The following is a 111,711-nucleotide window of genomic DNA, read 5'->3' as shown; positions in this document are numbered from 1 at the left end:
GCGCTTGCTCAATTTTCGTGCGAAGCTTCGCTAGAAGCGACTCTCGCCTTTTCAGACGGGAAAAAGCGCGCTAGCAGTTTATTTCCAGGCACGCCCATAGGAGAAAAGATGGCGCGCAAGAAAATCGCCCTGATCGGCGCCGGCCATATCGGCGGGACGCTGGCCCATCTCATCGGCCTCAAGGAGCTCGGCGACGTCGTATTGTTCGACATCGCGAGCGGCGTGCCTCAGGGCAAGGCGCTCGACCTCTCCCAATCGGCGCCTGTCGAGGGATTCGACGCGCGCATCGCCGGCGCGGACGATTATTCCGCCATCGCCGGCGCGGATGTCGTCATCGTGACGGCGGGCGTGCCGCGCCAGCCGGGCATGAGCCGCGACGATCTGCTCACCATCAATCTCGGCGTCGTCTCCAAGGTCGGCGCCGGCATCAAGGCCTATGCGCCGAACGCTTTCGTCATCTGCATCACCAATCCGCTCGACGTCATGGTCTGGGCGCTGCAGAAGGCGAGCGGCCTGCCGACCAATAAGGTCGTCGGCATGGCGGGCGTGCTCGATTCGGCGCGCTTCCGATTCTTTCTGGCCGAGGAGCTGAACGTCTCGGTGGAGGATGTGAGCGCCTTCGTGCTCGGCGGCCATGGCGACGACATGGTTCCCTCCGTGCGCTACTCGACCGTCGCCGGCGTTCCCCTGCCCGATCTCGTCGCCATGGGCTGGACCACTCAGGCGAAGATCGACGCCATCGTCGACCGCACGCGCAAGGGCGGCGGCGAGATCGTCGGCCTGCTGAAGACCGGCTCCGCCTATTACGCGCCGGCCTCCGCGGCCATCGCCATGGCGGAGAGCTATCTGAAGGACAAGCGCCGCGTGCTGCCCTGCGCCGCCTATCTCGACGGCCAATATGGCGTCAGCGGGCTCTATGTCGGCGTGCCGGTGGTGATCGGCGCCAATGGCGTGGAGCGCGTCGTCGAGATCGCGCTCGACGCCGCCGAGCGGCAGATGTTCGACAAATCCGTCGGCTCGGTGAAGACGCTGATCGCCGCCAGCAAGGCGCTCGACCCCGCCTTCGCCTGAGCGCGCTGAGCCCCGTTTCCGCCCCCGGCGAGGGGCGCGTTGTCGCGACGAAGGTCGCAATCAGGATCGGTGAGAAATGAACATCCACGAATATCAGGCCAAGGCCATCCTGCGTGAGTTCGGCGCCCCGGTCGCCGAAGGCGCTCCGGCGCTCGCCGCCGGCGAGGCGCGCCAGGCCGCGAGCGGCCTGCCCGGCCCCGTCTATGTCGTCAAGGCGCAGATCCACGCCGGCGGCCGCGGCAAGGGCAAGTTCAAGGAGGCTTCGGCCGGCGAGAAGGGCGGCGTGCGCCTCGCCCGCTCGCTCGACGAGGTCGAGACCTTCGCCAAGGAGATGCTCGGCTCGACGCTGGTCACGGTGCAGACGGGCGAGGCCGGCAAGCAGGTCAACCGCCTCTATATCGAGGACGGCGCCGATATCGACAAAGAATTCTATCTCTCGCTGCTGATCGACCGCGCCACCTCGCGCGTCTCCTTTGTCGTCTCCACCGAGGGCGGTACGGATATCGAGGCGGTCGCTCATGCGACGCCCGAGAAGATCGTCACCTTCTCCGTCGATCCGGCGACCGGCGTTCTGCCGCATCATGGCCGCCGCGTCGCCGACGCGCTCGGCCTCACCGGCCCGCTGGTGAAGGAGGCGGTCTCGCTCACCGAGCGCCTGTTCTCGGCCTTCGTCGCCAAGGATATGGAGCTGCTCGAGATCAATCCGCTGATCGTCACCAAGGACGGGAAGCTGCGCTGCCTCGACGCGAAAATCTCCTTCGACGACAACGCTCTCTATCGTCATCCCGACGTGGTCGCGCTGCGCGACAAGACCGAGGAGGACGAGAAGGAGATCGAGGCCTCCAAATATGAGCTCGCCTATATCGCGCTCGACGGCACCATCGGCTGCATGGTGAACGGCGCCGGCCTCGCGATGGCGACGATGGACATCATCAAGCTCTATGGCGAGAACCCCGCCAACTTCCTCGACGTCGGCGGCGGCGCCACCAAGGAGAAGGTGACGGCCGCCTTCAAGATCATCACCGCCGATCCCAAGGTGAAGGGCATTCTCGTCAACATCTTCGGCGGCATCATGCGCTGCGACGTCATCGCCGAGGGCGTCATCGCCGCGGTGAAGGAAGTGGGCCTCGCGGTGCCGCTGGTGGTGCGCCTCGAGGGCACCAATGTCGATCTCGGCAAGGAAATTATTTCCAGCTCGGGCCTCGATGTGATCCCCGCCGACGATCTCGACGACGCGGCGCAGAAAATCGTCGCCGCCGTGCGCGGACGAAGCTGACGCGACGCTTTCGCGACAAAAGACGGCTGCCCCCGTTGGGATATTTCGCACTTGCGGGGGCGGCTCAAAACAGCCATCTTCCCGCATGATGGTGGCGCTCGGCGGCCTATTTCCGGGCGCGCCGGCGCCGCGCAGCTGCGGCCGATTGCGGGAAACAGCACGTGAACAGATTCTTCTCGTCCGATGCGCCGAGACGGCGCCGCGTTCGCTCTTTCTCGACCCGCGCGGCCTATGCCGCCGCGGCGTTCTGCGCTCTTTCGCTCGGGGTCGACGACTTCTCCGGCGCGGGGCTCTTCGTCGGCGAGGGCTCGGCTCACGCCCGCGAATCGACGCTCTCCATCGCCACGCCCTTCGAGGTCGGCGAGAGCGCGTCCGGCAATTATCTCGCCGCCATTGTCGCCGGGGCGGAACGCGACACGCTCGCGGCCTCGACATTTTTCCGCGAGGCGCTGCGCAGCGATCCGCGCAATCGCGAGCTGACCGAGCGCGCCTTCGTCGCCGCTCTCGCCAATGGCAATATGCAGGAGGCCTTCGCCCTCGCCGCCCATGTCGCCGCCTTCGACAAGAACAACGGCCTCGCCAATCTGACGCTGGGCGTCGAGGCGATAAAGGCCAAGAAATTCGCCAAGGCCCGCGCCGTGCTCGCCAAGGGCGGGCTCGACCGCAAGCATGACGTCACCTCCACGCTGCTCACCGCCTGGGCCTACGCCGGCGCCGGCGAAACCAAGCAGGCGCTGGCGACGGCCGACAAGCTCAAGGAAGACGCCTTCGCCGTCTTCCGCGACTATCATGCGGCGCTGATCGTCGATTCGGCCAAGAACGGCGACAAGGCCGAGGCGACAAAGCGCTTCAAGGCCGCCTATGGCTCCGAGCGCAACACGCTGCGCCTCGTCGACGCCTATGCGCGCTTTCTCGTCTCGCATGGCAGCCGCGAGGAGGCGCGCCGCGTCTATCGCGCCTTCGACGATCTCGCCCCGCGTCATCCCATCGTCACCGCGGCGATCGGCGACATCGATTCGGGCAAGCCGCTCGCCCCCTTCGTTCGCGACGCCGACGCCGGCGCGGCCGAGGTGCTCTATGGGCTCGGCGCGATCGGCGGCCGCCAGGGCGACGAGCTCGCCTCGCTGATCTATCTGCGCCTCTCGCTCTTCCTCGCGCCCGACAATGCGCTGGCGACGATCACGCTCGCCGACATTTACGAGCGCATGAAGCAGGAAGAGACCGCCATCGATCTCTATGACAGCGTGCCGAAGGACAGCCCGCTGCGCGTCAACGCCGATGTGCAGGCGGCGCTGCTGCTGGAGACGCTGGGCAAGACCAAGGAAGCCACCGACCACCTGCAGGCGGTGATCGTCGAGCATCCCAAGGATCAGGAGGCGCTGACCGCGCTCGGCAATATTCAGCGCTCGCGCAAGCTGTTCGCCGATTCGGTCACCACCTACACCAAGGTGCTGGACCTGCAGCCGCAGACCGACAAGAGCCAGTGGCTGCTCTATTATTATCGCGGCATCGCCAATGAGCGCCGCAAAAACTGGCCGATCGCCGAGGCCGATCTCAAAAAGGCGCTGGAGCTCTATCCCGACCAGCCGCTGGTCCTGAACTACCTCGGCTATTCCTGGGTGGATCAGGGCGTCAATCTCGACGAGGCGTTCAAAATGCTGCGCCGCGCCGTCGATCTACGCGCCCGCGACGGCTATGTCGTCGACAGTCTCGGCTGGGCCTATTACCGGCTCGGCCGTTATGACGAGGCGGTGCGCGAGCTCGAGAAGGCGGTCGATCTCAAGCCCTCCGATCCGGTCATCAACGACCATCTCGGCGACGCCTATTGGCGCGTCAATCGCAAGCTCGAGGCGCGCTTCCAATGGAATCACGCGCGCGACATGAGCCCCGATCCCGATGATCTGCCGAAGATCCTCGAGAAGATCGACAAGGGCCTCTCCGACTCGTCGCCCATCGCCAGCGATCAGACCAAGAAGAAGAACGGCGGCTGAGGGGGCGGGGCTCATCGCTCCCCCTGAGCGCATCTCTCTGGTGACGAAGATTTCAGCGCCGCCCTTCTCCACGAAGGAGCGGCGCGACTCTTTTTCGAGGACGTCGGGTCTATAAACGGACGCCGCGGCTCTTCAGCTCCGCCTTGAACTCCTCATCGACCTCACGGCCGATTTTCGCGCCCCATTGCTCTCCCCGCTCCCGCATTTCGCGCGTGAACTCCTCGCGCAGGGAGAAGAATTTGATTCCAGCCGGCGAGCGCGCAAAATCATCGCGCGCCGCGACGTCGCGCGGACCGGTGGCGAAGCTTCGTAGCTCGCGCAGCTCCGTCGATGACAGCTTCGGGGCCAGCGCCGTGGCCATGAGGCTCATGAATTCGTCGATCCGCGCCGACGCTTTGACTTTCAGCCGCGGCATGATCTCGGAAATCTCTTTGGCGTGCTGCGGATAATGTGCGGTGAGCCCGCGCCCCACGGCGTCGACGAGCTGCGGCAAAATCACCGCCATCTGGTCGCTCAAATGGAGCGCGTCGATGACTTGCCGCGCGACGCGGACGTCCTCCAGCGACGCATCCGCGCGAACCGCGGTCGCGCTGCAGAGGAGATTGGCCAAAAGGGCCGCCACAGCCAGGGATTTTCGCATATGCCGCTCCGAAAAGGATATTGCGCGCTCGGCGAAGAGCGCTCGCTCAATGGCCACATCCTATTCGAGGCTTCGACCGAGCGTCCATAGCCCGCTCGGCGAATCGCTCAGCCGCGGCGCCCGATCATTCCGCCACCTTCGGCAGCTCATGATAGGCGAATTGCGCCGGCGCCGTCGGCTGCGGCGTCTCGACCAGCACGTCGCCGAGCTTGCGGCGGAACCACATGGCGTAGAGCGCCGGCAGGAACAGCACGGTCAAAAAGGTCGCGACGAAGAGGCCGCCCATTATGGTGAGCGCCATCGGCCCCCAGAACAGCGAGCGCGTCAGCGGAATCATGCCGAGAATGGCGGCCATGGCTGTGAGCGCCACCGGACGCGCACGCCGCACAGTGGCGCCGATGATGGCCTCGCGATAATTGGCGCCCTTCTCGAGGTCCTGACGCACCTGATCGACCAATATGATCGAATTGCGCATGTCCATGCCGGAGAGCGCGATGAGGCCGAGCAGAGCGACGAAGCCGAAAGGCGCACTCGCCAGATTGAGCGCCAGCGAGGAGCCGATGAGGCCGAGCGGCGCGCTCATCATCACGAGGCCGAGCCGCGTGAAATCCTGCAGCTGGAACATCACGATCACCAGCATCACGAGAATCATGACCGGGGCGACGGCGGCGATGGAGGAATTGGCCTTGGCGGATTCCTCGATCGCGCCGCCGATCTCGATCCGATAGCCCGGCGGCAGATGCTCGCGAATCTCGGCGAGGCGCGGCCAGATGCGATTGGTGACGTCCGGCGCCTGCACGCCGTCCTTCACATCGGCGCGCACGGTGACGAGCATGTTACGATTGCGCCGCCAGATGATCGGCTCCTCATGCTCATAGACGATCTTGGCGATCTGCGAGACCGGCACGGGCGCGCCGGCGCGCGTCAAAATCACGATATCGTCCAGCCGTCCGAGATCGCCGCGCTCGCCGGGCGTGGCGCGGGCGACGACGTCCACGCGGTCTATGCCGTCGCGCAGGCTGGTGATCGTCACGCCGGAGACCATCATCTGCAGCCGGTTCGCCACCTCTTGCGGCGTGAGGCCCATGACGCGCGCGCGGTCCTGATCGATGACGAGCCGCACCGCCGGCGTCTGCTCGTTCCATTGCAGATGCGGCTCGACGACGGCCTTGTCCTCGCGCATGACATCGCGCACGCGATAGGCGATGGCGCGCACCTCCGCCGGATCGCGGCCGATGACGCGAAATTGCACCGGAAAGCCCACCGGCGGGCCGAAGTTGAAGCGATCGACGCGGGCGCGGGCCTGCGAGACGGCGCCATCCTCCAGCGCCTTGGAGAGGCGGGCCTTCAGCCGCTCGCGCGCCTCGAGATCCTTGGCGACGATGACGATCTCCGCATAGGCCTCATTGGGCAGCGCTGGGCTGAGGCCGAGCCAGAAGCGCGGCGGACCATGGCCGATATAGCTCGTGTAATGGACGGCGTCCTCGTCGCCCTTCAGCAGCTTCTCGGCCTCGTCCACCGCCGCGGCCGTCGCGAATATGGACGAGCCCTCCGGCATGCGCAGCTGGAAGAACAGCTCCGGCCGCTCGGAAATGGGGAAGAACTGCTTCTGCACATGGCCGAAGCCGAGGACGGCCGCGATGAAAATCCCGCCCGTGGCGCAGACGACGAGCAGGCGATTGTCGACCGCCCAGGTGATGAGCCGGCGCAGGCCGAGATAGAAGGGCGTCGAATAGATCGCCTCGGGATCGTGATGGGCGTGGCGCGAGAAATCGGGCAGCAGCTTCACGCCGAGATAGGGCGTGAACAGCACGGCGACGAACCAGGAGGCGACGAGCGCCACGGCCAGCACGAAGAACAGCGAGCCCGTATATTCGCCGGTCGAGGAAGCGGCGAAGCCGACCGGCATGAAGCCCGCCACCGTCACCAGAGTGCCGGTGAGCATGGGAAAGGCCGTGGACGTCCAGGCGAAGGTGGCGGCGCTGATTCGATCCTCGCCCTGCTCCATCTTCACCGTCATCATCTCGACGGCGATGATGGCGTCGTCGACCAGCAGGCCGAGCGCGATGATGAGCGCGCCGAGCGAGATGCGCTGAAGATCGACGCCGAAGGCGTTCATGAAGACGAAGACGACCGCGAGCACCAGCGGCGCCGACAGAGCGACGATGATTCCGGTGCGAAAGCCGAGCGAGACGAAGCTCACGAAAAGGACGATGACCAGCGCCTCGACGAAGGAGCGCGTGAACTCGCCGACCGCATGGGAGACGACCGTCGGCTGATCGGCGATCTGCGTGATCTCTATGCCGACCGGCGTCTCGGCGCGAACCTCGGCCATCGTGGCCTCGAGATTCTTGCCGAGGGTGAGCACATTGCCGCCCTTGGCCATCACCGCGCCGACGACGATGGTCGGCTCGCCCTTGTAGCGCGCCAGAAAGTTCGGCGGGTCCTCATAGCCGGACACGACATCGGCGACGTCGCCGAGGCGAAACACATGGCCGCTCGCCTCCACCGGAGTGGCGGCGATGGCCTCGGCGCCCTTCAGCGCGCCGGTGACGCGCAAGGGCACGCGATTGGCCGGCGTCTCGAAGACGCCGGAGGCGTTCACCGCATTCTGCTTGGCCAGCGATTCGAACAGCGCTTGCGGCGTGACGCCGAGATTGGCCAGCTTGGCCTGGCTGAACTCGACGAAGATCTTGCGATCCTGCTCGCCATAGACATTCACCTTCACAATGTCCGGCGTCTCCAGCAGGCGCTGGCGGAACATCTCCACCACGCGGTCGAGCTGGTGATAATCGGCGCCCTCGCCATGGACGGCGTAGAGCACGGCGTCGACGTCGCCGAACTCGTCATTGACGTCCGGGCCGATCACGCCCTGCGGAAGCTCCGGCTGAATGTCGTGGAGCTTCTTGCGCAATTGATAGAAGAGGCTCGGCACTTGCGCGGGCGGCGTCGTGTCCTTGAACGTCACCTGCATGGCGAGGAAGCTCGGCTTCACATAGGTCTCGATCTTCTCGAGATAGGGAAGCTCCTGCAGCTTCTTCTCCAGCCGGTCGGCGACCTGATCGCGCATCTCGAGCGCGGTGACGCCCGGCCAGATCGCGGTGAGATTGGCGACCTTGATGGTGAAGGACGGGTCCTCGGCGCGGCCGAGGCGGAAATAGGAGAAGACCCCGGCGACGGCCACCGCGAGGATCAGCGCGAGAGTGAGCGTCTGCCGCTTGACCGCCCAGAGCGAGAGATTGAAACCCATCGCCCCGCGCCTCACAGAGTCTCGGCGTCGACCGGACGCACGCGCTGGCCGGGATCGAGCTTATGGGCGCCGAGCACGACCACGCGGTCGCCCTCGGCGACGCCGCCGGCGATGAGCGCCGTCTTGGCCTCGTAGCGCAGCACGGAGACGGGCGCGAGGGTGAGCTTGCCGCCCTCCTCCACCTTCCACACGCTGGGGCCGGAGCCTTGATCGAACAGAGCCGCCAGCGGCAGGGCGGCGGCGACGCCCTGATCCTTGCCGGCGAGCGTCAGCGTCGCGCTCATGCCGAGCCCCACCTTCTCATCGGCGCCGAGGATCGAATAGCGCGCGGAGAAGGTGCGGGTGGCGGCGTCGGCGGAGGCGCCGAGCTCGCGCAGGCTGGCGCGATAGGTCTTGGCCGGATCGGACCAAAGAAAGAGGCTCGCCTCCCCAGCTCCGGCGAGGGAGGCGAAGGCCTCCGGCAGAGCGACGACGGCCTCGAGAGCGCCGGCGCGGGCGACGCGCACCGCCGCCTGCCCCGCCGCGACCACCTGCCCCGGCTCGATGAAGGTCGCCGTCACCACCCCGTCCGAATCGGCGCGCAGCGAGGCGTAATCCAGCGCATTCTTGGCGAGCTCCACGGCCCGCAGCGCGCGCTGCTGGCGGCCGCGCGCCTCCTCGGCCTGGGCTTTCTGGCGATCGAGCGCCGCCTGCGCGGTCCAGCCGTCCTTGCGCAAGGTCTGCGCGCGGCGCTCGTCGGCGGCGGCCTGCTCCAGCGCCATGCGCGCGGCGGAGAGCTCCGCCTCTGCCTGCTCCTTCTGCAGGCGCAGATCGGCCTCGTCCAGCACGGCCAGAAGATCACCGGCCTTGACGGCCTGCCCATTCTCGACGAGACGGCGCACCACCTTGCCGGCGACGCGGAAGGATTGGTCGGTCTCGACGCGCGGACGGATGGCGGCGACGAATTGGCGCGTCGGCGCGCGCGGCGCGTAATGAACGGGCGCGACGAGCACGACCCGCGCCGGGCCTTCGGCCTTGCGGGCGGAATTGTCACAGGCGGAAAGCAGGAGGAGCACGGTTAACGCCGCCGCGGACCGCAACAATCGACTCTTCTGCATTGCGGCGTTTCTCCGCCAAAAACGCTATTCCTATCGGTCGAATCGCACGCTTCGTGATGAAAATCAAATATCGGCCGCGCCGCGCGAGGAGCGGCTATCCGCCTTTGGCTCCGAAGCTTTTCGAAAGCGCAAAAGAAACAAGATAGAAACATTGGAGCTAGAGCGACAGCATCTCGGCGAGCCGTGTCGCAATGCGCTCGAGCGGCCCCTCCACCTCTATGCTGAGCCCGATTTGGGACTGGATCGCGACAGCGGCGATAAAGAAGACGATGATCGCCGGCGCGCCGATCGAGACCTGCGCCGGGGCGGCGGCAAGGAACAGGCCGAATGACGCCAAGCCTATGAAAAATCCGGCGAAAGCCTCCGGCTCCGTATGCGCGCCCTGCGCCACTCTGACGATGGCGACGAGCACGGCCGCCGCCAGGCAGAGGGCGGCGGCGAAAATTCCGGCGCGCCTCTCGCGAACGCGCATGAAAATTGCGGAGAGCGGCAGGAAGAAGGCCGCCGCCAGCGCGGCGTGGCCGCTGGGGCTGTGCAGCGCCGGCGGGCCGAAGGCCATGGAGAAGATTTTGGCGACGGTCGCCATGACGCCGCACAGCGCTATGGCGCCGAGGAAAGCGACGGCCGCGCGGCGGTCGCCAGCGGCCCAGAACGCCGCGGCGAGCCCGCCGCTCGCCGGAAGGACGAAGCCGGCGTCGCCGAGGGCGGCGACGATTCGCAGGAGGGGTTCGATCGAGTGGGGAAGCACGCGTCGGCCTGTTGGCAATCGGAGTTGGGAAATAGGCGCAGGCTCGTCCGCGGCCGAGCTTCGCTTCGCGAATCGCCCCGCGGAGAATAAGCGAAAGCGAGCCGGAACGGCAGAGCCGCGACGGGAGGGTGAGAAAAGGCCGGCCCCGACGGCGCTTGCCGCCATGGGAGCCTTCATTCTATATGCCCGGCGCGCTCTATATGCAGATCGCACTTGCGCCGATGCAGGCCGATTACAATCTGAAGTGACGATGAGCAGCCGGTGCGCGGCGGGCTGAAAATGCGAGCCGCCGAAGGATCGGCGACATACGGGCCGCTTCGGGACCCGATTTCGAAAGAACGAAAGGAACGGCGATATGGCTAAAATCATCGGCATCGACCTCGGCACGACCAATTCCTGCGTGGCCGTCATGGAAGGGTCGAGCCCCAAGGTCATCGAGAACGCGGAAGGCGCGCGCACCACGCCGTCCATCGTCGCTTTCACCGAGGACGGAGAGCGTCTCGTCGGCCAGCCCGCCAAGCGTCAGGCGGTGACCAATCCCGAGCGCACCTTCTTCGCCATCAAGCGCCTCATCGGCCGCTCCTTCGACGATCCGATGACCAAGAAGGACATCGGCCTCGTCCCCTATAAGATCGTCAAGGCCCCCAATGGCGACGCCTGGGTGCAGTCGGACGGCAAGCAATATTCGCCCTCGCAGATTTCCGCCTTCATCCTGCAGAAGATGAAGGAGACGGCCGAGGCCTATCTCGGCCAGACCGTCACTCAGGCGGTCATCACCGTTCCCGCTTACTTCAACGACGCCCAGCGCCAGGCCACCAAGGACGCCGGCAAGATCGCCGGCCTCGAGGTGCTGCGCATCATCAACGAGCCGACCGCGGCTGCGCTCGCCTATGGCCTCGACAAGAAGGGCGCCGGCACGATCGCGGTCTATGACCTCGGCGGCGGCACCTTCGACGTGTCCATCCTCGAGATCGGCGACGGCGTGTTCGAGGTGAAGTCCACCAATGGCGACACCTTCCTGGGCGGCGAGGATTTCGACAGCCGCCTCGTCGAATATCTCGCCGGCGAGTTCAAGAAGGAGCAGGGCATCGATCTCACCAAGGACAAGCTCGCTCTGCAGCGCCTGAAGGAAGCGTCCGAGAAGGCGAAGATCGAGCTCTCCTCGGCGACGCAGACCGAGATCAACCTGCCCTACATCACCGCCGACGCCTCCGGCCCGAAGCATCTGACCCTGAAGCTGACGCGCGCGAAATTCGAGGCGCTGGTCGACGATCTCATCCAGCGCACCATCGAGCCCTGCCGCAAGGCGCTGAAGGACGCCGGCCTCTCGGCGGCCGAGATCGGCGAAGTGGTGCTCGTCGGCGGCATGACCCGCATGCCGAAGGTCCAGGAGGTGGTGAAGCAGTTCTTCGGCAAGGAGCCGCACAAGGGCGTCAACCCGGACGAGGTCGTCGCCATCGGCGCGGCGGTGCAGGCCGGCGTTCTGCAGGGCGATGTGAAGGACGTTCTGCTGCTCGACGTGACGCCTCTGTCGCTCGGCATCGAGACGCTGGGCGGCGTGTTCACGCGCCTCATCGACCGCAACACCACCATCCCGACCAAGAAGAGCCAGGTGTTCTCCACGGCCGAGGACAATCAGACCGCCGTCACCATTCGCGTCTTCCAGGGCGAGCGCGAGATGGCGCAGGACAATAAGCTGCTCGGCCAGTTCGATCTCGTCGGCATTCCGCCGGCGCCGCGCGGCATGCCGCAAATCGAGGTGACTTTCGACATCGACGCCAATGGCATCGTCAATGTGACGGCGAAGGACAAGGCCACCAATAAGGAGCAGCAGATCCGCATCCAGGCCTCCGGCGGCCTGTCGGACGCCGACATCGACAAGATGGTCAAGGACGCCGAGGCGCACGCCACCGAGGACAAGGCGCGTCGCGAGCTCGTCGACACCAAGAACCATGGCGAGGCCGCCGTGCATTCGGCCGAGAAATCGCTGGCCGAGTTCGGCGACAAGGTGTCGTCTGCCGACAAGAGCGCGATCGAGGCCGCCATTGCGGCGCTGAAGACCGCGCTCGAGGGCGAGGACGCCGAGGCGATCAAGGCCAAGAGCAATGAGCTGACCCAGGCTTCGATGAAGCTCGGCGAGGCGATGTACAAGGCCCAGCAGGCCGAAGGCGCCGCCCCGGCGGGCGAGACCCATGCGCAGGACGATGTCATCGACGCGGACTTCAAGGAAGTCGGCGGCGACGAGAAGAAGAAATAAGGCGGTTCGCCGTAAGAAAGAGCGCTCCCTTCCTCCGCTCGCGGGAGAAGGGAGCGCTCGCGTCAGCGAGGGTCGGATGAGGGTCCGCGTCGAGAGGCGGCTGATGGTGGGTCCGCCCTACGACAAAAACGCCTCGTGGGAAGCAGGATCATGAAACCCTCGATCGCGCTCGAGATGCATCGCGATGCGATTCGCGCGGCGGTCCACCGCTGCCGAGCGACGAATCCACGCGTTTTCGGCTCGGCGCTGCGCGGGGATGATCAAGAGAATAGCGATGTCGATATTCTCGTCGACGCGCTGCCTGGAGCGACCCTGTTCGATCTCGGCGGATTGCAGGTCGAGCTCGAAGAATTGCTCGGCGTCAAGGTGGACCTCGTCACGCCATTGGAACTGCCTCGCCAATTTCGCGAGCGCGTTCTGGCCGAAGCCCGGCCCATATGAAAACCTACGGCCCCCGCGTGCTCCTCGAGCAAATGCTCGAGGCCGCCAGCCGCGCAACGGTCTTCGTCGAGGGCATGGAGCTGCAGGATTTTCTCGGCGATATCCGAACACAGCAAGCCGTCGCGATGAGCCTCCTCAACATCGGCGAGATGGCGACGCGGATCGAACGCGATCATCCACAATTTCGCGTCGCCCATTCGCACTTGGCCTGGTCCAAAATGAAGGGCGTTCGCAACCGGATCGCACACGGCTATTTCGAGCTGGATTTCCGCGTCGTCTGGGACACCGCAGCGGCCGATCTTCCGAAGCTGATCGCCGAACTGACGGCGATCCTCGACGACCGCACAATTCCCCTCGACTGATCGCTCCCCGCGCAAGACCGACGCGAAACTTCCCTCCTCCACAATCGTAAGCGCAATTTTAAATTTTTATGGTTAAACCGACATCGATCCTTCGCGAAAGGTTGCGATGTCGAGCATTCTCACCAATAGCGCCGCGACGATCGCGCTGCAGGGCGCGCGCGCCACTCAAGCGGCGCTGGCGCAGACCCAGAATCGGGTCGCGACCGGGCTGAAAATCTCCACAGCGGCCGACAAATCCTCCACCTGGAGCATCGCCGAGACGATGAAATCGGACCGCGGCGTCGCCAGCGCGATCACCGATTCGCTCGGCGTCGGCTCGCAAATGCTCGCCGTGGCGCTCTCGGGCGTCGAGCGCGTCATCACGGTGATGAACGACATCAAGAGCCTAGTCGCCCAGGCCGCGCAGGCGGGCTCCGACACCGGCAAGATCGCCGCCTCGCTGATCGCGTCGAGCGCGCAGATGCGCTCGATCGTCGCCGCCTCCACCTTCGACGGCGTCAATCTGCTCGACGGCTCGCAGACGAATATTCGGTTCACCGCCGGCTATGTCGACGGCAAGGGCGCCGGGTCGAGCCTCACGAATGTCGACTTCACGCCCACCAAGCTCTTCGCGCTGAAGACGATAACGACGACGAACCGGCTGGGCGCGCAATTCGTCACCACCTATGACACTGGCGTTCTCGCGGCCGACGACAGCAAGATTTTCAATAATTTCACCTGGACGAACGAGACCGACCCGACCGGCGCCGGGCTTTTCATGTCCATGCAGGACGCCGTCGGCTATTCGATCAACACAGGCGGCTCGAGCTACTCGAATTATTTCGGCTTCGCCGACATAGTGGAGTCCAACAACGCGCAATATGCGCAAATGCTGGCGAGCGGCCATTATGCGAGCACGCTGACCGCCGCCGATCTCGCCATCGCCAATCTCACCGATTATGCGGCGCGGCTCGGCTCGACGAAATCCATGCTGGACACGCAGCATGATTTCATGCGCTCGCTGGGCGAGGCGCTGGACCAGGGCGTGGGCTCGCTGGTGGACGCCGACGCCAATGAGGAGTCGACGCGGCTGCAGGCCTTGCAGACGCGCCAGCAGCTCGCCGCGAAATCCATGTCCATCGCCAATCAGAACAGCCAGATCATCCTGCGGCTGTTCCAGGCGGCGTGACCGGCCGCGCCGCCGGCGCGCCCCTGCGCGAAAGAGCGGAGCCGGTTCGGAAACACGACTTTGGCGCGTCCGCCAAACCGTGGTAACAAATTTCCCGAGTTCCTATATCGGCTGCGATCCTCGGCTCTCCGCCGGCAGGACGCCTTCCCCAACTCCTATCGACCGACCCCATGTCCAAACGCGACTTCTACGAAATTCTCGGCGTCGCCAAGACCTCGACCGACGTCGAGCTCAAGATCGCCTTTCGCAAGGCCGCGATGCAATATCATCCCGACCGCAATCCCGGCGACGCCGAGGCCGAGGCGCGCTTCAAGGAGGTCAACGAGGCCTATCAATGCCTCTCCGACACGCAGAAGCGCGCCGCCTATGACCGTTTCGGCCATGCCGCCTTCGAGCAAGGCGGCGGCGGCTTCGGCGGCGGCGACGGCTTCGCCGCCTCGATGGCCGATATTTTCGACGATCTCTTCGGCGAGGTGATGGGGCGGCGCGGCGGCGGCCGCGGCTCCGCCCGCGAGCGCGGCTCGGACCTGCGCTACAATATGGAGATCACGCTGGAGGAGGCCTTCCACGGCAAGGCGGCGACGCTGAAGCTGCCGACCTCCGTCTCCTGCGAGGCTTGCGACGGCGCCGGCGCCAAAAAAGGCTCCAAGCCCAAGACCTGCCCCACCTGCGCCGGCCATGGCCGGGTTCGCGCCCAGCAGGGCTTCTTCGCCATAGAGCGCACCTGCCCGACCTGCCAGGGCCGCGGCGAGGTGATCGACAATCCCTGCTCCGCCTGCTCGGGAACCGGCCGCGCCACCATAGAGCGCACGCTCTCCGTCAATGTGCCGCCCGGCGTCGAGGACGGCACGCGCATCCGCCTCGCCGGCGAGGGCGAGGCCGGCCTGCGCGGCGGGCCGTCCGGCGATCTCTATATTTTCCTGTCGGTGAAGCCGCACAGCTTCTTCCAGCGCGACGGCGCCGATCTCTATTGCCGCGTGCCGATCTCAATGGTGCGCGCGGCGCTCGGCGGCAAGATCACCGTCCATACGATCGACGGCGGCGAGACCGAGATCAAAATTCCCGAGGGCGCGCAAACCGGCAAGCAGATCAAGGTGAAAGCCAAGGGCATGCCTTTGCTGCGCGGACGCGAATCGGGCGATCTCTATGTGCAGATCAGCGTCGAGACGCCGCAAAGTCTCACCAAGCGCCAACGCGAGCTGCTGACCGAGTTCGAGGAAGAATCGTCCCACCAGACGCATCCCGAGGCCACCGGCTTCTTCGCGAAGATGAAAGAGCTGTTCGGCAAATGAGGCGGGCGCCATTGACCGGGCGTGCGACCTCATACATGGTCGCGCGCGTCTGGAACGATCGAGGGGCTGTCTCAGCGTGTCACTGAATATCGAGCCACTGAAATCCGCTCTCGCCGATAATGCGCGCTTTCTGCGGTCCTGGATGGAAAATCCTCGCGGCGTCGGCGCCGTCTCGCCCTCGGGCCCCATGCTCGCCCGCGCCATGGCGAGCTATGTCGATCTTTCCCGCGAAGGGCCGATCGTCGAGCTCGGACCGGGCACCGGCCCGGTCACGCAGGCGTTGCTGGAGCATGGCGTTCCCGCCTCGCGCCTGCTGCTGGTGGAATATGAGACCGCTTTCTGCGATCTTTTGCGCCAGCGCTTTCCGGGCGTCGAGGTGGTGCAGGGCGACGCCTATTCGCTGAAGCAGACGCTGGCCGGCAAGCTCGCCGGGCCGATCTCCACCATCGTCTCCAGCCTGCCGCTGCTCAACCAGCCCGAATCGGACCGGCTCCGCCTGCTCGACCAGGGCTTCGAGATGATGGCGCCGGGCGGCATCATCATTCAGTTCACCTATGGCCTGTTCTCGCCCATGCCGCTGAAGCGCCATCCCGACGGCTCCGCCTTCACCGCCGTGGGCTCGCAGGTGTGGGCGAATATTCCGCCGGCGCGCGTGTGGCGCTACGGCCGCAAGGCCGGGTGACGCGCGCGGCGGCGACGCGAGGAGCCCATGAGTCTGGCGATTCGCAGCGCCGCTCGCGAGGACGAGGCCGCCATTGTCGCGCTTTGGCGCGCTTGCCGCCTCGTGGTCAGCTATAATGATCCGGCCGCGGATTTCCGCTTCGCCAAGGCCGGCCCGAGTTCGGATGTGCTCATCAGCATGGATGGCGCGGGCCGCATCATCGGCGCCGTCATGGTCGGCCACGACGGCCATCGCGGCTGGCTCTATTATCTGGCGTCGGATCCAGATTCGCGCGGCGTCGGGGTCGGCCGCGAGATGGCGAAAGCCGCCGAGGAGTGGCTGCGCCAGCGCGGCGTCGTCAAAGCGCAGCTGCTCGTGCGGGAGACCAATACTGGCGTCGTCTCTTCTATGAGCGCCTCGGCTATGAGGTCGCGCCGCGCGTGCTGATGAGCAAATGGCTGACGCCGCCGAGCTGACTTGGACGGGCGCGACTTGGATTGGCGCGACTTGGACGGCCTAGACTTGGACGGCTTCGACTTGGAGAGGAGCGCGAGCATGGGCTCGGACGCAGACATTGCGCGCAATCGGCTGATCGTCGCGCTGGACGTCGATGGCGTGGAAGCGGCGCGGGCGCTGGTCGCGCGGCTCGGCGATTCGGTCTCCTTCTACAAGATCGGCATGGAGCTGGCCTATGGCGGCGGCCTGCCGCTAGTAGGGGAGCTGAAGGCGAAGGGTAAAAACGTCTTCGTCGATCTCAAGCTCCACGACATCGGCCAGACGGTGGAGCGCGCGACGCGGCAGATCGCCCGGCTCGGCGCGGATTTCCTCACCATTCACGGCTTTCCGCAGACGATGCGCGCCGCCCGCCAGGGCGCGGGCGATGGCGGCCTGCGGCTGCTCGCCGTCACGGTGATGACCTCCTATGACGATGCCGATCTCGCCGAGGCCGGCTATTCCATCGGCGTCGCCGAGCTGGTGTCGCGCCGTGCGACTCAGGCCAAGGATGCGGGAATCGACGGGCTGATCCTGTCGCCGCAGGAGGTGGCGCCGATTCGCGCGCTCGTCGGGCCTAAAATGGCGCTGGTGACGCCCGGCGTGCGCCCCGCCGGCGCCGCGCTCGGCGATCAAAAGAGGGTGATGACGCCGGGCGAGGCCATCGCCGCCGGGGCGGACCATCTCGTCGTCGGCCGGCCGGTGACGCAGGCGCCCGCCCCACGCGCCGCCGCCGAGCAAATCGTCGCGGAAATCTCGGCCGCGCTCGGCGGCTGAGCGCGCCGCTCACAGCAGCGCCAGCTCCGACAGCTCCCGCTCGACCTGCTCCGGGCTCTCGAAGCGCGTCGCATGCATTCCCACAGCGCGCGCGCCTTCCACATTGGCCGCCGAATCATCGATGAAAATGCAAGCGGCCGGATCGAGCCCATAGCTCTCGAGCAGCAGCCGATAGATGGCGGCGTCGGGCTTCAGCAGCCCCACACGGCCGGAAACGACGACGCCCGCGAAGCGCTGGAAAAAATCGAAGCGCGGGAACGTCTCCACATATTTCTCATCCGAGAAATTGGTGAGCGCATAGAGCGGCGTCCCACGCGCGGCGAGCCGCTCCAGCAGCGCCACCGTCCCCGCGATCGGCCCGGCGATCATCTCGCTCCAGCGCGTATCATAGGCGCGAATGAGATCGGCGAGATCGGGATAGAGCGCGACGCGCTCGGCCACCGCCTCGGCGAAGGGCCGCCCGCGATCCAATTCCAGATTCCAATCCGAGGTGCAGACCTCGCCGAGGAAGCGCTCCATCGCCTGCGAATCGTCGAAGAGCTTGCGATAGAGATAGCGGGGATTCCAATCGACCAGCACATTGCCGACATCGAAGACGACGGTGGTGACGCGAGATTTCACGAACATTCGGGGGCTCCGGGCTCGAGGCGAGCATATAGCCCCGACCTGTGACGACAATTGGAGCGGAACGTTTCATTCCGGCGGCGCGCGCGCTATGACGAGGTCCGGTCCATGACCGGGAGCCCGCCTTGCGCATCGCCACTTGGAACGTCAATTCCGTCCGCCAGCGGCTGGAGCCGCTCACCGCCTATCTGCGCGCGGTCGCGCCGGACGTGCTGTGCCTGCAAGAGATCAAATGCGAGGACAAGGCCTTCCCGCGCGCCGAGATCGAGGACCTCGGCTATAATGTCGAGACGCATGGGCAGAAGACCTTCAACGGCGTCGCCATCCTCTCCAAGACGCCGATAGAGGTGGTGCGCGGCCTGCCGAAATTCGAGCATGATCCGCAGGCGCGCTACATAGAGGCCGTGGTCTCCACCGATCATGGCGCGTTGCGCGTCGCCAGCATCTATCTGCCCAACGGCAATCCGCCGGACACAGAGAAATACACATACAAGCTCGCCTTCATGGACTGCCTCATCGCCCATGCGGCGAGCCTTCTGGCGCTGGAGGAGCCTGTGGTTCTGGCCGGCGATTACAATGTCATTCCCGCGGCGGGCGACGTCCACGACCCCAAAGCCTGGGCCGGCGACGCGCTGTTCCTGCCGCAGACGCGCGCCAAATTCCAGGAGCTGCTGAACCTCGGCTATACGGAGGCGCTGCGCGCCTCCACCGACGCCGCCGGGCTCTACACATTCTGGGATTATCAGGCCGGCGCCTGGCAGAAGAACAATGGCATTCGCATCGACCATCTTCTGCTCTCGCCGCAGGCCGCCGATCGCTTGCAGAGCGTGACTATCGACAAGGAATTGCGCGCCGGCGCCAAACCCTCCGACCATGTGCCGATAAGATGCGAGCTGGAATGATGGGCGTCGTCGCGAGGAGCCCAGCAGCGGAGCTTCCCCCTCGATGGCCATCGAATGCGCCATCCTGCTCGCACCCGCGGCGTCATGGCCGGGCTTGTCCCGGCCACCCACGCCAGGAGGCCGAGGCATCTAAAAAGCTCAGGGGAACGCTGACCCTCCGACGACGCCGGCCGTGGACTAAATCCGTCGATCGCGGGCGCTTTCCTTCGGTTTCTCAGCTGCTTGGCGTGGATGGCCGGGACAAGCCCGGCCATGACCGCCATCGCGTCTCGCGACGTGTGAAACCCCATAGCCCTTCGACGCGCGAAGCATGGAAGCTCTCGCCATGACGGATGTCTGGTTCTACCATCTCCAGCGCCTCCCGCTGGAGAGCGCCCTGCCCAAGCTGCTCGAGCTGTCGCTGGCGCGCGACTGGCGCGTCGTGGTGCAGGCGACCAGCGCGCGGCGGCTGGAGGCGCTCGACGATCTGCTCTGGTCCTATGCGGGGGAGAGCTTTCTGCCGCATGGCACGGCCAAGGACGACGATCCCGAGACGCAGCCGATCTTCCTCACCATCGGCCGCGACAATCCCAATCGCGCCCATGTCCGCTTCTTCGTGGAAAATGCGGAGCTTGCCCCCGTGCTCGCCGACACTGCGAGCGCGCCGGAGGAGCGCGCCATACTCATGTTCGACGGCAATGACGAGGCGGCGGTGCAGGCCGCGCGCGCGCAATGGCGGCAGCTGAAGACGGAAGGCCACACGCTCTCCTATTGGCGCCAGAGCGAGGAAGGCAAATGGGAGAAGCAGGCGTGACCGAGGAGTTTTTCGCGCGCCGCGCCGCTGCGCGAGCCCGTCTCGACGAGATCGACCCGCATAAGACGCCCGGCGGCGTCGCGGCCGATCCACAGCGCAAGGATTGGTTCGAGGCCGTCTATCGCCTCGCCGAGGGCGACGCCGCCGGCGTGCCATGGGCGCATCTCGCGCCGCATCCGCTGCTCGCCGACTGGCTCGCGACCCGGCGCCTCGACGGGTTGCGCACTCTCGATATCGGCTGCGGTCTCGGCGACAACGCCGAGGCGCTCGCCGCCGCCGGCGCGCGCGTGACCGCCTTCGATCTCGTGGAGGAGGCCGTCGCCTGGGCGAAGCGCCGCTTTCCGCAGAGCGCCGTCGATTATCGCTCCGCCGATCTCTTCGCCGCGCCGGAGGAATGGCGCGGCGGCTTCGATCTCGTCCATGAATGCTACACGCTGCAAGCCCTGCCCGACACGCTGCTGGATGCGGCGGCGCAGGCGCTCGCCGGCCTCATCGCGCCGGGCGGAACGCTGCTCGTCATCGCCCGCGCCCGCGACGAGGGCCAAGAGGTGGGCGGCCCGCCTTGGCCGCTGCCGCCGAGCCGCATGGACGCGCTCGCCGTCGGCGGCTTGCGTTGCGAGACGCTCGAGGATATTTCCGCGACGAACGCAATGGTCCGCCATTGGCGCGCGGCCTTCCGCCGGGACGGCTGACGGGATCGGCGAGCCTGAAGGCTCGCGGTCCAAGAGCGCGCGCCCGGACCGCGAGCCTTCAGGCTCGCTACACGGTGATCGCAGAACGGGAGCGAAATGACCGACGCGCCGCTACTCTCGATCAAAGGCGCGTCCAAGCGCTTCGGCGCGATCGCGGCGCTCGAGGACGTGTCGCTCGAGGTCGGCGCCGGCGAATTCTTCGCTCTGCTCGGCCCCTCCGGCTGCGGCAAGACCACGCTGATGCGCCTCGTCGCCGGCTTCGAGACATTGGACGCCGGCCGCATCGAGATCGGCGGCGCCGATGTGAGCGGCGCGCCGCCGCATCGGCGCCCGGTCAATCTCATGTTCCAATCCTATGCGCTGTTTCCGCATCTCTCCGTCTTCGACAATATCGCCTTCGGCCTGCGCCGCCAGGGCAAGGGCAGAGCGGAGATCGCCGCCCGCGTCGCCGAGCTCTTGCAGATCGTGCGGCTCGAGGGCGTCGAGACGCGAAGGCCCGACCGTCTCTCCGGCGGCCAGCGCCAGCGCGTCGCGCTCGCCCGCGCACTCGCGCCCGGCCCGCGGCTGCTGCTGCTCGACGAGCCTTTGGGCGCGCTCGATCGGCAATTGCGCGAGGAGACGCAATTTCAGATCAAGGAAATCCAGCGCAGGCTGAAGACGAGCTTCGTCGTCGTCACACACGATCAGGACGAGGCGCTGGTGATGGCCGATCGCATCGCCGTGATGCGCGCCGGCCGCATAGAGCAGATCGGCGCGCCGACAGAGGTCTATGAGCGCCCCGCAACGCGCTTCGTCGCCGGCTTCATCGGCCAGATGAATTTCCTCGAGGGGCGCATCGAGAATGGCGTCTTCGTCGGCTCCTTCGGCCGCCTGCCGGCGGAAGGCGACGGTCTCTCGCAAGGCGCGAAAGCCGTGCTCGCCGTGCGGCCGGAGCGCATCGCCATCGCGCCGGCGAGCGATGAAAGCGCGGGCTTGGACGGCATAGTGGAAGACGTCGCCTTTCGCGGCGAGACGACGCATTTTCGTCTGCGTCTTTCCGGCGGTGAGGCTTTGCGGGTCTCGCGCGGCGCGAACAGCGGCGCGCCATTCAGCGTCGGCGATGCGGCGCGCATCTCCATCGCGCCCGAAGCCGGGCGCATTTTCGCGAGCGAATGATGCCGGAGGGCGGCAAAAGACGCAGGCTCACGCGCGGCGAGATGCTCGTCATCGCCGCGCCCTACGCCTGGATCGCGCTGTTCTTCCTCGCGCCTTTCGCGCTGATCGTCAAAATCTCGCTGTCGCATCCGGCGCAGACGCGACCGCCCTATGAGCCCGTCTTCGACGGCGCGAGCGTCGCCGGCCTGTTCGAGAAGCTCTCGCAGCTCGGCCTCGACGCCTATCGCGGCCTCGCCGAGGATTCGCTCTATCTCGACTCCTATCTCTCCTCGCTGACCATCGCCGGCGTCGCGACGCTGATCTGCCTTCTCATCGCCTATCCTTTCGCGCTCGCCATAGCGCGGGCGCCGCGCGGCTGGCGCACCATTCTCATCGGCTTCGCCGTCGCGCCATTCTGGACGAGCTTTCTGATCCGCGTCTACGCCTGGATCACGCTGCTGAAGGACGAAGGGATCATCAATCATGCATTGATGGCGCTCGGCCTCATCGACGCGCCGGTCCCGATGTTCGCGACCAGCGGCGCAGTGGTCGTCGGCATCGTCTATTCCTATCTGCCCTTCATGCTGCTGCCGCTCTATGCGGCGATCGAGGGGCAGGACGCGTCGCTGCGCGAAGCCGCCGCCGATCTCGGCGCGACGCCGTTCCAAGTCTTTCTGCATGTCACTCTGCCGCTGTCGCGCCGCGGAATCATCGCCGGCGCGCTGCTCGTCTTCATTCCCTCGGTCGGCGAATTCGTCATTCCCGATCTTCTCGGCGGCTCCGACACTCTGATGATCGGCCGCACGCTCTGGAATGATTTCTTCGCCAATCGCGATTGGCCGGCGGCCTCCGCCGCGGCAGTGGCGCTGCTGGCGCTGCTGCTCGTCCCCATTCTTCTCTATGAGCGCGCGCAATTGCGCGCGGGCAAGCGATGAGCGGCGCGCGTCTTCTGCGCCTCGCCGCGCTGCTTCTCGGCTTCGGCTTTCTCTATGGGCCGATCGTCATATTGGCGACGATGAGCTTCAACGCCTCGCGGCTGGTGACGGTGTGGGGCGGCTTCTCGACCAAATGGTACGCCGCCCTGCTCCATGACGAGCAGATGTTGCGCGCAGCCGAAATCAGCCTCGCCGCGGCGGCGCTCTCGGCGCTGATCGCGACGCTCAACGGATTGCTGGCCGCGCTGGCGCTGGCGCGCTTCGGCGACTTCCGCTCGCGCACGCTCTTCGCGGGCTCCATCTATGCGCCTTTGGTGATGCCGGAAGTGGTGCTCGGCCTCGGCCTGCTGCTGGTCTTCGTCGCCTTCGGCGTCGAGCGCGGATTCTTCACGCTGGTGCTGGCGCATGCGTCTTTTACGATGTGCTTCGCGACAGTGATGATCCACGCCGCGCTGAAAGGCTGCGACCGCACGCTGGAGGAAGCGGCGATGGATCTCGGCGCGACGCCGGTGCGCGCTTTCGCGCTCGTCACTCTGCCGCTGATCGCGCCCTCGGTCGTCAGCGCCTATCTCCTCACCTTCATCATCTCGCTCGACGATCTCGTCATCGCGAGCTTCACCACCGGCCCCGGCGCCACCACCTTGCCGATGCGCATCTATTCGCAAGTGCGGCTCGGCGTCTCGCCGGAGGTCAACGCCATTTCGACGCTGCTGCTCGGCTTCGTCGCCATCGCGCTCGGCCTATCCGCGCTGCTCACGCGCGGACGCGCCAAGGGCGGCGGGGCGGGGTGAGGCCCCTCACCGCTCCTTCGTCGCGCCCGCCTCCGGCTCCACGCGCGGCAGCAGCGGCGCGGCGGCGCCGGAGCGCTTGATCAGCGCGGCGGCGTCCGGCGCGAAGACGGGATCGTCCCAGGGGCCGGAGAGATCGAAGCCGATCTGCACGCCCTTCTCGCGCGGCTTGCCGGCGGCGTCGGCCTCATTGGCCTGCGCCTTCATCGCGAGGCTGCGCTCGGGAATGCGCGTTTGGCCGGCGAAGGCCAGCGCGAAGCCCGGCCCATGCGCCTGCCCGTCCTCTACATTGGCCGTTCCCTTGACGATCTTGATGGTCGCGCTGGCGCGATCCACCAGCGAATGGCCGGAGCGAATGTCCATCGCGCTCGACAAGGGCCGCTTGTCGACGCGGCGCAGCGCGCGCTCGAGATCTATGCCGCCGACCTCGCCCTCGCTCAGCGTAAGGGTGGCGCGGCCGTCGAGATCGCGCATGATCTGCGCGACGCAGTCGCCGGTGGCGTCGAGCGTGAAATTGGCGTCCAGCGCGCCGCCGAGATCTGGCCGGGCGGCGAGGTCCCAGGCGAGCGCGCCGGCGTCGACGCCGGTCAGCTGCGCATTGCCGTGGAATTCCAGCGCGCCCGCCGCATTGGCGGCGAAAGTGGCGCGGCCCTTCACCGTCCCCTTATAGGCCTGCGCCTCCGCGAGCGCGACCTCGAGCCGGCCCCCGCGCAGCAGCAGCGACAGAGCGGCGTCCTCGAGGTTCAGCCGCAAGATGCGGGCGCGCGTCGCCGAAAGGCGCAGATCGACATCGGCGTCCTGAATATCCGGCAAGGCGAAAGCGTCGCGGCTCCATTGGCCGTCGGCGCCGGAGAGCGCCGGCAGATCGGCGATCATCGGCTTCAGCGACACGAAATTGCTGGCGAGCGTCGCATGGACGATGGGCTTGTCGCCCTCGTGACGCAGCGCGAAGGAGCCCTCGAATTCATTGTCGTCGGCCGAGAGCTTCACATCGGTGAGCTGAAAATCGCGCAGGCCGACGCTGGCCTTGGCGGAGAGCTGCACATTCTCGAACGGGCCGGGCAGCGGCGCGCTCACCTTGGCGAGGCCGAGCGCATGGCGCAGCGAGGGCGAGGAGGCGGTGATCCGCCCCATATAGCGCGGCTTGGCGCCGAGCTGGCCGAAGCCCTCCGCCTCCAGCCGCACACTGTCCGAGTCGAGCCGCACCGTGACCGGCGTCTGCTCGCCGCGCAGCAACGCGCCGGGCTTCAGCACCCAGAGCATGGCGCGCGGCCGCTCGCCGCCCCAGGAGAAAGCGGCGTCGAGCGTCGCCGGCGAGCCGACGGTGCGCCAGTCGAGCGTCGCGTCAATGTCCTGCAACGTCTCCTCGCCGCCCGAATATTTGAGGCGCGCGACGCCGGAGACGATGGAGACGCCGCCGAGCCGGGCGCGATCGGCCTTCTCGGCCGCCGGCGTCGAGGGCCGCGCCGCTGCGGCGCGCACGGCGGCGCCGGAGGTGCTCATCGGCTTGCGATCGAGATCGACCTCTATCGACGGGCGGATGAGCTCGATATCGGCGATTTCCAGGCGGCCGGCGAGCAGAGGCAGCAGAAGCACATTGCCGTGCAGCCGGTCCGCCTCGATGGTCAGCGCCGCGGTCGGATCGGCGAAGGCGATGCTGTCTATGGTGATGTGCGGGCGCGGCAGCAGCGAGAAGGTCGAGCGGCCCTTGGCGGCGATGAACAGGCCGGAGGAGGCGTTGAGCTGGCCGGAAATCTCCTCGAGCAGCGCATTGGTCGAGAAGGTCCAGGGCGCGAGGGCCGCGCCGAGCGCCACTGCGGCGACCGCGCCGAGAGCGATCAGCCAGCGGCGCGGCAGGCGCGGGAGAGACAGGCGGCGGCTTTGGCCCAAGGGCTTCGATCCTTCGATTTCGCGCATCGGGCCAGTCGAGTGCGACATTCCATCGTCCATGAAAAAAAGCGGGGCGGCCGCGGGCCGCTGGCGACGCAGCGCGCGCCCTCGGCGAGGGCGCGACACGAAACAACATGCCTTAATCGCTCGGCCGCGACGCGAAAAGGCCCGCGCGCCAAAAGCGCGCGAGGCCGGACCATGGCGGCAAAGGGCGGCGAGATCGTGGCGGCGCGAGGCTCTCAGTATTTGCGCAGAAGGCTGACCAGACGCCCCTGGATGCGGACGCGATCCGGCCCGAAAATGCGCGTCTCATAGGCCGGATTGGCGGCCTCGAGCGCGATGGAGGCGCCGCGCTTGCGCAGGCGCTTCAATGTCGCCTCCTCCTCGTCGATGAGGGCGACGACGATATCGCCGGTGTCGGCGCTGTCCTGCTTCTTCACCACGACGACGTCGCCGTCGAGAATGCCGGCCTCGATCATCGAATCGCCGCGCACCTCGAGCGCGAAATGCTCGCCGCCGCCGAGCATATCCGGCGGCAGGCTGATGGTGTGGCTGCGATTCTGCAGAGCGGAAATGGGCGTGCCGGCGGCGATGCGGCCCATGACCGGAATCGCCACCTGCTGATCGGACTCGGGCTCGCCGGCGGGAACGGGCCGCACGCGGCCGAGCGCGCCCTCTATGACCGAAGGCGAGAATTTGCCGCCGCGCGCGGCGACGCGGGGCGTCGCCGATTCGGGCAGGCGCAGCACCTCGAGCGCGCGGGCGCGATTGGGCAGACGGCGAATGAAGCCGCGCTCCTCGAGCGCGAGAATGAGCCTGTGAATGCCGGATTTGGAGCGCAGATCGAGCGCGTCCTTCATCTCGTCGAAGGAGGGCGGCACGCCGGTCTCCTTCAGGCGCTCATGGATGAAGCGCAGCAGATCGCTCTGTTTCTTGGTCAGCATGGAAGCCCCCCGGCGCCGCCCGCCCGCGTCGCGCCACGACCGAACCCGAGCATGATGCCGCGGGTTCATAAACAAATCATGAACGGGAGGATAGGCGTTCTCGGTGCGTTCCGCAAGTGGAGCACGATTCCGATTGACCGGCTGAGATCAAGATATAGTATGAATGCAGACCGCGACACATAGGCGCGTTCCAAATCTGTTCGGCTCGATTTCAGAAGGATGGAATCCAGATGACAACCAGCAAGAAGCCGGCCTCGATTTCCGGCAAAAAGCTCGCGACCAAAGGAACATCGGCTCCCGTGAAAACTATTGCGGCGTCAGACTTGGCTCAAGCCCCAAAGAAATCCAAAAAGAAATAGGCGCTTGATCGTTCGAAGCGAAGCAAGAAGCGCAAAAAGACAAGTGGAGTCGACCGATAGCGCGCGCACCTCCCTCTACTGCGCCGCCGCCGCCTCCACGCCCAGCATCGGCCGCACATGGCGCGCGAAATCCTCCAGCGAGCGCAAGTTCTTCTCCGGGTCGCGGGAAATCGGCTTCAGCAATATCGCCCGCGCGTCGGTCTCCTCGCGATAGGCGGCGATCTTTTCCGCCACCTCGTCGAAATCGCCGATCAGCGAGCGTTGCAGCAGCCCCTCCTCCGTCAGCGAGGCCGGCGCGGCGCCGTCCTGGCGGGCGAAATTGCCGCGCATTCGCTCGGCGAAGCGGGAGAGGAAGGGAACCGCCTCGGCCAGCGCCTGCTCGCGGCGCGGCGCGGCGAAATAAAAGCGCGCCATGGTGAAGCGCGGATCGCCCTCCGGTCCCGCGGCCTCGCGATAGATGCGCAAGGTCTCCTTTATCTGCTCTATGGGGAAAGGCGGGCCGGCCATCACGCCATGGCCATTGCGCGCGGCGTAGCGAATCGCGCCCGGCGTGGTGGTGGCGAGATAGGTGGGGATGGGCTTTTGCAGCGGGCGCGGCGTGAGGCTGAGGCCATTGGCCTCGTAATGCGCGCCGGTGAAGGTCACTTTGTCCTCATAGAGCAGGCGGTTGACGAGGCCGAGCGCCTCCAGAGTCATCTCCCGCGTCGAATCCTTGCCGGCGCCGAAATGGCGATTCTGCAATTCGAACGGCCCGCCGCGCGCCACGCCGAAATCGAACCGCCCCTTGGAGAGAAGATCGATGGTGGCGACATCCTCCGCCACCTGAATGGGATTGCGGAAGGCGAGCAGCACCGCCGCCGAGCCGAGGCGTATCGTGCTCGTCACGCCGGCGAGATAGGAGAGAAGCGTGAGAATGGAGGGGCAGGCGGCGTCCGGCTCGAAATGATGCTCGGCGACCCAGGCCTCCTCGAAGCCGAGCGCCTCGGCATGGCGCACGAGGCGCGTCTGCGTCTCGAAGCAATGCGCGAAATCCTGCTGCGGGTTTTCGTAAGTGGAGAAGACGCCGAACCGCATGGCGAAGGCCTCGGAATGCGCGCCGCCGTCCTTGCGCGCCATGGCTATATACGGCAGTTACATATCGGCATACAGGATATGGACGCGCAAGGCCGCCCGCAAGCGCAAAAACATTGGCGTCGCGCGGGAATTTCGGTCGGCCCATAGAAAGCTCTCGTCCAATCCGGCGGATGGGCGTCATAATAGAGAAATCAAATAAAGCGACGAGAAAAACATATTGATCGATCGTCGGCGCTGTGGCGATTTTCCGATAGAAACAGTTGAAAAAGCCGCAATGCTCGGCATTGTCGAACGTCAGCGGGCGCCGCGAAGGCGGCGTTCGGGGAACCGCTCACGACGCCGCGGCGCGAGCGCAGCTCGATTTTTGGAGGATTCGATGTCGGTAGCAGCCGCAACGCCGTCCCGGCAATTTTTCAGCCGGGAGCGCTCCATCGCAGCGCACGGCTTCAATCGCTGGCTGGTGCCGCCGGCGGCGCTCGCCGTGCATTTGTGCATCGGCATGGCCTATGGATTCAGCGTGTTCTGGCTACCGCTGTCGCGCGCCATCGGCGGCGCCGAGCCCAAGGCCTGCCCTGCCGACATGGGCTTTTTCGCCAGCATCGTGACGACGAGCTGCGATTGGAAGATCAGCATGCTCGGCTGGACCTTCACTCTGTTCTTCGTCTTCCTCGGCTCCTCGGCGGCCGTCTTCGGCCATTGGCTGGAGACCGCCGGTCCGCGCAAGGCGGGCCTCGCCGCGGCGGTGTGCTGGTGCGGCGGCCTGCTGATCTCGGCGGCCGGCGTCTATCTGCATCAGATTTGGATGCTGTGGCTCGGCTCCGGCGTCATCGGCGGCATCGGCCTCGGGCTCGGCTATATTTCGCCGGTCTCGACGCTCATCAAATGGTTCCCGGACCGGCGCGGCATGGCGACCGGCATGGCGATCATGGGCTTCGGCGGCGGCGCGATGATCGGCGCGCCGCTCGCCGACAGACTGATGTCCTATTATGCGGCGCCCGGCTCGGTGGGCGTGTGGCAGACCTTCGTCACCATGGCGGCGATCTATTTCGTCTTCATGGTCGGCGGCTCGCTCGGCTATCGCGTGCCGCGCGACGGCTGGAAGCCGGAGGGCTGGGAGCCTTCCGCCACGGCCGGCAACAAAATGGTCACCAATCGCCACGTCCATTTGAACGTCGCCTGGAAGACCCCGCAATTCTGGCTGCTGTGGGCGGTGCTGACGCTCAATGTCAGCGCCGGCATCGGCGTGCTGGGCATGGCCTCGCCCATGCTGCAGGAAGTGTTCGGCGGCAAGCTCATCGGCCTCGACATCGGCTTCTCCAGCCTCGACGCCGCGCAAAAGGCGAAGATCGCGGCCATCGCCGCCGGCTTCACGGGCTTGCTCAGCCTCTGCAACATCGGCGGGCGTCTCGCCTGGGCCACATGGTCCGACAAGCTCGGCCGCAAGACGACCTACGCCATCTTCTTCATCCTCGGCATTATTCTCTATTCGGCCGCGCCCTTCGCCGCGCAGCAGGGCAATGTCGTGCTGTTCGTGGCGTTCTTCTGCGTGATCCTCTCCATGTATGGCGGCGGCTTCGCCACCATTCCCGCCTATCTCGCGGATATTTTCGGCACGCATTATGTGGGCGCGATCCACGGCCGCCTGCTCACCGCATGGTCGACGGCCGGCGTGCTCGGCCCGGTGCTCGTCAATTATCTGCGCGACTATCAGCTCGACCACGGCGTCGCGCGCGACGCGGTCTATAATCAGACCATGTATATTCTCGCCGGCCTGCTGGTGCTCGGCCTCGTCTGCGATCTCGCCGTGCGGCCCGTCGCCGAGAAGCTGTTCATGACCGACGAGGAGGTCGCCGCGGAGAAGAAGACCAGCGTCGCCGCCGTCGTGCAGGAAGAGAAAGAGCCGCACGCCGATTTCGAGGATTATATCGAGGATGGACAGGCGGCCGAGGCCGCCGCCGCCGAGGCGCGCCGCGCCGCCGCCGCGCAGAATGGCGGCTCGCGCATTCTGCTCTTCGCCGCCTGGGCCGCCGTCGGCATACCGCTCGCCTGGGGCGTGTCGATCACGCTGCAGAAGACCTTCGTCCTCTTCCACTGAACGGAGGCCTCATGCGCGCGCGAAATCTCCTCGGCCTCGCGCTGGCGTTTTGCGCCGACGCGGCGCTGGCCGACGGCCCGCCGCCGGCGGTGCTGCAGAACGACTTGAAATATGCGCCCGTGCCGATCTTCTCGGGCGTCTCCGCCGCGCCCGTCAGCGGCACGGCGACGCAGCCGGGGGCGCTCTATGCGCTCTCGGTGAAATATGCGGCCGGCGCGCGATCGCTGCCGCATACGCATCCCGACGCGCGCCTGGTGACGGTGATCTCCGGGCGCTTCTACGCGGGCGTCGGCGGGGAATTCGACGAGAAATCGCTGCGCGCGCTCGGCCCCGGCGATTCGATCGTCGTGCCGGCGGAGACGGTTCATTTCGGCTGGGCGAAGGACGGCGAGGTCCTCTTGCTCGAGACCGGCGTCGGCCCCTCCGGCGCCAGCCTGTGGCCAAAACCCGCTCCGCAGCGCTGAGCGCGTCTCCACGGTCGGATCGCGCCCACATCCTAACCATCGGAGAGCGAGCGATCGACTGAATTGACGCGCGCCGGGACGGCCGCGTCATATGTTTTTCTGCCGCCTCATACGACTTCCGATCGATCCATTCGGATAAACCATCCATCCCTCGCCCTGAGGAGCCCGCGAAGCGGGCGTCTCGAAGGGTCGCCGCTGCTGCGTGGGCTGGATCCGTCCTTCGAGGCTTTTTGCGTGCCGCAAAAAGCGCCTCAGGACGAGGGGATTGTATTCGCTGCACCGAAGCAATCAGTCGGAAGCCGTATCACGGGCTCTGGATTGCTTCGCTTCGCTCGCATTGACGGCCGCATCACAGCGCGTTGCGATAGGCCTTGCGCGAGAAGATCGTCATGAAGATGATCCACACGTCGAGCGGCAGCGACCAATGGTCGATGTAATAGAGATCATGCTCGACGCGCATGCGGATTTTCTCTGGCGAGTCGATCTCGCCGCGCAAGCCATTCACCTGCGCCCAGCCGGTGATGCCGGGCTTCACATTATGGCGGCGCGCATAGAGGGCGATCTTGCGCTCGAAAATCTGGTCATGCGCCAGCGCGTGCGGGCGCGGGCCGACCAGCGACATCTCGCCGCGCAGCACATTGATGAGCTGCGGCAGCTCGTCGATATTGTAGCGGCGGATGAAGCGGCCGACGCGCGTCACGCGCTTGTCGCCGGCCGTCGCCTGGGTGATGTCGCGCCCGTCCTCCATCGTCGTCATGGAGCGGAATTTGGCGATGCGGAAGGGCTCTCGATTGAAGCCGTGGCGACGCTGGAAGAACAGCGCCGGGCCTTTGCTGTCGAGCTTGATCGCCGCCGCGACGAGGAGCAGCAGCGGCGACAGCGCCATGAGGCCCGCGGCCGAGAAGACGATATCGAAGAGACGCTTGGCGATGATCTCGAGCGAATCGTGCCGGCGGCCGCTCAGATTGAGGCTGGCGATGGAGCCGATCTTGTTGATATGCGCATCGGCGAAACGGTCGAGCACGCGCTCCGGCCCGAGATGAAGCGAGGCCGGCACGCGCAGGAAGGCGGCCACGCAATCGTCGATGACGTCGGTGCGGCTCCAGGGCGCGAGGATGAACACATCGTCCGGCAGCAGCATGCGCGCGGAGGCCTGCGCCAGAGCGAGATCGTCCTGCATGGCGTCGGCGCGGTCGCGCAGCGCCACGGCGGCGACGACATTCATGCCGCTCTCCCAGGGCTGATAGCGGCGCATGAACTCGTCTATGTCGCTCTCGAAGCCGACGAGAAACACGCGACGCGCCGAGGCGCCGCCGCGCTCGGCGCTGCGCCGAACCACGCCGACCAGCGCCGCGCGCGCCGAATAGACGGAGAGAAAGCCCGCCGCATAGAAGAGCACGAAGGCGCCGCGCGAGGATTCCTCCGTCGCCTTGGCGAGAAAGCCGAAGGTCAAGGCGCAGACGAAAGCGACGCTCCACAGAACCGCGCCGCGCCAGCCATGGCCTTCCAGAGTCAGATAATTCTTGATCGCATATTCGTGCCGCATGACGTTGGAGAGCACGAAGAGGATCGCCGCGAACATGCACAGCCGCAGATTGGGCAGCGTCGAGCCGTCATAGCCATAGGCGAAATAATGATACAGCGTCTCGCTGGCGATGGCCGTGGCGAGAATGACCGCCACATCGATCAGCGCCGCGATCACCGAGAAGGAGGCGCGCATCAGCGCGGCGTTGGGGCTCGGCATGGCGCGCGACCAGCCGCTGCGCAATGCGGCGCTGTCGGTTCCAGCTTTGACGCGAGCGTCGTCCTTGCGGAGCGACGAAAAGGGAAGATCGGCGATACTCGACACGGCCTCGTCTCCAACCCGATACTGCCGCCGTGCCGTAATGGAGCAACTCCCCCGTTTTGGCCGGCTTTCCAGGCGGAAGCTGCAAACCGCCTGCCCGCAGAGCGGCGAAAAAGCGGAGAATCGGAGGGAGCGACGGGGAGGCGAAAGCGAAGCCCCTGCTCAACTCATTGATAAATAAAATATTTACCATATTTAAGGGCGAAATCGCGCGGCTGCGGCGCCGCGGCGCCGAGAGAAGCCTTCACAATGGCGTCATCCTGCCTATAGACTATGGCCGCGGCTCGGGGGCTGGAGGCGTCCGAACGATTCGCGGAAAGAGGGCCGAGGTGACCGTTCACTTTCGCCAGTCCAATGTTTCGCCGCAGGCCTGTCCTGCATTGGTTCTCAACGCCGACTATCGGCCGCTGAGCTACTATCCTCTGTCCCTATGGGGGTGGCAGGACGCGATAAAGGCGGTCTTCCTCGACAGGGTCAACATCGTCTCGGAATATGACAAGACGGTCAAAAGTCCGAGTTTCGAAATAAGATTGCCCTCTGTCGTTTCGCTCAAAGCCTATGTAAAGCCGGCCCGCCATCCCGCCTTCACCCGTTTCAACGTATTTCTTCGCGACCGCTTCACCTGCCAATATTGCGGACAGCAGGACGATCTCACCTTCGATCACGTAATCCCCCGCTCCAAGGGCGGCGCCACCACCTGGGAAAATGTCGTCGCCGCCTGCTCGGCCTGCAATCTGCGCAAGGCCGACCGGCTGCCGCATGAGGCGCATATGCTGCCGGCGCAGCCGCCCTTTCAGCCGAGCGTCGCCGATCTCCACCGCAATGGGCGGCTGTTCCCGCCCAATTATCTCCACGAGAGCTGGCTCGATTATCTCTATTGGGATTCGGTGCTGGAGCCCTGATCGCAATCGAGCCACATGCTGCGTCGCCTTCTCGTCGTTTCTTTCGCCTTCGTGCTCGCCGCCGGCGCGGGCATGATCTTCCTGCCCATCGCCGCGCTCAGCGATCCCACGACGCGCGAGGCGGGCTCGTCCCTGGCCATTGCGGCGCTGTTCTCGGCCGAGCCCGATGATGTCGCGGCGGCCTTCGGCTATCTGCTCTGGGCCATGGGGATCGCCGCCTGCGCGGCGCCGCTCGCCATTGTGGCGCTCGTCGGCGAGATCGCCGGAGCGCGCGCCTACACCTGGTACGCCGGGGCGACGGCCCTGCTCGCCGCCGCCGCGCCGACGATACTCCGCGCCGCGCGCGGGAGCGGCCGATTCGTCGAGGCGAGCCCGGCCGAGGGACGCTTCACGCTGCTGTTCTTTCTCGCCGGGGCTTTGACGGGGACGATCTATTGGCTGATCGCCATGCGCGGGCGGGAACCGCGCGAAGAGCGGCCGCAAGGGCTTATGTGAATATCGCCGCGTTATCGTCACTCATCGTCGTCGTCTTCCTCTTCGACCGATATCCGGTCGACGAATTTCAAATATTCTTGTGGCTCCATATGTCGCCGCAACTCGTCAATCTCGCCGCCCAGGTCACCGGACGGGTAGATGCGTAGCGTCGCCGTGAAGCCGCTCAGAAGCTGGTTGCGGGTCATCCGCCGCATACCACGCGGACGGCCGCTATATCTGCGATAACCCTCGACCGTGACCATATTGCTCAGCATTTGCCGCGCAAACCCATAGGCGTTATGCAGAGGCACGCCTTCCGAAACCGGATCGTCGAAACCAGTCAGCCTCGGCCTCTGGAAACCCATGCCTGCCGACTGCTTCAGCTTCTCGGCCCTGCGCGGCAGCACCGGCGAGATCGGATCGAAATCCCAATGCAGATTCGGGCAATTGCCGATGATGAATTCGCCGATTGTGATTCCCATGTCGAAGATCACATTGTAGCCGGCGTTCTCGCCCGTCCACGGCGGGTCGTAGGTGTAGTATGAACCCGTCGGATAGCCGTCCGGCCCCACGAGCACGAGCAGCCCCGCAAATTTATTGCCCCAGCGATTGAGCGCCCTGACACCTTTCTCGTCCGGCCAGATGGAGACGCAGAAATAGCGGCGCAGCCACTCCCGAAAATAAGCGACGCGTTCATGGCGCACGCGCATGAAATAGTCGAAATTCTCGACCGCCTGCTCCCGCGAGAGCAGCCGCTCCTCCACCTTGTGCGGCGGATCATAGAGCGGATAATCGCGCAAAGCGCGCCGCAGCCATTTCTTTCTCAACCAGGCCTGTGGGCGGAGCATTATATGCGACTCTATATATGGACGACTCAATGAGCATTGCGTGCCGACCATCGATCTGAAAGATGCGAAGGCGGATTTTCCGGTCTGGTCGATCGCGCCATAGAGCGTCGTCCGTCAGCGCGATATCCCGCCCAGCACGCCGCGCAGCACTTCCTTCGCGATCTGCGTGCCGATGGAGCGCGCCGCCGATTGCACGGCCGAGCGCACGGCGAGCTCGCCGGTGGACATGCGCTTGGGATTCTCGCGCTTGAACAATCCGCCGACCACGCCGCCGAGCGTGCCGATGAGGCCGCCGCCGGCGCTCGCCTGCGTCGTCGGCTCCTCCGGCCGAGCAGGGCCAGCGCCGGCGCCGCTCAAATGGCCCTCGGCGCGTTTCTGCAATATTTCGAAGGCGGATTCGCGATCGATCGGCGTGTCATATTTGCCGCGCAGCGCGCTCTCCGCCAGCACGGCGGCGCGCTCCTCGGCGGTGATCGGCCCGACGCGCGAGGCGGGCGGCGCGATCAGCACGCGATCGACGATCTCCGGCTTGCCCTTGGCGTCGAGCATGGAGACGAGCGCCTCGCCGACGGAGAGCTGCATGATCGCCTCCGCCGTGTCGAAGGCGGGATTTTGCCGGAAAGTCTCCGCCGCCGCACGCACGGCTTTCTGGTCGCGCGGGGTGAAGGCGCGCAGCGCATGCTGCACGCGATTGCCGAGCTGGCCGAGCACGCTGTCCGGCACGTCCAGCGGATTTTGCGTGACGAAATAAACGCCGACGCCCTTGGAGCGGATGAGCCGCACCACTTGCTCGATCGCCGTCAGCAGCGCCTTGGGCGCATCGTCGAAGAGAAGATGCGCCTCGTCGAAGAAGAAGACGAGCTTGGGCTGCGCGAGATCGCCGACCTCCGGCAGCTGCTCGAACAGCTCCGACAAGAGCCATAGCAGGAATGTGGCGTAGAGCCGCGGCGAGCGCATCAGCTTGTCGGCGGCGAGAATGTTGATGACGCCGCGGCCGTCGCGATCGACGCGCAGAAAATCGGAAATATCGAGCGCCGGCTCGCCGAAGAATTTCTCGGCCCCTTGAGTCTCCAGCACCAGCAGCTGGCGCTGAATGGCGCCGACGGTCGCGGGCGCGACATTGCCGTATTTCGTCTTCAAAGAGCCCGCATTGTCGGCGACATAGGTGAGCGCGGCGCGCAGATCCTTGAGGTCCAGCAGCAAGAGCCCCTGCTCGTCGGCGACGCGGAACGTCACATTGAGCACGCCCTCTTGAACATCATTGAGCTCGAGCAGACGTGCGAGCAGCAGCGGCCCCATTTCGGAAATGGTGGCGCGCACCGGATGCCCCTGCTCGCCGAACACGTCCCAGAAGACGACGGGGAAACGGTCCACGGCATAGGCGAGGCCGATCTCCAGCGAACGATCGACGAAGGCCTGGCGCATCTCGCCCGCCTGCGACAGGCCGGCGAGATCGCCTTTCACATCGGCGAGAAAGACGGCGGTCCCCGCATTGGAGAAGCCTTCGGCGAGCTTTTGCAGCGTCACCGTCTTGCCCCCGCCGGTCGCGCCGGCGATGAGGCCGTGGCGATTGCCGACGGAAAGGGTGAGGTAACTATAAACGCCGTCGGCGCTCGCGCCGACGAGGATTTTTCCGGGGCTGGCGTTCGGATCGTCGCTCATGTTCTCGCGCCTGCGCTCATTGGGAGAATCATTGGGCCGCCATTATATATCCGGCCGTCGTCGGCGCGGGCGTTTTCCTGTCGCGTGCTGCGACGCGGCGCCGCGGCGACGGCCTCGCTCCAATGCGACGCCTTGCCGTGACGCTCTCCTGTGACGCTTGGCGAACGTCCCTCCGCAGGCTAAGTTCCGCGCACAGAGAGGAGCGTCGAGCCGCCACACATTCGAGATCGCCGCCGCCCGGCGGGGCCGCTCTTTCGAGCCGCCGATGATCGACGCCGCGATCGCCTCGGCCGCGGCGCGAACGAGCAAACGACGCCATATCTTCAGGAAGAAACGCATGTCCAAGAGCTACGCCAAGAGTTCGCAAAAGGGTCGCGCCAAGGGCCGCGACCTTCCCAAGCTGCCTCTCTTCGCCATCGGCGGCGTCTTTCTCGCCGCCTTCGCCGCATTGGTGGCGTTCACCAGCCTCAAGCCGCCGCCGCCGCCCGCCTCCGCCATCGGCGGGCCGTTCCAGCTCGTCGCGCACAACGGCCAGACTGTCACCGAGAAAGACTTTCTCGGCCGACCCTTCCTGGTCTTCTTCGGCTACACGCATTGCCCGGACATCTGCCACACGACTCTGTTCGAGATTTCCGAGGTGCTGCGCGCGCTGGGGCCGAAGGCCAACGCCGGCGCTCTGTTCGTCACCGTCGATCCCGAGCGCGACACGCCCGCCGTGCTCAAGGACTATCTCTCCAATTTCGATCCGCGCATCGTCGGCGTCTCCGGCGAGCGCGCGCAGCTCGATCCGATGCTGAAGGAATATCGCATCTATTCGAAGAAGGCGGCGGAGAGCGGCGAGGACTATGCGGTCGACCACACGACCGTCGTCTATCTGATGGACAAGAACGGACGTTTCGTCAGCTCCTTCAATGTGGGACGCAAGCCCGCCGACGCCGCGCGCGATCTCGAGCGCTATATGTGACGCGCGACGCGAAGACGCGAAGACACAGAGACGCAAAAACGACACAGCCGAGATTTTTTTGCGTAGGTCGCGAACTTCCCTGTCGCGACTCGGCGCGAGTTTGCGTTAGCATCGAATCATGCTTCGTCTCCGACGCGACGGCCTCGCGAAAACCGCGGGCTCCACGGCCCTGACACTCACACATGCGGGCGAGACGCTCACCGTCTCGCTGCGCCGTCTGCGCAGCGCGCGGCGCTTTACGCTGCGCGTGCGCTTTGCTGCGCGCGACGCCGTGCTCACAATGCCCGCGCGCGCCTCCTTGCGTGAGGCGCGCGAGTTCACCGAGCGTCACGCCGCCTGGATCGCCGCGCGGCTCAATCGTCTGCCGGACACGATTCCCTTTCGCGACGGCGCCGTCGTGCCGCTGCGCGGCGTCGACCACCGCATCGCGCACCGCCCCGCCGCGCGCGGAACCGTATGGACGGAGACGCGCTTTGCTCTCGACACGGCGCTCTGCGACGGTTTCGATCTCTGCGTCGCCGGCCGCGAGGAGCATGTGCATCGCCGCATCGTCGATTTTCTGAAACGCGAGGCGCGCCACGATCTCGAGGCGGCGGTGGAGCGCCATACGCGCGCGCTCGGCCTGCCGGCGCGCAGCGTCGGATTGCGCGACACGGTGAGCCGCTGGGGCTCCTGCTCGGCGTCGGGCTCGCTGAACTTCTCCTGGCGGCTGATCTTGGCCCCGTCTTTCGTGCTCGACTATCTCGCCGCGCATGAGGTCGCGCATCTCGAATATCTCGATCATTCGGATCGCTTCTGGGCGCTCACCCGGCGCCTCTGCGCGGAGACGGACCGCGCCGAGGGCTGGCTCTCCACGCATGGCGCGCATTTGCATAAATTCGGCGCGACCGAATAGACGCGGCCTTCTCACTTCCCTCTCTATCAAAAGACGCGCGCCCTCCCCGGCGCGCCTATGAAACGACGCGCCGTCATCGGCGCGTCACGCCCGCTTGGTTTCTGAATCGTTAAAATTCTGCTCCCGCCGAATCAGAAGCGTTCCGCAGCGCACAAAAATGCGCTATAAAAGAGACAAAGCTCCTTCTTCGGTAGTCGCTCTTCGAGGTGGCGTATGGCCGACGTGATCTTCTACGAGAAACCCGGCTGCGCCGGAAATGCGCGTCAAAAGGCTCTGCTGCTCTCCTCCGGCCATGCGCTGCAGGTGCGCAATCTGCTCGCCGAGCCTTGGAGCGTCTCCAGCCTGCGGCCTTATTTCGGCGAGACGCCGGTGCGCGAATGGTTCAATCTCGCGGCGCCGCGGGTCAAATCCGGCGAGATCGACATCGAGACCATCACGCCGCAAGCGGCGCTGGTCATGATGATCATCGATCCGATATTGATCCGCAGGCCGCTCATCAAGGTCGGCGGCCGCTGCGAGGCGGGCTTCGATCCCGAGCGGATCGGCGCCTGGATCGGCCTGCAGCCGACCGAGAAGCGGGTGAGCGACACCTGCGTTCGGGCGGAGACGGCGGCGCTGCGCGCCGAGAGCGAGGCCGGAGCCGCGCCCGCCGACTGATCGCGGGAGCGGGGAAGGTCGCAAGGAGGTCCGATGCTTTTCCGGCGCGATGTCGCGGCCTCCGGCTCGCCTTGCGGCTTGTATTTCGAGACCTTGCTAGAGCGCTGCCGTGCGATGCGGCCCATTCGCATCGGCGTGGTGCATCCTTGCGACGCGGTTTCCGTGCAAGGCGCGCTCGCCGCGCGCGACCAGGGCCTCATCACGCCCGTTCTGGTCGGGCCGAGCGCCAAGATCGCGGCCGCAGCCGCGGCGGCCGCCCTCTCGCTCGAGGGCGTCGAGATCGTCGACGCGCCGCATAGCCACGCCGCCGCCGACGCCGCTGTCGAGCTGGTGCGGCGCGGCGAGCTCGAAGCGCTGATGAAAGGCTCGCTCCACACCGACGAGGTGATGGGCGCCGTGGTGCGCGAGGGAACGGGGCTGCGCACAGAGCGTCGCGTCAGCCATGTCTTCGTTCTCGACGTGCCCAATTACTGCAAGCCGCTGCTCGTCACCGACGCCGCGATCAACATCGCCCCCACGCTCGCAGAGAAGCGCGACATCGCCCAAAACGCCATCGATCTCGCGCATGCGCTCGGCATAGAGCGGCCCAAGCTCGCCGTCCTGTCCGCCGTGGAGACGGTGGACGCCAAAATCCCCTCGACGATAGAGGCGGCGGCGCTCTGCAAAATGGCCGATCGCGGCCAGATCAGAGGCGCCGACGTCGATGGTCCGCTCGCCTTCGACAACGCCATCTCGCCCGAGGCGGCGAAGGCGAAAGGCATTGTCTCCAATGTCGCCGGCGACGCCGATATTCTGCTCGCGCCCGATCTCGAGGCCGGCAATATTCTCGCCAAGCAGCTCGTCTATCTCGCCGACGCCGAGGACGCCGGCATCGTGCTCGGCGCGCGCGCGCCGATCGTGCTGACGAGCCGCGCCGATGGCGTGCGCGCCCGCATCGTCTCCTGCGCGCTGGCGCAGCTCTTCGCCCATCGCGTGGTGGAGGCTGCGTGAGCGGCGCTTCTGCGGTCCTATTGGCGCTCAACGCCGGCTCGTCGAGCCTCAAATTCGCGCTCTATGACGCGGCGACGCTCGCGCCTCTTTGCCGCGGCGGCGTCACCGCCATAAAGGAGCAAGACCAGCCCGCCCGCTTTTCCGTCAAAGGCGAGGTCGCGGCGGCGCTCGCCGCCGGCCCCGGCCCCGCGCCGGACATCGACCACGAGGGCGCGGCGCGCTGGCTCATCGCGGCGATCGGCGAGCGTCTGGCGGAGCTTCCCCTCGCCGCCGTGGGGCATAGGGTGGTACATGGCGGCGCGGAATTCGACCGTCCCGTGCGGGTCACGCCCGAAATATTGCAACGGCTGGAGGCGCTCTCGCCGCTCGCGCCGAGCCATCAGCCGCATAATCTCGCGCCGATCCGCAGCCTGCTCGACAGCGCGCCGGAGCTGCCGCAGATCGCCTGTTTCGACACCGCCTTTCACCGCACGCAGCCGCGTCTCGCGCAGCTGTTTCCGCTGCCGCGCGACTTCGCCGAGCGCGGCGTGCTGCGCTATGGCTTTCACGGCCTCTCCTATCAGTTCATCGCGCAAGAGCTGCGCCGCCTCGAACGCGCAGAGGGGCGCTCGATCGTCGCGCATCTCGGCCATGGCGCCAGCCTCTGCGCCATGCGCGATCTCGAGAGCGTCGCCACCACAATGGGCTTCACGGCGCTCGACGGGCTGATGATGGGCACGCGCAGCGGCGCCATCGACCCCGGCCTGCTGCTGCATCTCGTGATGCAGGAAGGCTTTTCGCCCGAGCAAGTCCATGCGCTGCTCTATGAGCGATCCGGCCTGCTCGGCGTCTCCGCGATCAGCGACGATCTGCGCGCGCTCGAGGCGAGCTGCTCTCCCGCGGCGGAGGAGGCGATGGCGCTCTTCGCCTATCGCGCCGCGCGCGAGATCGGCTCGCTGGCGAGCGCACTGAACGGGCTCGACCGCCTCGTCTTCACGGCCGGCGTCGGCGAGAATTCGCCGTCCATGCGCGCGCGCATCTGCGCTTATCTCGGCTTTCTCGGCCTCGCTCTGGACGATGAAGCGAATGCGACGAATGCGCAAATCATCAGCGCGCCGACGAGCCGCATCGAGACGCTCGTGCTTCCCACCAATGAGGAGGCGGTGATCGCCGAGGCCGCGCGCGCGCTGCTCCTCGGTTGAACGCCGACGCCGAAACGTCGAGAAACGCACAGCAATTCGGCGCCCGCCGCACAATTTGCGGGCGCGTTTTCCGCTCCGCCGATAGGCCGCTTCTCATAAATCGCTGAATTGTCGAGACGTGGCTGGCGGCGCTGGTCTGGCGCCCAAATTGCGTATAATCTCGCGCCATGGCGTGAGCCTCGGCGCGGCCCAAAGAAGGGCCAAAATCAGCAACGCCGCTGTTCCGATCGAGTCGCGCCCAAAGCGCGATCGTTGGACGGCGGCTTTTTTGTCCGTCGCGCCCCGACGGAGCGCGGCGCCGACGAGGGGCAGACATAAAAATGATGAGAATGAAACGAAGCGCTCCGCCGCGCCCGATCTTCGTGAGCGCGAAGACTTTGGCCATCGCCGCCGCCCTGCTCGGCGTCTGCGTCGGCGAGGCCGCTGGCGCGGACGCGCCCGCAAAGCTCGTCGCCGCGCCGGCGCCCGATGTCGCCGCCCCTGCGCCCCTGCCGCCGGCGCCGCTCGGCGTTTTCGGCGCCGATATGCCGGCCGCCGGCAAGCTCGTCGTCTCCATCATTCCGCAATTCGCCAATCTCTCGCATACGCTGAAGGGAACGCGGCAGGTTTCTTCGGAGGAAGTCGTCGCGACGACGCCCTGGTTCGGCCATCCCACATTGAAGCTCCGGCTGGTGCCGCAGAATGTCTCCGTCGCCTCGCAAACGCTGGCGCTCGCCTATGGAATCACCAATTATCTATCCGTCGTCGTCACCGGCGGCATGATCGAGCGCAATCTCGACATGCTGGCCTTTCAAGGGCCGACGAGTCTCAACAGGCTCGGGATCAGCCATACGGGAACCGACGGCCTCACCGATTTCACCGCCTCGACGATTTATCGCGTCTATGAGGACCCGATTCATCGCATTCAGCTCAATCTCGGCATGAGCTTCCCGACAGGAAGCGATCACAACACATTCCGCCTGCTGCTGCCGGACGGCAGCTACGCCACCAGCCGCGCCTTCTATGCGCTGCAGCCGGGAAGCGGCACGTTCGACGTGCTGCCCGGAATCGTCTACGCCGGCCATATCGACAAATGGTCCTGGGGCCTCTCCTATCGCGGCCGCTTTCCGCTGGCCGCCAACCCGGAAGGCTATCTCTATGGCGATCTGCACGAATTCAACGGCTGGGCCGGCTATAGCTGGATAAAGGGCCTCACCACCACTTTCCGCGTCAACGCCACGACGCAGGGCGAGATTCGCGGCCTCGATCCGATGATCCGCGGCAAGGCGCAGGCGGCCAATCCCAATTTCTACGGCGGCCAGCGCGTGGAGCTGTGGGGCGGCGCGACGATCGCCGGCGCCCTCATCGGCCAGGACGCGCTCACCATCGCGCTGGAGGGCGGCATCCCGGTCTATCAGAGCCTCAACGGTCCGCAGCTCTCCAAGAACTGGCAGGCCGGCATGGCGCTGCGTTGGAAGATTTGAGAAGGAAGGCCGGGCGCGACGGGCCCGGCCTCGCTTCCTCTTGTCAGTGGCCGGTCAACCGCGCCTGCATCAGCGCCTGCTGCGCCAGAATGACGTTGCGCTCGTTCTGCAAGAGGCTGGCCTGTTGACTGGACCGGTCCACTTGCACTTTCAGCACCTGGCCCGGGATAGAGGCGAAAGCCTTGGCGATCGCCAGTGGAATCTCGAGGCAGCTCAGCACTTCGCTCGGCTTTTTCAGCTCGGCCTTCGTCACGAGTCCGTGTGAGAATGTCAATGTATTCACGCGCTCTATGCATGGCCCGCGGGTCATGTCGTAAGCCATCACCGTCCGAATGTCGGGCACGACGGCCAGGAATGTCGTGTCGGTGTCCGAGCCGCGGGTCAATCGAATAGAGACCGGGACGATCGGTCGAAAGCAAATGCTGCCCGCGCATTTTTCCGCCTCTTCCGATGCCCGCGCATCGACCGTAGTATCCAGCGCCGCGGTCGAAGCCTTTCCTCGCCGCGCCGGCAATGGCCCATCGCCCTCCGTCGGATAGGAGATTTGCAAGTTCACGCCACATTTATTCAGAGCGGCGACCGCCGCGTTGCGCGACGCCCAGCTGAAAGGATCGATCAGCACATCGACTCGGCAAGTTGTCGTCGGGGCCGTCGATGCGCCCCTCATGAACGGCGTAACACCCGCCGCTGCAGCGTTGGCGGCGATTTCGACGACCTTCTTCACGATGTCCGGCGTGCGATCCGTCACGTCCGAGTTCACCCCGGTCAGCAGGCCCGTCTCATCGACCGCGATGCTGAACGTATCATCGGAAAATTCGCTCTCGTGCCGTTCCAAGACGTATTTGGCGCGACGATCAGGGAAATATTGCGTGGAGCTCTGGGTGATCTCGAGCATGCCGGGATTGTCTTTCAACGGCTTTATCGAGATCGGGATGAAACCGCGAGGAAGGTAATAATAGAGCCCAGGGATCGCTGTGGTCGGCGGCGGAAAATCGGCGATGGAACGGGACGTCAGCGTCCGGTCAGAACAGCCCGATAGGGAAGCGACAAGCAAGCTAGAGACAACGACGACGGTCGCCGCGGCGGCTCGGAAACGAAAGGTCATCGGCAACTCCCACGCGACATGACTTCATGCGTCGCCACGACGCGCCCGACACGATCGAACTTTTTTCGGTCGGGAAAACCCCGCCCCGGATAGAACCGAATTCGCGCCGGCCGCCACCCGGCACAAAATGTGGCAAAAACATGATAGCTGAGTTTAAGTTCTCCGCAACCCTCGCGAGCGCTTCCTCGGCGCGCTTGCCTTGCGCCCGCGTTCTCGACATCGCCTGCCGAGCGTGGCACAAACCGCCCCGGAATCTCAAAAAAGCCGTGGCGGGACGATGACGAACATAGCGGAACTGGAGACCGAGACTCTGGCGGCGATAGCGGCGGCGGCCGATGAGGCCGCGCTCGAGGCCGTGCGCGTCGGCGCTCTCGGCAAAAAGGGAAGCATTTCGGCGCTGCTGGCGACGCTCGGCAAAATGTCGCCGGACGACCGCAAGACCGAAGGCGCCAAGATCAATGCGCTGAAGGACAAGGCCCAAGAGGCGCTCGCCGCGCGTCGCGACATTCTGCAGCAGCAAGCGCTGGAGAAGCGCCTCTCCGCCGAGACGGTGGATGTGACGCTGCCGGTGCAGGAGAGCGGCCAGGAGCTGGGACGCATTCATCCGATCTCACAGGTGATGGACGAGCTGACGGCGATCTTCGCCGATATGGGCTTCTCCATCGCCGAAGGGCCGGACATAGAGAGCGACGATTATAATTTCACCAAGCTGAACTTCCCCGAGGGGCATCCCGCGCGCGAGATGCACGACACTTTCTTCTTTCCGCCGGGCGCCGACGGCAAGCGTAAGCTGCTGCGCACGCATACGAGCCCGGTGCAGGTGCGCACCATGCTGACCAAGGCGCCGCCGATCCGCGTGATCTGCCCCGGCCGCACCTATCGCTGCGACAGCGACCAGACGCATACGCCCATGTTCCATCAGGTCGAGGGGCTCGTCATCGACGAGACGACCCATATGGGCCATTTGAAATGGGTGCTGGAGGAGTTTCTGAAGGCCTTCTTCGAGGTGAAATCGGTGAAGATGCGCTTTCGCCCCTCCTTCTTCCCCTTCACCGAGCCTTCCGCGGAAGTGGATGTCCAATGCCGCCGCAAGGACGGCGACATTCGCTTCGGCGAGGGCGAGGATTGGATGGAGATATTGGGCTGCGGCATGGTGCATCCCAATGTGCTGCGCAATTGCGGGCTGGACCCCGACAAATATCAGGGCTTCGCCTTCGGCGTCGGCATAGACCGTCTCGCCATGCTGAAATACGGCATGTCGGATCTCCGCGCCTTCTTCGAGGCCGATGCGCGCTGGCTGACGCATTATGGATTCAGGCCGCTGGATTTCCCGACGCTGGCGGGCGGGTTGAGCGGGTGAGGCTTCTCTCGGAGTGACGCAATGAACAATGCGGACATTCAGATCGTCGCAGATCGCGTATTGCGACGGGAGCTCGGCAAGTTCGGCTATCAGCGGGCCGAGGTGCGCTCTGGATTCGATCACAGCGACGAGCCCGCGGTTTATGTGGACGCGGTTCTGGGCGCCGGCGCTCCGCCGCTCGAGCCGACGACCTTTTTCGATGCGCATGCCGCGCTCGGCCGCGCGCTCCTCGCCGAAGGAGAAGAAAGGTTTCCATATTTCCGCATGAGACGGCTCGGAGAAGAACTGCCCGAGGACGAAGCTTCGCGCGAAAGCCCGCCGCGCCCCGAGCGGAGTCATTCGTGATCGACGATCTCCTGGGCCTCGCCGATGAGCTCGCCGGACGCGAGGCAGGTCGCCCGAAGCAAGCGTCGCTGCGGCGAGCCGTCGCGACGGCCTATTACGCCGTGTTTCACGCGCTCGCGAAGCTTTGCGCCGATCAGCTCATCGGCGCCTCGAAGCCCTGGGACGTCTATACGCCGATCTATCGCTCGCTGGATCACAATGCGGCGCGCAAATTGTTCAGAGAGGCGCGCAAATCCACAGTGTTGGCGGCGCAGCTCGAAGCGATCGCTTTCGCCTTTCTCACCCTGTACGATAAGCGGATCGAAGCGGATTACATTCCCGAACCGTTCAAATATTCCCGTCAGGAAGTGAAGGATCTGATCCAGGACGCACGTAGCGCAATCGCGTCTATCGATGGATTGCCCACCGACACCAAGCTCGCGCTCGCCGTGCAGCTCTTGACGAAAACGCGCTGACTCGAGAACGAAAAGAATGAAACTCACACTCTCCTGGCTGAAAGACCATCTCGAGACGAGCGCCTCGCTCGAGGAGGTCGTCGAAACTCTGACGCGCATCGGCCTCGAGGTCGAGCATTTGCACGATCCCGCCGCGCAGCTGAAGGACTTCCGCATCGCGCATGTGATCGACGCCAAGCCGCATCCCAACGCCGATCGCCTGCGCGTCTGCATGGTCGATACGGGCGAAGGCGCGCCGGTGCAGGTGGTCTGCGGCGCGCCCAATGCGCGCACGGGATTGAAGACCGTCTTCTCGGCGCCCGGAACCTATATTCCCGCCAAGAAGATCACGCTCGGCAAGGGCGTCATTCGCGGCGTCGAATCGCTCGGAATGTTGTGCTCGGCCGCCGAGCTGGAGCTCTCCGACGAGCACGACGGCATCATCGAGCTGCCGGAGGACGCCCCCATCGGCGCGGTCTACGCGAAATGGGCCGGGCTCGACGATCCGGTCATAGAGATCAATCTGACGCCCAACCGCTCCGATGCCGCCGGCATTTACGGCATTGCGCGCGATCTCGCCGCGGCGGGCCTCGGAACGCTGAAGACGCCAGCCGTCGAGACGGTCGAAAGCGCCTTCGCCATGTCGCAGCGCGTCGCGCTCGATTTCACTGAGGAGGACAAGCATCTCGCGCCGCTCTTCGCGCTGCGTCTCGTGCGCGGCGTCAAGAATGGGCCGAGCCCGGCCTGGCTGCAGGATCGCCTGCGCGCCATCGGCCTGCGCCCGATCAATGCCCTCGTCGACATCACCAATTATCTGACCTTCGACCGCGCGCGTCCGCTGCATGTCTTCGACGCAAAGAAAGTGGCGGGCGATCTCGTGGTGCGCCGCGCCCGCGACGGCGAGGAACTGCTCGCGCTCGACGGCAAGACCTATAAGCTCGATTCCGACATGGTCGTCATCGCCGATGACAAAGGCCCCGAATCTCTCGCCGGCGTCATGGGCGGCGAGCATTCCGGCTGCTCCGACGAAACGACGGACGTGCTGATCGAGACCGCGCTGTGGGATCCGGCCAATATCGCGCACACCGGCCGCAAGCTCGGCATTTCCACCGACGCCCGCTATCGTTTCGAGCGCGGCGTCGATCCGGCCTTCGCTCTGCCCGGCCTCGAGCTGGCGACGAAGCTGGTGCTGGAATTCTGCGGCGGCGAGGCTTCGGAGGTCGCCATCTGCGGCTCGGCGGAAACGCCGACGCGCAAGCTGCGCTTCCCCTGGAGCGAGACGAAGCGCCTCACCGGCCTCGACGTCTCGAAAGAGGAATCGACCGCCATTCTCACGCGCCTCGGCTTCACGGTCGAGGCGGCAGGCGAGGAGGCGCTGGTCAGCGTCCCCAGCTGGCGCCCGGACATTGAAGGCAAGGCCGATCTCGTCGAGGAGATCGCCCGCATCGCCGGCTTCGACACCATCGCCGCCGCGCCGCTGCCGCGCAACGCCGGCGTAACCGAGCCGGTTCTCACTCTGCTGCAAAAGCGCCAGCGCGCGGCGCGGCGCGCTCTGGCGGCGCGCGGGCTTGTGGAGGCCGTCACCTGGTCCTTCGTCTCCAAGGAGCTGGCGCAGGCTTTCGGCAGCGGCGACAATCATCGCCTCGCGCTCGCCAATCCCATCGCCGCCGAGCTTTCCGACATGCGTCCGAGCCTGCTGCCCGGTCTCGTCACCGCCGCCGGCCGCAACGCCGCGCGCGGCTTTCCCGATGTCGCGCTGTTCGAGGTCGGTCAGATCTTCCAGAGCGAGGACGAGAAGGGCCAGAAGATCGCCGCCACGGGCCTGCGCCGCGGCTTCGCTCTGCCGGCCGGCGCCGGCCGCCATTGGTCGGGCAAGGAGCGCGCGGTCGGCGTCTTCGACGTGAAGGCGGACGCGCTCGCGCTGCTGCAGACGCTCGGCGTCGCCACCGGCGGCTTGCAGATCGTCGCCGGCGGCCCGGACTGGCTCCATCCGGGCCGTTCGGGAACGCTGCAATTCGGCCCCAAGGCGGTCATCGGCCATTTCGGCGAATTGCATCCGCGCGTGTTGCAGGCGCTCGACGTCGAGGGGCCGATCGCCGCATTCGAGATTATTCTCGACGCGCTGCCGGCGCCCAAGGCCAAGCCCACCAAGGCCAAGCCGAAATTGGAGCTCTCCGACCTCCAGCCGGTCTCGCGCGACTTCGCCTTTCTGCTGGACCGCGCCCAGCCGGCCGGCGATCTCATCCGCGCCGTGCAGGGCGCCGATCGCACGCTCATCGTCGATGTCGCGATTTTCGACATCTACGAAGGGCAAGGCGTGCCGGAGGGCAAGAAATCGGTCGGCGTCGCCGTGCGGCTGCAGCCCCGCGACAAAACGCTCACCGACGCCGATCTCGAGGCGCTCGCCCACAAAATTGTCACAGAGGCGGGCAAGAAAACGGGCGCCCAACTCAGAGGTTGACGATGCTTCGCATGATTCGCTTCGTCTTTATTGCTTGCCTCGCCGGTTCTTGCGTCGCCGCTGGCGCGGCGGCGGCCGAACCGCGCAACATAGGCGATTGCGAGCAGATACAGGCGGCGGACGCCTATAATCGCTGCCTCGCCTCCTTCGGCCCGGCGGCCCATGCGCGCAACGCCCATTCCGCGCTCTCCTTCGCGCCGGAGGAGCAGGTCCCGCATAGCGCCAAGCGCTCCAGCGCTTGGAGCGAGCGGGGCCATCGCGGGCGCTTGCGCATGATGTTCACGCCCGGCGGCCGCTGACGCCGCCGCCGGCGCGGGAGGAGCGAGACCAATGGCTCGAGCGCCCTTCCCCGACGGCATAGCGCGACGCGATTTTCTCAATGGTCTGCTGATCGCCGCGGGCGGCGCCCTCTCGCTCAGCTCTCCCGCCCGAGCCGTCACGGGCGGGAGCTGCGATGGGCCGATTGGCCTCGATCCGCGCGTGCGGCGCGGCGGCAATCTGCCGGCGACCTTCACCGTCTCCCATTGGCTGCGCGACGGTCGGCTGACATTCGAGAAAGATTTCGTCTCGCTCGCCCCCGGCTGCGACGATCTCTCCGGCGAAATCCCGCTCGTGGACGCGGGCGGAAGCTTCGACGTCATCGTCATTGGCGGCGGCGTTTCTGGCCTATCCGCGGCGCATCATCTGCTGCGCGAACGCCCGCGGGCGCGCCTGCTGATCCTCGAGGCGGCGCCTGTCCTCGGCGGCAACGCCGGCCGCGACGACGCCCCGCCTCTCCCCGGCCCCGCCTCCACCGCCGGCGCCTATGGAACCGCGCCTTCCGCCGATTGGCTCGCGCAATTCTATCGCGCGATCGACGTCGATTGGCTGGCGCAGAGCGTCCCCGGCCCGGAGAGCAGCTTTTATTTCGACGAATTCGCGCCCGGCCTCGGCGCCGGCGCGCGCGGCTGGAACATAGACACATTCGAGCGCGGCGCCGCGCATCTTCCCTATGACGCGCGCCTTCGCGAAGACTTCGCCCGCGCTTTCGCGGCGATCCGCGCGCTCGGCGAAAAAGGCCTCGCCGATCCGGCCGATGAGAGCGATCCGGCGCTCGACGATCTCTCGAGCGTCAGCCTCGCGCAGCATCTCGAGGCGACGCTCGGCTGCGACGCGATCGTCTCGCGCTTCTTCACCGCCTACACGCTGAGCGCTTTCGGCGGAACGGCCGAGCAGGTGAACGCTCACAGCGCCATCGCTTTCCTATCGAGCGAGCTGACCCGCGGCTCGGTCTTCACCTATCCGGGCGGAACGTCGGAAATCGCGCGCCGCACGCTGCGCCGGCTGACGCAGAGCGAGACGCCGCCGCGCTTCGAAACCAACGCCACGGCGCTGCGGATCGAGACGACCGCGCGGGGCGCGAACGTCGTCTATTTCCAAAATGACCGCTTTCATCGCATCTTCGGCGAGCGGATCATCCTCGCCGCGCCGGCGCAGAGCGCGCGCCATCTCGTCGCGCATCTTTCCGACGCCGCGCGCAAAGCGGCCTGGGCGCAATTCCATGCGGCGCCACTCGTCACCGCCAATGTCGCGCTGCGCCGCGCCGCGCCCCTATCGCAGCTCGGGCTCGGTTACAGTCAGAGCTGGTGGGGCGGCCGGCATTTCGTCAATTACATCGTCGCCGATTGGATGAGCGGCAAGCGCGCCGACCCCGAGCGGCAAACGATTCTCACCTTCTATGGCGGCTGCGACGCGCCGCTCGACGCTCTCGCCGAAGCGCGCATAAAGCTGATGCATACGCCCTTCTCCGATTACGAGGAGTCGATCCGCAGCGATCTGTCACGGCTGATGCGCGGCGCGGATTTCGATTTCGATCGCGATGTGAGCGCGCTGTTTCTCTATCGCTGGGGGCACAGCATGTTGCGGCCGCCGCCGGGCTTTCTCTTCGGCGCGACGCGCGACGCGAGCGGCAGGCTCGACCGTGCGCAGGCGCCGCGACGCATCGCCTGCGCGCCGCTGGGGCCGATCGCTTTCGCGGGCCAGCATGTCGAAGGCGTCCCCTCGATCGAGAGCGCGATCGGCTCCGGCCGCCGCGCCGCGCTGCAGGCGCTGGAGGATCGCCGATGAAGAGGCTCGCGACAGGCGCGCTCGCCATTGTCTTCACTCTCGCCTATCTCGGGCTCGCGGCGCTGGGCGCGGGCGGCGTATCTGCCTTTCTCGAAAAGCCGCCGCTCGCGGCGCTGGCGCTCGTCACTCTGGCGCTCGCCGTCGCCGCCGCTTTTTCGCAAGGCCATCTCGGCGCCGGCATGCGCGAGGATCGCGGCAATCGCTGGGTCATCGCCGCCTTCGCCGTCATCGGCCTGCTCGACGCTTTTCTGCCCGCCTATGCGGATCGCCTCGATAGTCTGACGATCGGCGGCGAGACGCTACGCTGGATCGGCGTCATTCTCTACGCCATAGGCGGCGTGCTGCGTCTGTGGCCGGTGTTCGTGCTCGGACGGCGCTTCAGCGGCCTCGTCGCCATTCAGCCGGGCCATGAGCTGGTGACGACCGGGCTCTACGCCCATATCCGCAATCCGAGCTATCTCGGCCTTCTCATCGGCCTCGTCGGCTGGGCGCTGGCCTTTCGCTCGCTCATCGGCCTCGCGCTGGCGGCGGCGGCGATTCCGCCGCTGGTCGCCCGCATGACATCCGAGGAGGCGCTGCTCGCTTCTCACTTCGGCGCCGTCTATGACGCCTATCGCGCGCGCACGGCGCGGCTCATTCCCGGCCTCTACTGAAAGCGCCTCACCAGCGCAGAACGGCGCCGCCCCAGGTCATTCCGGCGCCGATCGCCATCATGGCGATCACATCGCCTTTCTTCAGCCGGCCGGCGCGATTGGCCTCGTCCAGCGTGATCGGCATCGACGCGCTCGATGTGTTGCCGAAGCGGGAAATATTCATCCAGCATTTCTCGAGCGGCACGCCGAGCTGCGCCAGCGACGCCTCTATGATGCGGGCGTTGGCCTGATGCGCGATCACATGATCGACGTCCTTGGCCTCGAGGCCGGCCATGGCCAGCGCCTCGGTAACGACCTCCGGCAATAGGCGCAGCGCGACCTTATAGACCTCGCGGCCGCGCATCTTGATCTTATGCGCCTCGCCGGGCGTCGGCCCGTCCTGGCGCGGATCATAGGGGCGCGGGATGCCGAGAATGCTGGTCAATGTTCCATCGGTGCGCAGGCTGGTGGAGAGCAGGCCGCGCCCTTCCTCCTCGCCCGGGCCGAGCACCATGGCCCCGGCGGCGTCGCCGAACAGCACGCAGGTCTCGCGATTGGTCCAATCGACGACGCGGCTCAAAGTCTCCGCCCCGACGACCAGCGCGCGGCGGACCTTGCCGGTCTTGATGAACTGATCGGCGATGGAGAGGGCGTAGAGCGAGCCGGCGCAGGCGGCCGAGACATCGAAGGCGAAAGCGTTCTCGGCGCCGATCTTGGCCTGCAGAAAGGCGGCGCAGGCGGGCGTCTGGGCGTCGCCGGTGACGGTCGCGACGATGATGAGGTCCAGCTCGCGCGGATCGACGCCGGCCAGCTCCAGCGCGTTTTTCGCCGCGGCGGCGGCCATGTCGGAGGTGGATTCGCCCGGCGCGGCGATGCGGCGCTCCTCGATCCCGGTGCGGCTGACGATCCAGGCGCCATTGGTCGCGACCATTTTCTCGAGGTCGGCGTTAGTCAGAACCTTCGCGGGGGCGTAGGATCCGGTTCCGAGAATGACGGTTCTGAGCAACGGCGTGCAGCCTCTTCCTTCTTACCCGGCGTGCGTGCGCCGCCGTGGAAACCTCATGCCTAGCAGGGATCGGCGAGACGCGAACCTTAAAATTCGTTAATCCCCAGGACCAGCTCGAGTTCGACCAGCTCGAGTTTGGACCAGCTCGAGTTGGCCGAGCTCTCGTTGCGAGCTCATCTTTCGATCCGAGCCGGGGGCGATTGCCACGGCGCGCGCGTCATGGCAAGCCTTCCGCCCATGCAGAACGTCCCCGCCGACCCGCCCGCGCCCGCCAAGGAGGCGCCGCGCGTCTCCTTCGTCTCCCTCGGCTGCCCCAAGGCGCTCGTCGACAGCGAGCGCATCCTCACCCGCCTGCGCGCCGAAGGCTATGAGCTTTCGCGCACCCACGCCGGGGCCGATGTCGTGGTGGTGAACACCTGCGGCTTTCTGGACAGCGCCAAGGCCGAGTCGCTGGAGGCGATCGGCGCGGCGCTGAAAGAGAACGGCAAGGTGGTCGTCACCGGCTGCATGGGGGCCGAGCCGCAGGCGATCGCCGAACGCTTCCCCGATGTCCTCGCCATCACCGGCCCGCAGGCCTATGAGAGCGTGGTCGAGGCCGTCCACGCCGCCGCCGCGCCGAGCCATGATCCTTTTCTCGATCTCGTGCCCGAGCAGGGCGTCAAGCTCACGCCGCGCCATTACGCCTATCTCAAAATCTCGGAAGGCTGCGACAATAGCTGCTCCTTCTGCATCATTCCGCATTTGCGCGGCTCGCTGGCCTCGCGGCCCGCGGGCGAGGTGCTGCGCGAGGCCGAGCGGCTGGTGAAGGCCGGCGTCAAGGAGCTGCTCGTCATCTCGCAGGACACCAGCGCCTATGGCCGCGACCTGCGCTATTCCGAGAGCCAATGGGGCGACCGCAGCGTGCGCGCGCGCTTCCTCGATCTCGCAAAGGAGCTGGGCTCGCTCGGGGCCTGGGTGCGGCTGCATTATGTCTATCCCTATCCGCATGTGGACGAGGTCGTCGAGCTGATGGCGGAGGGCAAGATTCTGCCCTATCTCGACATTCCCTTTCAGCACGCCGCCCCTTCCGTGCTGAAGGCGATGAAGCGCCCCGCCAATGAGGAGAAGACGCTGGAGCGGATTAAGGCGTGGCGACGCATCTGCCCCGACCTCGCGCTGCGCTCCACCTTCATCGTCGGCTTCCCCGGCGAGAGCGAGGAGGATTTCGCCTATCTGCTCGATTGGCTGGAGGAGGCGGAGATCGACCGCGCCGGCGCCTTCCGCTACGAGCCCGTGGCCGGCGCGCCGGCCAATGATCTGCCGCTCGACGCCATCGCGCCCGAGGTGAAGGACCAGCGCTGGAAGCGCTTCATGGAGCGCCAGCAGAAGGTCAGCGCCCGCCTGCTGAAGCGCAAGATCGGCAAGCGCCTGCAAGTTCTGGTGGACGAGCCCGGCGGCGGCGCCACAGGCCTCGCACGCGGGCGCAGCAAGGCGGATGCGCCGCAGATCGACGGAACGGTGCACATCTCCTCGCGCCGCCCGCTGCGCGCCGGCGACATTGTGACGGTGAAGATCGACCGCGCCGACGCCTATGATCTCTACGGCGCGGCGGTGTGATAATGTGAGGCGAAGGTAGAAAAATAACGATAGAGGAGCGCCGCCTATGACCGAAGAGCCCCCGAAGGATCGCATTCCGCGTCTGCTGGCCAGCCGTCAGCTGATGTTCTTCACGGCGGTCATTCTCGCTTTGTGGGTGTTCGTCACCTTCTTCTTCCGTAACCCGTATCAGCAGGCGGTGGAGTTCGGCTATTACGACAGTCACCCTTATGACGAAGGCACGATCTGGACCTATGTGCTGGTCGTCGTGCCGATGATCGGCCTAGGGGCAGCCCTGCTCTGGTGGCAGCGCCGCAGCGCCGGCAAATAATCTCGCGCTGCGCAGCGCGGTGGACGATTGCGCGACGCGCGGCGCATGCAGATAGACGAAAGCGGGCGGCGGCATGTCGGCGAGCAGCGCCGCCGCGCTCTCCGGCAGGCGCGCGGACGCAAAGCGTTGCGCCGCTTTGGCCGCGGCGGCGCGAAAGGTCGCGCCCGGCCGATCGACGATGGCGATCGGCGTCGTCTGCGCGATCTCCTGCCAATCGCGCCAGCGGTGGAATTGCAGCAGATTATCGGCGCCCATGATCCAGACGAAGCGCACGCCCGGACAGCGCCGATGCAGAAAGCGCAGCGTATCCGCCGTATAGCGCGCGCCGATCTCCGCCTCGAGCCCCGTGACCACTATGCGCGGATCGCGGGCGATTTTCTGCGCCGCGGCGATGCGCTGCGCCAGAGACGGCAGGCCGGCGGTCTCCTTCAGCGGATTGCCGGGCGTCACCAGCCACCAGAGGCGATCGAGCGCCAGCCTCTGCAACGCCACTTGCGAGACATGGGCGTGGCCTTCATGCGGCGGATCGAAAGAGCCGCCGAACAGGCCGATGCGCATCCCCGGCGCGTGAGGCGGCAGACGAATCATCGCGAAATCTTCGAAAGCTCGCGCCCCTTCTCCCACTCGTGGGAGAAGGTGGCCTCGCGCAGCGAGGTCGGATGAGGGCCCTCGTGACGTTCTGCATCCCAGCCGGATACGCCCTCACGACTTCGACAATCGCCGGGACCCTCATCCGACCCGGCTTCGCCGGGCCACCTTCTCCCACGAGTGGGAGAAGGAATCGCGCACGAAGATCGCGCGATCATCCTCTGACCTGCCCGGCGCCGTGGACGCGATATTTGAAGGAGGTGAGCTGCTCGACGCCGACCGGGCCGCGCGCATGCATGCGGCCCGTCGCTATGCCGATCTCGGCGCCGAAGCCGAACTCGCCGCCATCGGCGAATTGCGTCGAGGCGTTGTGCAGCACGATCGCCGAATCCACCTCCGCCATGAAGCGCCGGGCGACATCCTCATTCTGCGTGATGATGCAATCCGTGTGATGCGAGCCGTAGGTCTCTATATGCGCGATCGCCGCGTCCAGCCCATCGACGACGCGAACGGCGATGATCGCGTCGAGATATTCGGCGCGCCAATCCTCCTCGCTCGCCGGCAGCACGCGCGCATCGACATCCTGCGTCGCGGCGTCGCCGCGCACCTCGCAGCCGGCGTCGAGCAGCATCTTCACCAGCGGCTCGAGATGCGTGGCCGCGCAGGCGCGATCGACCAGCAGCGTCTCGGCGGCGCCGCAAATACCTGTGCGGCGCAGCTTGGCGTTGAGCAGAATTCGCTTCGCCATGTCGAGATCGGCTTGCGCGTGGACGAAGACATGAACAATGCCCTCGAGATGGGCGAAGACCGGCACGCGCGCCTCATGCTGCACGCGCGCGACGAGACTTTTTCCGCCACGCGGCACGATGACGTCGATATTGCCATCCAGCCCGGCGAGCATGGCGCCGACGGCGGCGCGATCGGCGACCGGGACCAGCGAGATCGCCGCCTCCGGCAGGCCCGCCGCGACGAGGCCGGCGACGAGACAAGCGTGGATCGCGCGCGAGGAGCGCAGGCTCTCCGAGCCGCCGCGCAAAATGGCGGCGTTGCCAGCCTTGAGGCAGAGGCCGCCGGCGTCGGCCGTGACATTGGGCCGGCTCTCATAAATGACGCCGATGACGCCGAGCGGCGTCGCCACGCGCTCGATGAGCAGGCCATTCGGGCGCTCGAAGGACGCCAGCAGCCGGCCGACCGGATCGGCGAGCTCGGCAATCTCCTCGAGGCCGCGCGCCATCGCCTCGACGCGCGCGGGATCGAGCGTCAGCCGATCGAGGAAAGAGGCGACCGTGCCGCGCGCTTTCGCCTCCGCGACATCCAGCGCATTGGCGGCGAGCAGCTCCGGCGTGCGGCGGCGCAGCTCCGCCGCGGCGGCGCGCAAAGCCGCGTTCTTGGTCTCGGCCGGCGCCAGAGCGACCGCCCTCGCCGCTCGCCGGGCGCCGGCGCCGAGCTCGGCCATCAGCGCGCTCAACTCTCGCTCTTCCGTCGCCAATGCTTCCGCCTGCGCCATTTTATCGCCTCTTTCGCCGCTCGCAGCGCTATCACGAATCGGCGCGTCCCCGAAAGGGAGCGCGCGCGCCTCCGGCGCCTGCGAGGCTTGCCTTCGGGCTGGGCCTTTTGTAAGACGCGGGCGCTCGTCGCCACGGCTCGCCTCCTCGAGCCGAATCGCCGGCGCCCGCCCGACGCCGCGTCCAAAACGCAGGCGATGCGACGTTCCCGGGCGCGCGGAGCCGGCCGCTATGAGGTTCTTCGCATGACGAAACGCGCGCTGCTGACGGGCATTACCGGACAGGATGGGGCCTATCTCGCACAGCTTCTGCTCGGCAAAGGGTATGAAGTCTCCGGCGTGATCCGCCGCTCCTCGCACCGCGGCGTCGAGGACCATCGCCTGCGCTGGCTCGGCGTCGCCAATGACGTGCAGCTGCTCGACGGCGATCTTAGCGATCTCTCCAGCCTGCTGCGCATCGTGCAGGAGGTGAAGCCGGACGAGGTCTACAATCTCGCCGCGCAATCCTTCGTCGCCTCCTCCTGGCGCCAGCCCATTCTCACCGCCAATATCACCGCCGTCGCCGTCGCCAATATGCTCGAGGCGCTGCGGCTCGGCGCCCCCGGCGCGCGCTTCTATCAGGCCTCCTCCTCCGAAATGTACGGCCTCATTCAAGAACCGATGCAGAGCGAGAAGACGCCCTTCTATCCGCGCTCGCCTTACGCCGTCGCCAAGCTCTATGGCCATTGGATCACGGTCAATTATCGCGAGAGCTTCGGAATGCACGCCTCCTCGGGCATCCTCTTCAATCATGAGAGCCCGCTGCGCGGCATAGAATTCGTCACCCGCAAGGTGACGGATAGCGTAGCGCGCATAAAGCTCGGCCTCGCCAAGGAGCTTCGCCTCGGCAACATAGACGCCAAGCGCGACTGGGGCCATGCGCGCGATTATGTGCGCGCCATGTGGCTGATGCTGCAGCAGGAGACGCCGGACGATTATGTGGTGGCGACAGGCGTCACCACCACTGTGCGCGACATGTGCCGCATCGCTTTCGCGCATGCCGGCCTCGACATGGAGGCGCATGTGGTGATCGATCCGAAATTCTACCGCCCGGCGGAAGTGGACGTTCTGCTCGGCGATTCCAGCAAGGCGCGCAAGGCGCTGGGCTGGGCGCCCGAGATATCGCTCGATGCGCTCATTCGCGAGATGGTCGACGCCGATCTCGAGCGGCTGAGCCGGGACTCGGCGACTCGATGAGCGTGGAGCCCACGTCCTCATCCACGGCCCGCTACGAACGCATATTGGTGACCGGCGGCTCCGGCTTCGTCGGGCGCCATTTGCTGGAGGCGCTGGCGGGCGCCTATCCTGAAGCGCAACGCCTGTCGCTGGCGCGACCGGGCGAGCCGGCGCCGGAGCGGCGCTGGACGCCGATCGCCTTCGATCTGCTCGATCCCAAATCGGTCGACGCCGCCATCGCGCAGGCGCAGCCCGATCTCGTCGTTCATCTCGCCGCGCAGGCCTCGGCGGCGCAGTCCTTCCTGGCGGCGGAAGAGACTTGGCGCGTCAATTTCGACGGCGCGTTCAATCTCGCCTCGGCGCTCGCCCGCCACGCGCCTGCGGCCGTCCTGCTCTTCGCCTCCACCGCGGACGTCTATGGCGCGAGCCTCATAGACGGCCCGGCGCATGAGGAAATGGTCCCGCGGCCGCTCAGCGTCTACGCCCGCTCCAAGCTGGCGGCCGAGGCGATGCTGGCGGATGTGCTGCCGAAGACGGCGCGGCTCATCGTGGCGCGCCCCTTCAGCCATATCGGCCCGGGCCAGGACAAGCGCTTCGCCGTCTCCTCCTTCGCCGCGCAGATCGTCGAGATCGAGAGCGGACGCGCCGAGCCGCGCCTGTCGGTCGGCGATCTTTCCGTGCAGCGCGATTTTCTCGACGTGCGCGACGTCATCGACGCCTATCTGCGGCTCGTCGCCGTCGCGCCCGGTCTTCCCGACCGCAATGTCTTCGACATCGCCTCGGGCGAGACGCGCCCGCTCGTGTCCCTGGTCGAGAAAATGCGCGCGCTGGCGCGACGCGATTTCGAGATTGTCGTCGATCCCGCGCGGCTGCGGCCGGCCGACATACCGATCGCCCGCTGCGACGCCGCCAAGCTGCGCGCGGCGACAGGCTGGAGCCCGCGCCGAGCGATCGACGAGACGCTCGTCGATCTGCTCGATTATTGTCGCGCGGCCGCAGAAGCCGCGAAATGACCAGCGAGCGCGAACGACGTCTCGAGGAGCGCAATCGCCTGCTCGAGCATCAGCTCGATTTTCTGCGCGCCGAGCTTCTGTATCTCGTCCATGAGCGCGAGAAGAACGTCTATTCCGCCGCCTGGCTGATCTTCCGGCCGCTGCGCCGTTTCGAGGCCGCGCTCGTCGATGCTGTGACGCCGCTGCTGCGACTCTTCTCTCGCGCGGCCCCGCCCGCCATCGAGTCCGCCGTTTTGGAGCCCGCCGCTCGGGGCGCAACGCAAAAGCCGCGACGGCTGCTCGTCGATGTGACGGCGACGGCGCGGCGCGACGCCGGCACGGGAATCCAGCGCGTCGTAAAAAAGATCACGCAGGGGCTCTATCGCGATCCGGCGCTTCCCATTCCCGTGATCGCCGTGCGCTGCGAGGGCGGCCGGCTCTTCACCTGCGAGGCTTTCGTCGCCGCGCTCATCGACGGAGCCCCCGGCCCGGATCGCGAAATCGAGATAGAGCCGGGCGATCGCTTCTTCATGCTCTCGGACAGCTGGAACGCTTTCGAGGAGTTTCGGCCGGTCTTCTCGCGCATTCGCGCCGGCGGCGGCGAGATCGTCACCTGCATTTTCGATCTCATCCCCGTCCTCTATCCGCACGCCTGCCATGAGGTGACGCCGCCGCGCTATGAGGCCTGGCTGCGCCGCGCGCTGCTCGAGAGCGACGCCTTTCTCGCCATCTCGCGCACGGTCGCCGAGGAGCTGGCGGATTATGTGGCGGAGGCCGGGCTGCAGCATCGACCCGGCCTTTCGATCGGCTGGTTCCATTGCGGCTCGGATATCGCCGATGGCGCGCCCGCCGCGCCGCGGCCGCAGATCGCCGCCGCAGCCGCGGGCGGCGCCATGTTTCTGAGCGTCGGCACTGTGGAGCCGCGCAAGGGCCATCGCGTCGCGCTGAAAGCTTTCGAGACGCTGTGGCGCGAGGGCCGCGATGTGCGGCTGGTCTTCGTCGGGCGGCGCGGCTGGTTCGAGGAGGCGATCGCCGCCGAGATCCGCGGCCACGCCGAATTCGGGCGGCGCCTGTTCTGGCTCGACGATATCGGCGACGCCGAGCTCGCCTTTCTCTACGACAAGAGCGCGGCGGCGCTCATTCCTTCCTATGCAGAGGGCTTTGGCCTGCCGATCGCCGAGGCCGCGCGTCGCGGCCGGCCGGTGATCTGCAGCGACATTCCCGTGTTCCGCGAGGTCGGCGGCGCCGGCGCCCTCTATTTCCGCGTCAATGATCCGGCCGCTCTCGCAACGCGCATTCGGGAGCTGCTCGACGGAAGCGCGACGGCCGACCCCTCCGCCGTCAGCCGCGTCTCCTGGGCGGAGGCGGCGCATCGCGTCGCGCAGGTGATCGCGACGGAGGACTGGACGCGCTCCCTGCCCTGAGCCCCGCCCGTACGGCCATTGTTCCGCCGCGCCGAAAAGCATGTTAGAGACGGCTGCGGCGGCGGCGCCTGCGGCTCACTCGAACCGCAGGCTTCGCCGCTTTTGCGCAAAGCGGGGGCGCAGGTCGCGACCTTCCGCCGCCGAGGCTCCAACCCGATAGGCCGTCATATGTCGATCTCGCCGTCCATCAGCCTGCCGCCGACGCCCAAGGCGCTCCTCGACCTCATCAAGCTCGAGGCCGGGCCGGCCTCTATGCCCGACAGCCGGCCGGCGCTGTGGATCAGCCTCGCCGCCTATATTCTCACCGAGACGGGCGGCCAATTGGTGAGCGCCGACATCCCCCCCTCGATCGCTTACGGACTGGTGAGCGCCGCTCTGCTCGCCGCGCTGACCTTCGGCGCGCTGCTGCTGACCGGAACGCGCGAGCGCTTTCAGCATACGCTGATCGCCCTCACCGCCACGGGCGCGGTCATCGGCCTCGTATCCTTCTTGCTGACGCTCGCGGTGGCGCAGATATTTCCGCCGCCGATGCCGGCCCTGAAGCTCGTCGGCTTCGTGCTGTTTCCGCTGGTGCTGTGGAAGTTCACCGTGTTCCTGTGGATCTATCGCCACGCCGGGATGCGCTTCATTCCAGCCTTCGCGCTGGGCGCGATCTATCTCGGCTTCATTCTGCTGATCCTGTCGCCGCTGCTGACGCGCGCCTTCAATCTCATTTGACGGGACTGGGATTCGTTTGACGGGACCAGGAGCGCCGCTGCGGCGACAGGCCAGCGGCGGCGCTCATTAAGTAACAATTAAGCATAATCACTTACTCATCGTTCATCACCCGCGTCGCGGCCCGATTCAGGCCGCCCGGCGCGTAGCGAGGATGAACCAATGAGATTTTCCGGTTCCTGCGCCGGGGCGGGGCTGCTGGCGGCGACCCTGGGCCTTCTGTCCGCCGGCTCCGCCGCCGCCGCGGATATGCCTTTTTTCTCTCCGCCCGAGCAGGACTCCCAGCCCGTCGAGCTGGGCACCGGCTGGTATTTGCGCGGCGACATCGCCGCGGCGCGCACGCCCGTGCTGAACATCGACGGCGCGGTGACAGCGAATAATTTCGTCAACAACTGGTCGGCCGGCATCGGCTTCGGCTATCGCTACAACAGCTGGCTACGCACCGACGTCACCGCCGATTATCAGCCGCTCTACAGCCGATCGGGCGCCTCCTATGTGAAGACGCCCTGTCAGACCGGAGCGGTCGGCACGCCGGCGGGCGGACCCTACACCGACTCGGTCGGCATCTACACCAATTGCTTCCCCTATTCGCAGAGCCGCGGGACCGCCTCGGTCTTCCTCGGCAATGTCTATATCGACCTCGGCACCTGGGGCGGCCTCACGCCCTATATCGGCGCCGGCGCCGGCGTCGACGTACTGTTCCAGAAGGCCCAGGTGCAATGGTACATGGGCAATCTCGTTCCCTATGCCGGAACGACCTGGACCGACCCCTACACGCTCGGCACCTATATGGCCAATTGGGACCGCAGCTACTCCAACACCTATCTCAAATTCGCCTATGCCTTCATGGGCGGCTTCGCTTATGACATCACCGATCATTGGGCGGTGGACATCGGCTATCGCTATCTCAATCTGGGCTCGATCTCGGGCAAGGACGCGCTCGGCGTCAGCCATACCCGCAAGCTCGACATTCAGCAGGTGCGGCTCGGCTTCCGCTATCTGATCGACTGAGGGTCGCGCCGCCGCGTCTGGCTCGACGACCGGCCTGCCGGCGGCGGCCCTCCCTTCGCGAAAAGCTCCCCGCCGCCGCGCGGCCGGCCATGACCGCCCCGCCACAGCTCGCGCCCGACTTGACGCGAAGACGTGTTGCGCGTAGCGCAGGCTCCGAAAATCCATGCCCCGGGGAGGCAGCACGAATATGCCCATCCAAAAGCCCGGCGTGAAGCCGGCCGATCCGCGTTTCTCTTCAGGTCCTTGCTCCAAGCGTCCCGGCTGGACGCTGGACGCGCTCGCCGGGGCGGCGCTCGGCCGCTCGCATCGCTCCCCGGCCGGCAAGGCGAAGCTGAAAGAGGCCATCGATCTGACGCGCGAGGTCCTTCGCGTGCCGGCGAGCCATCGCATCGCCATCGTCCCCGCCTCCGACACCGGCGCCGTCGAGATGGCGCTGTGGTCGATGATCGGCGCGCGCGGCGTCGATGTCGCGGCTTGGGAGAGCTTCAGCGCGGATTGGGTCACGGACATCATCGAGCAGCTGAAGCCGGGCGCCGCCCGCAGCTTCGTCGCCCCCTTCGGCGAATTGCCCGATCTGTCGAAGATAGACTTCGACAATGATTTCGTCTTCGCCTGGAACGGCACCACCGCCGGCGTGCGCGTGCTGAACGCCGATTTCATCCCCGCCGACCGCAAGGGGCTGACGATCTGCGACGCCACCTCGGCCGCCTTCGCGCAGCCGCTCGATTTCGACAAGCTCGATGTCGTCACCTACTCCTGGCAGAAGGTGATGGGCGGCGAGGCGGCGCATGGCATGCTGATTCTCTCGCCGCGCGCCGTGGAGCGGCTCGAGAGCTACACGCCCGCCTGGCCTCTGCCGAAGATTTTCCGCCTCACCAAGAACGGCAAGCTCGTGGAGAGCATTTTCGAGGGCGACACGATCAACACGCCCTCCATGCTCTGCGTCGAGGATTATCTCGACACGCTGAAATGGGCCAAGTCGATCGGCGGGCTCGACGCGCTGTTCGCGCGGGCGAACGCCAACGCCAAAGTGGTGCATGACTGGGTCGAGAAGACGCCCTGGTTCACCCATCTCGCCAAGGACCCGGCGACGCGCTCCAACACCGGCGTCTGCCTCGTCTTCGCCGATCCCGCCGTCGCCAGCCTGCCGCGCGCCGAGCAATCCGCGCTCGCCGCGCGCCTCGTCGGCCTCGTCGAGAAAGAAGGCGCGGGCTTCGACTTCGGCGCCTATCGCGACGCCCCGCCCGGCCTGCGCATCTGGTGCGGCGCCACGGTGGAGGCCAGCGATGTGGTCGCGCTGACGCAATGGATCGACTGGGCCTATGCCGAGGCGGTCTCACAGGCCGCCAAAGCGGCTTGAGACGCCGGCCGCTCGTCACGATCTAGGGAAAGGGACGGCCGCCGCGCCAGCGCGGCGCCGAAGGGGGCGAAATCTCGGGCGCGGCCCGAGGGAGGCCCTATGCCCAAACGCGTGCTCGTTTCCGACGCGCTCTCGCCCGCAGCGCTCGATCTGTTCCGCTCCCGCGAGATAGAGGCGGATTATCGGCCGGAGCTCGGCAAGGAGCCGAGCGCGCTCGCCGCCGCCATCGGCGCCTATGACGGCCTCGCCATTCGCTCGACCACGCAAGTCGACAAGGCGCTGCTCGCGCGGGCCGAGCGGCTGAAGGTCGTCGGCCGCGCCGGCGTCGGCGTCGACAATGTCGATGTGCCCGCGGCGACGGCGCGCGGCGTGATCGTGATGAACACGCCCTTCGGCAATTCCATCACCACCGCCGAGCATACGATGGCGCTGATGCTGGCGCTGGCGCGGCAAATTCCCGCCGCCGACGCCTCCACCCGCGCCGGCAAGTGGGAGAAGAGCAAATTCATGGGCGTCGAGCTCGCCGGCAAGACGCTCGGCGTCATCGGCTGCGGCAATGTCGGCGCCAATGTCGCGACGCGCGCGCTCGGCTTCTCCATGCGCGTCATCGCCTATGATCCCTTCCTCACCGAGGAGCGCGCCAAACGGCTCGGCGTCGAGCCGGTCGATCTCGAACAGCTGCTGGCGCGCGCCGATTTCATCACGCTTCACACGCCGCTCACCGCCAAGACGCGCGATCTGCTGAACGCGCAATCTTTGAAGAAAACAAAGCGCGGCGTGCGCATCATCAATTGCGCGCGCGGCGGGCTCGTCGACGAGGCGGCGCTGGTCGCGGCGCTGGACGAGGGCCATGTCGCCGGCGCCGCGCTCGATGTGTTCGAGACCGAGCCGGCGCGCGAAAACCCGCTGTTCTCACGTCCCAATATCGTCTGCACGCCGCATCTCGGCGCCTCGACCGTAGAGGCGCAAGAGAAGGTCGCCGTGCAGATCGCCGAGCAAATGTCGGATTTTTTGACGCGCGGCGCGATCGTCAATGCGGTGAACTTCCCCTCGATCGGCGCTGAAGAGGCGCCGCGGCTCGCGCCTTTCGTCGATCTTTCCGAAAAGCTCGGCTCCTTCCTCGGCCAGGCGACGGATTCGCCGATCGAGCGCATCTCGGTCGCCTATGAGGGTGCGGCAGCGCAGCGCAATATCGCGGCGATGACCGCGGCCGCGGTCGCCGGCGTGCTGCGGCCGGCGCTGGCCGAGGTCAATCTCGTCTCGGCGCTCGCCATCGCCAAGGAGCGCGCGATCACGATCGACGAGGCGACGCGCACCGGCGAAGGCGATTATGATTCGCTGATCGCGATTTCGGTGAAGACGCGAGACGGAGAGAGGACGCTCGCCGGCTCGCTGTTCCACGACGGGCGGCCGCGAATCGTCGCCGCCGACGGCGTGCGCGTCGAATCGGAATTTTCCGAGCGGATGATCTTCGTCTCCAACGCCGACAGGCCCGGCTTCATCGGACGCTTCGCCGGCCTGCTCGGCGCCGCCGGCGTGAACATAGCCACTTGCGCGCTGGGGCGGGATCGGCCCGGCGGCTCCGCCGTCGCCATTGTCGCGACCGACGAGCCCGCGCCGCGCGAGACGCTGCGCGACATCGCAGCGCTTCCGGGCGTTCGCTTCGCGGCCACGCTGCAATTTTGATTTGCGATTCGGCGGGGGAGATTGCGAGGCCGCAGGCGGCGCGCTCGCGAGGCGGGGAGGTCTCCTCCCCGGCGCCTCCTCGTCCCCCTCACTCCGCCCTCTTGTCGCGACAAGGGGGCGGAGGAGGCGGATCGAGTGGCGACTTTTCAAAAGTCGGCGATCAACGCCATGCCGTGGGCTTCACGAGAAGGGTCGGCGAAGCCGCAGACGAAAGGCGAAGGATCGTCGTGATTACTGAATCATCTTCACGGTGCGGCCGACGCCCGGGTCGCTGCCGTTGCCCGTGCCGTTGGTGCCGGCGGGGGAAATCCAGTCCGGGACCTTCGTCAGCGCGATGATGACGAAAGCGACAATGCCGACCAGCCACAGGACGGTCTTGCCGATCTCAGCGCTGCTGTGTCCGATTGTTGACATGTGACGATCCTCCGAATGTTAGTGCTTTATTTTGTTTTTTTGCACGAGATGCGCGCGGCAAAGCGTCGCATCGGCGTCAGCCTACACCAACTCTTTTCGAGACACAATGCGGCATGTGCGCGCGCGACAAAATTAGTCAGGCAGGGGAAAAGCAAGCGGGAGCACGACGCAAAAAGGCGATCCCGGGGCCCGACGGCTCCAGGATCGCCTCGCTTCTCTCGGCTGGAGATGAGGGGCTCTAGTCCCGGCGCGTCAGATAATATTCGAGCATGGCCACGGCCGCCTTGCGGTCCGACTCGCTCGCCCGCGCCAGCGCGCGGGAATGCAGCTCGACGATCCATTGATCGGTCGGCCGATCGCCGGCGGCCTCGCGCGCCAGAGTGAGATACATGAGCCCGCGGGCGCGCTGCGGCGGACCGCCGGCCTCGCCATTGAACATCAGATGGCCGAGCAGCGCCTGCGACGGCGCATGGCCCTTGCGCGCGGCGAGATCGAGCCAATTGGCGGCCTGACGGGCGTCCTTGGAGACGCCATTGCCGTCCAGATACATGCGCGCGAGATTATATTGAGCGTCGGCGTTGCCGAAATAGGTCGCGGCGTAGCGGAAGAGATCGAAAGCGCGGCCGGCGTCCGGCGCGATCTTCGCCGCGGCGATCCCCTCGAGATAATAGACGCCGACAGCCACGAAGGCGCCGGCCGCCATCAGCCGCTCGCGCGGGCTCGGCTCGTCATCGGCGAAATGCTCGACCAGCTTGGCGAAATAGGAATAGGCCTTGGCGTCGTCGCGGGCGACGCCGTCGCCATCGGCGTACATGCGGCCGAGCTTCCATTGCGCCAGCGACTCGCCGCCGTCCGCCGCATAGCGCAGCGCCTCCACCGACTTTTTGGTGTTGCCGGCGTGGTAGCTCTCGAGGCCGGCGCGCAGAGCGGCCTGCGGATCCTTGAAGATGGTCAGCGGCTGGGTGGCGGCGGCGATGGAGCGCGGCTCCGACGCGTCGAAAGCGGCGGCGGGGCCTGCCGCGAGAGAGCCGACCGTCGCGGCGCCGAGCGCGAGAAGCAGCGCCCTATGACGCCCGCGCGGCCCCACCGTCGACGCAATCGCCTGGAGAAACACGATCATCGAGGATCTGACTTTCTCAACGCAGCCGGCGTCTCGAAAACGCCGCGCACGAACACCGCCATCGTCACCGCCGAAATCGACGACAGGCTTCGAGAACATAAAAGACCCTGCTCCCGCGACGAGCCGGCGCGGAAGGCGTCTCTTCTGTCCTCAGATGACCTTGTGACGGGCCGAGATTAGCGCAGCGTTTATGGCTGAAAAGGGGCATGTGGCCCTTTGCCCGGCTCGCGCAAAACTATCTCGCCGACTGTTGCAACAAGGTCACAAATTTTAGCGTTTCGCCGCAGGCTCGGCGCCGGCTCGACGCATCCCGCTACGCATTGCGACATAGAAACGTCCGAGTCCGCCACAGCGCCTCGAGGGCGAGAAGGGGCGCCTGCGAAAAGCCGACCTCGAGCCTGCTGGCGCTCGCGGCGGGAGGGGCCTATATCGTCCCGAGTGGCCCGCCTCCGGGCGGGCGCAGCAGAGGTCGCCTCATGCACGCCGTCTCGCCCGAAATTTCCGCCACGCTCGGCGCGACGCGCAGCGACATGCGCGGCTCGGTGCGCGTGCCGCGCGAGACCGTCGGCTTTCGCCGCCTCTTCATCTTCCTCGGGCCGGGCTATCTCGTCGCCACCGGCTATATGGACCCCGGCAATTGGGCGACCGCCCTCGCCGGCGGCTCCAAATTCGGCGCGGCCCTGCTCTTCGTCGCCGTTCTGTCCAGCCTCATGGCCATTGTGCTGCAATCGCTGACAGCGCGGCTCGGCCTCGCCACCGGCCTCGATCTCGCCAGCGCCTGTCGTCGCCAGTTTCCGCGCTCCGCCTCGGTCGGGCTCTGGCTGCTGGCCGAGGCCGGCATATTGGCGACCGATCTCGCCGAGGTGATCGGCACGGCGATCGGCCTGCAATTGCTGTTCGGCCTGCCGCTCGCCGCCGGCGTCGTCGTCACCCTGCTGGACACTTTCCTGGTGCTCGCCTTCGAGCGCCTCGGCTTCCGCAAGATCGAGCTTTTCGTCGTCGCCATGCTGGGGATCATCGCGCTCGCCTTCGGCGGACAGCTGCTGCTGGCGCGGCCCGATCTCCATGAGGTCGCCGCCGGCCTCGTCCCCAGCCGCGCGCTGATCGAAAATCCCGAGATGCTCTATATCGGCCTCGGCATTCTCGGCGCGACGGTGATGCCGCACAATCTTTTCCTGCACTCTTATATCGTGCAGACGCGCGCCGTCGGCGCCAGCTCGGCCGAGAGGCGAGAGGCGATCGACTTCGCCATTTTCGACAGCTCGCTGGCGCTGCTCTTCGCGCTCGTCATCAATGGCTCGATTCTCGTGCTGGCGGCCGCCGTCTTCCACGCCTCCGGCCATACCGAGGTCGCCGAGCTCGGCCAAGCTTACACGCTGATCGCCCCGCTGCTCGGCGCGCCGATCGCCGCCAAGCTCTTCGCCATCGCCCTCATCGCCTGCGGGCTCAACTCCACCGTCACGGCGACGCTGGCCGGGCAGATCGTGATGGAAGGCTTTGTCGAGCTGCGCATGAAGCCCGCGCTTCGCCGTCTCGTGACGCGGCTCATCGCCATCGTCCCGGCCGTCGGCGTGACGCTGATCTCGGGCGAGCAGGCCACCGGCCGGCTGCTGGTGCTGAGCCAGGTAGTGCTGAGCTTCACTCTGCCCTTCGCCGTCGTGCCGCTGGTCTGGTTCACCGCCTCGCGCCGGCTGATGGGCGAGCTCGCAGCGCCGAGACGGTCCACCATCGTCGCCGCCGTCATCGCCGTCGCCATCATCGCGCTCAACGGCAAGCTGATCTTCGACGCGATCGCCGGCTGATTTTTTTAACGGGCCATTCACCATGCCGGGCCGCGCGCCCGAGGCGCCCCGAGCGCGCGGGAACGATCGCCGCTCAACCGACGTTCCTCCCCGGCCGAGGCGGCGCTGGGGGCCGCCTCGCCAGAAGGGAAGAGAACGGCATGTTTCGACCTATGGTTTATGCGGCGGCCCTCATCGGCGCGCTGATGCTGCCCGGCGTGGCCTCCGCCCGCGGCCACCATCGGCATCATCACCACCACCATCACCACTGGCGCCATCATCACCACCATCATTGGCGCCACCATCATCATTGGCGCTGGGGCCTCGAGCAGAGCTGGCGCACGGCCGGCTGGACCGCTCCCCAGCAGACGATCTGACGCAGAGCGCCCCGTCGCCCGAGCCACCCCTCCGGCGACGGGGCGAGCGCCGCCGAGGCCGGCCATTGGCGGCGCTTCGAGAATAGGCGCATAAGGAAGGCTCCAGCCGCGGCCGCGCCGCGCCGATCCGCTCGAAAGACATGGGGTCCGTTGCCTTCCTTCGCCGCCACGCCGCTCATCATCGCGACAGCGCTGTTCATGGAGAATCTCGACGGCACCGTGCTGGCCACCGCCCTGCCCGCAATGGCCGCCGATCTGCACGAAGACCCCATCGCTCTGAAGCTCGCGCTGACCTCCTATCTCCTCTCGCTCGCGGTCTTCATTCCGCTCTCCGGCTGGGTCGCCGATCGCTTCGGCGCGCGGCGGGTGTTTCGCGCGGCGATCCTCGTCTTCACCATCGGCTCCATTCTCTGCGGCTTCTCCGCCTCGCTCGCCGGCGTGGTGGCGGCGCGCGTGGTCCAGGGGCTCGGCGGGGCCATGATGGTGCCGGTCGGACGGCTGGTGCTGCTGCGCGTGGCGCCGCGTCACGATCTGGTGCGCGCGCTCGCCTATCTCACCATTCCGGCGCTGATCGGCCCGGTGGTGGGGCCTCCGCTCGGCGGCTTCATCGCCACCTATTTCCATTGGCGCTATATTTTCTGGATCAATGTGCCAATCGGCCTGCTCGGCATCGCGCTCGTCACCCGCTATATTCCCGATCTGCGCGAGGAGAGCGTCCCGCCGCTCGACATTCGCGGCTTTCTGCTCTCGGGATTCGGCCTGTCGAGCCTCGTCTTCGGCCTCGGCGCGCTCGGCCAGCGCATTGTTCCGGCGCCGGCCGCGGCGGGGCTGGTCGCCGCCGGGGCGCTCGCGCTGCTCCTCTATGTGCGCCATGCGCGACGCACGCCGCATCCGATCATCGATCTCGATCTGTTGCGCGTGCCGACCTTCCGCGCCTCCATCATCGGAGGCTTTCTGTTTCGCACGGGGCTCGGCGCCTCGCCATTCCTGCTGCCGCTGATGTTGCAGACCAGCTTCGGCCTCACGGCGTTTCAATCGGGCTCGCTGACCTTCATCGCCGCCATCGGCGCGATGGTGATGAAGACGACGGCGCAGCCCATTCTGAGCCGCTTCGGCTTTCGCCGCGTGCTCATCGTCAATGCGCTGATCTCGGCGGGCTTCTTCTTCCTCAACGCGCTGTTCACGCCGGAAACGCCGCATTGGATCATCATGAGCCTGCTGCTCGTCGGCGGCTTCTTCCGCTCGCTGCAATTCACCGCGCTGAATGCGATCGGCTACGCCGATATCGCGTCTCAGGCGATGAGCCGGGCGACGAGCTTCGCTTCGGCCGGCCAGCAATTGGCCCTGTCCGCCGGCGTCTCGCTCGGCGCCGCGACGCTCGAGACGGCGCGCGCGCTGCACGGCGGCGGCGCGCTGCAGCTCACGGATTTCGATGCGGCTTTTCTCGCGGTGACGGCGGTCTCGGCCTCCTCCGTCCTCATCTTCCGCAGGCTCGCGCCGACGGCGGGAGAGGGGCTGACCGGCGAGCAGCCGATCGAGGCCGACGGAACGACGGCCTAGAAGCGCGCGATTTCAGCCGCCGCGAAATCCGGTGGCGAGAACATAGAGCTCGGCGGAATCGGCGCGGCTCGCCGCCGGCTTCACATGGCGCACTTGCGCGAAATCGCGCTTCAGCGCCGCCAGCAATTGGCCCTCTGTGCCGCCCTGCAGCACTTTGGCGACGAAGAAACCGCCGGGCGCCAGCACATCTCGAGCGAAATCCGCCGCCAGCTCGGCGAGCGCGACGATCTTCAAATGATCGGTCTGCTTATGGCCGGTGGCGTTGGCGGCCATGTCCGACATGACGCCATCGGCGCCGCCGCCGAGCATGATCTTGATCCGCTCCGGCGCGGTGTCCTCATTGAAGTCCATCACGGTGAATTCCACGCCGGCGATGGGCTCCATGTCGAGGAGATCGATGCCGACGACCTTGCCTTTGCCCTCGGCCGATTTCACCCGCGTCGCGGCGATCTGCGACCAGCCGCCTGGCGCGGCGCCGAGATCGACGATGCGCTTGCCGGGCGCGAAGAGCTTGTAGCGCTCGTCCATCTCCAGCAGCTTATAGGCAGCGCGCGAGCGATAGCCGTCGCGCTTGGCCTGCGCCACATAAGGATCGTTGAGCTGGCGCTCGAGCCAGAGCGTCGAGGACAGCGAGCGCTTTCTCGCCGTCTTCACGCGCTCCTTCAGCGAGCGCCCGCCTTCGCGTCCCCCTGCCCCCGATTTCGTCATGCGAGCACCGCTTCGCGCGGCGCGAAGGTTCCGTCCGCCTCCTGCTCCATCGCGATATGGCGCTGGTGGAAGGCGAGCAGGCTCGAGCGATGGCCGATGGATACGATCGTCGTATTGGGCAGGCGCTCGCGCAGCATGGCGTAGATCTCTCCCTCGAGCTTCTCGTCGAGCGCCGAGGTCGCCTCGTCGAGGAACAGCCAATCGGGCTCGGCGAGCAAGGCGCGCGCGACGGCGACGCGCTGCTGCTCGCCGCCGGAGAGGCGCTGCGACCAGGCGTCCTCCTCGTCCAGCCTATATTTGAACGGCCCGAGCCGCGCGGCGTCGAGCGCGTCCTCGATCGCGCGGCGAGAGAAGGCGTCGGGCGCGCTCGGATAGGCGACGGCCGCGGCCAGCGTGCCGATGGGGATATAAGGCTTTTGCGGCAGCAGCAGCACATTGGCGTCGTCCGGCGTGCGCACGCGGCCCTCGCCATAGGGCCATATGCCGGCGATGGCGCGGAACAGCGTCGATTTTCCCGAGCCCGAGGGACCGGTCAGCAGCGTCGATTCGGCCGGGCGGAACACGAGATCGCGCGCCTCGACGATGCGCCGCCCGTCCGGCAGCGACAGAGCGAGATCATGGACGGCGATCTCGGGCGAGGCGCCGCGCTCGAACTTCGGCGCCGCGGCGCTCAATGTCGCTGCGCGCTCGATCGCCTCGTCGAAGGAGGAAAGGCGGTCCAGCACCGCTTTGAAATTGGCGAGCGAGGTGTAGTAGGTGACGAAGAAGGTCAGCGCGTCCTGCACCTTGTCGAAGGCGCCGGACGTCTGCGTCATCACGCCGAGATTGATCTTGCCGGCGAAATAGAAGGGCGCGGTGAGCAGATAGGGAATGATCGGCGACAATTGCCCATAGGTCGCCGTGAAGCTGATCATCTTCTTGCGCGTCGTGACGATGCGCAGATAGTTGACGATGATCGCCGTGAAGCGGCTCACCAGCGAGGAGCGCTCGGCCTTCTCGCCAGAGAGCAGCGCGACCTGCTCGCTATATTCGCGCAGACGCGCCAGCGAGAAGCGGAAATCTGCCTCGCGATGCTGGCGCTCGAAGTAGAGGCCCGACAGGGTGCGGCCGAGAAGATGCGTCACCACCGTGCCGACCGCCGCATAGAGCAGCGCCACCCAGAACAAAAAGCCCGGAATGAAAATGTCTGTGCCCGGAAAGGCGTAATTGCCCGAGAGGCCCCAGAGGACGATGGAGAAGGAGACGAGCGAGCTCAACGTCTGGATCAGCAGGATCGAATAGGAATAGATCCCGTATCCGTCGGTGCCGCCGTCGATGAAGCGATTCACGTCCTCGGCGATGCGCTGGTCGGGATTGTCGGTCTGGCTGCCGGCGAGCGCCATTCGATAATGCGTATGATCGCCGAGCCACCTCGACACATAATGCTCGGTGAGCCAGCGCCGCCAGCGAATGATCATCAGCGATTGCACGACGAATTCGATCACGGCGCTGATGATGTAGGTGAAGGCCCAGGGCGTGAAGACGTAGAGCAGCAGGCGCCAGAAGGCGTCGGCGTTCTTCTCCTGGATCGCGTTGAAGAAATCGCGATTGAAAAAGGACAGGCGCACATTGACGCCGACCTGCGCCTGATTGATGAGCACGAGCAGCACGATCATCGAGACGGCGATGCTGCGCTCCCGCGCGCCGAATCGAAAGAGCCCGAATATGCTCGCCTCGCCGCGATCCTGCGTGTCGAAATAGAGATCGGCGATGCGCGTCATCTCGCGCACGACGGGAATATGCGAGAGGCCGAAGACGATGATGGAGAAGACCGCGACGGTGAGCGACATGCTCTCCGGCAGAGCGTAATCGGCGAGGGAGGCGGGCCACAGCCCCTCGACCTCGAGCAGCCGCACCGCGCCGAAGACGATCGTCTCCACCGAGAAGATGGAGACGAATATCTTCAGAAAGCTCGAGATCGCCGCGCTGCGCCAGGTGGTGAAGGCGCAGAGCCCGGCGGCCGCGGCGAGGAGGAAGAGATTGGCGTCGCTAAGGTGAACGCCCGCTGCGAGCGTTAGCGCCGCGAAGACGGCGACGGCCGCTCCGAGTCTCTGCATGTCCTGTCCTCTCGTTGGTCGCGCCGCATTCGCGCGTCGCGTCGCTTTCGGGCGCAGTAATCTCGAGATTGCGCCAAGGGCGTGGCGCAGAGCGCGGCGCGCCGCTTTCGCCCTGCGATAGCGCGCTTTCGGGCGAAAGGGCAAATCGTCGCGCCGCGCCGCGCGCCCGCGCCGTGAAAGGATTTTGCTCGAGCTGCGCCGGCGCGAGGCGGCGACCGCCGCTCTCCGTCCCCGGCGGAGAAGATATCGCCGGCTTTCGGGCGGCGAGGAAAAAATTCGGCGTTTTCGCCTTCGGCGGGCAAGGATAAGCGGCGCGTTCTTGACTTCCCGCGCCGTTACGGCCAGTTTCCGCGCCGCTTCGCTAGGCTTTCCAGCCGCAATCCCGTGTCGTTCGCCTCATGCGCTCCTATCTCGACTTCGAAAAGCCCGTCGCCGAATTGGAGACCAAGGTGGAAGAGCTGCGCGCGCTGTCCAAAGGCGACGGCGTGTCCATCGCCGACGAGCTCGCCAAGCTGGAGGCCAAGGCGCACAAGGCGCTGGCCGATCTCTACGCCAGCCTCACGCCGACGCAGAAAATCCAGGTCGCGCGCCATGCGCAGCGTCCGCATTTCTCCGATTACGTGCGGCTTTTGTTCAGCGAGTTCACCCCGCTGGCCGGCGACCGCCTGTTCGGCGAGGACTCCGCCATCGTCGGCGGCTTCGCGCGTTTTCGCGGCGAGCCGGTCTGCCTCATCGGCCAGGAGAAGGGCTCCGACACGGAGAGCCGGCTCCAGCATAATTTCGGCATGGCGCGGCCGGAGGGCTATCGCAAGGCGGCCCGTCTCATGGAGCTGGCCGACCGATTCGGCCTGCCGGTCATCTCGCTGGTGGACACTTTCGGCGCTTTTCCCGGCATAGACGCGGAGCAGCGCGGACAGGCGGAGGCGATCGCCCGCTCCATCGACGTGTCGCTGTCGCTGGGCGTGCCCAATGTCGCCGTGGTGGTGGGGGAAGGCGGCTCCGGCGGCGCCATCGCCATCGCCAGCTGCAACAAGGTGCTGATGCTGGAGCATTCCGTCTATACGGTCGCCTCGCCGGAGGCCTCCGCCTCCATCCTGTGGCGCGATTCCTCCAAGGCGCAGGACGCCGCCACCAGCATGAAGATCACGGCGCAAGATCTGCTGAAGTTCGGCATTATCGACGTCATCGTCGCCGAGCCGCCGGGCGGCGCCCATCGCGATCCCGAGACCGCCGTCGCCGCCGTGGGCGAGGGCATAGACGATGCGCTGGCCGGCCTCGCCAATCTCTCCCGCGCGCAAATCGTCGAGGCGCGCGCCGAACGCTTTCTCTCGGTCGGCCGCAAGGTCTGAGCAGACGAGAATCGGCAGCGTCCAGCATTCGCCGGGCTCGAATCCGGGCGCTGCTCTGGTCTCCCGGCGTCAACCAATCGTTAACCTCACAGACGATCGCCGCCCTCTTGCCGGCGTGGACAGCCACGCTCTGGCCTTATTCTTCCTCTTGCGTTAGAAGGACGTTGGTAATTCGACGTCTATTGTCATGGTAGGGTCTCCGAGGCGTGATTCGCGCCTTTGGGCGCGGACCTCGGGAAGCGGGGCGAGAATGAATCTCTTCCGAAACATCGGGCGGCTCGCCCCCTGGAGTCTCGTCGGCGCGTCGCTCGCGCTCTCCGCCTGCAATGATCTCGGCTCCGGCTCGCAGCGCGCGCTGACGCCCATTCCGCCCGAGACCTTGGCGCTGATGGAGCAGGCCGGCGTCACCAAGGAATCGCCGACGCTCATCCGCTCCTATAAGAAAGAGGCCGAGTTCCAAATCTGGAAGCAGCGGCCGGACGGGCGCTACGCCTATCTCAAGACCTTCCCCATGTGCCGCTGGTCCGGCCAGCTCGGGCCGAAGGTTCGCGAGGGCGACCGGCAGGCGCCGGAGGGGTTCTATTCCATCACCCCTGGCCAGATGAATCCGAACTCGGCCTATTATCTCTCCTTCAACGTCGGCTATCCCAACGCTTATGACCGCGCCTATGGCCATAGCGGCGGCTCCATCATGGTCCATGGCGCCTGCTCCTCGGCCGGCTGCTTCTCCATGACCGATCGGCAGATCGCCGAGATCTATGCGATCCTGCGCACCTCCTTCAACAATGGCCAGCGCTCGATCCAGATGCAGTCCTATCCGTTCAAGATGACGGCGGAGAATCTGGCCAAGCACAGGCTCGACCCCAATATCGGCTTTTGGAAGCAGCTGAAGGAAGGCTCCGACCATTTCGAGGTCGCCGGCAAGGAGCCGAGCGTCGGCGTCTGCAATCGCCGTTATGTCTTCGACGCGACCTCCGCCAATGGCCAGCCGCTCGACGCCAGCGCCGCCTGCCCGCCGCTGCGCCGCAATGCGGAGATAGAGGCGCAGGTCGCGCAGAAAGCCGCTGCGGACGACGCCAAGGTGGCCGAGCTGGCGGCGAGCGGCGTGCGCCCGGTGCGCCTCGTCTATCAGGACGGCGGCCAGCACCCGGATTTCTACGCGCGCATCGCCGAGGTGAGCCGGCCGGAGACGCTGGTGGCGCCGATCGAGATCGCCCTCGACGAGAAGATCGGCAAATCGCGCTCGCCGGTCGTGGCCATGAGCGCGGCCAAGCTCGCCGCCAAGGCCAAGAAAGAGAGCGAGATCAAGGTCGCGGTCGCGGCTGTGGAGCAGGCCGCTGTGCCGAAAGCGACGGAAGCCGCCGCCCCGGCCGAGCCGGTCAGGCTCGGCGGCCTCGCCGGCGCGACGGATTCGATCGGCGGATTGCTCGGCTTCCGCAGGGAGCCGGCGGCTAGCGAGCCCGCCGTCGCCAAATCGGAGCCCGCCAAAGCCGAGCCCGCCAAGATGGAAAGCGCCAAGGCCGAGAAGCAGGAGGTCGCCAAGACCGCCGCCAAGCCGACGACGCTCAAGCCTGGCGCTGCCAAGTCCGCAACGACCGACAAGCCCGCCGTGGCCAACAAGCCTGCCATGGCCAAGACCGTGGGCCAAGCCGCCGCGGCTCAGGGGCCGTCGCATCGCGCCGATCCGGCCAAGAAGCCGCAGGCCTCGCTCGAAGGCGAGCGCCGCGCCAAGATCGCCGCCGCCTCCAGCGGCGTTCCGGCGCTGCGGGACGCTCTGCCCGTCTCCGCTCGCCCCTGAAATAACAGCAGCTCACAGTTTTTTCATGTCGACGATCCGCCGAAGGGCGGATCGTCGCAATTTTGCCTGCATTGGTCGGAAAAAGGCGCCGCGAGCGCTGCTGTGCGCTGCGGCCCCGCGCCGGAACTGTCGCCAAAGGCTCTGTCGCGCCGCGACATTGTGGCGGGCTTCCAAAAAGGCGCTTGACACTTGTGCGCCGCAGCAATACAACAGTGCGACGCAGCGAGAACTTCTCTCGCTCCGTAGCCCTCCTTGGGCGTTTCCTCCCTTGACTTGGGCCGCTGGCGTTACCGGCGGCCCTTTTTTTTCGTCATTGCGTGGAAGAAGCTTCCCGTCACCCGCCCCGCCCGCAGCCCCGCCGGCCGCTGCTCCTGCGAATAGGCGTCTGTAACCATCGCAAAGGGCTCGCCCTTCTCGCTCACGATGGTCGCATAGTGGAATTCATGCCCAGCGAGCTCGTCGCCCGCGGCGCCCAGCGCGCCATCGGCGAGAAGCCTTGCGCGCCTATAGCCCAAATGAAGTTTGCGCTGCGCAAAACTCGTCGCCAGATCGAGCAGGCCGGCCATCTCATGCGCCGCGCCGGCCGCGTCGGTCAGCGTCCGACCGAGCGTCATATAGCCGCCGCACTCGCCATGGACCGCGCGCGTCGCGGCGAAGCGGCGAAGGCCGCCGAGAAAATTCTGCGCCGCCGCGAGCCGGCTCGCATGAAGCTCTGGATAGCCGCCGGGAAGCCAGCAGGCGTCGCAATCCTCCGGCGGGACTTCATCTGCGAGCGGCGAGAAGAAAACGATCTCCGCGCCCGCTTCGCGCCAGGCGCGGGCGAGATGCGGGTAGAAGAAAGAGAAAGCCTCGTCCTGCGCGACGGCGATGCGGCCGCCCGGCGCATGCGGGACATGGAGAGGACCGGGCGCGAGATCGACGAGGCCGCCTCCCGCGGCGGCGAGCAAGGCGTCGAGATCGACATGGGCCTCCATGCGCTCGGCCAGCCGATCGAGCAGAGCCTCCAGCCCTCGCGTCTCGCCGGCCTGCACCAGACCCAAATGACGCTCCGGCAGCGCGACGCCGGAATCGCGCGGCAGCGCTCCGAGCACTTTTATGCCGACCGCCTCGATCGCCTCCTGCGCGAGCTTGCGATGGCGCTCCGAGCCGGTGCGATTGAGCAGCACGCCGGCGAGCCTCACCCGCGCGTCATGCAGCGCGACGCCGCGCGCTATGGCCGCTGCGCTCTGCGCCTGCCCCGAGACATCCATCACCAGCAGCACGGGCCAGCCGATATGAGCGGCTATGTCCGCCGAGGCGCCCGTCTGCGCCAGCGCGCCGGGCGCGCCGTCGAAAAGCCCCATCGCTCCTTCCGCGACGACGAGATCGGCGTCCTCACCGGCGCGCAGCGCCAGCTGCGCGAGCAGCTCGGCCTCCATCGTCCAGGAGTCGAGATTGAAGCTCGCGCGTCCGGTCGCGACGGCGTGAAAGGCGGGGTCGATATAATCCGGCCCGCATTTGACGCCCGAGACCCGCAGGCCGCGCCGCGCCAGCGCGCGCATCAGACCCAGAGTCACAGTGGTTTTGCCCGCGCCGGAGCGGACGGCGGCGATGAGAATTCCCGGCGCGGTCAGCGTCCGGCTCCCGTCGGCCGAAAGCGACGATCATATCCCGCGTCATAGAGCGCGCTCTCGCGGAAATCCTCCGCCGCCAGCGCCTCGCCGACGAGTATGAGCGCCGTGCGTTCCATCGGCGCTTCGCCCGCCAGCGCTTCAATGGTCGCGAGCGTGCCTCTCACAATGCGCTCGTCGGGCCAGGAAGCGCGATAGACCAGCGCTATGGGGCAGTCCGCGCCATAAAAGGGCGTCAGCTCGGCGACGACGCGCTGCAGCGCATGGATCGAGAGATGAATGGCCATCGTCGCCCGCGCGGCGGCGAAGGCGGCCAAAGTCTCCGTCTCCGGCATGGCGGAAGCCCGGCCCGAAGTGCGCGTCAGCACCACCGATTGCGCCACTTCCGGCAAGGTCAGCTCGCGCCTCAGCGCGGCGCTGGCGGCGGCGAAGGCCGGCACGCCCGGCGTGATCGTGTAAGCGATCCCGAGCGCGTCGAGCCGCCGCGTCTGCTCGCCCACGGCGCTCCAAATGGAGAGATCGCCCGAATGCAGCCGCGCGACATCTTGCCCGGCCGCCGTCGCCTTCTGCATCTCCGCGATGATCGCGTCGAGCGACAGCGGCGCCGTGTCGACGATGCGCGCGTCCGGCGGGCAATGGGCCAGGATTTCCGGCGCGACCAGCGAGCCGGCATAGAGGCAGACCGGGCAACGCGCGAGAATGTCGCGGCCGCGCAGAGTCAGCAGATCGGCGGCACCCGGACCGGCGCCGATGAAATATATGGTCATGGCGCTTCCTCTAGCGCATTTCGCGCGATCGCGCAGGTGAGGCCGGCGCTGGCGAGGCGCGGCCCGAGCAGACGGCTCCCCGCCCCTGCCCCGACCAGCGCCGCCGCCTCCGCCACGCTGCCGACGCCGGTGAGCGCCTCCACGCGCGGCGAGCGGGTGAAAAGCTCATCCTTGCGCGCGAGCAGCGTATCGAGCGGAAGAAAGACCAGCGGCAGATTCAGCAATCGCGCCGCGTCATGAAGTCCTTTCTCGCCGCGCTTCGACTCGATGGTGAAAAGCGCAATCTCGCCGTTCGATTCCTTCTCCCACTCGTGGGAGAAGGATCGCGCGCATAGGCTTCGCGAGCTTTCTCGATCAGCGCGACCGCCTCGCGCGCGTCCACGCCGCTGCGTGCGCCTATGCCGATGGCGTAGCGCGCGCTCAACTCTTCACCGCGCGCCATTGCAGCGCGGGCAACGCCGGCTCCAGCGCGTGATAGGAGCCGATCGGGCGCGCTTTCGCGATCGCAATGCTCACCAGCTCGCCGCCCCTGCGCGCAAAAGCGTCGATCAGCAGCGCCTGCGTCTCTATCGTCACCGCATTGACGACGATGCGTCCGCGCAGGGGCAGCGCATTCCACGCCGCCTCTATGATCTTTGCTTCGCCGCCGCCGCCGATGAAAATCGCATCCGGCGGCGCCAATCCCGCGAGCGCTTGCGGCGCCGCGCCTTCGATGATCGCGAGATCGGGAACGCCGAGCGAAGCGGCGTTACGCGCGATGCGCGCCGCGCGCGTCGCATTCTGCTCGATCGCAATGGCGCGATTGGCGGGATCGGCGAGCATCCATTCGATGGCGATGGAGCCGGAACCCGCGCCTATGTCCCACAAGCATTCGCCGCGGCGCGGCGCGAGCGCGGCGAGAGTCACGGCGCGAATGTCGCGCTTGGTGATCTGCCCGTCATGCTCGAACCAATCATCCGGCAGGCCCGGCGTCAGCGGCAGAATGCGCGCGCCAGGCCCCACGATCACTTCGACGCCGATCGTGTTGAGCGGCGCAATGTCGGTGAGCGAAAACGCCTCCGCGCGCGCGCTGCGAATGCGCTCCTTGGCGCCGCCCATATGCTCGAGCACATGAATGCGCGACTCGCCCATGCCGAGCGCGGTCAGATGCGCCGCGAGGCGCGCGGGCGTCGTCTCGTCCCATGACAGAATGAGAAGTCGGCGCGAAGGCTGCAGATGCGGCGTCACGCGCTCGAAGGCGCGGCCATGCAGCGACAGCAATGCGCAATCCTGCTGGCTCCATTTGAGCCGCGCGGCGGCGAGAGAAAAGGAGGACGGCGCGGGAAGGCAGAGCACTTCCTCCGCCGCCACATTGCGCGCGATCATATCGCCGACGCCGAAGAAGAAAGGATCGCCGCTCGCCAACACCACTGTCGGCGCGCCGCGATGCGCGAGGATCGTCTCCATCGCCGCGGAGAGCGGCGAAGGCCAGAGGAGCGTCTCCGCTTTCTGCGGGCCGATCAGCTCGAGATGCCGCGCGCCGCCGATGATGAGCGAAGCGTCGGCGATGAGCGCGCGCGCGGCCGGCGTCAACGCCGCGAGGCCATCCTCGCCTATGCCGATGAGCGAAAGCCAGCGCGCCGCGCTCATATCGCCTTCCGCGACGTATAGACGAAGGGCGGCGCATTCTCGCGAGAGACGAGCTTGGTGCCGCTCGCGCCGATGAGCACCAAGGTCGACATGTCGACAACGCTCGGATCGGCGTCGCCCAACGTGGCGATCGCGATATTCTCCTCCGCGCGGCCGACCGATTTCGCGAAGACCACGATGCGATCTGCCGGCAAGACGCGGCGCAGCAGCGCGAATGTATCGTGAATGCGCTGCGGCCGCGCGCGCGAGGCGGGATTGTAGAAAGCCATGACGAAATCGGCGCGCGCCGCCAGCTCGAGACGATTGGCGATCACCTCCCACGGCTTGAGATTGTCGGAGAGCGAGATCACGCAGAAATCATGCCCGAGTGGCGCGCCGAGCCGCGCCGCCGCCGCCTGCATGGCGGAGATTCCGGGAAGAATTTCTACGTCGAGATCGCGCCACGCCGGCTCGCCATTGTCGATCGCCTCCAGCACGGCGGCCGCCATTGCGAAAATGCCCGGATCGCCGCCCGACACCACAGCCACGTCGCTTCCGCTCGCGGCGAGACGCAGCGCTTCTTCCGCGCGCGCGATCTCGACGCGATTGTCGCTCGCAAGGCGCGTCTGACCGGGCGTGACGGGAACGCGCGCGACATAGGGCGCATAGCCGATGACATAATGCGCGGCGCTCAAAGCCCGCTGCGCTTCCGCTGTGAGAAAGCGCGCATCGCCCGGACCGAGGCCGATGACGAAGAGCCTGCCGCTGCGCTTCGCCGCCGTCACGGCCGCCGTCCGGCGCCGGGCACGAGCACCAGCGCGAAATAAGGCGCGTCATCGTCGCGCTTTTCGGCTAGGCGCATGATCTTCTCCTCCGCCATCGTGCCGCGCTCGACATAAATGGCGCGCTCGATGAGCTCGGCGTCCTCGAGGGCGCGGCGCAGCTTGCCGAGATTGCCGCCGAGCTTCATCACCACGGCGGCGTCGGTCGCGGCGAGGCGCTGCGCGAGAATTTCGCGCGGCAGAGTCGCGGGAATGACGGTCAGCACATCGTCGCCCCATGTCATCGGCTGGCGCGCCGAGGCGAAGCAGCCCGACATGCCGGAGACGCCCGCGCAAACCTCCACGCGAAATCGCGACGACAAGCGCGTCTGCAAATGCATGAAGGAGCCGTAGAGCATCGGATCGCCCTCGCAGAGAAGCGCGACGTCGCGGCCGAGCGAAAGATGCAAGGCGAGACGCTCGGCGCTCTCCTCATAGAAAGCGGCGAGCGCCGCCACATAGTCGGGGTGATCGAAAGGAATCTCTGTCGTCAGCGGATAGGCGAGCGCGATCTCCTCGCAATCCTTCGCGATGAAGCGCGCGGCGATGGCGCGCGCATGGCTCGGCTTTCCGCGTTTCGAAAAATAGGCGACGATTTTTGCCTCGCTCACCAGACGCGCGGCTTTCAGCGTCATCAGCTCGGGATCGCCGGGGCCGAGGCCGACCCCGAGCAGCGCGCCCAACGTGACGCGCGCGCCATCGTCGGCGCGCAGATTCGGATCGACGATATTCATTCTTTCTCGCTCGCCAGCGCATTGATCGCCGCGGCGGCCATGGCGCTGCCGCCCTTGCGTCCGCGCACGATCGCCGTCGGAATGCGTCCGTCGACGAGCGCCGCCTCTTTGGATTCCGCCGCGCCGACGAAGCCGACCGGCATTGCGACGATCGCAGCGGGCGGGGCTACGCCTTCGTCGAGCATCTCCAGCAGTCGGAACAGCGAGGTCGGCGCATTGCCGATGGCGACGACGGCGCCGCCGAGCTTGTCACGCCACAGCTCCATCGCCGCAGCGCTGCGCGTCGTCTTCATTTCCTCGGCGAGCGCGCGCGTGCGCGGATCGGCGAGCGTGCAGATCACCTCATTATTCGCAGGCAGGCGCGCGCGGGTGACGCCATGAGCGACCATATTGGCGTCGCAGAAAATGGGCGCGCCATTGCGCAGCGCCGCGCTCGCCGCTTCCGCGAAGCCGGGCGAGAAGACGATATCGTCGGCGATCTCCACCATTCCGCAGGCATGGATGATGCGCACGGCGACGCGCTCCTCCTCACGCGAGAAACGCTCGAGCCGCGCCTCTGCGCGAATGATGGCGAAGGAGCGGTCATAGATCGCAGCGCCGTCGCGTATATAGGTCAATGCGCCGGACCCGATTTCGCCAGACATGGCGGCTCCTTGCTCGTAGCGAGCGCGATGCGCGCTCTCATTGCGTCTTCTATCTCATTGACGCCGAGGTCTCGCAACGTCGGCGCATCGCTCGCGCATCCATTGTCGATGAGATCGAATCCTCGCGGCGTCGCCACCAGCGCGACCTTCGCCGCAGCGGGAGAGGCGCAGCCCTTGGCGCAGCCCGATATGTGCAGCCTCGCGCCCTCCGACGCAAGCCGCGCCGCGAGAGGGGCAAGAGTTTCGGCGAGATCGCGCGTCGGCGCATGCGCCTGCGGACATTCCGGCGCGCCGGGACAGGCGATGACGGAGAGGCGCGGATCGTCCGCCGCAACGACGAGTCCGCGCCCGGCCGCGACCTCGACGATTTTTTGCGCGGCGTCGAGATCGGCGCAAGGCAGCAGCAGAGCCCGCCAGGGCGTGAGGCGCAATTCGTTCAAGCCATGGACTTCGGCCAGCGCCGCGAGCGCGTGAAGATCATCCGCGCGTAATCGCCCAGAGGACGCGCCTACGCCGGCGAAAAACCTCACTCCGTTTTCGTCGTCGTCGCGTGGCAGCCGCGCTCCGAAAATCTCTATGGCGGAAGCGGCGCGACAGAGCGATGCGTACGGCGTCGGCGTGTGAGCCGCCGCTTCCGCCAGCGCCGAGAGGCCGAAGGCGGCGACGACATTCCGCATGCGGCGCAATTCGAATTCACGGCCTTTCCGCATGACGAGAAAAGCGCGCGCGAGCGCTAAGGCCACATCGCTCGCCGTTTCCGGCGTTGCGAGAAAAGCATGCGCGCGCGCGCCATCGGCGATGACGGCGATATTTTCGCCATGCGCCTCGAGGCGAATATCCATTGTCGAAGCGGAGAGGCCGAGCGCGCCGCCATCATCGACGAGAAAGCCGAATTTTCCGGGCAAGTCGCGAAGAGGCGCGTCATCGACGAGCGATTGCGCGAGACGCGCGACGAGAGCGCTCGCCTGCGCATCGACGAAAGGCGAGACGAGGAAATTGAGCAGGCTCTCCGTCGCCGCATCTTCGGCGAGCAGGCCCAGCGCAGCGAGGCGACTCTGCGCCTGCTCGAGCTTCGCTTCGTTCACGCCGCGCAATTGCAATTGCGCACGCTGCGAGAGATCGACGAGGCCATTGCCACAATCCTGCGCGATCGAGGCGATCTCGCGCGCCTGCCGCGCCGAAAGGCGCGGATGCGTCGTCTTCGCACGCAAGAGAAGGCCGTCGCCGCTCTGCATCGGCCGCAGCGCGCCGGGGCACCAGCCTTGGATTTTCGGCGCGGCGATCATAGCGCGAGCCCCTCGAGCGCGGCAGCGACGCTGTTGCGCCGCGTGCGCCAGAAGCCGCGCGCTATGGCGCGCTGAAACATATCGCGAATAGCTGCCGCCGCGCGCGGATTGGCGGCGAGCAGAAAATCGCGAACATTCGGCGCGCCGAGCGTCGAATCGAAGACGAGATCCCATTGCGCGTCGCGCACATGCGGCGTCGTCGCGGCGAAAGCGAAGAGATTGTCGAGCGTCTCGGCGATTTCCGCCGCGCCGCGATGGCCATGGCGCATCTGCCCCGCGAGCCAGCGCGGATTGGCGACGCGGCCGCGAATGACGCGTGCGATCTCTTGCTCGAGCGAGCGCAGCTTCACTACGGCGGGGCGCGTCGCGTCGATATGCGTGATCTGCGCGGCGCCGCCGAGCGCGGCGTTGGCGGCGGAAAATCCGCCTTCGAATTCCGCGAAGGCGGCGCCGGTGAGCACATCCGTCTCCGCCATATCCTGCACATGCAGCAGAGCATCGGCGGCGCCGACGCGCTCGCCGAAAGCCTCACGCGCCGGCGCGCTCTCGCCATTGCGCGAAACCGCATGGCCGCCCGCTGCGAGAAAGGCCTGGCCCAATGCATCGCGCGTGTCGCCGCGAGCAATGGCCTCCGACAGGCCGAGGCCATAGCTTCCCTGCGCGGCGCCGAAGACGCGCTCGAGCGCGCGGCCGGCGCGGCGAGCGGCCGCGAGTGGATTGGATGCGTCCTCCTCATCGAGCGCAGCGACGGCTGCGACAGCATCGTGGAAGAGCGCGATGAGGCCGGGGAACATGTCGCGAAACAGCCCCGATATATGCAGCGTGACGTCGACGCGTGGAAAATCGCGACGCGCGAGCGGCAATATCTCGAAGCCACAGACGCGCGCGCTGGCGTTGTCCCAGAGCGGCGCGACGCCCATCAGCGCCAGCGCTTGCGCAAAATCCTCGCCGCCGGTGCGGATGGTGGCGCTGCCCCAAAGATCGAGCACGATATTGCGCGGCCATTCGCCATGCTCTTGCGCATGACGCATCATCACCTCGCGCGCCGCGCGGGCGCCGATATCATGCGCGATGCGCGTCGGAACATGGCGCGGATCGATGCAGAAGAGATTGCGACCTGTCGGCACAACGTCGGCGCGTCCGCGCGAGGGCGCGCCGGCCGGGCCGGGCTCGACAAAACGGCCCGCGAGTGCGCGCAGCAAGCCGCTCGCCTCGGCTGCGCCACAAGGGCCATCGCCGAATATGTGCAGCCCATCGCCGATGCGCATTTCCTTCACATCGCAGAGCCAGGCGTCGAGCCGCGCCAGCGCCTCGGCGCGATCGGTCTCGCGCGTGACCTCGCATTCCTGCGCGAGGCCGCTGCGTTCGGCGACATCGAGAATCGTTTCCGCCACCAGCTTGGCGCGGCGCGGATCGAGCGTCGCGGCGCTCGCATATTCGTCGAGCAGGCTCTCTATCTCTTCCGCCTCGGCGGCGAGTCCCGCTTCGACGAGCGGCGGAGTCATATGGCCAATCGTCACCGCGCCGGCGCGGCGCTTGGCTTGCGCGGCCTCGCCCGGATCATTGACGATGAAGGGATAGACGAGCGGCGTGGCGCCGATCAAAACCTGCGGCGCGCAAGACGGGCCGAGCATCGCCGATTTGCCGGGCAGCCATTCCAGCGTGCCATGCGTGCCGAGATGAATCAGTGCGTCTACGCTTCGGCTGTGGCGCAGCCACAGATAGAAAGCGATATAAGCGTGGCGCGGCGCGAGCTCGGCGTCGTGATAGGTCTCGCGACGTTCGGCTCTGCTTCCGCGATCCGGCTGCAATGCGACGACGAGCTTGCCGGTCTCTATGCAGGAGAAGCGAAAGGCGCCGCTCGCGAGCGCCGGATCGTCTTGCGGCGCGCCCCAGGCGGCGAGAACTTGTCCGGTGAATTCGGCCGGCAGATCGGCGAAAAGGCGCTGATATTCGGCGAGCGGCAGCTCCGCGCAATGCGCGGCGTCCTCGAGCGCGCGCATGACGCGATCGGGCGCTGCGGTCTCATGATCGAGCGACCCGATGTCGTAACCCGCGTCACGCAGCAGATCGCATATTGCGAGCACGCTTTTCGGCGTGTCGAGGCCGATCGCATAGCCACCGCGCCCGCGTCGCGCCGGATAATCGGAGAGCACGAGCGCGAGACGCTTCTCGCTATGTCCGAGCCGGCGCAAGCGCGCCCAATTTTGCGCGAGCGCCGCGACATGATCTATGCGCGACGGCTCGGGCGAATGGCGGATTTCTGCGAATTCGCTCATCGCGCATTCGCGCGTTTGCGCCTTGAAGGAGACGGCGCCGGCGAAGATGCGGCCGTCGACTTCCGGCAGCACGACATTCATCGCGAGATCGGCGCCATTGGCGCCGCGCTTGGAGCTCTCCCAGGCTTCGCGCGTCGAAGTGGCGAGCGCGATTTGCAGAACCGGCGCGTCGGCGCGATCGAGAATGGAGCCGCCGTCCGTGCGCGCGGAGAAGGCGGTGGCGTTGAGAATCACATCGGGACGGAAATCTGCGATCGTCTGCGCGAGCAGCGTCTCGCAAGCGGCGTCCTTGAGGCTGGCGACGAAATAGGCTTCGACGCAGAAGCCGCGCGCATGCAACGCATCGGCGAGCGCGACGATCGGCGCGAAATCGCCGGCGAGCCAGGCGGAGCGATAGAAGGTGACGAGCGCGCGCGGCGCCGATGCCACCTGTGCGCCGCTCGATTGGCCGAAGGCTCCCTCATCCTCAGGAGCCCGCGCAGCGGGCGTCTCGAAGGACGATGGAGCCGTTACGCGCGGTCCTCTGGAGTTCCCCCTCGCGCTTCGAGACGGTCGCTGCGCGACCTCCTCAGCATGAGGGGGAGCGTGGTTGTTTCGGCAGGCTTGCTCGCAGCGGCCGGCGAGCGGCGCGGGCGCGCTCTCGCGCCAAGGCGTGGGCGTTCCGGCGAGAGTCGCGGCGTAGCCGAGGAGGGAACGCAGATTGTCCGGTCCGCCGTCGCGGAAGAAGGACCAGATGCGCGCGAGCGCGTCGGAAGAAAGCGTGGAGGCTCGCTCCAGCCTTTCATCGCCATGCATGTCGCCCGGAACGATCGCCAGCGCGAAGCCGCGCATGCGCGCCGCGGTCGCGAGCTCGTCGACGCCATAGGCCCAGTAATCCTTGCCGCCGAGCAGGCGCACGACCACGAGCCGCGCATGACGCGCGACCTTGTCGACGTAGAGATCGACCGAATAGGGGTGCTTCAGCCGGGCGAGCGAGGCGCAGCGCAAGGAGGGAAGCGCGGCGTTCTGCTCATGCAGCTCGGCGAGGAGGCAAAGCTCGGCGTCGGAGAAGGAGAGGAAGACGATTTGCGCCGGCGTCTGCCCGAGGTCGACCGCCGCCTCATTATCGTCGAGGCCATGGAGATCGCGCGCGAGCAGATGCATGGCGCGTCCTCAGCTCGTCAGCATGGCCGTCACGCCCGCGCGATCGAGACCCTTCTCGCCGATGACGACGAGGCGGCTCGCGCGCGTTTCATCGGCGCGCCAGGGGCGGTCGAACTGATGACGGAAACGCGCGCCGACGCCCTGCACCAAGAGGCGCATCGGCTTGCCGGCGATTTCGACGAAGCCTTTCATGCGCAGAACGTCATGCGCCTCGGCGACGCGGGCCAGGCGCTCGATCAGCTCGGCAGGATCGCGCGCGGCGGCGATCTCGACGACGAAGCTCTCGAAATCATCGTGATCGTGGCCCTCTTCCGTATCATGGTGAGAGGGGCGATTGACGAGATCGTCCTCCGCCGCCGCGCCGAGGCCGAGCAGTATGGCGGGATCGAGCCTGCCCTCGCTGGCGCGCAGCAACTTTATCGCACGGGGCGCCGTGGCGCGGATTTGCTCTGTGACTTGCGCTTCGTCTTCCGCGCTCAGCAGATCGGTCTTGTTGAGCACGATGAGATCGGCGCAGAGCAGCTGATCCTCGAACACTTCTTCCAGCGGATTGTCGTGGTCGATCGCGAGGGTTTCGGCGCGCTCTTTGGCGATGGCGTCGAGATCATCGGCGAAGCGGCCCGCCGCCACCGCCGGGCCGTCCACCACGGCGATGACGCCATCGACGGTGAGATGCGGGCGGATCGTCGGCCATTCGAAGGCTTTCACCAGAGGCTTGGGCAGAGCGAGGCCGGAAGTCTCGATGATGATGTGCTCGGGCCGGTTCGGATGCGCGAGCAGCGCCTCGATCGCCGGCGCGAAATCATCGGCCACGGTGCAGCAGAGGCACCCATTGGCCAGCTCGACGATGTTTTCCTCGGGGCAATTCTCCACGCCGCAAGCGCGAAGAATGTCGCCGTCCACGCCGACATCGCCGAACTCGTTGATGATGAGCGCGAGGCGGCGGCCGCGCGCCGTCTCGAGGATATGGCGAATCAGCGTCGTCTTGCCGGCGCCGAGAAAGCCGGTGACGATGGTGGCGGGGATTTTGGCGAGAGCGCTCATGCCGCGGTCTCCGCGCCGGTCTTTGTCGGCAGACGGCGCCAGACGAAGCCGACCGCCGCGCCGACCAGAATCCAGGTGATCGCGTGAATGGCGAGCGAAGCGGCGGCGAAACGCGCGGCCAGCTCGGCCGGCGCAGTGCTCTCTGGCGCAGGCGGCTGCGGCGCTCCGACGAGATGCGGCGCGAGAATCAGCACGACGCCGAGCGCCTTTACGAGCGGGCGCTCGACGCGCAGCAGCGCAAAAAGGCCGGCGCCGGTCGCGGCGGCTGTACCGATCCACCAGAGCTGGCGCGCGGCGAGATCGCCCGCGGCGCTGCCCGGCAGCTCCGGCGCGAGGCCGAGGCTGGTGGCGAGGCCCGTGGAGGCGAAAGCGCAGACGCCCCATAGCGCGGCGCGCTTGGGCTCGATCGTCTCGCCGGAGAGCAGCATCAGAGCCAGCAGCACGAAAGCGTAGCCGATGGAGGTGACGCTGGTGGCGAGGCTGGTCGCGGCGGTGCGCTGGAGGCCCGGCGCGGGCTCCCAAGCGGGCTCGACGGCGTGCGCGTGCTGATGCGCCTCGACTCCGGCATGGGCCTGCTCGGCCGCGGTCTCATAGACCTCGGCGGCGAGGATCAGCGGAGTCGTGGTGACATTCTGCAGGGCCGCGACCGCTAGCCCCGCGAGAAGGCCGGCCAAAAGGCCGACCGCGAGGAGTCGCTGGATCACCGCTGCGTCAATGGCAGGGGAAGCCGAGCGAATGGCGCGAATCATGCGCGGCGTTATGCGCGACGCTCGCATAGGAGAAGCCGGCGAGATAGACGAGGCCGGCGCCGAGCGTAAACACGACCAGCGCGGCGCGCAGGATCTCGAGGCGGCTGGCGGAGACGATCGCGGTGGCGGAAAGGGTCTTCGTGGTCATGTTCTGCTCCTCGCCGCCCCACCGGCGGCCTCAATGGTTTCGGGCGACGGCAGGTCTCCTGGCTCACGGGTCGCTGCGCGCGCCGCCTTCCCGGGCTTTTGACCCAGTGGCATCACGGGCGCGCGCTCGCCGCTCACAGTTGCGGGGGCAGCCGCGGATCAGGGGCGAGCCCCATACCGCATTCCCTCTTCGCCTCCTTGCGGAGGACCGTCGCAACCAGTCATAATCTGGCGCTCGGGCGCCGTCAAACGGCGCGGCTACGAGGAGTTGACGAATGTCTGCCCTGGTCTTCCCCGACCCGGACGCGTTGGCCGCCGTCTGCCGTCGGCATCACATCCGCAGGCTCTCCTTGTTCGGCTCTGAGCTGTCGGGCTCTGCTCGGCCGGACAGCGATATCGATCTCCTGGTCGAGTTCGAGCCGGATCGCGAGCCGGGGCTGCTCGGAATGGCCCGCATCGAGACGGAACTGTCCGAACTGCTCGGCGGACGGACCATCGACCTGCGCACGGCCGGGGATCTCAGCCGATATTTTCGTGAGGACGTCGTACGCAAGGCCGAGAACATCATTGCTGACGGCAGTCTCGACAGACGCCCCAGCCCTGCGCTTTATTAAAATCATGACCGACGCCAGCAAGCCGCTCGAAGAAGACGCCGCCCGCCGCCATCGCGAGAAGATGGAGAAGCGCAAAGCCGTGCAGGACGCCGAGGTCGCCGGCAAGAGCATCGCCGAAAAAGGCCTGCTGATGGTCCATACCGGCCCCGGCAAGGGCAAATCGACCGCGGCCTTCGGCCTCGCTCTGCGGGCGATGGGGCATGGGCTCGCGGTGGGCGTCGTGCAATTCGGCAAGGGCGCCTGGGACACGGGCGAGCGGCGCATTCTCGAGAGGCTCGGCGGCGAAGACGGGCTGCTCGTCTGGCACACGCTCGGCGAAGGCTTCACCTGGGAGACGCAGGACCGCGCCCGCGACGAGGCGGCGGCGCGGCGCGCCTGGGAGAAGGCGAAGGAGCTGATGGCCTCGAAGCCGATTCGGCTGCTCGTGCTCGACGAATTGTCGATCGCGCTCCGTTACGAGCATCTGCCGCTCGACGAGGTGATCACGGCGCTGACGGCGCGGCGCGTCGACCTCCACATCGTCGTTACCGGCCGCAACGCCAAGCCGGAGCTGATCGCGGCGGCCGATCTCGTCACCGAGATGACAATGGTCAAGCATCACTTCCAGGCCGGGGTGAAGGCCCAGCCCGGCATCGAGTTTTGAGGCGGCGCCTCAAATGAATTTCAGCCCTTTCAAGCTCGAATGCCCATTCCGCCCGACGATCAGATGGTCGTGCACAGCGATGCCGAAAGGCTGCGCTATGGCGATAATGTCCAGCGTCATGCGAATGTCGGCGGTGGAGGGAGTCGGATCGCCGGAGGGGTGATTATGCGCCAATATCAGCGCGGAAGAGCCCAGCTCCAACGCCCGCCGCACCACCTCGCGCGGATAGACGGGCGTGTGATCCACCGTGCCGACGCCCTGAACCTCATCGGCGATCAAGGCGTTGCGCTTGTCGAGGAAGAGAATGCGGAACTCCTCGCGCTCGGCATAGGCCATGGCCGTGCGGCAATAGTCGATCACATCGATGAAGGAGCCGAGCACGGTCCGCTTCTGCAGATTGCTGCGCGCGAGGCGCCTTGCCGTCGCCTCCATCAGCTTCAGCTCGCAGATCGCCGCCTCGCCGAGCCCGTCGATCTCGCGCAGCCGCTCCGGCCGCGCCGCCGCCACCTCGGAAAATGAACCGAATCGCGCGATCAGCGCCTTGGCCAGAGGCTTGACGTCGCGCCGCGGAATAGCGCGGTAGAGCACCAGCTCCAAAAGCTCGTAATCGGCGAGCGCGGCCTCGCCCGCCTCCAGGAAACGGTCGCGCAGCCTCTGCCTATGGCCATGAAAATGCGGCGCCTCCTCGCGCAGACCGTCGGCGGGCTTGTCGCCGGCCGGTCGGCGCCGAGGGACGCGCGTCTCGCTCATTCGGCGCTGGCCGCGTCCGGCGAGGCTCCATTGGGATTGTCGAGCCCGGCGGGCGAGGCGGTGAAAATTTCCACCCCCGTCTCGGTCACGCCGAGCGAATGCTCGAACTGGGCCGAGAGCGAGCGGTCGCGGGTGACGGCGGTCCAGCCGTCGCCGAGGATCTTCACCTGCGGCCGGCCGAGATTGATCATCGGCTCGATGGTGAAGAACATTCCGGGCCGAAGCTCCACGCCCTGCCCGGCGACGCCGTAATGCAGAATATTCGGCTCGTCGTGGAACAGGCGGCCGAGCCCATGGCCGCAGAAATCGCGCACCACGGAGCAGCGCTCGGCCTCGGCGAAACGCTGGATCGCCGCGCCAATGTCGCCGGTGGTGGCGCCCGGCTTCACCGCCGCTATGCCGCGCATCAGGCTCTCATAGGTCACGTCGATGAGGCGCTGGGCGCGGCGCGGAACCTCGCCCACGGCGAACATGCGGCTGGCGTCGCCATGCCAGCCGTCGATGATGAAGGTCACGTCGACATTGACGATATCGCCGTCGCGCAGAGGCTTGTCGTCTGGAATGCCGTGGCAGACCACATGGTTGATCGAGGTGCAGATGGATTTGCGATAGCCGCGATAGTCGAGCGGAGCCGGATAGGCGCCATTGGCTATGGCGAAGTCGAAGACGAGATCGTCCAGCTCCTTAGTGGTGACGCCGGGCTTCACATGCGGGACGAGCATGTCCAGCGCCTCGGCCGTCACCCGGCCGGCGAGACGCATGCCCTCGAAATCCTCGGGGCCGTGAAGCTTGATCTGGCCGCTCTTGCGGCCCGAGCCCGCGAGATGGGACTCGACGAATGTCATGCTGCGCTCTCTGTTGGTCCTCGCCGGCTTCAGCTTATAAATTAAGAAATTGACGGCGCAAAGCAAGATACGCATCGACGCAGCGGGGCGGCCCCGAGGCTGGCCTCGGCCGCGGCGGTGGCATAGAGTTCGGGCGAGACTGACCTCGAGGAGCGGCCCGATGGAACGCGAAGAGATCGTTACGGCCGCCGTGCTCGTGATCGGAGACGAAATCCTCTCCGGCCGCACGCAGGACCTCAACACCAATTATATCGCCAAATATCTCGGCGAATTGGGGGTGGACCTGCGCGAGGTGCGCGTCGTGCCGGATGTGGAGGAGGAGATCGTCGCCGCGCTGAACGCGCTTCGCTCCCGCTATGGCTATGTCTTCACCACGGGCGGCATCGGACCCACCCATGACGACATCACGGCCGACGCCGTGGCCAAGGCTTTCGGCGTGCCGATCGGCGAGGATGAGCGCGCCATCGCCATGCTGCTGGAGCGCATCGCCCTGCAGGACCTCAATCCCGCCCGCCGGCGCATGGCTCGCATTCCGCAGGGCGCCGACCTTATCGAAAACGCGATTTCCAAGGCGCCGGGCTTCATGATCGGCAATGTCATCGTCATGGCCGGCGTGCCGATCATCATGCAGGCCATGCTGGACGCCGCGGCGGGACGCATCGTCAAAGGCGTGAAGGTGCAGGTCGCGACCGTCGACGCTCATAATATTCCAGAGGGACGCTACGCGGCCGATCTCGAGCGCATCGCCAAGGAGCATGAGACGGTGACGGTCGGCTCCTATCCCTCCTTCTCCAGCGCCGGCGTGCGCAATCAGATCGTGCTGCGGAGCCGCGACGGCGCCGAGCTGGAGGCGGCGACGCAGAAGGTGCGCAAGCTGATCGTCGAGCTCACCGCCAATGGAACGCCGCTCTGAGGCGAGGGGGAGATCACGACAATGGAAGACAAGGCCTTTCCGGTTTCCTGGGACGCGTTCCACCGCGACGCGCGCGCGCTCGCTTGGCGGCTTTCGGCGGTGGGCGGCTTCTCCGCCATTGTCGCGGTGACGCGCGGCGGGCTGGTGCCGGCCGGCGTCGTCGCGCGCGAGCTCGGCATTCGGGTCATCGATACGATCGGCGTCGCCAGCTATCAGGAGGAGACCCAGCGCGGCGAGGTCCGCGTGCTGAAGCCGCTCTCCGAGACGATTCTCACCCTGCCGAGCGAGGAGGTGCTGATCGTCGACGATCTCGTCGACACGGGCGCGACGGCGAAAGTGGTGCGCGCCCTGCTGCCCAAGGCGCATTTCGCCACCGTCTACGCCAAGCCGCAGGGCCGGCCGCTGGTCGACACTTTCGTCACCGAGGTCTCGCAGGACACTTGGATTTTTTTCCCCTGGGACACAGGCCTCAGCTTCCAGGCGCCGATCGCGCGCGGATCGTCCTGACGGGCGCCTATCGCCGATAGGCCGCGCAATCGAAGATGGCGTAATGCTCGATCGGGGTCCAATGCGGCGCCCCGCCGGCAAGATGCAGCGAGAAGCGCGGCGGGCCGCGCCAGAAGCGCGCTTCCAGACCCTCGGCGAGCGCGCCCGGCGATTCGACCGCGCCGACGACATAGGCCGGGGCGTCCGAGCGGACGCAGAGGCGCTCGAGCGAGGCCCGCGTGAAGGGCGGAAAATCAATGACGTCATCCGTGCGCGGCTTCAGCGCGCTGTCGGCCACCCAGCCGAGATCGCGCAGAAATCCCATGCGCTCGCGCCATTCCAGCGCCAGCGGACGCGAGAAGACGACGCCCGCCCCCTGCACGCGCGACGCCCAATTGGCGCGGCCGAGCCATGCCCAGGGCGCGAGCTTGTCGTTGACCCAGAGAATCTCGCCCTCATGCGGCGCGACCATCGTCTCCAGCTCCGACGGATGGAGGTCGGCCGAGCGCAGCGGGAATGGCTCGTTTATCCAGCAATAGGCCGCCAGCGGCGCGGCGAGAACCGCAACGGCTGCGGCGATGAGCGGCCGCACCCGCCATGAGCCGATCAGCATGGCGAGCGCCAGCAACAGCAGCGGGACGAAGGCCGGCTCGCCGGCGCGCAGCACGGAGGGCAGGACCGAATCCTCGCTCGGCGCGACGCGGATATATTCCCGCGCGAACCACAGCGCCGCGGCGAAAACGATGACCGCGCAGAGGCCGCAGAGCGCGAAAAGCGCGCGCTCCAGCGAGGCGAACGGAATATGGCGCCAGCGCGCGCGGCCCCACCAGGCGAGCGCGGCGACGAGCGCGAGAAAGGCGCTCTCCGGCGCCGCGCGCAAAATCCAGCTCGTCACGAGAAGCGTGAGCGCGATGCGGCCCTGTAAGCCGTCCCGCCACAGCGCCGGCGCGGCGAGGCCGAGCGCCAGCGGCGCGAAAGCGGCGGCGAGCCAGAGCGCGCGCCAAGCCTGCGCCTGCGCCGCCAGCTCGCGCATCAGCACATCGCCGAGCAGAAAGCTCGCCGAAAGCCCGAGCCCGACCGCGCCGATCACGCAGAAAAGCAGACGCCGCGCGGGAGGCGGCGAAAGGCTCGCGGCGAGCAGCAGCGTGCTCGCCTGCCGCAGCATTGCGATCCATGTGCCCGCCGGCCAGTCGGAGAGGAAAATATAATCGCTGCGGAGGGAGATGATCGCCGCCCATTGCGGATCGATGCGCGCCGTCAGCCGCTCGAGCAGCGGCGCCCCGGCGAGCGCCGCGACCAGCGCCCCCGCCCCGGCGACGAGCGCGGCGATGAGAATGCGCCGATCTCTCATTCCTTCAAAGAGCAGCGCGACAAGGAAGCCCGGCGCGGCGATGATCGGGTGAAAGGCCGCCGCCGCCAGCAGAAAGCCGATCGCGATCCATCGCCGCTCGGCGAGCAGCGCCGCGAGAGCGCCGAGAACGAAAGCCTCTGCGAAAGGCCGCGGCGTCGCGAAAGGCTCGGCGAAATGAAAGACGCCGAACCCGCCATAGGAGCTGTCGAATGCGGCCGCGAGCAGCAGCAGCGCGAAGAGAGCCGCCCCTCGCGCGAGGCGCGAGGCGAGCGCCGCCAGCGCCGCGAACCAGAACGCGCAGCCCGTCAAAGCGAGCGCCTTGGCCGCCGTGGCGAGGCCGAGAGCGGGAACGAGCAGATCGACCAGCCGCGAGAAGACGCTGAATTTCGATTGGCCGTCGTAGCGGAACATGATGTCGCGGCCGACGCCCTGCGGATCGAGATCGGCGAGGCCACGGCCCATATAGATCACCGCATCATGCTCGAGCCCGTAATAGGGCCGCAGCAGCAGGAAGATCGCCGCGCAGGCGGCGAGCGGCGCGATGGCGCCGAGAGCGATTCGGGACGGCCGCGCGATGTCGCGGCGGAAAGCTTGATCGGTCGAGCTGAGCAATCGACTCTCCGGCGCTTCGCGGCCCGGCCGCGCGTGGCGGGTTCCGGGCGAACCGCAAAGGCTTATCGTCCTCATGGTTAACTCGAGGTTGAGGTCTCCGTTTGCCGCGGCCTGCGCGCTGCGCTATCACTGCGCGAATCGCGGACGTGGCGGAACCGGTAGACGCAAGGGACTTAAAATCCCTCGGGCCATGCCCATGCGGGTTCGATCCCCGCCGTCCGCACCAGGCGCCGCCGCTATCTATCCCCCGAGGAGGCTGTTCCTCATGTCCGCGCTCGAAGCGAGCTTTCCAAGCGATCCTGCGCTCGAGCCGCTGCTCGCCGAGCTCGCCGCCACAGCGGCGCGGCGAGACGCGGAAGGCGGCACGGCGAAACACGAGCGCGATCTCATTCGCGCGAGCGGCCTGCTCGGCCTCGCCATTCCGCGCGCGCTCGGCGGCGCGGGCGCCGATTGGATCGAGATCGCCCAGGCCGTGCGGCGAATGGCGGCGGTCGACAGCGCGCTCGCCCATCTCTTCGCCTTTCACCATCTGATGGTGGTCACGCCGCAAATCTTAGGGACGCCAGAGCAGGCCCGCGCGCTGATGGAGAAGACGCTGCGCGAGCGCTGCTTCTGGGGCAACGCCGTCAATCCCAAGGACCCGCGCCTGCGCCTCACCCGCGACGACGGAGTTTTGCGGCTCGACGGCGTCAAGACCTTCTGCTCCGGCGCGAGCGATTCCGACATGCTGATCGTCTCCGCCCTCGACGAGCAGGACAGGCTGAAGATCGCCGCCATTCCGACGAAGCGCGAAGGCGTTCGCATTCACGATGATTGGGACAATATGGGCCAGCGCCAGACCGACAGCGGCGCGGTCTCCTTCGATCGCGTGGAAGTGCGCGAGGACGAGCTGCTGGTCTCGCCCGGCCCAATGGGCTCGCCTTTCGCGGCGCTGCGGCCCTGTCTCGTGCAGCTTCTGCTCAGCGCAATTTTTGCCGGCCTCGCGCGCGGCGCGCTGGACGAGGCCAAGGCCTATGTGCGCGGACTGCCGAGCGAGGGCGCCGGGCGCATCGGGGCCGATCCGTTCATTCTCCACACGACCGGCGAATTATGGACGCAGGCCGCCGCCGCCGAGGCCTTGCTCGATCGCGCCGCGCGCGCTTTTCAGAACGGCTGGGAAATGGGCGACGCCATCACGCCGCAGCAGCGCGGCGCCATAGCGATAGAGATCGCCACGGCCAAAACCGTGAGCGTGCGCGCCGCGCTCGACACCGGCTCCCGCATTTTCGAGATCATGGGGGCGCGCGCCACTCATGCGCGCTTGCGGCTCGATCGCTTCTGGCGCAACGCCCGCACGCATGCTCTGCACGATCCCATCGACCACAAGCTGAAAGAGATCGGCGATTTCGTGCTGAACGACGCCTATCCGACGCCGTCCTTCTATTCCTGAGCGCTCAGCTCGTCACGCGCCAAGCGCCGTCCGGCTTCTTGCAGGCTTGGCCCTTGGCCTGCTGCGGCCGGCCGTCGATGAAAATCTTATGCGTATAATCCCGGCAGCCGCCCAGGGCCGCCTCGGGCGCCGGCTCGATAAAGCCATAAGCGCCATGTGTTCCGCGCCAGCTCTTGCGTTGGCCGGAGGCGACCGCCTCCTGCTGCGCCGCCACGGCGGTCACGCGATCGGCGGCGTTGAGCTCACGGCCGATGGCGGCGCCGATGACGCCCGGCGCCGGAGGCTCCGGCGCGACGACGACAGCCGCGGCCGGCGCGGAAGATTCGGTCGAATCGCAGCCCGAGACCGCGAGCGCGACGCAGGACAGGCCCGCAGCCGCCGCAAATCTGACGATCGCCGAATTCGCCCGTCTCGACATGATTTCTCTCCGCTGGCGCAATCGCTTCTCCTTTGCCGCAAGGCCCGCACTCTGTCAAAGGCCCGGCAATCGCGCCTGCGCTCTGAGCCCGCCGAGCGGACTGTCGTCGAGCGAGAGCGCGCCGCCATAATCGGCGGTGAGATGCGCGACGATGGAGAGGCCGAGCCCCGTCCCCGGCCGCGTCTCGTCGAGCCGCTGGCCGCGCCGCGTCGCCTGCGCGCGAAGCTCCGCCGCGAGGCCCGGACCATCATCGTCAATGGTGAAAACGAGCCGGCTTCGCCCCGCCTCGGCGTTCTCCAGCGCCACGGACAGGCGCACCTCGCTCGCGGCCCATTTACCGGCGTTGTCGAGCAGATTGCCGACGATCTCCTCGAGGTCCTGCCGCTCGCCGAGAAAGCGCAGCTCCGCCGCCGCCTCGCCGGAAAAGGCGACTCCGCGCTCGCCGTAGATTTTGCCGAAAGTGCGCAGCAGCGCCGCCACCACGGGCGCGACCTCCGTCGTCGCGCCTATGGCGCCGGCGCGCGCGGCCGCCCGCGCGCGCTCGAGATAGAAGGAGATCTGATCGCGCATCAGCGTCGCCTGCTCGCTCACCTTGGCGGCGAGCGGCGAGGGCGCGGCGTCCGCCTCATTGACGATGACGCTGAGCGGCGTCTTCAGAGCATGGGCGAGATTGCCGACCTGCGTGCGCGAGCGCTCCACAATGTCGCGATTGGCGGAGATCATCAGATTGAGCTCCTCGGCGAGCGGCGCCACCTCGGTCGGATAGGCGCTCTCTATGCGTCCGCGCTCGCCGCGGCGAATGAGCGACAATTCCCTTTGCAGCAGCTTCAGCGGCCGCAGGCCGACGCTCACCTGCACGGCCGTGGCGAGCGCCAGCGCAATGGCGAGCAGCGAGAAGGCGACGATGAGCGACCAGCGAAAGCGCGCGATCTGATTCTCGGTCTCCTCCGTCGTCGCCGCCACTTGCACGAGATAGACGCCCGTGTCGCCGACGTCGATGACGCGCTCGACGATGCGCAGCCAGCGCCCGTCCGGCCCCAGAGCGACGCCGCGCCTGACGCCGCCGGTCTCCGCCGGCACATGCAGATCGGAGAGCTTCGGCAGCTTCGCGGCGAACAGCGAACGCGAGGCTTTTATCTCATGCGCTTCATCGTCGAGGCGGGTGATCTGCCAATACCAGCCGGAGCGCGCCAGCTCGAATTGCGGATCGCCGAGCTGGCCCGGCCCGCTGCGTCCATCCTCGCCCGACTCCGAAACATCGGCGACAATGGCGCGCAGATAGACGCCGAGCCGCTGCTCGAACACATCTTCCGCCGTGCGTCGATAATATTCGGTGAGAGCGAGGCCGGCGATCATCAGCATGACGGAGCTGAGCGCCGCAGCGGCGAAGAACAGCCGCGCCGCGATCGATCGCCCCGGAAAGCCCAATCGCCGCATCGCGTCTTCAGCGCTTCGCCGGCTCGGGCGGCGCCGCCATATAGCCGAGCCCGCGCACCGTCTGAATGAGATCGACGCCGAGCTTCTTGCGCAGCCGACCGACGAACACCTCGATCGTGTTGGAGTCGCGGTCGAAGTCCTGATCGTAGAGATGCTCGACGATCTCGCCGCGCGACACGACGCGCCCGGAATGGTGCATCAAATAAGCGAGCAGCCGATATTCATGCGAGGTGAGCTTCACAGCCGCGCCATCGACGACGACGCGTCCGGCCTTGGTGTCGAGCCGAACGGGGCCGCAGACGATCTCGCTGGTGGCGTGGCCGGCCGCCCGGCGCAGCAGCGCGCGCAGCCGCGCGAGCAGCTCCTCCATATGGAAAGGCTTGGCCACATAATCATCGGCGCCGGCGTCGAAGCCCTGCACCTTGTCGCTCCAACGGTCACGCGCGGTGAGGATCAAGACCGGCATGATCCGCCCGGCGGCGCGCCACTCCTCGAGCACGGTGACGCCGTCCTTTTTCGGCAGGCCGATATCGAGCACCACAGCGTCATAGGGCTCGGTGTCGCCGAGAAAATGCCCCTCCTCGCCATCATAGGCGCGATCGACCGCATAGCCCGCCTGCTCCAGCGCGGAGACGAGCTGCCGGTTCAAATCCTTGTCATCCTCCACGACCAGCAGCCGCAAGCCCCGCCTCCGTCACCCAGACGAATCGTCTTTTCAATGCTCTTTATGGCCAGCATGCGGCTGGCCGGTCGCCGCGTCGAGATAAATCCGCACCACTCGCCCATCGCGGCGCAGCAGGCTGATCTCATAGACCAGCTCCTCATGCTCGCGGCAGAGCTTGGCGTTGATCGGTTCCGCATGGGCGGCGACGCTCGCGGCCTGCATCAGCGCGAAAGGATCGCCGAGCCGCCGATCGGAGATGAGCTGGCGGGTCTCGGCGATCGGCAGGCATTGCAGCGCCGGCCGATCCGCGGCCATCGCAGATGCGGCCTGCGGCGCGGCCACGATGAGAGCCAGCAATTTCGACACGATTCGACGCATTCTCGCTTTTCCCCGCAAACTCTATGCGATGCGCCGGCTGAACGCCAAGTGAACGCCAAGTGAACGTCCGAACGAGGGCGGCGCCGAATAAGGCTCCGGCGCCGCCCACGGCCTCAGTCCGCGGCCTTTTCCGGCGCGACGATCGCGATCAGCCCGCCGAGCGCGGCGCCCGCCGCCAGCACGCCATCGCCCAGCGCGCCCGGAGCCACCGAATGCACGATCGCGGCCACCACGCCCGTCCCGGCCCAGGTCGACGGCTCCTCGACCCGAGCGAGCAGCCACGCATAAGCGGAAGAAAGCGAAAGACCCATAGTCGTCATCCTTTCGTTTCGCCGGGAAACCGCCCGGCGCGGAAATCGATGCGCCGCCGTCACGGATAGAGCGCCCATGGCAGCTGATAGTGCGGGCCATCCCTCAGCGCGCGCCAATCGCCGCCCCATTCGATCGTCACATGCTCCGCCTGCGCCGCCGCCTTCATCGCGCGCGCGATCGGATAGATCTGCGGCCACGACCATTGCGGCCGCCCATCGACGAGCGGAACGAGATCGACCGCATGTCCGACGAGCCCATGCCGCGGGTCCAGCGTCGGCACATGCCGGCAGCGGAAGGGATTCTTCAGCGCCGACGCGCCGCGGGCGATGAGCGAGCGCTCGCGCGCGATTGTCCGCACGCCTTCGAACACCACGAATTTCTGCTCGCAGCGCGCGGCGGCCGCCCGCACCACGCGCACGAGATCGGGATGCACGCCTATGAGCTTCGCCTCGCAGGCTTCGCCCAGCACAAAGCCTGCGCGCGGCGCGGAGCGCGCCGGCGCTTTCATATCGATCATGTCGAAGTCCTTTCGCTCGTGAAAAAGGCGCGGCGCGCCGCCTCAGCCCGGCCAGGCCGAGTCTATGTCGATCGACGCGAGCGCTGCGCTGTCCTGCGCCGCGAGGATGGCAGCGACGAGCTGCGCTTCGCGATCGAAGCAGCTCTGCACATGCGCCCGCACGCCCTGCGCGACGGCGATCAAGGCCGCATGGTCCAACATGACGAATCCGCCATCCGCCAGCTTCCAATTCACCGCGTAATTATTGTTGAGCACGCTGGCCACGACCGCGGCGGTGAGCTTCGCTTGCGTCGTCTCATCGGTGAAAATGCGCATGCCATTCACCGAGGTTCCCGCCGTCTCCGCGCGCCACCGACGCGCGGCGACAGCAGCGAGCCGCTTGCTCCTGATTTCCGCGAGAGTGGGAACGGGCGGAGGCGTCGGCGCATTCCCGGCGCCGAGCCACTCACGATAAGCGAGGCTGTCGGCGGTCGGCGCATCGATCGGGACGCTCGCGCCATCGGCGTCGCGCCGCACCAGATCGGGCAGCGGCTCCCCACTGAGATCGCAAATGATCGAATAGGCCATGTCGCGAATCTCCCTCTCAAATTTCCGCCGAAGCGGTGAATGCGCGATTATAGGCTTCGACCGATCCTGCCGCGGTGGACGCCATGAAATATCGGACGGCCCCCTTGCCCATCGTATTGAGGCCGTCCATCAGAACATTGGTCTGCACGCCGCCCGACAGCGCCGACAAGGTCGGCGTGCCGAACATCATCGCGGGCAGCGTCATGACCGAGCCGCCGAATTGCGTGCCCGCAGTTGCGGTGAAGAGATGCGAGACCAGCAAGGCCTGAAAATAGCGCTGGCACATCGACAGCTCCACGCCCGGCGGCCGCCGCTCGAAGCTGGTCGCATAGACGCCGGGCTCCAATTGCGGCCGCAGGACAGAGCCGCCGGAGAATTCGACATTGGTCTGCGCATTCGCCGTGAGCCCAAAGACCAGAAGCGGCGCGCTGCGAGAAGCCGTCGCATAAGAACCGGAGCCGGAGTAGCCCGCGCCCTGCCATACGCGCGCCTGCGCGCTTCCGTCATGCGCGAGCACATAGGATCCGCCCTCCATCAGCTGCGCCTCGATCGGCAGGATCAAGGAGCCGGCGGAAAGGGAGAGCGTCGTGTCCAATCCGCTCGTTGCGAATGTATAGCTCGCGCCAGAAGCGCCGGCCTTCACGCCGTCATGGCCATATTGACCGGCCGCGAGCGACACTGTTCCCGAAACAGCGCGCTGATTGATCGCGAACGCCGCATTGCGCAGGCGATTGCGAAACGCGAGAGAAGCGCCGTCGCCCATCCCGTTCGGAAAAGCGACGCGCCCCGTCGAACGATCGACGATAAGCGCCTCGCGCCAAATCGTCCCGTCGGCGGACACTTTCACATGGAAATCATCGTCGCCGAGAAGTCCCGTCTCGGCTCGCCCAGACCAATTGGATTGATAGAGCTGCGACGCCGTGTTGGCGGCAGTCTCCTTCTCGAGCTTGACGCGAAAATCGCCGGCCCCGCCCTCCGCGGTCGTGCGCGCGGCGAACAGCGCCGCGCTCGCCTTCACCGAGAGGGGATTGACGGCGTCCGCCGTCGTCCCGACGCCGAGCAGCGACAGAGCCGCGAGCTCTCGCAGCGCGAGCCCCGCATCGATCCACGCGGAGCCGTCACAGAGCAGCATGCGCTGCTCTGCCTCCACAAAGGCGAGCCAGCCCGCTTTCGGCGCGAGAAACGCCCAAGCGCCGCCGAGACGGACCGCGACCTTCTGCTCCTTCCCCGCGAAAGCTCCCGCCGCCGTGGCGACGACGAGATATCGATCGCCATCGATGGGAGAAGCAGGCGGCGAGGCGCGTCGCTCGATCACGGAAAGCTGCGTGACCGCGTCGAGCAGCACCAACGCCTCATTATGGGTGACATGCTTCTGCGCCTGCGCCGCATCGATGCAGGGCAGAGCCAAATGAGTCGTATCGGTCATGGAAGCTCACTCTATGGGCAGCGTCGCGACGAGCGGAAAGCCGCGACCCGCACGGGCGCTGATTTGAAATATCTGCACGGCCAAGCTCGTCTGCGGCGCGCCGAAATCGGCGAGCTCGTCGCTCGCCGAATAGAGCGCTGAAGCGCTCGCCACGCTCAGCGCGCGCGCGCCGCCGCCGGGAAGCGCGATGACGACGTCATAGGCTTCGCTCTCCTCGCCGAGCGGAATATCGACCGGCTCCCAGGAATCGGCGTCGATCCGCCCGCGCCGGATGAAAGAAATGACGACGCCATCGGCTGTGCGTCGCGCATGCGCATGAGTCGGCGAATAGGGAAGCAGCGACTTGCGCGTCGCGGCGACCTCCAGCTCGACATAGGTCGGATCGTCATAGTCGCGATCCGCCGGACCGATTCGATAGACGCGCGCGGAATCGATCTCCGCAGCGTCTCTCGCGAGCGCGACGATCGCATCGTCGAGCAGCACGACCGTCGATCCCGCCGCCACTGTGCGAGCGGCCAGCGCATCCTCGCCGCCGATCCCGCGCAGCAGCCGCGACAGACGATAAGTGTTCGTCGCGACCAGCTCCGCACGCGTGAAGGCGAATATCTCCCAGGCGCCGTCATCGCCGCGTATCGCCATCGACGAGCGCAGCGCGAAAGCGCTTCCATCGTCCACCGAAGCGAGCGCGCCCGACGCGAGCTTCACCGTCACGCTCGCGCCACGATCGAAACGCCCGAGCGGTCCCGGCGCGAGCGCATCCAAAGTTTCGCCCATGGCCGCACGCTTCTCGATCAGCCCGACAGATTCGAAGGACGCGCCGAGCTTGCGCCGAATCGCCAAAGCGCCCGGCCAGGGATCGGCGAAAGTGGCGACATGCGACAAGGCCGTCTCTCCATCCTTCGCGATCGCGAGATCGAGAACGACCACGCGCGGCGGACCGATGACGCCCGGAGACGCCAAAGCGCGCGGGGCGAGGGAGCGCGCGCAAACATCATAGACGCTCGCATCGACCGCGCGCGCCTCGATCTCGCGCGCCGCGCCATCGGTGATCTGCGTGATCTGCCATTTGCGTCCCGCCACGCGCGCCAATGAGACCACATCGCCCGCTTCCAGAGTCGCGAGCCCCGGCCGCACAGAAAATCGCGCCGTCTCGCGCCCCGCCCAAATATCCTGCAGCCATACATCGGCCAGACGCTGCGCATTGGAGCGCGCCATCATCACCGCCGTCTCCGCTTCGCTCCGCCGTGAGGAATAGCCCTCGAGCCGACGCGACAGCACACGGCCAGTGCGATAATCGAACTCCGAATCGCCGAAGGACAAAGCGATCTCATGCGGAAGCTCGCTCTCCTGCGCACGCCGCAGCTCGATCAGCGACGCATCCTTGCGCGGAACGAGATCATCGTCGTCGATCTGGCGCACGCTTTTCGTCCCACGCGAGACGAAGCGCAGAGCCCCGCCGGACGCCACAGCGTCGAAGCCGAACAAAGACGCGAGCGGATCGATGGCCTCGCGCGGCGACATTGCGCTGTCGAGCACATAGCCATCGACGAAGCCCTCGATCGCGGGCCGCTCCACGATGAGATCATTCGTCCCGATCGCCGATGCGAGCGCCGCAACGAGGCGATCGAGCGGCGTCCCCTCGAGCCGCCCATTGAGCCAATGCCCCGTCTCCCAATTCGCCGCATCCGCCCAGACATCCGAACAGCCGGGAAAAGCGGGAAACGGCCGCGCATCCCAGCACCAGACATGAATGCGCGCCACATCGACCATTCGCCCGCCATAGGAAATCGACAATGGATTGCGCAAATCGCCGCCCGCCGCCGTCGGATCGAAATAGCCGAGCATGGCCTCGAGACAGCGCGCCTGCATCAGATCATCGCGTCCGCCGCGCGAAAAATAGGGAAGTCCCCCTTCCGACGAATGCGCGTCGGCGAACACATTGGGCGCATTGGCGCCGCGATCGACCGCCGCACATCCCGTCTCGACGATCCAGATCGGCTTGCTCTGCGGCGTCCAATCCGTCGATGCGCCGAGCTCCACGCCGCCGACGCGTTCATGATGGGCATTCGACCACCAGCCGAGGAGATCCTTGACACGATAGACCCACGGCTTGCCGAGCGAATCCATGATCGGCGTGCGCGTCTGCGTGAGCCGATCCGCCTCGCTCCCGTAGAACCAATCGAATCCTTCGCCGGAGCCGACGCGCGACGTCAGATAATCGAGATCATAGACATTCGCCGCGCTCTGCGCATCGAGATGCTCTAAGCCGTCGCGCCAATCGGAAAGCGGCCAATAGACATCGATTCCGACGAAATCGATCGACGACGCGCCCCATAGAGGATCGAGCGGAAAGCGAAGCTCGCCCGCCGCCGGCACATGCGCGCCATATTCCGTCCAATCGGCGGAATAGCCGACCTTGGTTCCGCCGCGCAGAACGCTCTTCACATCCTCGGCGAGCGCGGCCAGCGCCGCGACGGCAGGATAGACGCCCGGCGCCGAGCGAATGTGCGTGAGCGCCGCCAGCTCCGAGCCGATGAGGAAGGCGTCGACGCCGCCCGCCTCCTCGCACAATCCCGCATAATGCAGAATAAAGGCGCGATATTGCGCGAAGAAAGCCGCGATTTGCGTCGCCGCCGCGCTCGTTCCATCCACCGTGTCCGTACGCCCCGGCGCAGGATCGCAGGTGATGCGGCCGCGCCAAGGAAAGGCGGGCTGTCCGATCTCGCCGTTGCGCGGATCGGGCAGCGCATTTCCCGGCGGCACATCCATCATCACAAAAGGGTAGAACAGGACGGAAAGACCGCGAGCGCGCAGATCGGCGATAGCGGCGCGCACCGATGCATCGCTCGGCGTGCCGCCGAAAGCGGAGCGGCCGTCGATCTGCGAGACCAGCCGCGCCGTCGCGCGCATCAGCCCCGCGACAGACCAATCCGCCGGCCAGAACGGCCCATACACATAGTCGAACTCGCCAATCGTCTTGAATGTCGCATCGACACGCGGCGCGATGGTGCAATGACCCGCGCGCAGATCGTCGCCGAACCAGGGCACGACCAGCGCCACGCTCTCGAGATTGGGACAGAGCGCCTGCAATGCGTCGATCGACGCCGTCCAATCGCTCGCCGCCGTCAGCTGGTGACGATTCTCCGCGCTGGTCTGGCCGGGCGAGAAGAAGTTCAACTGTAGCGACGGCTGATAGCCGGCCTCCGTCGCGCCCGGAATAATGTCGACGGCGCGAATCTTCGCGCCGAGCCCCGCCACCGGACACGTCACCTCGAAGGTGAATTGCGGAATGCGATTGCCGAAGGGCGCGAGCGCCAATTGCTCGAACACGATATAGGCGAGCCCACGATAGGCCGGCGCATTCTCCGCCCCCTCCTTGGCGACGATCAACGCATCGGGCAGCTGCTCGTCATCGCCCCTATAGATGCGAATCGGAAGGCTCGTCATGTCGAGCTCGTTGCCATCCGCGAATATGCGCCGCACGAAAGCGATCGGGCCTTCACAGAGACCGATCGCGAAATTCGCATAATAGGAATACGACACGCTCACCGTCTGCGCCGCGCCGCCGCCGCCCTTGCCGCGATTGCTGGAGCCGCCATCCAGCGACACATTCGTCTGCTCGAGAAAGCGCGTCGCCCAGATCATCTGGCCGCCGATGCGCGCGCGCCCATAGACGCGGGGAATCGCCGCTCCTTCCGTGGAGGCGACGCCGTCCATGGCCTTCAGCCGCGGCCCGACCTCGTAGCGCGTCCCCGCGCGGGGCTGCAGCGCCGCATCGACGAGCGCGCCGCCAACCGCGCCGGCGATATTGCCGATGACCGAGCCGATCGGCGTGATCGCCGCGCCCGCCGTCTGCAAAAGAAGAGTCGCCATCTCGCCTCCGAAGCCTCAATCAATCACGCCGGGGAAGGCGAACGCCCCCGCCAATTTCTTGCGCCATAGGCCGATCGGCGCCTCTGCGACGCAGGCGCCGCCATGCGCATGCACCATATGCGTCGCGCTGGCGGCGATCCCGAGGTGCTTGGCCGGCGAATGATCGCGAAAGCGAAACAAAAGCACATCGCCGGCGCGAAACGAGTCCATCTCGACGACATCGAAATGGCGATGCGCGGCGAGCGCCAAAGTCTCCTCGCCCTGCGCCTCCGCCCAATCCGGCGAATAGGGCGGCGCCGTCTCCGGCTCCGGCCCCACGACAGCGCGCCACACGCCGCGCACGAGACCGAGACAATCGCAGCCGACATGAATGAGCGACGCCTGATGCCGATAGGGCGTGCCGATCCACAGCCGCGCCTCACGGAGGATCGCCGCGCGCGTGACCTCGCTCATCGAAAGAAGCTCCCGCCATCCATCGTCGGCGCGAGCGAGCTCGGATAGGAGATGACGAGATCATTGCCCGGCATATGCGGAAAGCCTCTGAAATTGACGATATTGGAAAATTTCGATCGGCAGCTCGCCGCGCTCTTGTCGCAGCCGGCGACGAGCGTGAAGCTGTCGCCGGCAACCATCCCGTCCGCGAGCTGTGACCATAATGCGAGACGCGCAGTCTCGCCGAAGCGGCGATGCGATTTGATCGCGCCGCCGGCGCCTGCTTCGGCGCCGCTCGTGACGGTCAATGAGCCTCCCGTGAAAAACTCATCGTCGAAAGCCTCCGCGAGCGCCGCGACGATCGCGCCTTGCGTCGCCGCCAGCACGACGCCCGTCGTATGATAGGAGGAGGCGGAGAGATCGACCTTGCACCGCGCATCGCCGAGATCTGCGGAGCAGCCTTTCTGATAGCTGTCGCCACGCGTCTCATCGAAGAAATGCGCCAGCGAGCGCAGCTCCGCCCGAAACGCGAATTCGCTGCGCGTCACCTCGCCAATCGTCGTCGCGTCGATGAGCAGACGATTCTCGACATTGCTCCAATCGACGAGCCAAATTTCGACGCCGGCGCCGTCATAGCGCCCGGTGGCGAGATCGCTCTCGACGAGCCCGTCCGATTGCAACGCCCCGATCACCTCGCCGCCGCCCGACGCCAGACCGACGCTTCCCTCTATCTGCGTCGCGACCAGCCCAGTCGCGGCGCGATAGGTCACGCCGCCGAAGACGAGATCGCGATCATGATCGGTGAATCCCATCACTTGGCCATCCTTGCGGGCGAGGCGCCAGCAGTTGCACAAGGTCGACGCCGAAGCGTCGAGCGATTCTCGCATCGCCGATGAAGCCTTACGCATCGATGCCCCTCTCTCTCAAAGAATGAGCTCGATGATCGGAATTTTCGGGATGGCGCCGGCCTCGAAGGACGAGACGTCGATCTCGAGATAATCCGTGTCGAAACGCGCCGGCACATCGAAGAGAAAGCCTGCCGTGACCGCGGCGCCGGCCCCTGGAACGGCCGAGAGCGAGAAGCTCACGATTCCGCTCGTCGCATCGACGTCGAAATCGACGCCTCTCGTCTTCTCGACGCCGGCGACCGCGACGCGCACGCTCTCCGCCACCGGCTTGGCTATCGTCCGCGCATAGGGCGCGAAGCTCCCGCCATAGGTCTTGCGCAGCTGAAATTGCGCCTGCGCGCCATCGCCGGCGCCGAGGCTCTGGTCGAGCGGCGAAATCGGCCCCGTATGCGCAGAGGAAAAGTCCGCGCGATCGCGCCAGCGAAAGCCGAACAGCCGCCCGCGCCGCTCCTCGAAAAATTCGACGACTGCCGCGAGCTGCGCGAGTGATTTGACGCCATAGCCCGCCTCATAGCGTCGACGCGATTGCGCCCATCGCGCATTGCGCGCCTCACGATTGGAGCCGAGCGTGACGATATCGGTGCGCCGCTCCGGCCCGCCGCGTCCATTCAGCGACACGTCGAGCGGAAAGCGCGTCTCGTGAAAATCGACCATCGCGCTCTCCTCAAATATTGCGCCGACCGCGCGCCACCGCACGGGCCAAGGCTGCAGTGATCTGGCCTTCGGAACGGCGGAAGCTGTCGACATCCTGCGCCGCGATATTAACCGTCACCGCAACCGGATCTCCGGCGCCCTGCATCGCGACGCCCAGTCGACCATCCGGCCCGCGCGCGAGCGGCATGATCGCCTCGGCGCCGCGCTCGCCCATGAGGCCCACAGCGCCATTCGCGGCGAAGAATGTGGGGCTGGCGACGACGCCGCCATCCGCGAACGGCGCCACAGAACCGCCGCCGCCCAATGCGCCGGAGATCAGCGCACTCAATCCGCTCGTGGCGCCCTGCGTCAGAGCCTGCGCGCCGGCGTTGACGCCGAGCTTGGCCAAAGAGCGCGCGATCGAAACGAGAGTGGAATCGAAGCTCTTGCCATTCACCGCCGCGCTCGCCAGCCCGCTCGACAAGGTCTTCGTCGCCGAAGCGGCGACCGAATTTATGTCCTCGAGCAGCGTCCTCGTCGTCTTCAGATCGAGCGCCTGAAAAGGCTGATCGAACGATGATTGGGAGCCGCTGTCAGTGGTCGTCGCATCGCTCACGTTTGATCTCCGTCAGGAAATGCGCGCATCAGCTCCGCCAGAGCGTCGCGTGACGGCGCTATCGCCGCGCGGCCATAGAGGCCTTCCGCGGCGCAAGCCAATTCGCGGGGCGTCATCGACCAGAAGTCACGCGGCGGCAGACGTAGCGCGCCGAGGCCGAACGCCATTGCTCGGCCCCATGGAAAGGGCTGCGGCGTCACCCGCTCGCGCTCCCCGGCGGCGGAGGGTTTGCGCTTTCGCCGAATGTCGCGGACAGAAGATCGGCCGCGATCTTCACATAATCGCCGAGGCCTCCGGCGACCGTCATGCGCGCGACCTCCTCGTCGCACATCTCATTTCCGCCGCCGCGCAATCCACATCCGATAATGCGGATGAGATCGCGCGCCGAGAGTCGGCGTCCTTCGAAACGCTCCGCGAGCGCGACGAGATCGCCCACGCCATGCGCGCTCTCGAGCTCGGCGAGCGCGCCGAGCGTGAGGCAGAGCCGATAGCGCTCGCCATCGAGCGTCGCCTCGATTTCTCCCCGCTTATGATTGGCCATGACGATCGCCTCATGCCGCAGTGAACGAAACAGCGCTCGCCGATTCGAGCGCTATGTCGAAAGTCATCTCAGCGTTGTGCTCGCCGCGATAGTCGAGACTGGAGATTTGAAACATGCCGGCTATGATCCCGAACGAAGGGACCATGATCCGCCATTCTCGAAGCACGCCGTCGAAGAACAGCTGACGAATGAGCGTATCCGACGCCTGATCCTTGAAGATTCCCGTTCCCGCCAGGCTCGCGCGCTTCACGCCGGCGCCGTCCAGAAGCTCGCGCCATCGTCCCGCCGATTCGGCGTCGGTGACCTCGACCGTCTCGGCGTTGAGAGACAGGCGGCGCGTGCGCAAGCCGGCGACGGAGACGAAGGCTCCGCTCCCATCGTCGAGCTTCAGCAGCAGATCTTTTCCCTTTTGTGCGGACATTTGAAGCCTTTCGAATTCGGTGTCGTCATTGCGCTTCCGTGGTCGCGCGAAAGCGGAGATCGACGCGCGCGAAGCGGCCATTGTGCTCGCGGCGCGTCTCTGTGCTCTGATGGCGCAGATCGATGAGGAGATGTCCCTCGAGAGCGAGCGGCGCCTCGTCGAGAAGATCGACGATCCTCTGGCCGAGCGTGAGCGCTTCCGCGGCTCCGCGCTCGATCGAAACGATCGAGATCACAAAGATCTGCTCCGCGCCGCGACTGTCCGACGTGGACCAATCGCGCAGCTTCGCATCGGAGAGCAGCACGTAAGGCGCGGCTGCGCCGCGCGGAGCCTCGTCATATATTTTGACCGCGCCGAGCGCAGCCACGAGCGCGGAATCCGCCGACAGACGCGCACGAATGGCTTTGCGCAGCGAGACGACTGGCGAGATTGTCATTTGCGACGCCTCATGCGATCTCCTCACAATGGCAGAGCAGAAAGCGGCGCCTGCCGTCCGGGTCGTAGGCGGAAGCGATGCGAAGCTCGCGCGCGCCATCGACGAGACGCATCTCGCTCGTCACATCGCCGCGCCATCGGGCTTGCGCGATCCATTGGATCGCCATCTCCTGACGATCCTCGACGAAGCGCGCCTCGGCGGACAGCGGTGTGAGCTTCACCCAAATGGCGCCGAGAGCGACATAGCTTCGCGTCATCGTGCCGCTGTCGTCCGCCATGTCCACCGGCGCCTCGAGGCTCATGCGCAGGCGCATCTCGCCGATCTTCGGCGCGTTCATGTCAGACGCTCGCGTCGAAACGGCTTCGCCAAAGCCATTGCGATGGTCGGCAAAGGCGCGGAGGCGTCGCCCGCATCGCCACGATTCTCGTGCCAATGCCCGACGAGCGCGAGAATGGCGCGGCGCAGAGGCTCCGGCGTATCGGCGGCGCTATCGCCATAGCCTGCGACGAGATCGATCTCGATTCCGTCGAAGGGCCGGCCCGGCCGCGGCGGCGGCGAGAGAAAGACCACGCGTCCGGCGTCGCGCGCCGGCGCCGCGCGAAAGGAGGCGCTGTCGAGCGTCCGGGCGACGTCGCCGGACTCATAGACGCGAATGGCGGAAACGCTACGAAAGGGCGCGAATGGTATGGCGAGCGCGCCGCGTCGCAATGTCTGCGCGGGCCAGGCGTCGAGCCGCATGCGCCAGCTCTGCGTGACGAAGAAGCGGCGCGTGTAGGCTTCGAGCGTGAGGCGCGCCGAGACGATCAAAGCCGCCAGCAACGGATCCTCATCGGTGGAATCGATCCGCAGCCAGGCCTTCGCCTCGTCGAGCGAGACCGGCTCCAGCGCCGGCGCCGTCAGGAGATTGGGAATCATTCGGCTGTCCATTCGTGAATGACGAGCGATTTTCGCGGTTGCGAGCGGCACTGTCGCGCGCCGCTCGCATTTCTGCCTGTTCGATCAGGCGACGCCGAATTTCAGCAGCTTGATCGCCTCGAAATCCTGCACGCCGCCGCCGACGCGCTTGGTCGTGTAGAAGAGCACGTAAGGCTTCGCGGAATAAGGATCGCGCAGCACGCGCACGCCGAGCCGATCGACCACGAGATAGCCGCGCGCGAAATCGCCGAATGCGACGGAGAGGCTGTCGGCGCCCATGTTGGGCATGTCTTCGGCTTCGACCACGGGAAAGTTCAGCAGCGACGCCGGCTGATCGAGGCTCGCGGGCGGAGCCCATAGATATTCGCCGGTCGTCGATTTGAATTTGCGAATGGCCGATTGCGTCTGCCGGTTGAGCACGAATTTGCCGTTCTGGCGATAGCCGGCGCGCAGCGCATAGACGAGATTGAAGAGAGCGTCGGACGGATTGCTCGCCGCAAATCCGCCGGAGACGCCAGTCGCGACATAGCCGATATTGCCCCAGCTCCAGCTCGCGTCCGCGACCGTGGCGTAAGCGAGAAAGCCCTTCGGCTTGTCGGTTCCATTGCCGTTCACGAAGGCGGCGCCTTCCTGCTCGGCGAAGACGGTCTGCACCTCTTCTGCGATCCACTTCTCCACATCGATCGCGGAATCGTCGAGCAGCGTCTGCGTCGCCGCCGGCATGGCGTAGAGCTCCATCGCCGGAAAATTGAGATCGACGATCTGCTGGCTGGCGGTTTGCGTTCGCGGATCGGTTTCCGCCGCCCATCCCGAAGCCGGCCCCTGCGTGGAATAGGCTTTGCGCAGCGAATGCGTCGAGATTTCACGCACGCTGGCGATGGCGCGAATAGGCGACAAATGCGCGAGCCGATGCAATATCTCCTGCTCCGCAGGAGTCGGCACGAGATATCCGCCGTCCGGGCCGGAGCCGGCGGACAGCGCCTTGGATTCGAGCGCCTTGAGGCCGGAGGCTTCGCCGCTGCGGATATAGAGAGAAAACGCCGATTTGTGCTCGCGCGCGGGCGCATCGCCGTTCGGCGTCGACGCGAGTCGGGGCCGCGCGAGATCGAGCGCGACGCGATCCACGCGCCGCTTGGTCTCGTCGATGGCGCGGTCGATGCGCTGCAGCTTCTCCTCGGTGATCGCGTCGACGCCCAATCGCGTCTCAATCTGCGCGAGGCGTTCCTCGTTCGCATCCTTGAACGCCGTGAAAGCGCGATGAAGATCGGCGAGCGCCTCCTCGCCGGAGAGCGTCTTGGTTTCGAGAGACGACATTGGCGACAACCTCTTTCTTTCGACATGAAGGCGCGCGTAAGCGCCGCGGCCTATTCGCGGACGTTCGGACGCCAGGGGGGATTGGAGATGCGATCTTCACGCGCGGCGCGAGCCGCGAGCGCGCCTTACTCTGTGGCGAGCCGCTGCAGCGTCGCCTCGAAACGTCTCGTGGCGAGCTGCATGCGAATCCTCGCCAGCTTTTGCGCGAGCTGCGCGGCCGCATGACGCGGCGCCGTCGCCAGAGCGGGATTGACGGCGATGCGCGCCTGCGGGAGCG

General features: G+C 66.6%; 109 protein-coding genes, 1 tRNA gene and 1 riboswitch (1 of these 111 only partly in view). Of the genes, 55 read left to right on the top strand and 55 right to left on the bottom strand.

Annotated features, from left to right (window positions below):
* The first annotated feature begins 108 nt into the window (after positions 1-108).
* From mdh to METLW4_RS0101365, 3 genes are all read left to right on the top strand, one after another.
* Positions 109-1,071, top strand: coding sequence for a malate dehydrogenase (gene mdh / locus METLW4_RS0101375; protein WP_018264407.1), 963 nt, complete (start codon positions 109-111; stop codon positions 1,069-1,071).
* A gap of 76 nt (positions 1,072-1,147) precedes the next feature.
* The gene (gene sucC / locus METLW4_RS0101370; protein WP_018264406.1) at positions 1,148-2,347 is read left to right on the top strand and encodes an ADP-forming succinate--CoA ligase subunit beta; all 1,200 of its coding nucleotides are present in this window, start codon (positions 1,148-1,150) and stop codon (positions 2,345-2,347) included.
* A gap of 161 nt (positions 2,348-2,508) precedes the next feature.
* Entirely contained in the window at positions 2,509-4,338 is a 1,830-nt protein-coding gene (locus METLW4_RS0101365; protein WP_018264405.1) for a tetratricopeptide repeat protein, read from the top strand.
* Between the two features lie 109 nt (positions 4,339-4,447).
* Here the strand turns inward: METLW4_RS0101365 and METLW4_RS0101360 are convergent, their stop codons facing one another.
* From METLW4_RS0101360 to METLW4_RS27515, 4 genes are all read right to left on the bottom strand, one after another.
* Positions 4,448-4,978, bottom strand: coding sequence for a DUF2059 domain-containing protein (locus tag METLW4_RS0101360; protein ID WP_018264404.1), 531 nt, complete (start codon positions 4,976-4,978; stop codon positions 4,448-4,450).
* Between the two features lie 124 nt (positions 4,979-5,102).
* Complete coding sequence (locus METLW4_RS0101350) at positions 5,103-8,228, bottom strand: efflux RND transporter permease subunit (RefSeq protein ID WP_018264402.1); 3,126 nt, start codon at positions 8,226-8,228, stop codon at positions 5,103-5,105.
* Between the two features lie 11 nt (positions 8,229-8,239).
* The gene (locus METLW4_RS0101345) at positions 8,240-9,283 is read right to left on the bottom strand and encodes an efflux RND transporter periplasmic adaptor subunit (RefSeq protein WP_018264401.1); all 1,044 of its coding nucleotides are present in this window, start codon (positions 9,281-9,283) and stop codon (positions 8,240-8,242) included.
* A gap of 199 nt (positions 9,284-9,482) precedes the next feature.
* Positions 9,483-10,073, bottom strand: a complete 591-nt coding sequence (locus tag METLW4_RS27515) for a phosphatase PAP2 family protein (protein WP_018264400.1) — start codon at positions 10,071-10,073, stop codon at positions 9,483-9,485.
* Positions 10,074-10,428: 355 nt separating this feature from the next.
* Here METLW4_RS27515 and dnaK point away from each other — a divergent pair, with 355 nt between their 5' ends.
* The 8 genes from dnaK to pyrF all read left to right on the top strand — a co-directional run bounded on the left by dnaK (position 10,429) and on the right by pyrF (position 17,523).
* Positions 10,429-12,330, top strand: a complete 1,902-nt coding sequence (gene dnaK, locus METLW4_RS0101330) for a molecular chaperone DnaK (RefSeq protein WP_018264398.1) — start codon at positions 10,429-10,431, stop codon at positions 12,328-12,330.
* 150 nt (positions 12,331-12,480) lie between these two features.
* Positions 12,481-12,771 carry a nucleotidyltransferase family protein gene (locus METLW4_RS0101325; protein WP_018264397.1) on the top strand — a complete coding sequence of 97 codons (291 nt, stop codon included), beginning with the start codon at positions 12,481-12,483 and terminating at the stop codon, positions 12,769-12,771.
* Between the two features lie 32 nt (positions 12,772-12,803).
* A complete protein-coding gene (locus METLW4_RS0101320; RefSeq protein WP_245258388.1) occupies positions 12,804-13,133 on the top strand; it encodes a HepT-like ribonuclease domain-containing protein in 330 nt (109 codons plus the stop codon).
* Between the two features lie 106 nt (positions 13,134-13,239).
* Complete coding sequence (locus tag METLW4_RS0101315; protein ID WP_018264395.1) at positions 13,240-14,301, top strand: flagellin N-terminal helical domain-containing protein; 1,062 nt, start codon at positions 13,240-13,242, stop codon at positions 14,299-14,301.
* Between the two features lie 170 nt (positions 14,302-14,471).
* Positions 14,472-15,593: a molecular chaperone DnaJ gene (gene dnaJ, locus METLW4_RS0101310; RefSeq protein ID WP_018264394.1), complete on the top strand. Its 1,122-nt coding sequence runs from the start codon at positions 14,472-14,474 to the stop codon at positions 15,591-15,593.
* A gap of 76 nt (positions 15,594-15,669) precedes the next feature.
* A complete protein-coding gene (locus tag METLW4_RS0101305) occupies positions 15,670-16,275 on the top strand; it encodes a class I SAM-dependent methyltransferase (protein ID WP_018264393.1) in 606 nt (201 codons plus the stop codon).
* A gap of 27 nt (positions 16,276-16,302) precedes the next feature.
* Positions 16,303-16,701, top strand: a complete 399-nt coding sequence (locus METLW4_RS23605) for a GNAT family N-acetyltransferase (protein ID WP_245258387.1) — start codon at positions 16,303-16,305, stop codon at positions 16,699-16,701.
* 108 nt (positions 16,702-16,809) lie between these two features.
* Positions 16,810-17,523 (top strand): orotidine-5'-phosphate decarboxylase, encoded by a 714-nt coding sequence (gene pyrF / locus METLW4_RS0101295; protein WP_026191159.1) that lies wholly within the window; start codon positions 16,810-16,812, stop codon positions 17,521-17,523.
* A gap of 9 nt (positions 17,524-17,532) precedes the next feature.
* Here the strand turns inward: pyrF and METLW4_RS0101290 are convergent, their stop codons facing one another.
* Positions 17,533-18,150: an HAD family hydrolase gene (locus METLW4_RS0101290; protein WP_018264391.1), complete on the bottom strand. Its 618-nt coding sequence runs from the start codon at positions 18,148-18,150 to the stop codon at positions 17,533-17,535.
* Positions 18,151-18,272: 122 nt separating this feature from the next.
* Here METLW4_RS0101290 and xth point away from each other — a divergent pair, with 122 nt between their 5' ends.
* From xth to METLW4_RS0101260, 6 genes are all read left to right on the top strand, one after another.
* Complete coding sequence (xth, locus tag METLW4_RS0101285) at positions 18,273-19,049, top strand: exodeoxyribonuclease III (protein WP_018264390.1); 777 nt, start codon at positions 18,273-18,275, stop codon at positions 19,047-19,049.
* Between the two features lie 325 nt (positions 19,050-19,374).
* Positions 19,375-19,842: a DNA polymerase III subunit chi gene (locus METLW4_RS0101280; RefSeq protein WP_026191158.1), complete on the top strand. Its 468-nt coding sequence runs from the start codon at positions 19,375-19,377 to the stop codon at positions 19,840-19,842.
* A complete protein-coding gene (locus tag METLW4_RS0101275; protein ID WP_020493698.1) occupies positions 19,824-20,534 on the top strand; it encodes a class I SAM-dependent methyltransferase in 711 nt (236 codons plus the stop codon). Before METLW4_RS0101280 ends, METLW4_RS0101275 begins: the two co-directional genes overlap by 19 nt.
* Positions 20,535-20,630: 96 nt before the next feature.
* The gene (locus METLW4_RS0101270) at positions 20,631-21,689 is read left to right on the top strand and encodes an ABC transporter ATP-binding protein (protein WP_018264387.1); all 1,059 of its coding nucleotides are present in this window, start codon (positions 20,631-20,633) and stop codon (positions 21,687-21,689) included.
* Positions 21,686-22,603 carry an ABC transporter permease gene (locus tag METLW4_RS0101265; protein ID WP_018264386.1) on the top strand — a complete coding sequence of 306 codons (918 nt, stop codon included), beginning with the start codon at positions 21,686-21,688 and terminating at the stop codon, positions 22,601-22,603. Before METLW4_RS0101270 ends, METLW4_RS0101265 begins: the two co-directional genes overlap by 4 nt.
* Positions 22,600-23,394, top strand: coding sequence for an ABC transporter permease subunit (locus METLW4_RS0101260; RefSeq protein ID WP_018264385.1), 795 nt, complete (start codon positions 22,600-22,602; stop codon positions 23,392-23,394). The genes METLW4_RS0101265 and METLW4_RS0101260 overlap by 4 nt, the downstream gene beginning before the upstream one ends.
* Positions 23,395-23,400: 6 nt before the next feature.
* Here METLW4_RS0101260 and METLW4_RS0101255 read toward each other — a convergent pair whose 3' ends face one another.
* Both METLW4_RS0101255 and lexA read right to left on the bottom strand, forming a co-directional pair.
* A complete protein-coding gene (locus METLW4_RS0101255) occupies positions 23,401-25,281 on the bottom strand; it encodes an AsmA family protein (protein WP_245258386.1) in 1,881 nt (626 codons plus the stop codon).
* 239 nt (positions 25,282-25,520) lie between these two features.
* A complete protein-coding gene (gene lexA / locus METLW4_RS0101250; protein WP_018264383.1) occupies positions 25,521-26,225 on the bottom strand; it encodes a transcriptional repressor LexA in 705 nt (234 codons plus the stop codon).
* A gap of 163 nt (positions 26,226-26,388) precedes the next feature.
* Here lexA and METLW4_RS27510 point away from each other — a divergent pair, with 163 nt between their 5' ends.
* Entirely contained in the window at positions 26,389-26,592 is a 204-nt protein-coding gene (locus METLW4_RS27510; RefSeq protein WP_157234748.1) for a hypothetical protein, read from the top strand.
* 67 nt (positions 26,593-26,659) lie between these two features.
* Here the strand turns inward: METLW4_RS27510 and METLW4_RS0101245 are convergent, their stop codons facing one another.
* Positions 26,660-27,700 (bottom strand): LLM class flavin-dependent oxidoreductase, encoded by a 1,041-nt coding sequence (locus METLW4_RS0101245; protein ID WP_018264382.1) that lies wholly within the window; start codon positions 27,698-27,700, stop codon positions 26,660-26,662.
* 334 nt (positions 27,701-28,034) lie between these two features.
* Here METLW4_RS0101245 and METLW4_RS0101240 point away from each other — a divergent pair, with 334 nt between their 5' ends.
* Complete coding sequence (locus METLW4_RS0101240) at positions 28,035-29,753, top strand: OFA family MFS transporter (RefSeq protein WP_026191155.1); 1,719 nt, start codon at positions 28,035-28,037, stop codon at positions 29,751-29,753.
* An 11-nt stretch (positions 29,754-29,764) separates the two neighbouring features.
* Positions 29,765-30,217, top strand: a complete 453-nt coding sequence (locus METLW4_RS0101235; RefSeq protein WP_018264380.1) for a cupin domain-containing protein — start codon at positions 29,765-29,767, stop codon at positions 30,215-30,217.
* Between the two features lie 349 nt (positions 30,218-30,566).
* On the opposite strand, the gene METLW4_RS0101230 is transcribed toward METLW4_RS0101235, so the two are convergent.
* Positions 30,567-32,066 carry an exopolysaccharide biosynthesis polyprenyl glycosylphosphotransferase gene (locus tag METLW4_RS0101230; RefSeq protein ID WP_018264379.1) on the bottom strand — a complete coding sequence of 500 codons (1,500 nt, stop codon included), beginning with the start codon at positions 32,064-32,066 and terminating at the stop codon, positions 30,567-30,569.
* Between the two features lie 326 nt (positions 32,067-32,392).
* On the opposite strand from METLW4_RS0101230, the gene METLW4_RS0101225 reads away from it, so the two are divergent.
* Entirely contained in the window at positions 32,393-32,965 is a 573-nt protein-coding gene (locus METLW4_RS0101225; RefSeq protein ID WP_026191154.1) for an HNH endonuclease, read from the top strand.
* Positions 32,966-32,980: 15 nt separating this feature from the next.
* Positions 32,981-33,460: a hypothetical protein gene (locus METLW4_RS0101220; protein ID WP_018264377.1), complete on the top strand. Its 480-nt coding sequence runs from the start codon at positions 32,981-32,983 to the stop codon at positions 33,458-33,460.
* A 17-nt stretch (positions 33,461-33,477) separates the two neighbouring features.
* Here METLW4_RS0101220 and METLW4_RS0101215 read toward each other — a convergent pair whose 3' ends face one another.
* Entirely contained in the window at positions 33,478-34,287 is an 810-nt protein-coding gene (locus METLW4_RS0101215; RefSeq protein WP_157234746.1) for a hypothetical protein, read from the bottom strand.
* A gap of 114 nt (positions 34,288-34,401) precedes the next feature.
* Entirely contained in the window at positions 34,402-35,949 is a 1,548-nt protein-coding gene (locus tag METLW4_RS0101210; protein ID WP_018264375.1) for a helicase HerA-like domain-containing protein, read from the bottom strand.
* Between the two features lie 337 nt (positions 35,950-36,286).
* Here METLW4_RS0101210 and METLW4_RS0101205 point away from each other — a divergent pair, with 337 nt between their 5' ends.
* The 6 genes from METLW4_RS0101205 to METLW4_RS0101180 all read left to right on the top strand — a co-directional run bounded on the left by METLW4_RS0101205 (position 36,287) and on the right by METLW4_RS0101180 (position 42,099).
* A complete protein-coding gene (locus tag METLW4_RS0101205; protein WP_026191153.1) occupies positions 36,287-36,913 on the top strand; it encodes an SCO family protein in 627 nt (208 codons plus the stop codon).
* Between the two features lie 118 nt (positions 36,914-37,031).
* The gene (locus tag METLW4_RS0101200; RefSeq protein WP_018264373.1) at positions 37,032-37,808 is read left to right on the top strand and encodes a M48 family metallopeptidase; all 777 of its coding nucleotides are present in this window, start codon (positions 37,032-37,034) and stop codon (positions 37,806-37,808) included.
* A 213-nt stretch (positions 37,809-38,021) separates the two neighbouring features.
* Positions 38,022-38,465, top strand: coding sequence for an ArsC/Spx/MgsR family protein (locus METLW4_RS0101195; RefSeq protein WP_018264372.1), 444 nt, complete (start codon positions 38,022-38,024; stop codon positions 38,463-38,465).
* Between the two features lie 33 nt (positions 38,466-38,498).
* Complete coding sequence (locus tag METLW4_RS0101190; RefSeq protein WP_018264371.1) at positions 38,499-39,455, top strand: bifunctional enoyl-CoA hydratase/phosphate acetyltransferase; 957 nt, start codon at positions 38,499-38,501, stop codon at positions 39,453-39,455.
* Positions 39,452-40,636, top strand: coding sequence for an acetate/propionate family kinase (locus METLW4_RS0101185; protein ID WP_043331616.1), 1,185 nt, complete (start codon positions 39,452-39,454; stop codon positions 40,634-40,636). The genes METLW4_RS0101190 and METLW4_RS0101185 overlap by 4 nt, the downstream gene beginning before the upstream one ends.
* Before the next feature lie 329 nt (positions 40,637-40,965).
* Entirely contained in the window at positions 40,966-42,099 is a 1,134-nt protein-coding gene (locus tag METLW4_RS0101180) for a hypothetical protein (protein WP_018264369.1), read from the top strand.
* 43 nt (positions 42,100-42,142) lie between these two features.
* On the opposite strand, the gene METLW4_RS0101175 is transcribed toward METLW4_RS0101180, so the two are convergent.
* Entirely contained in the window at positions 42,143-43,204 is a 1,062-nt protein-coding gene (locus tag METLW4_RS0101175) for a hypothetical protein (protein WP_157234744.1), read from the bottom strand.
* 277 nt (positions 43,205-43,481) lie between these two features.
* Between METLW4_RS0101175 and pheS the strand changes: the two genes are divergently transcribed.
* The 7 genes from pheS to METLW4_RS0101140 are packed head-to-tail and all read left to right on the top strand — an operon-like array spanning position 43,482 to position 50,563.
* The gene (gene pheS / locus METLW4_RS0101170; protein WP_018264367.1) at positions 43,482-44,564 is read left to right on the top strand and encodes a phenylalanine--tRNA ligase subunit alpha; all 1,083 of its coding nucleotides are present in this window, start codon (positions 43,482-43,484) and stop codon (positions 44,562-44,564) included.
* Between the two features lie 21 nt (positions 44,565-44,585).
* A complete protein-coding gene (locus METLW4_RS0101165; RefSeq protein WP_018264366.1) occupies positions 44,586-44,909 on the top strand; it encodes a hypothetical protein in 324 nt (107 codons plus the stop codon).
* On the top strand, positions 44,906-45,364 hold the full coding sequence (locus METLW4_RS0101160; RefSeq protein ID WP_018264365.1) for a hypothetical protein: 459 nt from the start codon (positions 44,906-44,908) through the stop codon (positions 45,362-45,364). Before METLW4_RS0101165 ends, METLW4_RS0101160 begins: the two co-directional genes overlap by 4 nt.
* A 16-nt stretch (positions 45,365-45,380) precedes the next feature.
* Positions 45,381-47,804 carry a phenylalanine--tRNA ligase subunit beta gene (gene pheT, locus METLW4_RS0101155; RefSeq protein ID WP_018264364.1) on the top strand — a complete coding sequence of 808 codons (2,424 nt, stop codon included), beginning with the start codon at positions 45,381-45,383 and terminating at the stop codon, positions 47,802-47,804.
* A gap of 2 nt (positions 47,805-47,806) precedes the next feature.
* On the top strand, positions 47,807-48,103 hold the full coding sequence (locus tag METLW4_RS23600; protein WP_051079608.1) for a hypothetical protein: 297 nt from the start codon (positions 47,807-47,809) through the stop codon (positions 48,101-48,103).
* 31 nt (positions 48,104-48,134) lie between these two features.
* Positions 48,135-49,910: an FAD-dependent oxidoreductase gene (locus METLW4_RS0101145; protein WP_018264362.1), complete on the top strand. Its 1,776-nt coding sequence runs from the start codon at positions 48,135-48,137 to the stop codon at positions 49,908-49,910.
* On the top strand, positions 49,907-50,563 hold the full coding sequence (locus tag METLW4_RS0101140) for a methyltransferase family protein (RefSeq protein ID WP_018264361.1): 657 nt from the start codon (positions 49,907-49,909) through the stop codon (positions 50,561-50,563). Before METLW4_RS0101145 ends, METLW4_RS0101140 begins: the two co-directional genes overlap by 4 nt.
* Before the next feature lie 7 nt (positions 50,564-50,570).
* On the opposite strand, the gene METLW4_RS0101135 is transcribed toward METLW4_RS0101140, so the two are convergent.
* Positions 50,571-51,548, bottom strand: coding sequence for a beta-ketoacyl-ACP synthase III (locus METLW4_RS0101135; protein ID WP_018264360.1), 978 nt, complete (start codon positions 51,546-51,548; stop codon positions 50,571-50,573).
* Positions 51,549-51,767: 219 nt separating this feature from the next.
* Here METLW4_RS0101135 and rimO point away from each other — a divergent pair, with 219 nt between their 5' ends.
* Positions 51,768-53,144, top strand: coding sequence for a 30S ribosomal protein S12 methylthiotransferase RimO (gene rimO, locus METLW4_RS0101130; protein ID WP_018264359.1), 1,377 nt, complete (start codon positions 51,768-51,770; stop codon positions 53,142-53,144).
* 46 nt (positions 53,145-53,190) lie between these two features.
* The gene (locus METLW4_RS0101125; RefSeq protein ID WP_018264358.1) at positions 53,191-53,454 is read left to right on the top strand and encodes a hypothetical protein; all 264 of its coding nucleotides are present in this window, start codon (positions 53,191-53,193) and stop codon (positions 53,452-53,454) included.
* Here METLW4_RS0101125 and METLW4_RS23595 read toward each other — a convergent pair.
* Together METLW4_RS23595 and METLW4_RS0101115 are read right to left on the bottom strand one after the other, a co-directional pair.
* Entirely contained in the window at positions 53,407-54,042 is a 636-nt protein-coding gene (locus METLW4_RS23595; RefSeq protein ID WP_018264357.1) for a nicotinate-nucleotide adenylyltransferase, read from the bottom strand. The two genes, METLW4_RS0101125 and METLW4_RS23595, sit on opposite strands and share 48 nt — an antisense overlap.
* Positions 54,043-54,256: 214 nt before the next feature.
* Positions 54,257-55,549 carry a glutamate-5-semialdehyde dehydrogenase gene (locus METLW4_RS0101115; RefSeq protein WP_018264356.1) on the bottom strand — a complete coding sequence of 431 codons (1,293 nt, stop codon included), beginning with the start codon at positions 55,547-55,549 and terminating at the stop codon, positions 54,257-54,259.
* A 243-nt stretch (positions 55,550-55,792) separates the two neighbouring features.
* On the opposite strand from METLW4_RS0101115, the gene gmd reads away from it, so the two are divergent.
* The 7 genes from gmd (at position 55,793) to serA (ending at position 63,948) form a co-directional block, all read left to right on the top strand.
* Positions 55,793-56,782 carry a GDP-mannose 4,6-dehydratase gene (gene gmd / locus METLW4_RS0101110; protein WP_026191152.1) on the top strand — a complete coding sequence of 330 codons (990 nt, stop codon included), beginning with the start codon at positions 55,793-55,795 and terminating at the stop codon, positions 56,780-56,782.
* The gene (locus tag METLW4_RS0101105; protein WP_018264354.1) at positions 56,779-57,774 is read left to right on the top strand and encodes an NAD-dependent epimerase/dehydratase family protein; all 996 of its coding nucleotides are present in this window, start codon (positions 56,779-56,781) and stop codon (positions 57,772-57,774) included. Before gmd ends, METLW4_RS0101105 begins: the two co-directional genes overlap by 4 nt.
* Complete coding sequence (locus METLW4_RS0101100) at positions 57,771-59,177, top strand: glycosyltransferase family 4 protein (protein WP_157234742.1); 1,407 nt, start codon at positions 57,771-57,773, stop codon at positions 59,175-59,177. Before METLW4_RS0101105 ends, METLW4_RS0101100 begins: the two co-directional genes overlap by 4 nt.
* A gap of 168 nt (positions 59,178-59,345) precedes the next feature.
* Complete coding sequence (locus METLW4_RS0101095; protein WP_156967746.1) at positions 59,346-59,894, top strand: hypothetical protein; 549 nt, start codon at positions 59,346-59,348, stop codon at positions 59,892-59,894.
* A 159-nt stretch (positions 59,895-60,053) separates the two neighbouring features.
* A complete protein-coding gene (locus METLW4_RS0101090; protein WP_018264351.1) occupies positions 60,054-60,902 on the top strand; it encodes an outer membrane protein in 849 nt (282 codons plus the stop codon).
* A 187-nt stretch (positions 60,903-61,089) separates the two neighbouring features.
* Positions 61,090-62,262 (top strand): phosphoserine transaminase, encoded by a 1,173-nt coding sequence (locus METLW4_RS0101085; protein ID WP_018264350.1) that lies wholly within the window; start codon positions 61,090-61,092, stop codon positions 62,260-62,262.
* Positions 62,263-62,361: 99 nt separating this feature from the next.
* Positions 62,362-63,948 (top strand): phosphoglycerate dehydrogenase, encoded by a 1,587-nt coding sequence (gene serA, locus METLW4_RS0101080; protein WP_018264349.1) that lies wholly within the window; start codon positions 62,362-62,364, stop codon positions 63,946-63,948.
* A 231-nt stretch (positions 63,949-64,179) separates the two neighbouring features.
* Here serA and METLW4_RS0101075 read toward each other — a convergent pair whose 3' ends face one another.
* Both METLW4_RS0101075 and METLW4_RS0101070 read right to left on the bottom strand, forming a co-directional pair.
* Entirely contained in the window at positions 64,180-64,362 is a 183-nt protein-coding gene (locus METLW4_RS0101075; RefSeq protein ID WP_018264348.1) for a hypothetical protein, read from the bottom strand.
* A gap of 238 nt (positions 64,363-64,600) precedes the next feature.
* Positions 64,601-65,482, bottom strand: coding sequence for a tetratricopeptide repeat protein (locus METLW4_RS0101070; protein ID WP_018264347.1), 882 nt, complete (start codon positions 65,480-65,482; stop codon positions 64,601-64,603).
* 476 nt (positions 65,483-65,958) lie between these two features.
* Here METLW4_RS0101070 and METLW4_RS0101065 point away from each other — a divergent pair, with 476 nt between their 5' ends.
* The 3 genes from METLW4_RS0101065 to METLW4_RS0101050 all read left to right on the top strand — a co-directional run bounded on the left by METLW4_RS0101065 (position 65,959) and on the right by METLW4_RS0101050 (position 69,200).
* On the top strand, positions 65,959-67,284 hold the full coding sequence (locus METLW4_RS0101065; protein ID WP_018264346.1) for an Nramp family divalent metal transporter: 1,326 nt from the start codon (positions 65,959-65,961) through the stop codon (positions 67,282-67,284).
* Between the two features lie 140 nt (positions 67,285-67,424).
* Entirely contained in the window at positions 67,425-67,640 is a 216-nt protein-coding gene (locus METLW4_RS27505) for a hypothetical protein (protein WP_157234740.1), read from the top strand.
* Between the two features lie 150 nt (positions 67,641-67,790).
* The gene (locus METLW4_RS0101050) at positions 67,791-69,200 is read left to right on the top strand and encodes an MDR family MFS transporter (RefSeq protein ID WP_018264343.1); all 1,410 of its coding nucleotides are present in this window, start codon (positions 67,791-67,793) and stop codon (positions 69,198-69,200) included.
* 12 nt (positions 69,201-69,212) lie between these two features.
* Here the strand turns inward: METLW4_RS0101050 and METLW4_RS0101045 are convergent, their stop codons facing one another.
* The gene (locus METLW4_RS0101045) at positions 69,213-69,908 is read right to left on the bottom strand and encodes an RlmE family RNA methyltransferase (RefSeq protein WP_018264342.1); all 696 of its coding nucleotides are present in this window, start codon (positions 69,906-69,908) and stop codon (positions 69,213-69,215) included.
* The gene (locus tag METLW4_RS0101040) at positions 69,905-72,004 is read right to left on the bottom strand and encodes an ABC transporter ATP-binding protein/permease (RefSeq protein WP_018264341.1); all 2,100 of its coding nucleotides are present in this window, start codon (positions 72,002-72,004) and stop codon (positions 69,905-69,907) included. The genes METLW4_RS0101045 and METLW4_RS0101040 overlap by 4 nt, the downstream gene beginning before the upstream one ends.
* 398 nt (positions 72,005-72,402) lie before the next feature.
* On the opposite strand from METLW4_RS0101040, the gene METLW4_RS0101030 reads away from it, so the two are divergent.
* Together METLW4_RS0101030 and METLW4_RS23590 are read left to right on the top strand one after the other, a co-directional pair.
* A complete protein-coding gene (locus METLW4_RS0101030) occupies positions 72,403-73,353 on the top strand; it encodes an acetyl-CoA carboxylase carboxyltransferase subunit alpha (protein WP_018264338.1) in 951 nt (316 codons plus the stop codon).
* A 250-nt stretch (positions 73,354-73,603) separates the two neighbouring features.
* Positions 73,604-75,151 (top strand): L,D-transpeptidase family protein, encoded by a 1,548-nt coding sequence (locus METLW4_RS23590; protein ID WP_018264337.1) that lies wholly within the window; start codon positions 73,604-73,606, stop codon positions 75,149-75,151.
* 287 nt (positions 75,152-75,438) lie between these two features.
* Here METLW4_RS23590 and METLW4_RS0101020 read toward each other — a convergent pair whose 3' ends face one another.
* From METLW4_RS0101020 to METLW4_RS0100960, 12 genes are all read right to left on the bottom strand, one after another.
* Positions 75,439-76,764 (bottom strand): cobyrinate a,c-diamide synthase, encoded by a 1,326-nt coding sequence (locus tag METLW4_RS0101020; protein ID WP_026191150.1) that lies wholly within the window; start codon positions 76,762-76,764, stop codon positions 75,439-75,441.
* Positions 76,761-77,528, bottom strand: a complete 768-nt coding sequence (gene cobM / locus METLW4_RS0101015) for a precorrin-4 C(11)-methyltransferase (protein ID WP_018264335.1) — start codon at positions 77,526-77,528, stop codon at positions 76,761-76,763. The genes METLW4_RS0101020 and cobM overlap by 4 nt, the downstream gene beginning before the upstream one ends.
* On the bottom strand, positions 77,525-77,752 hold the full coding sequence (locus tag METLW4_RS23585; RefSeq protein ID WP_018264334.1) for a cobalamin biosynthesis protein: 228 nt from the start codon (positions 77,750-77,752) through the stop codon (positions 77,525-77,527). Before METLW4_RS23585 ends, cobM begins: the two co-directional genes overlap by 4 nt.
* A gap of 196 nt (positions 77,753-77,948) precedes the next feature.
* Positions 77,949-79,157 carry a precorrin-6y C5,15-methyltransferase (decarboxylating) subunit CbiE gene (cbiE, locus tag METLW4_RS0101000; RefSeq protein WP_018264332.1) on the bottom strand — a complete coding sequence of 403 codons (1,209 nt, stop codon included), beginning with the start codon at positions 79,155-79,157 and terminating at the stop codon, positions 77,949-77,951.
* A complete protein-coding gene (gene cobJ / locus METLW4_RS0100995; protein ID WP_018264331.1) occupies positions 79,154-79,921 on the bottom strand; it encodes a precorrin-3B C(17)-methyltransferase in 768 nt (255 codons plus the stop codon). Before cobJ ends, cbiE begins: the two co-directional genes overlap by 4 nt.
* Entirely contained in the window at positions 79,918-80,691 is a 774-nt protein-coding gene (locus METLW4_RS0100990; RefSeq protein ID WP_018264330.1) for a precorrin-2 C(20)-methyltransferase, read from the bottom strand. Before METLW4_RS0100990 ends, cobJ begins: the two co-directional genes overlap by 4 nt.
* Positions 80,688-81,335, bottom strand: a complete 648-nt coding sequence (locus tag METLW4_RS0100985; protein WP_018264329.1) for a precorrin-8X methylmutase — start codon at positions 81,333-81,335, stop codon at positions 80,688-80,690. The genes METLW4_RS0100990 and METLW4_RS0100985 overlap by 4 nt, the downstream gene beginning before the upstream one ends.
* Complete coding sequence (gene cobG / locus METLW4_RS23580; protein WP_018264328.1) at positions 81,305-82,621, bottom strand: precorrin-3B synthase; 1,317 nt, start codon at positions 82,619-82,621, stop codon at positions 81,305-81,307. The genes METLW4_RS0100985 and cobG overlap by 31 nt, the downstream gene beginning before the upstream one ends.
* A complete protein-coding gene (gene cobN / locus METLW4_RS0100975) occupies positions 82,618-86,043 on the bottom strand; it encodes a cobaltochelatase subunit CobN (RefSeq protein ID WP_018264327.1) in 3,426 nt (1,141 codons plus the stop codon). The genes cobG and cobN overlap by 4 nt, the downstream gene beginning before the upstream one ends.
* A gap of 9 nt (positions 86,044-86,052) precedes the next feature.
* On the bottom strand, positions 86,053-87,087 hold the full coding sequence (gene cobW / locus METLW4_RS0100970; RefSeq protein ID WP_018264326.1) for a cobalamin biosynthesis protein CobW: 1,035 nt from the start codon (positions 87,085-87,087) through the stop codon (positions 86,053-86,055).
* Positions 87,084-87,791, bottom strand: coding sequence for a CbtA family protein (locus METLW4_RS0100965; RefSeq protein ID WP_018264325.1), 708 nt, complete (start codon positions 87,789-87,791; stop codon positions 87,084-87,086). The genes cobW and METLW4_RS0100965 overlap by 4 nt, the downstream gene beginning before the upstream one ends.
* A 7-nt stretch (positions 87,792-87,798) precedes the next feature.
* Positions 87,799-87,984 carry a CbtB domain-containing protein gene (locus METLW4_RS0100960; protein ID WP_018264324.1) on the bottom strand — a complete coding sequence of 62 codons (186 nt, stop codon included), beginning with the start codon at positions 87,982-87,984 and terminating at the stop codon, positions 87,799-87,801.
* Positions 87,985-88,015: 31 nt separating this feature from the next.
* Positions 88,016-88,211, bottom strand: a riboswitch (cobalamin riboswitch).
* A 47-nt stretch (positions 88,212-88,258) separates the two neighbouring features.
* Between METLW4_RS0100960 and METLW4_RS0100955 the strand changes: the two genes are divergently transcribed.
* Together METLW4_RS0100955 and cobO are read left to right on the top strand one after the other, a co-directional pair.
* Positions 88,259-88,597 (top strand): nucleotidyltransferase family protein, encoded by a 339-nt coding sequence (locus METLW4_RS0100955; RefSeq protein WP_018264323.1) that lies wholly within the window; start codon positions 88,259-88,261, stop codon positions 88,595-88,597.
* Between the two features lie 4 nt (positions 88,598-88,601).
* Entirely contained in the window at positions 88,602-89,240 is a 639-nt protein-coding gene (cobO, locus tag METLW4_RS0100950) for a cob(I)yrinic acid a,c-diamide adenosyltransferase (protein WP_018264322.1), read from the top strand.
* A 9-nt stretch (positions 89,241-89,249) separates the two neighbouring features.
* On the opposite strand, the gene radC is transcribed toward cobO, so the two are convergent.
* Positions 89,250-89,990: a RadC family protein gene (radC, locus tag METLW4_RS0100945; RefSeq protein WP_018264321.1), complete on the bottom strand. Its 741-nt coding sequence runs from the start codon at positions 89,988-89,990 to the stop codon at positions 89,250-89,252.
* Complete coding sequence (map, locus tag METLW4_RS0100940) at positions 89,987-90,835, bottom strand: type I methionyl aminopeptidase (RefSeq protein WP_026191148.1); 849 nt, start codon at positions 90,833-90,835, stop codon at positions 89,987-89,989. Before map ends, radC begins: the two co-directional genes overlap by 4 nt.
* Positions 90,836-90,995: 160 nt before the next feature.
* On the opposite strand from map, the gene METLW4_RS0100935 reads away from it, so the two are divergent.
* Together METLW4_RS0100935 and gpt are read left to right on the top strand one after the other, a co-directional pair.
* Positions 90,996-91,748: a competence/damage-inducible protein A gene (locus tag METLW4_RS0100935; protein ID WP_018264319.1), complete on the top strand. Its 753-nt coding sequence runs from the start codon at positions 90,996-90,998 to the stop codon at positions 91,746-91,748.
* 21 nt (positions 91,749-91,769) lie between these two features.
* Positions 91,770-92,255 (top strand): xanthine phosphoribosyltransferase, encoded by a 486-nt coding sequence (gene gpt, locus METLW4_RS0100930; protein ID WP_018264318.1) that lies wholly within the window; start codon positions 91,770-91,772, stop codon positions 92,253-92,255.
* 7 nt (positions 92,256-92,262) lie between these two features.
* On the opposite strand, the gene METLW4_RS0100925 is transcribed toward gpt, so the two are convergent.
* A complete protein-coding gene (locus tag METLW4_RS0100925) occupies positions 92,263-94,197 on the bottom strand; it encodes a hypothetical protein (RefSeq protein WP_018264317.1) in 1,935 nt (644 codons plus the stop codon).
* A gap of 140 nt (positions 94,198-94,337) precedes the next feature.
* On the opposite strand from METLW4_RS0100925, the gene METLW4_RS0100920 reads away from it, so the two are divergent.
* Positions 94,338-94,423, top strand: a tRNA-Leu gene (locus METLW4_RS0100920).
* Between the two features lie 39 nt (positions 94,424-94,462).
* A complete protein-coding gene (locus tag METLW4_RS0100915; RefSeq protein ID WP_018264316.1) occupies positions 94,463-95,626 on the top strand; it encodes an acyl-CoA dehydrogenase family protein in 1,164 nt (387 codons plus the stop codon).
* Positions 95,627-95,630: 4 nt separating this feature from the next.
* On the opposite strand, the gene METLW4_RS0100910 is transcribed toward METLW4_RS0100915, so the two are convergent.
* From METLW4_RS0100910 to METLW4_RS0100805, 21 genes are all read right to left on the bottom strand, one after another.
* On the bottom strand, positions 95,631-96,044 hold the full coding sequence (locus tag METLW4_RS0100910) for a hypothetical protein (RefSeq protein WP_018264315.1): 414 nt from the start codon (positions 96,042-96,044) through the stop codon (positions 95,631-95,633).
* Between the two features lie 54 nt (positions 96,045-96,098).
* Complete coding sequence (locus tag METLW4_RS0100905; RefSeq protein ID WP_026191147.1) at positions 96,099-97,481, bottom strand: sensor histidine kinase; 1,383 nt, start codon at positions 97,479-97,481, stop codon at positions 96,099-96,101.
* A 7-nt stretch (positions 97,482-97,488) separates the two neighbouring features.
* The gene (locus tag METLW4_RS0100900; RefSeq protein ID WP_018264313.1) at positions 97,489-98,163 is read right to left on the bottom strand and encodes a response regulator transcription factor; all 675 of its coding nucleotides are present in this window, start codon (positions 98,161-98,163) and stop codon (positions 97,489-97,491) included.
* A 33-nt stretch (positions 98,164-98,196) separates the two neighbouring features.
* Positions 98,197-98,523, bottom strand: a complete 327-nt coding sequence (locus tag METLW4_RS23575) for a PepSY domain-containing protein (protein ID WP_018264312.1) — start codon at positions 98,521-98,523, stop codon at positions 98,197-98,199.
* A 113-nt stretch (positions 98,524-98,636) separates the two neighbouring features.
* The gene (locus tag METLW4_RS0100890; RefSeq protein WP_018264311.1) at positions 98,637-98,834 is read right to left on the bottom strand and encodes a hypothetical protein; all 198 of its coding nucleotides are present in this window, start codon (positions 98,832-98,834) and stop codon (positions 98,637-98,639) included.
* 59 nt (positions 98,835-98,893) lie between these two features.
* Positions 98,894-99,352: a M15 family metallopeptidase gene (locus METLW4_RS0100885; protein ID WP_018264310.1), complete on the bottom strand. Its 459-nt coding sequence runs from the start codon at positions 99,350-99,352 to the stop codon at positions 98,894-98,896.
* Positions 99,353-99,394: 42 nt separating this feature from the next.
* Positions 99,395-99,919, bottom strand: coding sequence for a DUF4376 domain-containing protein (locus METLW4_RS26165; protein WP_018264309.1), 525 nt, complete (start codon positions 99,917-99,919; stop codon positions 99,395-99,397).
* 16 nt (positions 99,920-99,935) lie between these two features.
* Entirely contained in the window at positions 99,936-101,345 is a 1,410-nt protein-coding gene (locus METLW4_RS26160) for a DUF2793 domain-containing protein (RefSeq protein WP_018264308.1), read from the bottom strand.
* A 6-nt stretch (positions 101,346-101,351) separates the two neighbouring features.
* Positions 101,352-105,218 (bottom strand): baseplate multidomain protein megatron, encoded by a 3,867-nt coding sequence (locus METLW4_RS0100865; RefSeq protein WP_026191145.1) that lies wholly within the window; start codon positions 105,216-105,218, stop codon positions 101,352-101,354.
* Positions 105,219-105,233: 15 nt separating this feature from the next.
* Positions 105,234-105,671, bottom strand: coding sequence for an NlpC/P60 family protein (locus METLW4_RS0100860; RefSeq protein WP_018264306.1), 438 nt, complete (start codon positions 105,669-105,671; stop codon positions 105,234-105,236).
* Positions 105,668-106,558: a DUF2163 domain-containing protein gene (locus tag METLW4_RS0100855; protein ID WP_026191144.1), complete on the bottom strand. Its 891-nt coding sequence runs from the start codon at positions 106,556-106,558 to the stop codon at positions 105,668-105,670. The genes METLW4_RS0100860 and METLW4_RS0100855 overlap by 4 nt, the downstream gene beginning before the upstream one ends.
* A gap of 15 nt (positions 106,559-106,573) precedes the next feature.
* Positions 106,574-107,212 carry a DUF2460 domain-containing protein gene (locus tag METLW4_RS0100850; protein ID WP_018264304.1) on the bottom strand — a complete coding sequence of 213 codons (639 nt, stop codon included), beginning with the start codon at positions 107,210-107,212 and terminating at the stop codon, positions 106,574-106,576.
* 10 nt (positions 107,213-107,222) lie between these two features.
* The gene (locus METLW4_RS0100845) at positions 107,223-107,807 is read right to left on the bottom strand and encodes a phage tail tape measure protein (RefSeq protein WP_018264303.1); all 585 of its coding nucleotides are present in this window, start codon (positions 107,805-107,807) and stop codon (positions 107,223-107,225) included.
* Positions 107,804-108,007, bottom strand: a complete 204-nt coding sequence (locus METLW4_RS26820) for a rcc01693 family protein (RefSeq protein WP_256377837.1) — start codon at positions 108,005-108,007, stop codon at positions 107,804-107,806. The genes METLW4_RS0100845 and METLW4_RS26820 overlap by 4 nt, the downstream gene beginning before the upstream one ends.
* Positions 108,004-108,348, bottom strand: a complete 345-nt coding sequence (locus METLW4_RS0100835) for a gene transfer agent family protein (protein ID WP_018264301.1) — start codon at positions 108,346-108,348, stop codon at positions 108,004-108,006. Before METLW4_RS0100835 ends, METLW4_RS26820 begins: the two co-directional genes overlap by 4 nt.
* Before the next feature lie 10 nt (positions 108,349-108,358).
* The gene (locus tag METLW4_RS0100830) at positions 108,359-108,769 is read right to left on the bottom strand and encodes a phage major tail protein, TP901-1 family (RefSeq protein ID WP_018264300.1); all 411 of its coding nucleotides are present in this window, start codon (positions 108,767-108,769) and stop codon (positions 108,359-108,361) included.
* 25 nt (positions 108,770-108,794) lie between these two features.
* A complete protein-coding gene (locus tag METLW4_RS0100825; RefSeq protein WP_018264299.1) occupies positions 108,795-109,205 on the bottom strand; it encodes a DUF3168 domain-containing protein in 411 nt (136 codons plus the stop codon).
* 10 nt (positions 109,206-109,215) lie between these two features.
* Positions 109,216-109,542 carry a phage head closure protein gene (locus tag METLW4_RS0100820; protein WP_018264298.1) on the bottom strand — a complete coding sequence of 109 codons (327 nt, stop codon included), beginning with the start codon at positions 109,540-109,542 and terminating at the stop codon, positions 109,216-109,218.
* The gene (locus tag METLW4_RS0100815) at positions 109,539-110,120 is read right to left on the bottom strand and encodes a head-tail connector protein (RefSeq protein WP_043331613.1); all 582 of its coding nucleotides are present in this window, start codon (positions 110,118-110,120) and stop codon (positions 109,539-109,541) included. Before METLW4_RS0100815 ends, METLW4_RS0100820 begins: the two co-directional genes overlap by 4 nt.
* A gap of 84 nt (positions 110,121-110,204) precedes the next feature.
* Positions 110,205-111,434: a phage major capsid protein gene (locus METLW4_RS0100810; RefSeq protein WP_018264296.1), complete on the bottom strand. Its 1,230-nt coding sequence runs from the start codon at positions 111,432-111,434 to the stop codon at positions 110,205-110,207.
* Between the two features lie 125 nt (positions 111,435-111,559).
* On the bottom strand, positions 111,560-111,711 hold the 3' portion of the coding sequence (locus METLW4_RS0100805; RefSeq protein ID WP_018264295.1) for an HK97 family phage prohead protease. Its footprint extends 451 nt past the window's final position; the window shows 152 of its 603 coding nt (coding positions 452-603); its start codon lies off the right edge, out of view; the stop codon is at positions 111,560-111,562.

Source organism: Methylosinus sp. LW4, from assembly GCF_000379125.1.
GTDB lineage: Bacteria > Pseudomonadota > Alphaproteobacteria > Rhizobiales > Beijerinckiaceae > Methylosinus.
This window is presented reverse-complemented; position numbering and strand designations above follow the sequence as displayed.

Excerpts from the sequence above, each read along its gene's own strand:
- mdh (WP_018264407.1), top strand. The coding sequence starts at position 109 with ATGGCGCGCAAGAAAATCGCCCTGATCGGCGCCGGCCATATCGGCGGG.
- sucC (WP_018264406.1), top strand. The coding sequence starts at position 1,148 with ATGAACATCCACGAATATCAGGCCAAGGCCATCCTGCGTGAGTTCGGC.
- METLW4_RS0101360 (WP_018264404.1), bottom strand. The coding sequence starts at position 4,978 with ATGCGAAAATCCCTGGCTGTGGCGGCCCTTTTGGCCAATCTCCTCTGC.
- METLW4_RS0101350 (WP_018264402.1), bottom strand. The coding sequence starts at position 8,228 with ATGGGTTTCAATCTCTCGCTCTGGGCGGTCAAGCGGCAGACGCTCACT.
- dnaK (WP_018264398.1), top strand. The coding sequence starts at position 10,429 with ATGGCTAAAATCATCGGCATCGACCTCGGCACGACCAATTCCTGCGTG.
- METLW4_RS0101325 (WP_018264397.1), top strand. The coding sequence starts at position 12,481 with ATGAAACCCTCGATCGCGCTCGAGATGCATCGCGATGCGATTCGCGCG.
- METLW4_RS0101320 (WP_245258388.1), top strand. The coding sequence starts at position 12,804 with ATGCTCGAGGCCGCCAGCCGCGCAACGGTCTTCGTCGAGGGCATGGAG.
- METLW4_RS0101315 (WP_018264395.1), top strand. The coding sequence starts at position 13,240 with ATGTCGAGCATTCTCACCAATAGCGCCGCGACGATCGCGCTGCAGGGC.
- dnaJ (WP_018264394.1), top strand. The coding sequence starts at position 14,472 with ATGTCCAAACGCGACTTCTACGAAATTCTCGGCGTCGCCAAGACCTCG.
- METLW4_RS23605 (WP_245258387.1), top strand. The coding sequence starts at position 16,303 with ATGAGTCTGGCGATTCGCAGCGCCGCTCGCGAGGACGAGGCCGCCATT.
- pyrF (WP_026191159.1), top strand. The coding sequence starts at position 16,810 with ATGGGCTCGGACGCAGACATTGCGCGCAATCGGCTGATCGTCGCGCTG.
- METLW4_RS0101290 (WP_018264391.1), bottom strand. The coding sequence starts at position 18,150 with ATGTTCGTGAAATCTCGCGTCACCACCGTCGTCTTCGATGTCGGCAAT.
- METLW4_RS0101280 (WP_026191158.1), top strand. The coding sequence starts at position 19,375 with ATGACGGATGTCTGGTTCTACCATCTCCAGCGCCTCCCGCTGGAGAGC.
- METLW4_RS0101275 (WP_020493698.1), top strand. The coding sequence starts at position 19,824 with ATGGGAGAAGCAGGCGTGACCGAGGAGTTTTTCGCGCGCCGCGCCGCT.
- METLW4_RS0101270 (WP_018264387.1), top strand. The coding sequence starts at position 20,631 with ATGACCGACGCGCCGCTACTCTCGATCAAAGGCGCGTCCAAGCGCTTC.
- METLW4_RS0101265 (WP_018264386.1), top strand. The coding sequence starts at position 21,686 with ATGATGCCGGAGGGCGGCAAAAGACGCAGGCTCACGCGCGGCGAGATG.
- METLW4_RS0101260 (WP_018264385.1), top strand. The coding sequence starts at position 22,600 with ATGAGCGGCGCGCGTCTTCTGCGCCTCGCCGCGCTGCTTCTCGGCTTC.
- lexA (WP_018264383.1), bottom strand. The coding sequence starts at position 26,225 with ATGCTGACCAAGAAACAGAGCGATCTGCTGCGCTTCATCCATGAGCGC.
- METLW4_RS27510 (WP_157234748.1), top strand. The coding sequence starts at position 26,389 with ATGCAGACCGCGACACATAGGCGCGTTCCAAATCTGTTCGGCTCGATT.
- METLW4_RS0101245 (WP_018264382.1), bottom strand. The coding sequence starts at position 27,700 with ATGGCGCGCAAGGACGGCGGCGCGCATTCCGAGGCCTTCGCCATGCGG.
- METLW4_RS0101240 (WP_026191155.1), top strand. The coding sequence starts at position 28,035 with ATGTCGGTAGCAGCCGCAACGCCGTCCCGGCAATTTTTCAGCCGGGAG.
- METLW4_RS0101235 (WP_018264380.1), top strand. The coding sequence starts at position 29,765 with ATGCGCGCGCGAAATCTCCTCGGCCTCGCGCTGGCGTTTTGCGCCGAC.
- METLW4_RS0101220 (WP_018264377.1), top strand. The coding sequence starts at position 32,981 with ATGCTGCGTCGCCTTCTCGTCGTTTCTTTCGCCTTCGTGCTCGCCGCC.
- METLW4_RS0101215 (WP_157234746.1), bottom strand. The coding sequence starts at position 34,287 with ATGCTCCGCCCACAGGCCTGGTTGAGAAAGAAATGGCTGCGGCGCGCT.
- METLW4_RS0101210 (WP_018264375.1), bottom strand. The coding sequence starts at position 35,949 with ATGAGCGACGATCCGAACGCCAGCCCCGGAAAAATCCTCGTCGGCGCG.
- METLW4_RS0101205 (WP_026191153.1), top strand. The coding sequence starts at position 36,287 with ATGTCCAAGAGCTACGCCAAGAGTTCGCAAAAGGGTCGCGCCAAGGGC.
- METLW4_RS0101200 (WP_018264373.1), top strand. The coding sequence starts at position 37,032 with ATGCTTCGTCTCCGACGCGACGGCCTCGCGAAAACCGCGGGCTCCACG.
- METLW4_RS0101195 (WP_018264372.1), top strand. The coding sequence starts at position 38,022 with ATGGCCGACGTGATCTTCTACGAGAAACCCGGCTGCGCCGGAAATGCG.
- METLW4_RS0101190 (WP_018264371.1), top strand. The coding sequence starts at position 38,499 with ATGCTTTTCCGGCGCGATGTCGCGGCCTCCGGCTCGCCTTGCGGCTTG.
- METLW4_RS0101180 (WP_018264369.1), top strand. The coding sequence starts at position 40,966 with ATGAAACGAAGCGCTCCGCCGCGCCCGATCTTCGTGAGCGCGAAGACT.
- METLW4_RS0101175 (WP_157234744.1), bottom strand. The coding sequence starts at position 43,204 with ATGACCTTTCGTTTCCGAGCCGCCGCGGCGACCGTCGTCGTTGTCTCT.
- pheS (WP_018264367.1), top strand. The coding sequence starts at position 43,482 with ATGACGAACATAGCGGAACTGGAGACCGAGACTCTGGCGGCGATAGCG.
- METLW4_RS0101165 (WP_018264366.1), top strand. The coding sequence starts at position 44,586 with ATGAACAATGCGGACATTCAGATCGTCGCAGATCGCGTATTGCGACGG.
- pheT (WP_018264364.1), top strand. The coding sequence starts at position 45,381 with ATGAAACTCACACTCTCCTGGCTGAAAGACCATCTCGAGACGAGCGCC.
- METLW4_RS23600 (WP_051079608.1), top strand. The coding sequence starts at position 47,807 with ATGCTTCGCATGATTCGCTTCGTCTTTATTGCTTGCCTCGCCGGTTCT.
- METLW4_RS0101145 (WP_018264362.1), top strand. The coding sequence starts at position 48,135 with ATGGCTCGAGCGCCCTTCCCCGACGGCATAGCGCGACGCGATTTTCTC.
- METLW4_RS0101140 (WP_018264361.1), top strand. The coding sequence starts at position 49,907 with ATGAAGAGGCTCGCGACAGGCGCGCTCGCCATTGTCTTCACTCTCGCC.
- rimO (WP_018264359.1), top strand. The coding sequence starts at position 51,768 with ATGGCAAGCCTTCCGCCCATGCAGAACGTCCCCGCCGACCCGCCCGCG.
- METLW4_RS0101125 (WP_018264358.1), top strand. The coding sequence starts at position 53,191 with ATGACCGAAGAGCCCCCGAAGGATCGCATTCCGCGTCTGCTGGCCAGC.
- METLW4_RS23595 (WP_018264357.1), bottom strand. The coding sequence starts at position 54,042 with ATGATTCGTCTGCCGCCTCACGCGCCGGGGATGCGCATCGGCCTGTTC.
- METLW4_RS0101115 (WP_018264356.1), bottom strand. The coding sequence starts at position 55,549 with ATGGCGCAGGCGGAAGCATTGGCGACGGAAGAGCGAGAGTTGAGCGCG.
- gmd (WP_026191152.1), top strand. The coding sequence starts at position 55,793 with ATGACGAAACGCGCGCTGCTGACGGGCATTACCGGACAGGATGGGGCC.
- METLW4_RS0101105 (WP_018264354.1), top strand. The coding sequence starts at position 56,779 with ATGAGCGTGGAGCCCACGTCCTCATCCACGGCCCGCTACGAACGCATA.
- METLW4_RS0101100 (WP_157234742.1), top strand. The coding sequence starts at position 57,771 with ATGACCAGCGAGCGCGAACGACGTCTCGAGGAGCGCAATCGCCTGCTC.
- METLW4_RS0101095 (WP_156967746.1), top strand. The coding sequence starts at position 59,346 with ATGTCGATCTCGCCGTCCATCAGCCTGCCGCCGACGCCCAAGGCGCTC.
- METLW4_RS0101090 (WP_018264351.1), top strand. The coding sequence starts at position 60,054 with ATGAGATTTTCCGGTTCCTGCGCCGGGGCGGGGCTGCTGGCGGCGACC.
- METLW4_RS0101085 (WP_018264350.1), top strand. The coding sequence starts at position 61,090 with ATGCCCATCCAAAAGCCCGGCGTGAAGCCGGCCGATCCGCGTTTCTCT.
- serA (WP_018264349.1), top strand. The coding sequence starts at position 62,362 with ATGCCCAAACGCGTGCTCGTTTCCGACGCGCTCTCGCCCGCAGCGCTC.
- METLW4_RS0101075 (WP_018264348.1), bottom strand. The coding sequence starts at position 64,362 with ATGTCAACAATCGGACACAGCAGCGCTGAGATCGGCAAGACCGTCCTG.
- METLW4_RS0101070 (WP_018264347.1), bottom strand. The coding sequence starts at position 65,482 with ATGATCGTGTTTCTCCAGGCGATTGCGTCGACGGTGGGGCCGCGCGGG.
- METLW4_RS0101065 (WP_018264346.1), top strand. The coding sequence starts at position 65,959 with ATGCACGCCGTCTCGCCCGAAATTTCCGCCACGCTCGGCGCGACGCGC.
- METLW4_RS27505 (WP_157234740.1), top strand. The coding sequence starts at position 67,425 with ATGTTTCGACCTATGGTTTATGCGGCGGCCCTCATCGGCGCGCTGATG.
- METLW4_RS0101045 (WP_018264342.1), bottom strand. The coding sequence starts at position 69,908 with ATGACGAAATCGGGGGCAGGGGGACGCGAAGGCGGGCGCTCGCTGAAG.
- METLW4_RS0101040 (WP_018264341.1), bottom strand. The coding sequence starts at position 72,004 with ATGCAGAGACTCGGAGCGGCCGTCGCCGTCTTCGCGGCGCTAACGCTC.
- METLW4_RS0101030 (WP_018264338.1), top strand. The coding sequence starts at position 72,403 with ATGCGCTCCTATCTCGACTTCGAAAAGCCCGTCGCCGAATTGGAGACC.
- METLW4_RS23590 (WP_018264337.1), top strand. The coding sequence starts at position 73,604 with ATGAATCTCTTCCGAAACATCGGGCGGCTCGCCCCCTGGAGTCTCGTC.
- cobM (WP_018264335.1), bottom strand. The coding sequence starts at position 77,528 with ATGACCATATATTTCATCGGCGCCGGTCCGGGTGCCGCCGATCTGCTG.
- cbiE (WP_018264332.1), bottom strand. The coding sequence starts at position 79,157 with ATGAGCGCGGCGCGCTGGCTTTCGCTCATCGGCATAGGCGAGGATGGC.
- METLW4_RS0100990 (WP_018264330.1), bottom strand. The coding sequence starts at position 80,691 with ATGAATATCGTCGATCCGAATCTGCGCGCCGACGATGGCGCGCGCGTC.
- METLW4_RS0100985 (WP_018264329.1), bottom strand. The coding sequence starts at position 81,335 with ATGTCTGGCGAAATCGGGTCCGGCGCATTGACCTATATACGCGACGGC.
- cobG (WP_018264328.1), bottom strand. The coding sequence starts at position 82,621 with ATGATCGCCGCGCCGAAAATCCAAGGCTGGTGCCCCGGCGCGCTGCGG.
- cobN (WP_018264327.1), bottom strand. The coding sequence starts at position 86,043 with ATGCATCTGCTCGCGCGCGATCTCCATGGCCTCGACGATAATGAGGCG.
- cobW (WP_018264326.1), bottom strand. The coding sequence starts at position 87,087 with ATGAGCGCTCTCGCCAAAATCCCCGCCACCATCGTCACCGGCTTTCTC.
- METLW4_RS0100960 (WP_018264324.1), bottom strand. The coding sequence starts at position 87,984 with ATGACCACGAAGACCCTTTCCGCCACCGCGATCGTCTCCGCCAGCCGC.
- METLW4_RS0100955 (WP_018264323.1), top strand. The coding sequence starts at position 88,259 with ATGTCTGCCCTGGTCTTCCCCGACCCGGACGCGTTGGCCGCCGTCTGC.
- cobO (WP_018264322.1), top strand. The coding sequence starts at position 88,602 with ATGACCGACGCCAGCAAGCCGCTCGAAGAAGACGCCGCCCGCCGCCAT.
- radC (WP_018264321.1), bottom strand. The coding sequence starts at position 89,990 with ATGAGCGAGACGCGCGTCCCTCGGCGCCGACCGGCCGGCGACAAGCCC.
- map (WP_026191148.1), bottom strand. The coding sequence starts at position 90,835 with ATGACATTCGTCGAGTCCCATCTCGCGGGCTCGGGCCGCAAGAGCGGC.
- METLW4_RS0100935 (WP_018264319.1), top strand. The coding sequence starts at position 90,996 with ATGGAACGCGAAGAGATCGTTACGGCCGCCGTGCTCGTGATCGGAGAC.
- gpt (WP_018264318.1), top strand. The coding sequence starts at position 91,770 with ATGGAAGACAAGGCCTTTCCGGTTTCCTGGGACGCGTTCCACCGCGAC.
- METLW4_RS0100915 (WP_018264316.1), top strand. The coding sequence starts at position 94,463 with ATGTCCGCGCTCGAAGCGAGCTTTCCAAGCGATCCTGCGCTCGAGCCG.
- METLW4_RS0100910 (WP_018264315.1), bottom strand. The coding sequence starts at position 96,044 with ATGTCGAGACGGGCGAATTCGGCGATCGTCAGATTTGCGGCGGCTGCG.
- METLW4_RS0100905 (WP_026191147.1), bottom strand. The coding sequence starts at position 97,481 with ATGCGGCGATTGGGCTTTCCGGGGCGATCGATCGCGGCGCGGCTGTTC.
- METLW4_RS23575 (WP_018264312.1), bottom strand. The coding sequence starts at position 98,523 with ATGCGTCGAATCGTGTCGAAATTGCTGGCTCTCATCGTGGCCGCGCCG.
- METLW4_RS0100890 (WP_018264311.1), bottom strand. The coding sequence starts at position 98,834 with ATGGGTCTTTCGCTTTCTTCCGCTTATGCGTGGCTGCTCGCTCGGGTC.
- METLW4_RS0100885 (WP_018264310.1), bottom strand. The coding sequence starts at position 99,352 with ATGATCGATATGAAAGCGCCGGCGCGCTCCGCGCCGCGCGCAGGCTTT.
- METLW4_RS26165 (WP_018264309.1), bottom strand. The coding sequence starts at position 99,919 with ATGGCCTATTCGATCATTTGCGATCTCAGTGGGGAGCCGCTGCCCGAT.
- METLW4_RS26160 (WP_018264308.1), bottom strand. The coding sequence starts at position 101,345 with ATGACCGATACGACTCATTTGGCTCTGCCCTGCATCGATGCGGCGCAG.
- METLW4_RS0100865 (WP_026191145.1), bottom strand. The coding sequence starts at position 105,218 with ATGGCGACTCTTCTTTTGCAGACGGCGGGCGCGGCGATCACGCCGATC.
- METLW4_RS0100860 (WP_018264306.1), bottom strand. The coding sequence starts at position 105,671 with ATGAGCGAGGTCACGCGCGCGGCGATCCTCCGTGAGGCGCGGCTGTGG.
- METLW4_RS0100855 (WP_026191144.1), bottom strand. The coding sequence starts at position 106,558 with ATGCGTAAGGCTTCATCGGCGATGCGAGAATCGCTCGACGCTTCGGCG.
- METLW4_RS0100850 (WP_018264304.1), bottom strand. The coding sequence starts at position 107,212 with ATGGTCGATTTTCACGAGACGCGCTTTCCGCTCGACGTGTCGCTGAAT.
- METLW4_RS0100835 (WP_018264301.1), bottom strand. The coding sequence starts at position 108,348 with ATGGCCAATCATAAGCGGGGAGAAATCGAGGCGACGCTCGATGGCGAG.
- METLW4_RS0100830 (WP_018264300.1), bottom strand. The coding sequence starts at position 108,769 with ATGTCCGCACAAAAGGGAAAAGATCTGCTGCTGAAGCTCGACGATGGG.
- METLW4_RS0100825 (WP_018264299.1), bottom strand. The coding sequence starts at position 109,205 with ATGACAATCTCGCCAGTCGTCTCGCTGCGCAAAGCCATTCGTGCGCGT.
- METLW4_RS0100820 (WP_018264298.1), bottom strand. The coding sequence starts at position 109,542 with ATGAACGCGCCGAAGATCGGCGAGATGCGCCTGCGCATGAGCCTCGAG.
- METLW4_RS0100815 (WP_043331613.1), bottom strand. The coding sequence starts at position 110,120 with ATGATTCCCAATCTCCTGACGGCGCCGGCGCTGGAGCCGGTCTCGCTC.
- METLW4_RS0100810 (WP_018264296.1), bottom strand. The coding sequence starts at position 111,434 with ATGTCGTCTCTCGAAACCAAGACGCTCTCCGGCGAGGAGGCGCTCGCC.